Origin of the sequence: Mycobacterium sp. ELW1 (genome assembly GCF_008329905.1) — a bacterium.
In the GTDB taxonomy this organism is placed as follows: Bacteria; Actinomycetota; Actinomycetes; order Mycobacteriales; family Mycobacteriaceae; genus Mycobacterium.
Window position 1 is genome coordinate 2,060,430 of sequence record NZ_CP032155.1, and the last position, 113,284, is coordinate 2,173,713.

General features: G+C 66.0%; 108 protein-coding genes, 6 tRNA genes and 1 pseudogene (2 of these 115 only partly in view). 74 read left to right on the plus strand and 41 right to left on the minus strand.

Going from position 1 to position 113,284, the window contains the following annotated elements; translation table 11 throughout:
* Window positions 1–860, plus strand: partial view of a PAS domain-containing protein gene (locus D3H54_RS09500; RefSeq protein ID WP_149378828.1) — the 3' portion only. 82 nt of this gene lie to the left of the window's left edge; the window shows 860 of its 942 coding nt (coding positions 83–942); its start codon lies beyond the left edge, outside the window; the stop codon is at window positions 858–860.
* 18 nt (window positions 861–878) lie between these two features.
* Window positions 879–1,589 carry an EAL domain-containing protein gene (locus D3H54_RS09505; protein ID WP_149378829.1) on the plus strand — a complete coding sequence of 237 codons (711 nt, stop codon included), beginning with the start codon at window positions 879–881 and terminating at the stop codon, window positions 1,587–1,589.
* A gap of 130 nt (window positions 1,590–1,719) precedes the next feature.
* Here the strand turns inward: D3H54_RS09505 and D3H54_RS09510 are convergent.
* A tRNA-Lys gene (locus D3H54_RS09510) sits at window positions 1,720–1,795 on the minus strand.
* 164 nt (window positions 1,796–1,959) lie between these two features.
* On the opposite strand from D3H54_RS09510, the gene D3H54_RS09515 reads away from it, so the two are divergent.
* Window positions 1,960–3,180 carry a L,D-transpeptidase gene (locus D3H54_RS09515; protein WP_149378830.1) on the plus strand — a complete coding sequence of 407 codons (1,221 nt, stop codon included), beginning with the start codon at window positions 1,960–1,962 and terminating at the stop codon, window positions 3,178–3,180.
* On the opposite strand, the gene D3H54_RS09520 is transcribed toward D3H54_RS09515, so the two are convergent.
* Both D3H54_RS09520 and D3H54_RS09525 read right to left on the minus strand, forming a co-directional pair.
* The gene (locus D3H54_RS09520; RefSeq protein ID WP_149378831.1) at window positions 3,177–4,463 is read right to left on the minus strand and encodes a hypothetical protein; all 1,287 of its coding nucleotides are present in this window, start codon (window positions 4,461–4,463) and stop codon (window positions 3,177–3,179) included. The genes D3H54_RS09515 and D3H54_RS09520 overlap by 4 nt on opposite strands.
* A gap of 222 nt (window positions 4,464–4,685) precedes the next feature.
* The gene (locus D3H54_RS09525; RefSeq protein ID WP_149378832.1) at window positions 4,686–5,144 is read right to left on the minus strand and encodes a hypothetical protein; all 459 of its coding nucleotides are present in this window, start codon (window positions 5,142–5,144) and stop codon (window positions 4,686–4,688) included.
* A 264-nt stretch (window positions 5,145–5,408) separates the two neighbouring features.
* Between D3H54_RS09525 and D3H54_RS09530 the strand changes: the two genes are divergently transcribed.
* Complete coding sequence (locus tag D3H54_RS09530; RefSeq protein ID WP_149378833.1) at window positions 5,409–5,732, plus strand: hypothetical protein; 324 nt, start codon at window positions 5,409–5,411, stop codon at window positions 5,730–5,732.
* Here D3H54_RS09530 and D3H54_RS09535 read toward each other — a convergent pair.
* Window positions 5,733–5,832: transfer RNA gene (locus D3H54_RS09535), tRNA-His, on the minus strand.
* Window positions 5,833–5,909: 77 nt separating this feature from the next.
* On the opposite strand from D3H54_RS09535, the gene D3H54_RS09540 reads away from it, so the two are divergent.
* The gene (locus tag D3H54_RS09540) at window positions 5,910–7,088 is read left to right on the plus strand and encodes a tyrosine-type recombinase/integrase (RefSeq protein ID WP_149378834.1); all 1,179 of its coding nucleotides are present in this window, start codon (window positions 5,910–5,912) and stop codon (window positions 7,086–7,088) included.
* Between the two features lie 202 nt (window positions 7,089–7,290).
* Here D3H54_RS09540 and D3H54_RS09545 read toward each other — a convergent pair whose 3' ends face one another.
* On the minus strand, window positions 7,291–7,485 hold the full coding sequence (locus D3H54_RS09545) for a helix-turn-helix domain-containing protein (RefSeq protein ID WP_286199187.1): 195 nt from the start codon (window positions 7,483–7,485) through the stop codon (window positions 7,291–7,293).
* A gap of 541 nt (window positions 7,486–8,026) precedes the next feature.
* Between D3H54_RS09545 and D3H54_RS32150 the strand changes: the two genes are divergently transcribed.
* The 8 genes from D3H54_RS32150 to D3H54_RS09585 all read left to right on the plus strand — a co-directional run bounded on the left by D3H54_RS32150 (window position 8,027) and on the right by D3H54_RS09585 (window position 14,248).
* Entirely contained in the window at window positions 8,027–8,233 is a 207-nt protein-coding gene (locus D3H54_RS32150) for a helix-turn-helix domain-containing protein (RefSeq protein ID WP_168214821.1), read from the plus strand.
* Complete coding sequence (locus tag D3H54_RS09555) at window positions 8,230–8,433, plus strand: hypothetical protein (protein ID WP_149378836.1); 204 nt, start codon at window positions 8,230–8,232, stop codon at window positions 8,431–8,433. The genes D3H54_RS32150 and D3H54_RS09555 overlap by 4 nt, the downstream gene beginning before the upstream one ends.
* 889 nt (window positions 8,434–9,322) lie before the next feature.
* Window positions 9,323–10,762 (plus strand): terminase large subunit domain-containing protein, encoded by a 1,440-nt coding sequence (locus D3H54_RS09560; RefSeq protein ID WP_149378837.1) that lies wholly within the window; start codon window positions 9,323–9,325, stop codon window positions 10,760–10,762.
* A gap of 23 nt (window positions 10,763–10,785) precedes the next feature.
* Window positions 10,786–12,153: a phage portal protein gene (locus D3H54_RS09565; RefSeq protein WP_286199266.1), complete on the plus strand. Its 1,368-nt coding sequence runs from the start codon at window positions 10,786–10,788 to the stop codon at window positions 12,151–12,153.
* A gap of 14 nt (window positions 12,154–12,167) precedes the next feature.
* Entirely contained in the window at window positions 12,168–12,584 is a 417-nt protein-coding gene (locus D3H54_RS09570; RefSeq protein ID WP_149378839.1) for a hypothetical protein, read from the plus strand.
* A gap of 151 nt (window positions 12,585–12,735) precedes the next feature.
* On the plus strand, window positions 12,736–13,590 hold the full coding sequence (locus D3H54_RS09575) for a phage major capsid protein (protein ID WP_149378840.1): 855 nt from the start codon (window positions 12,736–12,738) through the stop codon (window positions 13,588–13,590).
* Window positions 13,591–13,592: 2 nt separating this feature from the next.
* Window positions 13,593–13,904, plus strand: coding sequence for a hypothetical protein (locus D3H54_RS09580; protein WP_149378841.1), 312 nt, complete (start codon window positions 13,593–13,595; stop codon window positions 13,902–13,904).
* Entirely contained in the window at window positions 13,904–14,248 is a 345-nt protein-coding gene (locus tag D3H54_RS09585) for a hypothetical protein (protein WP_149378842.1), read from the plus strand. The genes D3H54_RS09580 and D3H54_RS09585 overlap by 1 nt, the downstream gene beginning before the upstream one ends.
* A gap of 335 nt (window positions 14,249–14,583) precedes the next feature.
* On the opposite strand, the gene D3H54_RS09590 is transcribed toward D3H54_RS09585, so the two are convergent.
* The 4 genes from D3H54_RS09590 to orn form a co-directional block, all read right to left on the minus strand.
* Complete coding sequence (locus tag D3H54_RS09590) at window positions 14,584–15,687, minus strand: hypothetical protein (RefSeq protein WP_210419664.1); 1,104 nt, start codon at window positions 15,685–15,687, stop codon at window positions 14,584–14,586.
* Window positions 15,687–15,920: a hypothetical protein gene (locus tag D3H54_RS31735; protein WP_286199188.1), complete on the minus strand. Its 234-nt coding sequence runs from the start codon at window positions 15,918–15,920 to the stop codon at window positions 15,687–15,689. Before D3H54_RS31735 ends, D3H54_RS09590 begins: the two co-directional genes overlap by 1 nt.
* Before the next feature lie 369 nt (window positions 15,921–16,289).
* Window positions 16,290–16,362, minus strand: a tRNA-His gene (locus D3H54_RS09600).
* 43 nt (window positions 16,363–16,405) lie between these two features.
* Entirely contained in the window at window positions 16,406–17,041 is a 636-nt protein-coding gene (gene orn, locus D3H54_RS09605) for an oligoribonuclease (RefSeq protein WP_168214822.1), read from the minus strand.
* Between the two features lie 74 nt (window positions 17,042–17,115).
* Between orn and D3H54_RS09610 the strand changes: the two genes are divergently transcribed.
* Window positions 17,116–18,687 carry a helicase HerA-like domain-containing protein gene (locus D3H54_RS09610; protein ID WP_149378845.1) on the plus strand — a complete coding sequence of 524 codons (1,572 nt, stop codon included), beginning with the start codon at window positions 17,116–17,118 and terminating at the stop codon, window positions 18,685–18,687.
* A gap of 205 nt (window positions 18,688–18,892) precedes the next feature.
* Here D3H54_RS09610 and cmrA read toward each other — a convergent pair whose 3' ends face one another.
* Window positions 18,893–19,699 (minus strand): mycolate reductase, encoded by an 807-nt coding sequence (cmrA, locus tag D3H54_RS09615; protein ID WP_149378846.1) that lies wholly within the window; start codon window positions 19,697–19,699, stop codon window positions 18,893–18,895.
* Between the two features lie 36 nt (window positions 19,700–19,735).
* Between cmrA and D3H54_RS09620 the strand changes: the two genes are divergently transcribed.
* On the plus strand, window positions 19,736–21,055 hold the full coding sequence (locus D3H54_RS09620; RefSeq protein ID WP_149378847.1) for an MFS transporter: 1,320 nt from the start codon (window positions 19,736–19,738) through the stop codon (window positions 21,053–21,055).
* On the opposite strand, the gene D3H54_RS09625 is transcribed toward D3H54_RS09620, so the two are convergent.
* Window positions 21,052–21,813, minus strand: a complete 762-nt coding sequence (locus D3H54_RS09625; protein ID WP_149378848.1) for an MmpS family transport accessory protein — start codon at window positions 21,811–21,813, stop codon at window positions 21,052–21,054. The genes D3H54_RS09620 and D3H54_RS09625 overlap by 4 nt on opposite strands.
* A gap of 135 nt (window positions 21,814–21,948) precedes the next feature.
* Between D3H54_RS09625 and D3H54_RS09630 the strand changes: the two genes are divergently transcribed.
* The 3 genes from D3H54_RS09630 (at window position 21,949) to D3H54_RS31155 (ending at window position 24,300) form a co-directional block, all read left to right on the plus strand.
* Window positions 21,949–23,832 (plus strand): alpha/beta hydrolase family protein, encoded by a 1,884-nt coding sequence (locus D3H54_RS09630; RefSeq protein WP_149378849.1) that lies wholly within the window; start codon window positions 21,949–21,951, stop codon window positions 23,830–23,832.
* Window positions 23,833–23,894: 62 nt separating this feature from the next.
* A complete protein-coding gene (locus D3H54_RS31740) occupies window positions 23,895–24,104 on the plus strand; it encodes a hypothetical protein (protein WP_115320827.1) in 210 nt (69 codons plus the stop codon).
* 40 nt (window positions 24,105–24,144) lie between these two features.
* The gene (locus D3H54_RS31155; protein ID WP_168214823.1) at window positions 24,145–24,300 is read left to right on the plus strand and encodes a DUF6131 family protein; all 156 of its coding nucleotides are present in this window, start codon (window positions 24,145–24,147) and stop codon (window positions 24,298–24,300) included.
* On the opposite strand, the gene D3H54_RS09640 is transcribed toward D3H54_RS31155, so the two are convergent.
* Window positions 24,297–24,920: an SACE_7040 family transcriptional regulator gene (locus D3H54_RS09640; RefSeq protein ID WP_210419722.1), complete on the minus strand. Its 624-nt coding sequence runs from the start codon at window positions 24,918–24,920 to the stop codon at window positions 24,297–24,299. The two genes, D3H54_RS31155 and D3H54_RS09640, sit on opposite strands and share 4 nt — an antisense overlap.
* Before the next feature lie 98 nt (window positions 24,921–25,018).
* On the opposite strand from D3H54_RS09640, the gene D3H54_RS09645 reads away from it, so the two are divergent.
* The 8 genes from D3H54_RS09645 to D3H54_RS09680 are packed head-to-tail and all read left to right on the plus strand — an operon-like array spanning window position 25,019 to window position 34,317.
* Entirely contained in the window at window positions 25,019–26,569 is a 1,551-nt protein-coding gene (locus D3H54_RS09645) for a carboxyl transferase domain-containing protein (protein ID WP_149378851.1), read from the plus strand.
* A gap of 2 nt (window positions 26,570–26,571) precedes the next feature.
* The gene (locus D3H54_RS09650) at window positions 26,572–28,587 is read left to right on the plus strand and encodes an ATP-binding protein (RefSeq protein ID WP_149378852.1); all 2,016 of its coding nucleotides are present in this window, start codon (window positions 26,572–26,574) and stop codon (window positions 28,585–28,587) included.
* Window positions 28,584–29,744, plus strand: coding sequence for an acyl-CoA dehydrogenase family protein (locus tag D3H54_RS09655; protein ID WP_149378853.1), 1,161 nt, complete (start codon window positions 28,584–28,586; stop codon window positions 29,742–29,744). The genes D3H54_RS09650 and D3H54_RS09655 overlap by 4 nt, the downstream gene beginning before the upstream one ends.
* A complete protein-coding gene (locus D3H54_RS09660) occupies window positions 29,744–30,232 on the plus strand; it encodes a MaoC family dehydratase (RefSeq protein WP_149378854.1) in 489 nt (162 codons plus the stop codon). Before D3H54_RS09655 ends, D3H54_RS09660 begins: the two co-directional genes overlap by 1 nt.
* Window positions 30,232–31,050 carry an HpcH/HpaI aldolase/citrate lyase family protein gene (locus D3H54_RS09665; protein ID WP_149378855.1) on the plus strand — a complete coding sequence of 273 codons (819 nt, stop codon included), beginning with the start codon at window positions 30,232–30,234 and terminating at the stop codon, window positions 31,048–31,050. The genes D3H54_RS09660 and D3H54_RS09665 overlap by 1 nt, the downstream gene beginning before the upstream one ends.
* Before the next feature lie 59 nt (window positions 31,051–31,109).
* Entirely contained in the window at window positions 31,110–32,171 is a 1,062-nt protein-coding gene (gene pdhA / locus D3H54_RS09670) for a pyruvate dehydrogenase (acetyl-transferring) E1 component subunit alpha (RefSeq protein ID WP_149378856.1), read from the plus strand.
* Entirely contained in the window at window positions 32,168–33,220 is a 1,053-nt protein-coding gene (locus D3H54_RS09675) for an alpha-ketoacid dehydrogenase subunit beta (RefSeq protein ID WP_149378857.1), read from the plus strand. The genes pdhA and D3H54_RS09675 overlap by 4 nt, the downstream gene beginning before the upstream one ends.
* Complete coding sequence (locus tag D3H54_RS09680; protein WP_149378858.1) at window positions 33,217–34,317, plus strand: dihydrolipoamide acetyltransferase family protein; 1,101 nt, start codon at window positions 33,217–33,219, stop codon at window positions 34,315–34,317. Before D3H54_RS09675 ends, D3H54_RS09680 begins: the two co-directional genes overlap by 4 nt.
* Window positions 34,318–34,399: 82 nt before the next feature.
* Here D3H54_RS09680 and D3H54_RS09685 read toward each other — a convergent pair whose 3' ends face one another.
* Both D3H54_RS09685 and D3H54_RS09690 read right to left on the minus strand, forming a co-directional pair.
* Window positions 34,400–35,233, minus strand: coding sequence for a DUF559 domain-containing protein (locus tag D3H54_RS09685; RefSeq protein WP_149383441.1), 834 nt, complete (start codon window positions 35,231–35,233; stop codon window positions 34,400–34,402).
* A gap of 141 nt (window positions 35,234–35,374) precedes the next feature.
* A complete protein-coding gene (locus tag D3H54_RS09690; protein WP_149378859.1) occupies window positions 35,375–36,121 on the minus strand; it encodes an enoyl-CoA hydratase in 747 nt (248 codons plus the stop codon).
* A gap of 46 nt (window positions 36,122–36,167) precedes the next feature.
* Here D3H54_RS09690 and D3H54_RS31745 point away from each other — a divergent pair.
* Together D3H54_RS31745 and D3H54_RS09695 are read left to right on the plus strand one after the other, a co-directional pair.
* Window positions 36,168–36,713, plus strand: a pseudogene (locus D3H54_RS31745) (AfsR/SARP family transcriptional regulator); the annotation flags it as partial.
* Window positions 36,714–36,835: 122 nt separating this feature from the next.
* On the plus strand, window positions 36,836–39,499 hold the full coding sequence (locus tag D3H54_RS09695) for an ATP-binding protein (RefSeq protein WP_286199190.1): 2,664 nt from the start codon (window positions 36,836–36,838) through the stop codon (window positions 39,497–39,499).
* Here the strand turns inward: D3H54_RS09695 and D3H54_RS09700 are convergent.
* Window positions 39,489–40,178: a hemerythrin domain-containing protein gene (locus D3H54_RS09700; protein ID WP_149378860.1), complete on the minus strand. Its 690-nt coding sequence runs from the start codon at window positions 40,176–40,178 to the stop codon at window positions 39,489–39,491. The two genes, D3H54_RS09695 and D3H54_RS09700, sit on opposite strands and share 11 nt — an antisense overlap.
* 157 nt (window positions 40,179–40,335) lie before the next feature.
* Between D3H54_RS09700 and D3H54_RS09705 the strand changes: the two genes are divergently transcribed.
* The 6 genes from D3H54_RS09705 to D3H54_RS09730 all read left to right on the plus strand — a co-directional run bounded on the left by D3H54_RS09705 (window position 40,336) and on the right by D3H54_RS09730 (window position 46,529).
* Window positions 40,336–40,995 (plus strand): cysteine hydrolase family protein, encoded by a 660-nt coding sequence (locus D3H54_RS09705; RefSeq protein ID WP_149378861.1) that lies wholly within the window; start codon window positions 40,336–40,338, stop codon window positions 40,993–40,995.
* 3 nt (window positions 40,996–40,998) lie between these two features.
* Entirely contained in the window at window positions 40,999–42,555 is a 1,557-nt protein-coding gene (fdrA, locus tag D3H54_RS09710) for an acyl-CoA synthetase FdrA (protein ID WP_149378862.1), read from the plus strand.
* Window positions 42,552–43,970 (plus strand): YlbE family protein, encoded by a 1,419-nt coding sequence (locus tag D3H54_RS09715; RefSeq protein ID WP_149378863.1) that lies wholly within the window; start codon window positions 42,552–42,554, stop codon window positions 43,968–43,970. The genes fdrA and D3H54_RS09715 overlap by 4 nt, the downstream gene beginning before the upstream one ends.
* Window positions 43,967–44,956: a carbamate kinase gene (locus D3H54_RS09720; RefSeq protein WP_149378864.1), complete on the plus strand. Its 990-nt coding sequence runs from the start codon at window positions 43,967–43,969 to the stop codon at window positions 44,954–44,956. The genes D3H54_RS09715 and D3H54_RS09720 overlap by 4 nt, the downstream gene beginning before the upstream one ends.
* A gap of 16 nt (window positions 44,957–44,972) precedes the next feature.
* On the plus strand, window positions 44,973–45,353 hold the full coding sequence (locus D3H54_RS09725) for an allophanate hydrolase-related protein (protein WP_210419665.1): 381 nt from the start codon (window positions 44,973–44,975) through the stop codon (window positions 45,351–45,353).
* Window positions 45,354–45,431: 78 nt separating this feature from the next.
* The gene (locus D3H54_RS09730; RefSeq protein ID WP_149378866.1) at window positions 45,432–46,529 is read left to right on the plus strand and encodes a GGDEF domain-containing protein; all 1,098 of its coding nucleotides are present in this window, start codon (window positions 45,432–45,434) and stop codon (window positions 46,527–46,529) included.
* On the opposite strand, the gene D3H54_RS09735 is transcribed toward D3H54_RS09730, so the two are convergent.
* Window positions 46,526–47,374, minus strand: a complete 849-nt coding sequence (locus tag D3H54_RS09735; protein ID WP_149378867.1) for a sigma-70 family RNA polymerase sigma factor — start codon at window positions 47,372–47,374, stop codon at window positions 46,526–46,528. The genes D3H54_RS09730 and D3H54_RS09735 overlap by 4 nt on opposite strands.
* Window positions 47,375–47,469: 95 nt before the next feature.
* Here D3H54_RS09735 and D3H54_RS09740 point away from each other — a divergent pair, with 95 nt between their 5' ends.
* Window positions 47,470–47,697, plus strand: coding sequence for a hypothetical protein (locus D3H54_RS09740; protein ID WP_286199269.1), 228 nt, complete (start codon window positions 47,470–47,472; stop codon window positions 47,695–47,697).
* Window positions 47,698–47,712: 15 nt separating this feature from the next.
* On the opposite strand, the gene D3H54_RS09745 is transcribed toward D3H54_RS09740, so the two are convergent.
* Window positions 47,713–48,288, minus strand: a complete 576-nt coding sequence (locus D3H54_RS09745; protein ID WP_149378869.1) for a hypothetical protein — start codon at window positions 48,286–48,288, stop codon at window positions 47,713–47,715.
* Window positions 48,289–48,544: 256 nt separating this feature from the next.
* On the opposite strand from D3H54_RS09745, the gene D3H54_RS09750 reads away from it, so the two are divergent.
* Together D3H54_RS09750 and D3H54_RS09755 are read left to right on the plus strand one after the other, a co-directional pair.
* Window positions 48,545–49,222, plus strand: coding sequence for an energy-coupling factor ABC transporter permease (locus D3H54_RS09750; protein WP_149383442.1), 678 nt, complete (start codon window positions 48,545–48,547; stop codon window positions 49,220–49,222).
* A 163-nt stretch (window positions 49,223–49,385) separates the two neighbouring features.
* A complete protein-coding gene (locus tag D3H54_RS09755; protein WP_149378870.1) occupies window positions 49,386–49,799 on the plus strand; it encodes a hypothetical protein in 414 nt (137 codons plus the stop codon).
* A 22-nt stretch (window positions 49,800–49,821) separates the two neighbouring features.
* On the opposite strand, the gene D3H54_RS09760 is transcribed toward D3H54_RS09755, so the two are convergent.
* The 3 genes from D3H54_RS09760 to D3H54_RS09770 form a co-directional block, all read right to left on the minus strand.
* Window positions 49,822–50,682 (minus strand): cyclopropane mycolic acid synthase family methyltransferase, encoded by an 861-nt coding sequence (locus D3H54_RS09760; protein ID WP_286199191.1) that lies wholly within the window; start codon window positions 50,680–50,682, stop codon window positions 49,822–49,824.
* Window positions 50,683–51,041: 359 nt separating this feature from the next.
* Window positions 51,042–51,881: an SDR family NAD(P)-dependent oxidoreductase gene (locus D3H54_RS09765; RefSeq protein ID WP_149378871.1), complete on the minus strand. Its 840-nt coding sequence runs from the start codon at window positions 51,879–51,881 to the stop codon at window positions 51,042–51,044.
* Complete coding sequence (locus D3H54_RS09770; RefSeq protein ID WP_149378872.1) at window positions 51,878–52,222, minus strand: nuclear transport factor 2 family protein; 345 nt, start codon at window positions 52,220–52,222, stop codon at window positions 51,878–51,880. Before D3H54_RS09770 ends, D3H54_RS09765 begins: the two co-directional genes overlap by 4 nt.
* Window positions 52,223–52,362: 140 nt before the next feature.
* Between D3H54_RS09770 and D3H54_RS09775 the strand changes: the two genes are divergently transcribed.
* A complete protein-coding gene (locus D3H54_RS09775; RefSeq protein ID WP_149383444.1) occupies window positions 52,363–53,190 on the plus strand; it encodes a MerR family transcriptional regulator in 828 nt (275 codons plus the stop codon).
* Between the two features lie 109 nt (window positions 53,191–53,299).
* On the opposite strand, the gene D3H54_RS09780 is transcribed toward D3H54_RS09775, so the two are convergent.
* The 3 genes from D3H54_RS09780 to D3H54_RS09790 all read right to left on the minus strand — a co-directional run bounded on the left by D3H54_RS09780 (window position 53,300) and on the right by D3H54_RS09790 (window position 55,124).
* Window positions 53,300–54,487 (minus strand): IS481 family transposase, encoded by a 1,188-nt coding sequence (locus D3H54_RS09780; RefSeq protein ID WP_149378873.1) that lies wholly within the window; start codon window positions 54,485–54,487, stop codon window positions 53,300–53,302.
* A gap of 114 nt (window positions 54,488–54,601) precedes the next feature.
* Window positions 54,602–54,675 (minus strand) — tRNA-Arg (locus D3H54_RS09785).
* Window positions 54,676–54,770: 95 nt separating this feature from the next.
* Window positions 54,771–55,124 carry a hypothetical protein gene (locus tag D3H54_RS09790; RefSeq protein WP_149378874.1) on the minus strand — a complete coding sequence of 118 codons (354 nt, stop codon included), beginning with the start codon at window positions 55,122–55,124 and terminating at the stop codon, window positions 54,771–54,773.
* A 251-nt stretch (window positions 55,125–55,375) separates the two neighbouring features.
* On the opposite strand from D3H54_RS09790, the gene D3H54_RS09795 reads away from it, so the two are divergent.
* The gene (locus D3H54_RS09795; protein WP_149378875.1) at window positions 55,376–56,581 is read left to right on the plus strand and encodes an alpha/beta hydrolase; all 1,206 of its coding nucleotides are present in this window, start codon (window positions 55,376–55,378) and stop codon (window positions 56,579–56,581) included.
* Window positions 56,582–56,583: 2 nt separating this feature from the next.
* On the opposite strand, the gene D3H54_RS09800 is transcribed toward D3H54_RS09795, so the two are convergent.
* The 3 genes from D3H54_RS09800 to D3H54_RS09810 all read right to left on the minus strand — a co-directional run bounded on the left by D3H54_RS09800 (window position 56,584) and on the right by D3H54_RS09810 (window position 57,879).
* Window positions 56,584–57,258 (minus strand): SDR family oxidoreductase, encoded by a 675-nt coding sequence (locus tag D3H54_RS09800; protein WP_149378876.1) that lies wholly within the window; start codon window positions 57,256–57,258, stop codon window positions 56,584–56,586.
* A gap of 97 nt (window positions 57,259–57,355) precedes the next feature.
* A complete protein-coding gene (locus tag D3H54_RS09805) occupies window positions 57,356–57,658 on the minus strand; it encodes a hypothetical protein (protein WP_149378877.1) in 303 nt (100 codons plus the stop codon).
* Window positions 57,655–57,879, minus strand: coding sequence for a hypothetical protein (locus D3H54_RS09810; protein WP_149378878.1), 225 nt, complete (start codon window positions 57,877–57,879; stop codon window positions 57,655–57,657). Before D3H54_RS09810 ends, D3H54_RS09805 begins: the two co-directional genes overlap by 4 nt.
* Window positions 57,880–57,987: 108 nt before the next feature.
* Between D3H54_RS09810 and D3H54_RS09815 the strand changes: the two genes are divergently transcribed.
* The 5 genes from D3H54_RS09815 to D3H54_RS09835 all read left to right on the plus strand — a co-directional run bounded on the left by D3H54_RS09815 (window position 57,988) and on the right by D3H54_RS09835 (window position 65,819).
* Window positions 57,988–58,239 carry a hypothetical protein gene (locus D3H54_RS09815; RefSeq protein ID WP_286199270.1) on the plus strand — a complete coding sequence of 84 codons (252 nt, stop codon included), beginning with the start codon at window positions 57,988–57,990 and terminating at the stop codon, window positions 58,237–58,239.
* A 136-nt stretch (window positions 58,240–58,375) separates the two neighbouring features.
* Entirely contained in the window at window positions 58,376–59,860 is a 1,485-nt protein-coding gene (locus tag D3H54_RS09820) for a wax ester/triacylglycerol synthase family O-acyltransferase (RefSeq protein WP_149378879.1), read from the plus strand.
* Entirely contained in the window at window positions 59,860–61,482 is a 1,623-nt protein-coding gene (locus D3H54_RS09825) for an HAD-IB family hydrolase/lysophospholipid acyltransferase family protein (protein WP_149378880.1), read from the plus strand. Before D3H54_RS09820 ends, D3H54_RS09825 begins: the two co-directional genes overlap by 1 nt.
* Window positions 61,479–63,806, plus strand: a complete 2,328-nt coding sequence (locus D3H54_RS09830) for a glycerol-3-phosphate 1-O-acyltransferase (RefSeq protein WP_149378881.1) — start codon at window positions 61,479–61,481, stop codon at window positions 63,804–63,806. The genes D3H54_RS09825 and D3H54_RS09830 overlap by 4 nt, the downstream gene beginning before the upstream one ends.
* A 15-nt stretch (window positions 63,807–63,821) precedes the next feature.
* Window positions 63,822–65,819 (plus strand): bifunctional copper resistance protein CopD/cytochrome c oxidase assembly protein, encoded by a 1,998-nt coding sequence (locus D3H54_RS09835; RefSeq protein ID WP_149378882.1) that lies wholly within the window; start codon window positions 63,822–63,824, stop codon window positions 65,817–65,819.
* 28 nt (window positions 65,820–65,847) lie between these two features.
* Here the strand turns inward: D3H54_RS09835 and D3H54_RS09840 are convergent, their stop codons facing one another.
* Complete coding sequence (locus D3H54_RS09840) at window positions 65,848–66,468, minus strand: TetR/AcrR family transcriptional regulator (RefSeq protein ID WP_149378883.1); 621 nt, start codon at window positions 66,466–66,468, stop codon at window positions 65,848–65,850.
* A gap of 150 nt (window positions 66,469–66,618) precedes the next feature.
* On the opposite strand from D3H54_RS09840, the gene D3H54_RS09845 reads away from it, so the two are divergent.
* The 9 genes from D3H54_RS09845 (at window position 66,619) to D3H54_RS09885 (ending at window position 77,943) form a co-directional block, all read left to right on the plus strand.
* Window positions 66,619–67,419, plus strand: a complete 801-nt coding sequence (locus D3H54_RS09845) for a maleylpyruvate isomerase family mycothiol-dependent enzyme (protein ID WP_286199192.1) — start codon at window positions 66,619–66,621, stop codon at window positions 67,417–67,419.
* Window positions 67,416–68,123, plus strand: coding sequence for a mycothiol-dependent nitroreductase Rv2466c family protein (locus D3H54_RS09850; RefSeq protein ID WP_149378885.1), 708 nt, complete (start codon window positions 67,416–67,418; stop codon window positions 68,121–68,123). The genes D3H54_RS09845 and D3H54_RS09850 overlap by 4 nt, the downstream gene beginning before the upstream one ends.
* On the plus strand, window positions 68,120–68,935 hold the full coding sequence (locus tag D3H54_RS09855) for an enoyl-CoA hydratase/isomerase family protein (protein WP_149378886.1): 816 nt from the start codon (window positions 68,120–68,122) through the stop codon (window positions 68,933–68,935). Before D3H54_RS09850 ends, D3H54_RS09855 begins: the two co-directional genes overlap by 4 nt.
* A gap of 127 nt (window positions 68,936–69,062) precedes the next feature.
* Window positions 69,063–69,527 carry a single-stranded DNA-binding protein gene (locus D3H54_RS09860; protein WP_149378887.1) on the plus strand — a complete coding sequence of 155 codons (465 nt, stop codon included), beginning with the start codon at window positions 69,063–69,065 and terminating at the stop codon, window positions 69,525–69,527.
* Window positions 69,528–69,640: 113 nt separating this feature from the next.
* Complete coding sequence (gene ettA, locus D3H54_RS09865) at window positions 69,641–71,314, plus strand: energy-dependent translational throttle protein EttA (protein ID WP_149378888.1); 1,674 nt, start codon at window positions 69,641–69,643, stop codon at window positions 71,312–71,314.
* Between the two features lie 53 nt (window positions 71,315–71,367).
* The gene (locus tag D3H54_RS09870; protein ID WP_149378889.1) at window positions 71,368–76,173 is read left to right on the plus strand and encodes an NAD-glutamate dehydrogenase; all 4,806 of its coding nucleotides are present in this window, start codon (window positions 71,368–71,370) and stop codon (window positions 76,171–76,173) included.
* Window positions 76,166–76,579, plus strand: coding sequence for an acyl-CoA thioesterase (locus tag D3H54_RS09875; RefSeq protein WP_083120214.1), 414 nt, complete (start codon window positions 76,166–76,168; stop codon window positions 76,577–76,579). The genes D3H54_RS09870 and D3H54_RS09875 overlap by 8 nt, the downstream gene beginning before the upstream one ends.
* A 32-nt stretch (window positions 76,580–76,611) precedes the next feature.
* Window positions 76,612–77,259: a DUF8185 domain-containing protein gene (locus tag D3H54_RS09880; RefSeq protein WP_149378890.1), complete on the plus strand. Its 648-nt coding sequence runs from the start codon at window positions 76,612–76,614 to the stop codon at window positions 77,257–77,259.
* Between the two features lie 9 nt (window positions 77,260–77,268).
* On the plus strand, window positions 77,269–77,943 hold the full coding sequence (locus tag D3H54_RS09885) for a DUF1345 domain-containing protein (RefSeq protein ID WP_286199193.1): 675 nt from the start codon (window positions 77,269–77,271) through the stop codon (window positions 77,941–77,943).
* Here the strand turns inward: D3H54_RS09885 and D3H54_RS09890 are convergent.
* Both D3H54_RS09890 and D3H54_RS09895 read right to left on the minus strand, forming a co-directional pair.
* Entirely contained in the window at window positions 77,940–79,496 is a 1,557-nt protein-coding gene (locus D3H54_RS09890) for a glycoside hydrolase family 13 protein (RefSeq protein ID WP_149378891.1), read from the minus strand. The two genes, D3H54_RS09885 and D3H54_RS09890, sit on opposite strands and share 4 nt — an antisense overlap.
* A 9-nt stretch (window positions 79,497–79,505) precedes the next feature.
* Window positions 79,506–79,916, minus strand: coding sequence for a globin (locus tag D3H54_RS09895; protein WP_149378892.1), 411 nt, complete (start codon window positions 79,914–79,916; stop codon window positions 79,506–79,508).
* 130 nt (window positions 79,917–80,046) lie between these two features.
* Between D3H54_RS09895 and D3H54_RS09900 the strand changes: the two genes are divergently transcribed.
* Genes D3H54_RS09900 through D3H54_RS09910 form a run of 3 tightly spaced genes read left to right on the plus strand, consistent with a single transcriptional unit; the run spans window position 80,047 to window position 81,402 of the window.
* Window positions 80,047–80,679 carry an HNH endonuclease gene (locus D3H54_RS09900; protein WP_149378893.1) on the plus strand — a complete coding sequence of 211 codons (633 nt, stop codon included), beginning with the start codon at window positions 80,047–80,049 and terminating at the stop codon, window positions 80,677–80,679.
* Between the two features lie 17 nt (window positions 80,680–80,696).
* Window positions 80,697–80,936 (plus strand): aa3-type cytochrome oxidase subunit CtaJ, encoded by a 240-nt coding sequence (gene ctaJ / locus D3H54_RS09905; RefSeq protein WP_149378894.1) that lies wholly within the window; start codon window positions 80,697–80,699, stop codon window positions 80,934–80,936.
* On the plus strand, window positions 80,923–81,402 hold the full coding sequence (locus tag D3H54_RS09910; protein WP_115320786.1) for a DUF5130 domain-containing protein: 480 nt from the start codon (window positions 80,923–80,925) through the stop codon (window positions 81,400–81,402). Before ctaJ ends, D3H54_RS09910 begins: the two co-directional genes overlap by 14 nt.
* A 47-nt stretch (window positions 81,403–81,449) precedes the next feature.
* Here the strand turns inward: D3H54_RS09910 and D3H54_RS09915 are convergent, their stop codons facing one another.
* Window positions 81,450–81,791 (minus strand): HNH endonuclease, encoded by a 342-nt coding sequence (locus D3H54_RS09915; protein WP_149378895.1) that lies wholly within the window; start codon window positions 81,789–81,791, stop codon window positions 81,450–81,452.
* Between the two features lie 23 nt (window positions 81,792–81,814).
* Window positions 81,815–84,376, minus strand: a complete 2,562-nt coding sequence (pepN, locus tag D3H54_RS09920) for an aminopeptidase N (protein WP_149378896.1) — start codon at window positions 84,374–84,376, stop codon at window positions 81,815–81,817.
* Between the two features lie 85 nt (window positions 84,377–84,461).
* On the opposite strand from pepN, the gene D3H54_RS09925 reads away from it, so the two are divergent.
* From D3H54_RS09925 to D3H54_RS09955, 7 genes are read left to right on the plus strand one after another with little or no spacing between them, the layout of a single operon-like run.
* Window positions 84,462–85,070 carry a mycothiol-dependent nitroreductase Rv2466c family protein gene (locus D3H54_RS09925; protein ID WP_036344309.1) on the plus strand — a complete coding sequence of 203 codons (609 nt, stop codon included), beginning with the start codon at window positions 84,462–84,464 and terminating at the stop codon, window positions 85,068–85,070.
* A 49-nt stretch (window positions 85,071–85,119) separates the two neighbouring features.
* Complete coding sequence (locus D3H54_RS09930) at window positions 85,120–86,529, plus strand: purine-cytosine permease family protein (RefSeq protein WP_149378897.1); 1,410 nt, start codon at window positions 85,120–85,122, stop codon at window positions 86,527–86,529.
* Window positions 86,526–86,972, plus strand: a complete 447-nt coding sequence (locus D3H54_RS09935) for a nucleoside deaminase (protein WP_149378898.1) — start codon at window positions 86,526–86,528, stop codon at window positions 86,970–86,972. Before D3H54_RS09930 ends, D3H54_RS09935 begins: the two co-directional genes overlap by 4 nt.
* Window positions 86,969–87,922 (plus strand): isopenicillin N synthase family dioxygenase, encoded by a 954-nt coding sequence (locus D3H54_RS09940; protein ID WP_149378899.1) that lies wholly within the window; start codon window positions 86,969–86,971, stop codon window positions 87,920–87,922. The genes D3H54_RS09935 and D3H54_RS09940 overlap by 4 nt, the downstream gene beginning before the upstream one ends.
* A gap of 26 nt (window positions 87,923–87,948) precedes the next feature.
* Window positions 87,949–88,428 (plus strand): ribose-5-phosphate isomerase, encoded by a 480-nt coding sequence (locus tag D3H54_RS09945; RefSeq protein ID WP_149378900.1) that lies wholly within the window; start codon window positions 87,949–87,951, stop codon window positions 88,426–88,428.
* A gap of 3 nt (window positions 88,429–88,431) precedes the next feature.
* Window positions 88,432–89,223 carry an Fpg/Nei family DNA glycosylase gene (locus D3H54_RS09950; protein ID WP_149378901.1) on the plus strand — a complete coding sequence of 264 codons (792 nt, stop codon included), beginning with the start codon at window positions 88,432–88,434 and terminating at the stop codon, window positions 89,221–89,223.
* A 36-nt stretch (window positions 89,224–89,259) separates the two neighbouring features.
* Window positions 89,260–90,948 (plus strand): cation:proton antiporter, encoded by a 1,689-nt coding sequence (locus D3H54_RS09955; RefSeq protein ID WP_149378902.1) that lies wholly within the window; start codon window positions 89,260–89,262, stop codon window positions 90,946–90,948.
* Window positions 90,949–91,011: 63 nt separating this feature from the next.
* On the opposite strand, the gene D3H54_RS09960 is transcribed toward D3H54_RS09955, so the two are convergent.
* Window positions 91,012–91,845, minus strand: a complete 834-nt coding sequence (locus D3H54_RS09960; RefSeq protein WP_149383447.1) for a DUF1542 domain-containing protein — start codon at window positions 91,843–91,845, stop codon at window positions 91,012–91,014.
* Window positions 91,846–91,899: 54 nt separating this feature from the next.
* Entirely contained in the window at window positions 91,900–93,069 is a 1,170-nt protein-coding gene (locus D3H54_RS09965) for a serine hydrolase domain-containing protein (RefSeq protein WP_210419723.1), read from the minus strand.
* A gap of 241 nt (window positions 93,070–93,310) precedes the next feature.
* On the opposite strand from D3H54_RS09965, the gene D3H54_RS09970 reads away from it, so the two are divergent.
* A complete protein-coding gene (locus D3H54_RS09970) occupies window positions 93,311–94,939 on the plus strand; it encodes a metallophosphoesterase (RefSeq protein ID WP_210419724.1) in 1,629 nt (542 codons plus the stop codon).
* Window positions 94,940–95,057: 118 nt separating this feature from the next.
* Here the strand turns inward: D3H54_RS09970 and D3H54_RS09975 are convergent, their stop codons facing one another.
* Window positions 95,058–96,428, minus strand: coding sequence for a flavin monoamine oxidase family protein (locus D3H54_RS09975; RefSeq protein ID WP_149378904.1), 1,371 nt, complete (start codon window positions 96,426–96,428; stop codon window positions 95,058–95,060).
* An 84-nt stretch (window positions 96,429–96,512) separates the two neighbouring features.
* Between D3H54_RS09975 and D3H54_RS09980 the strand changes: the two genes are divergently transcribed.
* From D3H54_RS09980 to D3H54_RS31160, 3 genes are all read left to right on the plus strand, one after another.
* The gene (locus D3H54_RS09980) at window positions 96,513–97,889 is read left to right on the plus strand and encodes a hypothetical protein (protein WP_149378905.1); all 1,377 of its coding nucleotides are present in this window, start codon (window positions 96,513–96,515) and stop codon (window positions 97,887–97,889) included.
* Window positions 97,871–98,245, plus strand: coding sequence for a hypothetical protein (locus tag D3H54_RS09985; protein WP_286199194.1), 375 nt, complete (start codon window positions 97,871–97,873; stop codon window positions 98,243–98,245). The genes D3H54_RS09980 and D3H54_RS09985 overlap by 19 nt, the downstream gene beginning before the upstream one ends.
* A 145-nt stretch (window positions 98,246–98,390) precedes the next feature.
* Window positions 98,391–99,665 (plus strand): hypothetical protein, encoded by a 1,275-nt coding sequence (locus D3H54_RS31160; protein WP_168214824.1) that lies wholly within the window; start codon window positions 98,391–98,393, stop codon window positions 99,663–99,665.
* 8 nt (window positions 99,666–99,673) lie between these two features.
* Here the strand turns inward: D3H54_RS31160 and D3H54_RS09995 are convergent, their stop codons facing one another.
* A complete protein-coding gene (locus tag D3H54_RS09995; protein WP_149378906.1) occupies window positions 99,674–100,348 on the minus strand; it encodes a hypothetical protein in 675 nt (224 codons plus the stop codon).
* 133 nt (window positions 100,349–100,481) lie between these two features.
* Here D3H54_RS09995 and D3H54_RS10000 point away from each other — a divergent pair, with 133 nt between their 5' ends.
* Window positions 100,482–101,192: a hypothetical protein gene (locus D3H54_RS10000; protein ID WP_149378907.1), complete on the plus strand. Its 711-nt coding sequence runs from the start codon at window positions 100,482–100,484 to the stop codon at window positions 101,190–101,192.
* A gap of 10 nt (window positions 101,193–101,202) precedes the next feature.
* On the opposite strand, the gene D3H54_RS10005 is transcribed toward D3H54_RS10000, so the two are convergent.
* Window positions 101,203–101,276, minus strand: a tRNA-Gly gene (locus D3H54_RS10005).
* 133 nt (window positions 101,277–101,409) lie between these two features.
* Between D3H54_RS10005 and D3H54_RS10010 the strand changes: the two genes are divergently transcribed.
* From D3H54_RS10010 to clpX, 5 genes are all read left to right on the plus strand, one after another.
* Window positions 101,410–101,483: transfer RNA gene (locus D3H54_RS10010), tRNA-Pro, on the plus strand.
* 52 nt (window positions 101,484–101,535) lie between these two features.
* On the plus strand, window positions 101,536–102,975 hold the full coding sequence (tig, locus tag D3H54_RS10015; RefSeq protein WP_168214825.1) for a trigger factor: 1,440 nt from the start codon (window positions 101,536–101,538) through the stop codon (window positions 102,973–102,975).
* Window positions 102,976–103,080: 105 nt separating this feature from the next.
* A complete protein-coding gene (locus D3H54_RS10020; RefSeq protein WP_115320766.1) occupies window positions 103,081–103,668 on the plus strand; it encodes an ATP-dependent Clp protease proteolytic subunit in 588 nt (195 codons plus the stop codon).
* Window positions 103,661–104,323: an ATP-dependent Clp protease proteolytic subunit gene (locus D3H54_RS10025; RefSeq protein WP_149378908.1), complete on the plus strand. Its 663-nt coding sequence runs from the start codon at window positions 103,661–103,663 to the stop codon at window positions 104,321–104,323. The genes D3H54_RS10020 and D3H54_RS10025 overlap by 8 nt, the downstream gene beginning before the upstream one ends.
* Window positions 104,324–104,776: 453 nt before the next feature.
* The gene (gene clpX / locus D3H54_RS10035) at window positions 104,777–106,057 is read left to right on the plus strand and encodes an ATP-dependent Clp protease ATP-binding subunit ClpX (RefSeq protein ID WP_083120235.1); all 1,281 of its coding nucleotides are present in this window, start codon (window positions 104,777–104,779) and stop codon (window positions 106,055–106,057) included.
* Here clpX and D3H54_RS32155 read toward each other — a convergent pair.
* From D3H54_RS32155 to D3H54_RS10055, 4 genes are read right to left on the minus strand one after another with little or no spacing between them, the layout of a single operon-like run.
* Complete coding sequence (locus D3H54_RS32155) at window positions 106,054–106,335, minus strand: hypothetical protein (protein WP_149378909.1); 282 nt, start codon at window positions 106,333–106,335, stop codon at window positions 106,054–106,056. The two genes, clpX and D3H54_RS32155, sit on opposite strands and share 4 nt — an antisense overlap.
* Window positions 106,336–106,346: 11 nt before the next feature.
* Window positions 106,347–107,174, minus strand: coding sequence for a formate dehydrogenase accessory sulfurtransferase FdhD (fdhD, locus tag D3H54_RS10045; protein ID WP_149378910.1), 828 nt, complete (start codon window positions 107,172–107,174; stop codon window positions 106,347–106,349).
* Entirely contained in the window at window positions 107,162–109,504 is a 2,343-nt protein-coding gene (locus tag D3H54_RS10050; protein ID WP_149378911.1) for an FdhF/YdeP family oxidoreductase, read from the minus strand. Before D3H54_RS10050 ends, fdhD begins: the two co-directional genes overlap by 13 nt.
* A 36-nt stretch (window positions 109,505–109,540) precedes the next feature.
* Complete coding sequence (locus D3H54_RS10055; protein ID WP_149378912.1) at window positions 109,541–110,275, minus strand: hypothetical protein; 735 nt, start codon at window positions 110,273–110,275, stop codon at window positions 109,541–109,543.
* 522 nt (window positions 110,276–110,797) lie between these two features.
* Here D3H54_RS10055 and D3H54_RS10060 point away from each other — a divergent pair.
* Window positions 110,798–112,972 (plus strand): glutamine synthetase III family protein, encoded by a 2,175-nt coding sequence (locus tag D3H54_RS10060; protein ID WP_149378913.1) that lies wholly within the window; start codon window positions 110,798–110,800, stop codon window positions 112,970–112,972.
* A 70-nt stretch (window positions 112,973–113,042) separates the two neighbouring features.
* Here the strand turns inward: D3H54_RS10060 and D3H54_RS10065 are convergent, their stop codons facing one another.
* Window positions 113,043–113,284, minus strand: partial view of a dienelactone hydrolase family protein gene (locus D3H54_RS10065; protein ID WP_149378914.1) — the final stretch only. It continues 457 nt past the right edge of the window; 242 of the gene's 699 nt are visible here — the last part of the coding sequence; its start codon lies off the right edge, out of view; it ends in the stop codon at window positions 113,043–113,045.

Consider the following 113,284-nt stretch of genomic DNA (forward strand, 5'->3'; position numbering starts at 1 on the left):
TCGCCGCCTCGTTGCGTCTGATCGATGACGAGGTGGCTGTGGAAAAGGCACTGGAGGAAGCCCGCCGACTCCAGGCCCAAGCCGAGGAACGCTACCGCCGGGCGGTGGAGCACGCCGCCCTCGCCATATGCCTGGTCACCCCGGAGGGTCGCATCCTGGAGGTCAACGACGCGGCGTGTCAGCTCTTCGGCTACGACGCCGAAACGTTGAAGCAGAAGACCTGGCAGGAACTGACCCCGCCGGAGCACCTGGACAAGAGCGTGAAGGAAGTCAACGATCTTCACGAAGGCCGCATCGACTCCTTCCGGATCACCAAGCAATACATCCACGCCGATGGCCATCTGATCTGGGCTGATCTGTCGGTCAGCTGTCTCCGCGACCAGGAGCGAGTGGAGAGCCAAGTCGCCCTGATCACCGACATCACCGCCGAAGTAGAAGCCCGCGAACAGTTGGACCGCAAGCGACAGGCCGAAGCCAATGAACGTCTGCGCCGGGCGATGGAAAACGCGGGCGTAGGCATGTGCTTGATGAATTCGGGGGGTCGCGTCGAGGACGTCAACCATGAGATGTGTCGGTTCCTGGGCTATGACGCGGACACGCTGCTCCAGAAGACGTGGACTGAGGTGACCGACCCGGACTACTGCGAGGAGAACTGGACTCACATCACGGCCATGGTGAAAGGCCACATCGACTCCTACCGGATGATCAATCAGTACATCCACGCCGACGGTCACACGATCTGGGGCGATCACTCGGTGACCTGCATTCGCGACGACGACGGCCGCGTGGAGAGCTTCCTCGTCCAGGTCACCGACGTCAGCCCGGTTGAGCGGGAATTACGGGAACGGCTGGAGTTCTAGGAGTTCCTATCGCGTGCGATCGCCGAAGGACGCCTGGTCGCTTACGCCCAGCCGATCGTCGATGCCCGTACTGGTCAGCTGGTCGAAGAGGAACTTCTGGTCCGGATCGTGGGGCCCGATGGGCAGGTGATGGTGCCTACCGAGTTCCTTCCGCAAGCCCGGCGGTTCGGCATGATGCCGACCATCGACCGGTTCATGGTGGCCCGTGCTATCGAGTTGAGCCGGGCGGGCCGCCGGGTGGCGGTGAACCTTTCGGCGGCATCCATCAACGATGCGGCGACCATCCTGGCGATCACCGAGGAACTGCGCCAAGGCGGTGACGCCGCCGCCCGGGTGTCGTTCGAGATCACCGAACACACAGCCCTGGCTTCCACCGATCTTGCCGAAAGCTTCTCTGACGACATGCGGGAGTTGGGCTGCCGGCTGGCGCTCGACGACTTCGGCACCGGCTTCGGCACGTTCATCGAACTTCGCGGAATGACGTTGAACTCGTTGAAGATCGACTCCACCTTCGTGCGCAACCTTTTGAGCAACCCCCAAGACGAAGCCGTTGTCCGGTCCATCATCGGCATCGCCACCGAATTCGGGCTGCTCACCACCGCAGAGGGCCTCGAAGACCCCGACACCCGGACCCGGCTGGTCGAACTCGGGGTCGATCGACTCCAGGGCTATCTCATCGGCGCGCCGGCACCGGCGACACCCTGCGTCGATTCCGCGACCCCGCAATAAGTCAACGGCCAAATGCAAGTGCGCGGTATGCAGGTCATTGTTGTGCTGTCAGAATTGACCTCTGACACTCCGGTCACAGCCAGCAAATGCTTTGAAACGAGAAAAACCCTGCCTAAGCAGGGCTTTTCCATGGTGCGCCGTCAGGGTTTCGAACCCCGGACCCGCTGATTAAGAGTCAGCTGCTCTACCAACTGAGCTAACGGCGCGAACCGCGTCAGCGACAATAACAAACACCACTGCAGAACATGAAATCCCGCTGGTGGGCTCGGTTGGGCCGCTGATCTGCACGGTCGCCACCAGGCTGGATGTTCCCTTAGACTATTGCCAAACAATCCCAGCGTTCGCACAGCTAGCAGGATTTGAGGGCGGTATGTGGCAGGTCGGCTCGCTGAACCGGCCGGGGCGTCGAACCCGGCTGGCGGCCCTTGCGATCATTCCCGCCCTCCTCATTGGTCTCAGCGGGTGCAGCAGCGGTGAGTCGGCGCCCGCACCGGTCAAGGTGATAGCCGACAAGGGCACGCCCTACGGCGACCTGCTCGTGCCCGAGCTGACGGCATCGGTCAAGGACGGCGCGGTTGACGTGCCGCTGGACCGCCCCGTGACGGTGAGCGCCACCGGCGGAGTGCTCGGGTCGGTGACGATGGTCAACGAGTCCGGCAAGCAGGTGGCCGGCACGCTGAGCCCCGACGGCGTGACGTGGTCGACCAGCGAGCCGCTGGGTTACAACAAGAGCTACACGCTGAGCGCGCAGTCGCTGGGTCTCGGTGGCGTGACGACCGAGAAGCTGACGTTCGAAACGCAGTCGCCGGAAAACCTGACGATGCCGTACCTGCTGCCTGGTGACGGTGAGGTCGTCGGCGTCGGTCAGCCGATCGCGGTGCGCTTCGACGAGAACATCCCGAACCGGCTTGCGGCCGAACGCGCGATCAAGGTGACCACCAACCCGCCCGTCGAGGGCGCCTTCTATTGGCTGAACAACCGCGAAGTGCGCTGGCGCCCGCAGAACTACTGGAAGCCGGGCACCACCGTCGACGTCCAGGCCAACACCTACGGGGTCGATCTCGGCGACGGGCTGTTCGGCCAGCAGAACCTGTCGTCCCGTTTCACCATCGGTGACGAGGTGATCGCGACGGCCGACGACAACACCAAGCAGCTGACCGTCCGGCGCAATGGCGAGGTCATCAAGACCATCCCGATCTCGATGGGCAAGAACAGCACCCCGACCAACAACGGCGTCTACATCGTCGGCGACCGGTTGTCGCACATGATCATGGATTCGTCGACGTACGGCGTTCCGTCCAACTCGCCCAACGGCTATCGGACTGAAGTGGATTGGGCCACCCAGATGTCCTACAGCGGCATCTACGTTCATTCCGCGCCGTGGTCAGTGGGCGCGCAGGGGTATTCCAACACCAGTCACGGCTGCCTGAACGCCAGCCCGAGCAATGCGCGGTGGTTCTACGACAACACCAAGCGCGGCGACATCGTCGAAGTCCGCAACACCGTCGGCTCGACGTTGCCGGGCACCGAGGGCCTCGGCGACTGGAACATTCCGTGGCAGCAGTGGAAGGCCGGCAACGCCAACGCTTAATGCCGGTCGTCGAAGTTGCGGATGAACGACAGCACGCGGGGTGACAAGTGCGGGGGAGTCCACGGCTCGTGGGTTGACCCGGGCGCCGATTTCACAGCGTCCACACCCTTTTCGCCGCCGAATCGGCCGATCAGCTCTTTGACGGCGGCGACGTCCTCGGCGACAGTCGGGTACAGGATGTTGTCGATCTGCCCCTGCACGGCAGTGAGTTTCGGCTGGATCCCCTTGATCATGTCCAGCACGCTCGGATCGCGGCTCAGCACGGCGAGTTCGTCGGGCACCGGCCATCTCCTGCCCGGTTGATTCGCGCGTGCCGCCATGCGGTGACGGTCCAAGTGGACGTCCACATGTGGCTCGCCGTGTCGGCGTGCGGTGAACTGGTACCGCAGCGCGTCGCTGACGCCGTGCTGCAACCACTCGTTCAGCTCACTCAACCATCGGTAGTCGAATGACGACTCTCTGAGATCGTCGAACAACGCATCCACCGCCCGGGCCTGAGGGCTGTTGCGGCCGAATGCTTTCGCCGCGCTGGCGACCGACCGTTCCCGATGGCTGTGCAGGGCGCCGGTCACGGCTGCCAACGCTGACCCGATTTTTTGGCGACGCTCGTCGTTGATGCGCTCGTCGAAGGTGGAACCATGGGTGGTCTGCAGATCGAGGACGATTCCGGTCACGACGTCGGACAACGTTTCGCTCTCGGCTGTGATGTGCTGCAACCACTCTCGGTTGACCATCGTCCGCAATCGGCCGTATGCCTCGCGATAGCGCTTGTTCTCGGAATTGGTGAGTGCGCACACCTTGTCGAATGTGATCCCGGTGTCTGCCGTCGGCCGCGCACCGGATGCCTGCAGGCTGGTGACCAGCTCGATGGTGCTGGCCTTGATCTCATCGGCCGGCGGCCCACCCTCGTGCAGCCAGCGTCCGCACTCGCGCCGCAACGTGCCCAGGCAGCGCTTGATCGAGGTGTGCATTGCTGACGCCGTCATCCGGTCCCGGATGTCTGCCGTGCGGTAGTAGTCGAGCGTCGCCGACGTCATCGCATGCGCGAGCGCTTGCAGGGTGCCAAGCACCACCAGGATCGCCGGGTCGTCCTGCGGCGGGGGGTCGGCTGCCGCGGCGCCCTGCCAGATCTCCCATGCGTCGGCGCAGTAGTCGAAGGGGTCGTCGGCATCGATGGCGTCGAGGGCCGCGCAGAACGCGTCGAGTCGGTCTGTCCAGACACCGAGAGGGCTGGCGTCGCCGGCGAACCCGCTCGATTCAGTGGTTACGTCGTGGCCGTGCATGCTGCAACCCTCCCCCCAGCTAAGCGGTGCAGTTATTACCCGACGGTAACTCATGTTCGAATAATTTCGTCGGTCAACTGCGACGAACGGCCGAAATCTTTATCGTTTCGGTGTTCCGGAGGAGTGGATCAACCCTCCTGAGCCGCGCGAAGACGGAATTCGAACCGCTGGTCAGACTGGACACCTGTCCGGCGTGCGCGGGATGGGAACAAATCGTTGGTGCTATGCCGAGAGCTGGTTGCCGAACTTGGTGGCAACCTGTAGTCGGGCCATTGCGGCCGCGCTGCGCGCCTTGACCGTCGCGGGTCCTGGCAAACCTTCGTGCTGCCACCGCTCGCATTGGAGGCGGACCGCATTCAACTCATCCATCAACGAGTTGTGGATGGCGGACAGCGTCAGCGGACGGTTGCCCTTTCCTGTGCTGTGGTGATCGCGAGCAGTCGACGTGATCGCCTCCGCCAACACCTCAATCACGCCCAGGACTAAAAGCATTGCCGGGTCGGTGGCCGAGGGGGGATCGGAGATAGCTGCGCTCTCCCAGATGTCCCACGCGTCCTCGCAGAACGTGTACGGGTCGTCGGCATCGATCGCGTCGAGAGCGGTGACGAAGGCGGCGAGGCGGTCCTGCCACGCGGCTAATTGCTGCGAACCGTCGATTTCAGCGAATTCGTTAGTGGTCATCCCTCGGGTCCCTTCGCGATATGCGTCCCCCCGACGCCAAGTTGTTGTTCTGGTCTTTACCCCGTCGAGAAACTTTTGAATCATCAATCTTTGCCAGGGGCCGCACGGACGACGTGAGTCGGACCACAGCACTGCCAAGTCTGTTCTCGCACGAGGCTTCCGCGTCGGCCGACCGGAACCATGCTTCGTGATAAGTGAACTATTAGCTCGCTCTTAGTCACTCGACCTACGCTCCCGTAGGTAGTCGGGCTGAGAGAGACCGTCATGCGCACCATCGATCCGGCCGGCATCTCGATCATCACGGTGGTGGTGGTGCTGCCCCTGGGCACCGCGGTGTCCGGCGCGCTCACCTGGTCGATGTTCGGCAATGTGTCGGGCGGACTCGCGTTTCTCGGCCTCTTCATCGTCGGCGTCGCCACCGAGAACGTACGGCAGCGGCGCAGCGTGGTCCGGCGAGCGCAGGCAGACGCTGAGGTGGTGCAGTACATCGCGCGACTGCACGATGTCGCGCGTCAGGCCGGCGTGGAGCTGGGCCCGCGCCCTGGGGGCAAAAAAAGTCAGGGAACCACACGGCTCCCTGACTGGTAGGGGTGGCTGACGGGACTCGAACCCGCGACAGCCAGGATCACAACCTGACCGTAGAAATGTCATATAACTACAGTTCAAAGACCATCTACTGACTGCCATCATGCAACCTTAGTTGGGACAAAACCCCCAGCTCACAGACACGTGAGGACGCAATAGCGTTGCGATAAGGTTGCAAACATGGCCACACAGAAGACAGCCAGGAGACGCAGTTTCGGCACCCTGCGCACCATGCGAAACGGGCGCGTACAAGCCTCGTATATCTACGACGGCGACGGCAAGCGGTACTACGCACTGCACACCTACGACAACCGCACCGACGCCGAAGGCTGGCTAGCCAACGAGCGCAAGCTGATCGAACTGGGGGAGTGGACGCCACCGAAGTCACGGGCCGAGCTGAAGGCCCTGACCGGCGTGACGCTAAGGGAGTACGCCGACCTTTGGATGGACGCGGATTGGCGGCGGCGACGGTGGGCGGACTCAGGCCGCGAGTTGACCCCGAAGACCCACGCCCTCTACACCCGGCTGCTGAACACGCGGATTCTGCCCGACCTGGGCGACGAGATCCTGAGGGCCGTGACTCCCGCGCGGGTGCGGGCGTGGTGGGTGGACCTCAGTAAGAGAATGAAGACGCCGACGAGCAACACGCAGGCGTACCAACTTCTCAAGGCCATCTACGCCACAGCCGTGGAGGACAAAGCCGCTACGGAGAACCCGTGTCAGATCAAGTCGGCGGGGAAGCCGCCGAAGGCCCGTGATGTGAAGCCCCTGACACCGGCAGAACTGGACACAGTCGCCCAATCGGCACCAGAGGCTTACCGGGTGGCGGTTCCGGTAGCCGCGTGGTGCGGCTTGCGATTCGGGGAATTGGTCGAGCTACGCCGTAAGGATGTCCACGACGATGGCGAGCGCGTCACCCTGAAGATCAGGCGGGCTGCGACACGGGTCGACAACAAGCTAGTGGTCGGCCCGCCCAAAACCGACGCCGGTATCCGTGACGTGACTGTGCCGCCACATGTAGCCGAACAGCTCCGCGAGCACATGCAAAAACACACCGGTAGAGGGCCAGAGTCGTTTGTGTTCACCACGACGCGCGGGCGGCGGCTCTCCACAACGGCTTTCACCAAATCAGTAAAGGCCGGTTTTGCGTCAGTGGGGAAGGGAGACATGCGCGTCCACGATCTACGCCACGTAGGAGCGACGTTAGCCGCGCAGGCCGGGGCGACGACCAAAGAGCTGATGAGTCGGTTAGGCCACACGACACCGGGGATGGCCATGCGCTATCAGATAGCCGCCCAGGAGCGGGACGCGAAGATTGCAGAGGCGATGTCAAAACTGGCTGCGGTGACGACGGCATAGCCGGGTTACCAGATCCGCCCGCCTCTCGGCTTTCCGTCGTATGGCTTCGGTTCGGTCGACCTCAGGGATATTGCGTACTTTCCGACCAGTGCGTCGGCGACCAGGTTCGCCACATCTTCATAGCTCCGACCGCGATTCCGTCGCAGAACGGACTCGATTTCCTTCGCGATCAACGGCGTCATGGCGTGTTGTGGTGCCGCCATCATTCGCACCCAACGGGCGTTGCGAACGCCAGCAGTGAGTCGCGTTCAATCCGTATGAGCCGTGGGCCAATTCGCTTGGCTCTGATGCGGCCCTGTGCGATGTAGCGCCGAACTGTCTTTTCGCTGACGCCAAGCCATTCGGAAGCCTGTCGCAGGGAGGGCAGTGGCGGCAGGTTGTGGGTAGTCGTGGTCACGCCTCGTATCTCATCACGATCCGGTTGACCCAGGTCAGCGCATTCTCCCGGTTGACGCCCGAAGCGGGGGCTTATCCTGTCCCGTACAAGCAGAATGAAGCTCAACGACGATTTCGAAATCGTCTAGTAGAATACTGAGTAGAGAGACTCGATTGATGGCTGTAGAAAGATTGCACCACAAGCATTCTCGACGCTCAGTGTTCCGGCATCACAAGCCGAGCGACTATCGCCCTGCTGGCAGGTCGTACAAGCCCAGCACTTACAAGCTGAAGTAGTGCAACGTATTTGAGCATCTCCTCGCAGTAAAGCGCGGCAGGTCCCAGGCGCTTCGTAACTGGGACAGGTGGATAACCGGACAACCTATTGTCGATGGCCTAAGCACGTCGTCAGCACGTGTGTAGCGACCCCCCGTAGCCTGATCTCTCATCGAGATCGAATTTTCCCTAGACACATGTATGCCCACGAGCGGACGGCGGACGCGAAGCGGGAGCCTAAGTGCGGCAGAACTGTTGACGTGTCTCAGATAGCAGGAGCAAGAAGTATGGCACGCACGGATGAACTCTTGTCTGTTGAAGAGGCGGCTGCCTACTTGGGTGTGTCCGTTAAGTGCATGTATCAGCTTCGTTGGAAGAACGGCGGTCCGGTGTCGTGGAAGCAGAATCGGCGATTGGTGTATCCGCGTTCGCAGCTCGATCTTTACCGCGCCCGTGAACGTGAACGCACACTACGTGGCGAGGGGGCAGTGTGAGCGCGCCACGTCCGCATTGGACGACCGCTCAGATCCACGACATCCTGCCCGTCGACATCGACGCACACGCAGTCGGCGGTCTGGTGGACCTGTACATCGATGACAACTCGCTTGTTTACCAACGCATTCGATTGACTCTCGACCAGGCGGGCGTGCTCGTCGCGAAGATTAGTCACCAACTCCTCAAGGCCGCGACGTGACCGGGTTCAAAACCGGTATCGCTCAAATCATCGCGAAGGACTCGACACGAATTTCAGTGGCCTGCCCGTTCTGCCAAGGAGTTCACCGGCATCAACTTGCATATGCCGGATCCGCATCCGTAGTAGCAGGCTGCCACCGGGGGTTCAGCCAGTGCCGCGAGTATTCAATCCCCAAGAAGGGCAGCCGATGACACGCGTAACGCATGCCGAAGAGTTCGGCACCGACGCCGCCGCGCCGAGCCTCCTCCTCACCCTCGAAGACGGCACACACGTCGGCTACTCCACAAGCCGAGACGGCCACCGAGCACCCCTCACAGCCGCACACCTAGCCGACCTAGTCCAACGCGCTGAACTCCGCTCCACGGGGCAATGAGAGGCCACTACGGCCCATGCTGAGCCGTAGTTGCATCGAATGCGGTGACGACGCCGAACCCGGCAAAAGCCGCTGCCACGATTGCCGACTACCGCAGTCCCCCAGGCCATCAGCTACACAACGCGGGTACGGCTCCCGCTACCAGCGGCTGCGCGCCAAGGCCATCGCCCTACAGCCATGGTGTGAATGCGGAGCAGTAGACAACCTGAGCGTCGACCACACACCACGCAGTTGGGAACTGATCGAAGCCGGTCACAAACCAACGCTCGACTGGTTCGCCAACGGCCTGATGACCGTTCGCTGTCTCGCCTGCAATCGTGCTCGCGGAGCCGCTCGCGGCAACAACGTGACCAGACACGACTAATCGTCGCAGGCCAGGGCCTCGCAGAGGCTAGCCCTCTAGGCCCATGGGGACCGGCCCCGACCAGCGCCTTTGCCGGGACACCTCTCGCAAAGACGGCGCGCGTTTTTTGAGCCGCGCCGGATCGATTTGCCACACGAAAGCTTCAACACGTCATGCCGATTCGTAAGCCTGCGGATCAGAATCCGCTGCGGTTCAAGCGAACCGGGGATGACGTTGAGGACTTTTGTCGGTTCTGTGAGGCGTACATCCGGCTGGCCAAAGACATGCCGATGGTGGTGCGCCCGTGGCAGCGGGACGTCGTGGCGATGGTGTGGGGACCAGAGCGTCCGAAGTTGTCGGCGTTGGCAATTGGTCGTGGTAACGCGAAGTCGACTCTTGCGGCGGCGATGTGTCTCTATCGACTGTTCCTTGATGACGACGTTTCGATTGACTTGCTTGCCGTCGATGAGCGCCAGGCCGGGATCATTGGTGAGATCTGCAGCAAGATGGTGGCTCGCCATCCGCAGCTTGAGAAGCGCACGACGGTCTTCAAGGACCACTTGGTGGTTCGGGGTAGTGAGCTTTGGTGGCTTCCCGCGAATGCACCTGCGTTGGAGGGCCGTACGCCCGATCTGACGATCTGTGATGAGGGTGGCCGGATCAACGTCGAGGTGTACGAGGTTGCGGTGTTCTCGGCGTCGAAGAAGCCTGACGCTCAACTGTTTCTGATCGGTACGCCGGGGCCAATCCCACACAACGTGCTGGCGCAGTTCCGCGAGCATGCCATTGCGCACCCTGAGGACAAGTCGCAAGCGTTCATGGAGTTCAGCGCCAACAACTGGCCTGATCACCCGTTGACGTGTGAGCACTGCCTTGAGGCCAGTAATCCCGCGCTCGGGGATTGGCTGACGCTGGAATCTTTGTTGGCGACTGCGCCGCCGAAGACAAGCGAAGCTCATTGGCGCAGGGTCCGGTTGATTCAGTGGAACGTCACGAACGCGGACCCGCCGTTGCCGCAGGATTTGTGGGAGGCCCTGGGGGCCGGCGGGGATATCCCCGCCGGGGAACGAGTGGTGCTGGCGTTCGATGGCTCGTATAGCGGCAACGATGCGACCGTCATCGTCGCGGCCACCGTGTCTGCCACACCGCTTCTGCAGCTTGTGAAGTGGTGGGGGCGACCGGACCCGAACGACACGACATATCGCATTCCGATCCTGGAAGTTGAGCAGGCCATTCGGGACGCGTGCCGACGCTGGGACGTCGCCGAGATTGCGTGCGACTCGTATCGGTGGCAGCGATCCCTAGCCGTCCTAGAGGGCGACGGGTTGCCGGTGAAGGACTTCCCCCAGACGGTCAACCGCATGTCGGCGGCAACGTCGGCGTTCCTCGATGCGTGCCGAAACGGACAACTCAGTCATTCCGGTCATCCGCTGATCGGTGAGCACTTGAACAACGCCGTGCTGACGGAGGACGGGCGCGGCGGTCGGCTGGTTAAGGCGCACCGGTCCGTCCGTATTGATGCCGCGATTTGCGCGGTGATGGCGGTGTCGCGGGCCATGTGGTTCGCATCCAAACCTCTGAAACGAAAGCGAACGGTGAGTTTCGCAGCATGACTAGTACCCCTTTGTTGATCGAGATGCAGCAGCGTCTATCGGCTGGCTTGCATCGCCGCTCGGAGAATCGGTCTTATTGGGATGGCAAGCAGCCCTTGGCCTACCTGGCACCAGAGGCACGGGCCGCGCTCGGTAACCGCTTCGGTGCGTTGTCGGTGAATTACGCCCGCGTCGCAATCACCGCACTAACTGAGCGACTGCGGCTCAACGGCTTTGACGGTGCCCCGGTATGGGACGAGTTGCTGGCGCTGGATTACGACACCCTGGCTGACACGCTGCACCGCGAGGCTCTATTGCAGGGCGAGGCGTTCTGTCTGGTGTGGGCCGATGATCACGGCAACCCCACGATCACAATTGAGTCGGGCGACTCGGTAGCGGTCAAGCGGGATGACGTGACCCGCCAGATCGTGGCCGGGATCAAGCAGGTGTCAGTGAAGACGACACCAGCCACGCAGGGTCACACCGACGCGTGGATTTACCAGGCTGACACTGTCGAGCATTGGCGTAGCAATGCGCCGGGTGGCGGTGGCGAGTTTGAGCTAATCGAGACTGTGCCGAACGGCTTGGGTGTGGTGCCTATCGTGGCGTTCACCAACGCTGATCTGCTGCCGTCGGCGTGGCGAGATACCCCGTATCTGGAGTATTCGGGTGAGTCCGAGATTCAGCCGCTGAAGTGCCTCATTGACGGTCTGGCCAAGACGGTTGCAGATCTTGCCGTGGCCCAGGAGTACACCGCCCGACCCCGCCGATGGGCCACCGGAATTGAGTTGACCGAAGAGCCGGTGACCGACGAGGACGGCAACCCGGTTATCGGCGAGGACGGCGAACCGGTCACTCAGACGGTGAACCCGATCCCTGAAGGGAACCGGGCGATGCTGGCCGAGGATCCTCAGGCCCGCTTCGGCCAGCTTGACGGCGCGAACCTAGAGGGCTTCCGCACGGCTGTCGACATTTGGGTCCAGAGCCTGATGACTGTGGGTGCAATCCCAAGCCATATGTGCGGGATCACTACGGCCAACCCGAGCACTAGCGAGGCGATGCAAGCTTCGGAGGCTGGACTGACAGCCCGAAGCGAGAGCAAGGCGAAGATGTTCTCACGTTCCCACGAACTGGTGGCGCGTTTGGTGTACGCAGTGAGCCACGGTGTCGACCCCAACGCGGTGGCTGTCCGCGCATTGTGGGGTCCGTTCGATGTGCGCAGTGAGGCCGCTGCTGCTGACGCTGCGGTGAAGTTGTTCAGCTCTCGCTTGTTGAGTCGGGAGGCGACCCTTGCGCGACTGGGCTTTTCGCAGGAGCAGATTGAGCGCGAACTTGCCTCGATCAAGCGCGACGTGGCCGACGCCCGCGATATCAACTTGGCCCATGTCCTAAGTGGCGCGGGCGACCGGTAACAGGAGACTTAGCAATGAGTGACACAAACGAGGCCCCAGAAGCCACGCAGACAGACGAACTGGCCGAACCCGAGGCGATCTCAACTGGAGACGATCTCGCTGCGCCACAGGGCAATACAGAGGTATTTGACTCTGACTATGTCAACGGTCTGAAGCAGGAAGCTATCGACCACCGACAGAAGGCGAAGAGCTATGCCGCGCGGCTGCACACCGAATTGGTGCGGTCAACTGGGCGATTGGCTGACCCGAATGATCTTCCCTTCGACGCTGCGCACCTCGAAGACACCGACGCGCTCAATTCGGCCATCGATGAACTGCTGACCCGTAAACCGCACTTCGCGGCACGAACCCCTCACGGTGACGTCGGCCAAGGAGCCAAGGACCAGGTGCCCCCTGTCAACTTCATCAGCCACCTGAAATCGATGGTGTGACATATAATTAGAGATGTAGCGGCGTGATTCCGCCTCAACATCTTTCGGGCGTGATGCCCAATCTTTGGACGCGACGTCCACCGCAACGCGAGGCGCGATGCCTTTAGAAGCGTAGCGATGTAAAACAATTATCCCTAAAGGCATTACCTAAATGACAATTGCAACCCCGGCGGCCAATGCTTCCGCCATCAATGCCGCGCTATCTGCAGCCGTAGTGGCCCCACTGCAGCAGAAGTCGACTTTCCTGTCTCTACCCGGTGTCAACATCATCGATACCGCTGCCCCTCTTCGTATCCCGGTAGCGGCCAGCACGTCGCCCGCAGCGGCGTTCACCGCTCCCGGCGCGGCGATCACAGAGCAGGCCGTTGCCCTTACTGAGTTGGTGTTGCTCCCAACTGAGCGAGTCGGCCTGAAGAGCCTCACGCCAGTAAGCAATGAACTGATCCGCATGTCGGCGCTGTCGCTGGAGTCGGTTTTGACACAGCGGATCGTGGAGGACCAGGCCATCGTCCTGGACGCCGCCCTATGGAACGGCACAGGTTCGTCCAACAGCATCAAGGGCGTACTGAAGGTATCGGGGATCACCAGCTCTACCAATGCTGATCTGCTGACCGACCCTGACGTTTTGATCGATGCGCTCGCCGCCATGGCAGAGCAGCACGTTGCCCCAAGTGTTTTGGCCATGCGCCCAACGACTTTCGCGGCGTTGCGCAAGATCAAGGTTTCGGACACCGATGCCCGGTACGTCCTTGATCCCTCAGCCGCGTTCGCCGCTGGTGACCAGCAGTTGTTCGGCCTGCCAGTAACTCTGACAACTGCGGTGCCTGGGAATGCCGTCGCGATCCTGGACACCAGCCGCATCTACATCGGGCGTGACATCGACAGTTCGGTTGTGGTGCTTGACCAGACCTACGGCGCGAACGACAGCATCGCTATCCGCTGCGTGTCTCGCTATGACGTGATCCTGACCAACCCGGCTGCAGTCAATCTGATCAAGACGGCCTAACCGTGGCGGCACCAACTAGTGCCGATCTCACTGCGCTGCTTGGCCGAACCGTCACCCAGGAGCAGGGTGACGCGGTCATCGGCGTGGTGAGCGCGATGGCATCAGCGCACACGCGCGGCGTTGGCTTCGCCGATAGCGAACCTAACCCTGAGATCCGCGCTGTGATCCTCGCGGCGTCGGCGCGCATGATCAGCAACCCTGCCGGTATCCGTGCTGAAACTGTTGGTCCTGAGTCGGTTTCGTACTCGCCGTTCGTCGGCTTTACGGTCGGTGAACTGGTGGTGTTGGACCGCTACAGGGTGAAGGCTCTGTGATGGCAACCGGCACGCTGTACCGCCCAGCGGCAAGGGACGCCCACGGCGATCCGGTCGACGCAGAAGGCAACGTGGTTCATGTCGGCGGTGAGGTCGGCACCATCAGCGGCCTGGTGGTCGGTGGCCCAAAGTGGCAGCCAGCAGGCCAGCGCGGCGACATTGTCGACACCACAGGATTGGTCGGCGTACCACTCAGGGAGCCGGTACAGCCCGAGCACGGGGACACGCTCGTTATGGACGGTGTGAAGTTCAAGATTCAAGGCCCACCGCAGTGGGCCAGTCGTGGCTTGGTGACCACGACACCGCGATACCGGTGGTTCACGATCACCGCCGTGGCCAACTAAGAGCAACCTGTTGGGGAGATCGGCTTCTTTCCGGCAGGGGCGGGGATTTTCCTCAAAATCCTTCCCCGCCCATGGTTCCGACCGGCTGGTTACCGGTGCGGAGCCAACCAATGACCGGGCCTAGTTCCCCCGGTTGTGCGCCCGTCTCAGGCTGCACCGCGAACCCCCCAGTTTCGGCTGGGGGGTTTCGTCGTTTCAATACTGCCTTTCGTGAATGAGCAGATGGGCCTTCCGGATTGGGAAATTGACGGCTAGCGTTCCGCGCATGACACAGCAAGAAACCCAATTCCTGTCCGATGCGCAACGCCTGGCTGCCTCACCTCTCTGGCAAGCAATCAAGGATCTGGCTGGGCCGCAGCGCGTAACTTCTTGATCTGCTCTTCCAGAGCTGCAACAGAATTGGCGGTGAACTCAATCATCAATTCGTTCCCGCTGCGAACCCAGGACTCATGCACACTTCGCGCAGCCTCAAGTTGAGCCTCGCACAAGGCTATAGGGTCAAGGTCGTTGAAATCCGTTACATCATGACCGGGATGGCTGCTCCAGCCGCACTCGCTGCAATTCTCGAAGTGCCCCCCGTCTGGCCCGATGTCGCGGTCGAAAAAGGTTCGCACCGCGCGTGACTCGCAGAGGGGACATTGGTCGATACGGTCGCGCCGTTCTCGTGAAAGGGTCCTCGCCATATCGAGGAGGATCGTTTCGACAGCCTGCGTTGCAATGAGAGCAACGGTCTTGCTGGCATTCCTATGGTGTGTCAGCCAGTTCACTAGGTCCCAGGCTTTGTCAGTCGTTGCCTTGAGGTACACCCGTACGTCCTTGTTGCTGCTGCCTGGATAGAAGTGACCCCACAGGATCTCGCCCCACATTTTGACGTTGGAGTCCTGCGGGCGCTCTACGTCTGCCGGTAGATCAGTTCGACGGCGTGCCGCCGCAATGAGGGAGATCATTGCTTCCCGCAATTGCATTCCGACACCTTGGAAGTCGACTACCTCAACCGCTCGGTCTAGGGCTTCTTCCGCTTGGCTAAGCCGACGAAATACCTCGTCGAATGGCGTGGTTCCTGTCGCCACCGCTTCATCTTTGCTCCTGATCCGTGCCATAAGCCCGATGTGAAAGGACAGCGTGTAGTCCAAGCTTGGGAAGTGTTTTTGTGAGTAGAGATTTGTCAGGTTCGTGAAGACCCAATAGCGGTCCTTGTCGGTCGTGACGTCCCACGCCTCATATGGCGTGCCCAGCACGTATTCAACCTTTATGCGCTCGGCGTGTTGCACTGTCTCGTCGTCGTGGTGAGCTTCCGCTTCGACGTACTCGGCAATCTGTGTCTCCGAGTAGTAGTCGCGTTCAGGGCTATATCGACCTAGCTGATCTGCCGGGAGGGGCGGATCAGGCGGAAGCGTGCACTCGTCGTCAAGCTCTTCACTCGGACTGCCGTCTGTCATCAGAGCGCCTCCCGCTCGTGCATCCTGGCGATGTATTCGTTGATCCAATCTGCATCGACCAGCGGCAAGGTTTTGCACTCCGATTTCCCGCAGATACACCCATGGTCCGTTGCGTGGTGGTAGCGGCTTAGTTTCTCGAACTGTTTCAGGATGCTGTCGCGCGAGCGGAACGCGGCAAGCATTTTCTCTCGGTATTCGTCGGCCCGGTCAAGAGCTTCGTTCAGCTCGTCCACGGTCTCACCCCATCGGACGCGAAGCTCTTCCTCGTGTTCTTGGGCCTTTCTGAGCTTGTCAGCGCGGTGTTCGTTGCACGGACGGCATATCCACCCGCGAATCAGGCCGTTAGGGTCACGCACGGCTGAGGACGTTCGTTGGGGGTTCTCCAGTTCGCAACAGTCGCACACGACGGGACGGGTCGGGTCGGGTAGCGGGTGGTCGTCCATAGGGTCTGCCTCGTTGATGCTTACGCCGGTTACCCACAACCGTGGCACGCGATGGGGACGACGCCGAGGCGACTCGCCTTACCTCAAGCGTTGCAATAAGGGTGCAAGCTGTTTCGCCGAGAAAAAAGTCAGGCCCCGAAAACGGGGCCTGACCTGCAGGGTGGCTGACGGGACTCGAACCCGCGACAGCCAGGATCACAACCTGGTGCTCTACCAACTGAACTACAGCCACCATCGCTGCGGACCGTCCGAAGGCGGCAGCAGCGTCGTCGATACTAGCGGTTGTCAGCCTCTCCAGCCGAATCCGTTTCGCCCGGGGCGTCGACCTCTGCCGCGGCCGCGGCAATTTCGCTGGTAGAAGGCCCTGGTTGGGGGACGAACGCGGTGCGTCGGTAGTACTTCAGCTCGCGGATCGACTCCTGGATGTCGGCCAGTGCGCGGTGGGCGAGGCCCTTTTCCGGCTGTCCGTAGTAGATCCGCGGATACCAACGCCGGCACAGCTCCTTGATCGAGCTGACGTCGATCATCCGGTAGTGCAGGTAGTTGTCCAGCGTCGGCATGTCGCGCGCGATGAACCCGCGGTCGGTGGCGATCGAATTGCCGGCCAGTGGCGCAGTCTTGGCCTGCTTCACGTGGGAGCGGATGTACTCCATGACGAGTTCCTCGGCGGCCGGCACGTCGATGACCGACGCGCGGACCTCCTCGGTGAGTCCGGACCGCTTGTGCATCTGGGCGACTACCTCGACCATTCCGTCCAGGGACTCGTCATCGGTGTGGATGACCACGTCGATGCCTTCGCCGATGACGTTGAGCTCGGCGTCGGTCACCAGGGCGGCGATCTCGATGAGCTTGTCGGTCCGCAGATCGAGGCCGGTCATCTCGCAGTCGATCCACACCAATTCTTCACGCACAGCGCTCCACCCTAAGCCCCCGGTGGGAAGTAGTGTCGTAGCGGCCATCACCCGAGCGACCACGGAGGCGGCCGATGAGCAGCGAATCGACGATGACCCCTGCCCAGCAGATCGCCGCGGGGTACGCGACTGCCGGGGCGACACTCGATCTCGGTTCGGTCGTCATCGATGGTGCAGTCGATCCGGCGGCGCAGGTTCGCATCCCGCTGGCCATGATGAACCGCCACGGTCTGGTGGCCGGAGCCACCGGCACCGGCAAGACCAAGACCCTGCAGGTGATCGCCGAGCAGCTGTCTGCGGCCGGGGTGCCGGTGATGATGGCCGACGTCAAAGGTGACCTGTCCGGGTTGTCGCGCCCGGGGGAGTCCAGTGACCGGACCCTGCAGCGCGCCAAGGACACTGGCGACGACGGCTGGGTGGGCGCGCCGTTCCCCGTCGAGTTCCTTTCGCTGGGCACCGGCGGAATCGGCGTCCCGGTCCGCGCCACGATCTCGGCATTCGGACCCATCCTGCTATCGAAAGTGTTGGGGCTCAATGCCACTCAGGAATCCACGCTCGGGCTGATCTTCCACTGGGCCGACCAGCAGGGGCTGCCGCTGCTGGATCTGAAGGATCTGCGGTCGGTGATCACCTATCTGACCAGCGACCAGGGCAAGGAGACGCTGAAGACCATCGGTGGGGTGTCCGCCCAGACTGCGGGCGTCATTCTGCGTGCACTGGTCAACCTCGAAGCCGAGGGCGGCGACACCTTCTTCGGGGAACCCGAAATCGACCCGGCCGATCTTCTTCGCGTCGACTCGCAGGGCCGCGGCGTGATCACCCTGCTCGAGCTCGGCGACCAGGCGGCCCGGCCGGTGATGTTCTCCACGTTCCTGATGTGGGTGCTCGCCGACCTGTTCACCTACCTGCCCGAGGTCGGCGACGTCGACAAGCCCAAGCTGGTGTTCTTCTTCGACGAGGCACACCTGTTGTTCACCGATGCGTCCAAAGCGTTCCTGCAGCAGGTCGAGCAGACGGTCAAACTGATCCGCTCCAAGGGCGTCGGCGTGTTCTTCTGCACTCAGCTGCCCACCGATGTGCCCAATAACGTGCTGTCGCAACTGGGTGCCCGCATCCAGCACGCGCTGCGGGCGTTCACACCGGATGACCAGAAGGCGCTGTCGAAGACGGTGCGCACCTATCCCAAGACCCAGTTCTACGATCTGGAAACGGATTTGACGTCATTGGGCATCGGCGAGGCCATCGTCACAGTGCTTTCCGAGCGTGGCGCTCCGACTCCGGTGGCGTGGACCCGGCTACGCCCGCCGCAGTCGCTGATGGACACCATCGGCCCCGATGCGATCAAGGCTGCGGCGCAATCGAGTTCGCTGTTCGCCAAGTACGGCCAGACCGTCGACCGCCAATCCGCCTACGAGATGCTGGCGACGAAACTCGCGCCGCCGCCTCAGGAGCCCGTCGACCTGCCGCCGCTGCTGCCCACCGGAATCGACCTGCCGCCGATGCCCAAGCCGCAGAAGGCCGAGCCCGGCGTGCTCGATCAGGTGATGAACAGCCCGGCGTTCAAGAGCGCGATGCGCTCGGCGGGCACGGTGATCGGCCGCGAGATCACCCGCAGCATTTTCGGGACGGGCCGCCGGAGGCGGTAGGCGCCGACATCGGGCACGGCTTCATCGAGATCGACGCCAGCGTGAGGGTCACTCGATCTTGTCCACGCTCACGTCGATCTCGATGACGAGTTGCCGTGGGGGATGGCCGTCGCCGCCACGGTGAGAAGCCGAGATCGACGAAATGCGGGTATCTACTCGCACTTCTGCTGCCAAACGTCGGTTTGGGCGAGAGAGCGCGAGAAGGCTAGTCGCCGCCCAGCTTCTTGTAGACCGCGCCGACGATCGGCGTGACGATCGAGCGCGGGGCGTAGCCCGACGCCACTGACATCGCCTTGGACGTCAGCCCGGGCACGACCCGCATCTTGTTGTGCTCCAAGCCATCCAACGAGATCCGGGCCGTGTATTCGGTGTTGATCCACAGGAAGTCGGGGATCAATCGCTCCACCAGTGACTGCTCGGACTCGTCGGGCAGCTCGGTGCGCACCGGCCCCGGGGCCAGCACCGTCACGTGCACGCCGACGCCCTTGAGCTCGCCGCGCAGCGACTCACTGAACGTGTTCGCGAACGCCTTGGTCGCGGCGTAGGTGGCGTTGTTCGGGATCGGCGAATTACCGGCCGCCGAGCCCGAGATCAGGATGCCGCCGGCCTTGCGGGCGACCATCCGCGGCAGCACCGCCAGCACCAGATCATGCACACCGAGCACATTGAGCTGGACCTGTGCCCGCTCGGCCGCCGGATCCAGCTTCGCAACGGGCCCGAAAGTAGCGGTGCCCGCATTGGCGCACAGGATCGAGATCTCGCGGCCGGCCAACTCGTCGGCGAACGCGGTCCGCGCGTCGGGATCCGCGAGATCCACCGCGCGCACCTCGACATTGACGCGGTAGCGCTCGGTGAGTCGCGCCGCCAGCTCGGCCAGCACCTCACCGCGGCGCGCGGTGATGATCAGGTGGTGGCCGCGGGCGGCGAGTTCGGTGGCCAGCGCCTCACCGATGCCTTGGGAGGCACCGGTGACGACGGCTCTGCTGTCCGGGGAGGGTGCGGGTACTGGCATGCGGCAATCGTAGGGGGCTTGGATACGCTGGCCCGCATGCCCAGGCCCCTGTCGGTTGCCCAGACCGCCGGGCGGTCAAGAGTTGTGGCGTGGGCCCTATGGGACTGCGGTTCCACAGGCATGAACGCCATCGTCGCGACGTTCGTTTTCGCCGTGTACCTGACCAGCACGGTCGGCCAGGGTCTACCGGGCGACACCTCGCCGGCGAGCTGGCTGGGCCGGGCGCTGGCACTTGCCGGCCTCACCGTCGCGGTTCTCGCGCCGCTCACCGGTGTCCTGGTTCAGGCGCCGCAGCGGCGTCGCGCCGCCCTGATGCTGCTGACCGGGTTGGCGGTGCTGTCGACCACGGCGATGAGCCTCATCCGCGCGGAGCCGGCTTACTTCGCGATGGGTCTGGTGCTGCTGGCGTTCACCGCGGCGTGCGGCGATCTGGCGAGCGTGCCCTACAACGCGATGCTGCGGCAGCTCACCACCCCGCAGACGTCCGGGCGCATCTCCGGAATAGGAGCGGCCGCCGGATACTTCGGCAGCGTTCTGCTGCTGATCATCATCTACGTGGCGTTCATCGCAGGTAGCGGCCCGGACCGAGGCTTGCTCGGAGTCCCGGTCGCCGACGGCCAGAACGTGCGCGCCGCGATGCTGATGGCCGCCGCCTGGTTCGTCGTCCTCGCGCTGCCGCTGCTGATCACCGCTCACACCCTCGCCCCGGCCGTGGACCTCGAGCCGGTGCCGCCTGGTCAGGCCGGTGGCTACCGCGGGCTGTGGAACGATCTGCGCTCGGAGTGGCGCCGCGATCGCAACCTGGTCTACTACCTGGTCGTCAGCGCGGTCTTCCGTGACGGCATCGCCGGCGTCTTCGCCTTCGGCGCGGTCCTCGGTGTCAGCGTGTACGGCATCTCGCCGTCCAACGTGCTGATCTTCGGGGTGATCGCCAGCACCATGGCCGCCCTCGGCGCGGTGATCGCCGGGCCGGTCGACGACCGGATCGGTGGCAAACCGGTGATCGTCGCCTCGCTGACGTTGATGATCGTCGTCGGCCTCACGCTGTTGTCACTGTCCGGGCCCGTCGTGTTCTGGATCTGCGGCCTGCTGTTGGCGCTGTGCGTCGGACCGGTCACCACGTCCGCGCGCACAGTGCTGCTGCGGATGGTCAGCGACGGCAAGGAAGCCGTGGCGTTCGGGCTCTACACCACCACTGGACGGGCGGCGTCGTTCCTGGCGCCGTGGCTGTTCTTCGTCTTCGTCGATGCCTTCCACGCCGACCGCGCCGGGCTCGGCGGGCTGTGCGTGGTGCTGGCGGTCGGCCTGCTGGGCATGCTGCTGGTGAAGGTGCCCAACAACCACCGGGCGGGTTAGCCCGCCCCGGTGCAGATCGTGAGGCCGCGGCCGGTGCGTTCGCGGACTTGAGAGCCGTTCACCGACACGCTGCAGGTCACATCGCGCCCGACATTGACCACCGCGACGCTCGCCGAGGTCCGCGCCGGCGACGACAGGCTGACTTCCTTGCTCCACGGCAGCATCACGTTGAACTCGGTCTGCATGATGCCGCCGGTGTCGACGTAGGTGATGTTGATCGCGCGGCCGTCACCGGAAACCGTGTAGACGACGGTGTCGGTGCCCGTCGGGCTGGTCGTGTCGGTGGGTAGCGGCGCCGCGGTGCCCGGTGCGCCGCTGGTCGTCGGCAGCGTGGGCCGCGTCGTCGACGGCACCAGGGTGGTGGCCCGCGGCGCGGTCGTCGTCTCCGACAGCGGTGGTAGCGGCGCCACCACGGTGGACTCCCTGGCCGAGCTGGTCACGATCACCAGGGCGATCACCAGACCCACCACGAGCAGCACCGCGACCCCCGCGGCGATCCACAACCACTTCGGTGACTTGGGCGGGCCTGGTGGCGGCGTGGGTGGCTCGCCGGGCGGATAACCGCCGCCTTGTTGCCAGTAGGACGGCAGCTGTTCGGTGGGCTGCATCGTCGGCGGCACACCGCCCTGGACGTACCCGGGGCTACCGTAGCCAGGTCCGTAATACTGACCGGAGTAGGCGGGATCGGTGCTCGGCGGATAACCATTGCCCGCCGACTGCGTCGGGTCAGACCACTCTGGTCGACGCGGATCGTTCATTCCCACCTCATGCTTGCAGGCTACCTGCGAGTGGCAGCGCGGGGTTGGATGCCTGTTGCTCAGCACAGTGTTTACCACCGGTGGGCGACGTGGAACGTGTTACGGAGTAAGAGGAACCAAAGAAAGTGAGGTGGCGTGGAACCCGACGTGCGCGCGACGTATGGCGCATCACTGTCGCCGGACGCGACGGCATTCGCCCATATCGTCGACGACGGCGGATATCCGCGCGCCGTTCAACGTTTCCTGCGGGGCTGGCGGGCAAGTTCGTCCCGCGACGTGGAATTGCCGGTTGAGGGGCCGGTGACCAGGGTCATCCATTCGGCCGACGGGCACTGGCTGGCCTGTCAGGTCGCCCCCGAGGGCAGCACCCGGAGCCAGATCTGGGTGGTCACCACCGACCCCGACGACCGGATGGCTCGCCGTATCGACGGCATGGGTTTCGACGGGATGGCCGGCACGGCCGAGCTGATCGCCTGGGACGGCACCCGGGTGTGCGCGATCCTCACCGGTGAGGACGGCATCGGCCAGTCCAGCCTGATCGACCCCGCCGACGGCAGCGTGACGGTACTGGACCGGCGCTCCGGTGGCCGCCTGGTGGACGCCTGGGCCGGGTCGGCACTGGTCCGGGTCGGCCCGCGGGGCTATCGCGAGCTGATCATGCTGACCGGTCCGACCGAAATCGCTTTGCTGCCTTCAGATCCCGGATCGTCAACGGACATGGGCGTGATCTTGGACGATCACCATCCGCGGCGATTGCGCTCCGGTCCTGATGGTGAGCAGACCACGCTGTATCACCCCGCCTACACCTATGGGCCGGATTTCGTGGACGGCTATGTGCGCGCGCTGATCCGCAGCGACAACGGCTCGGACAACAGTCGGCTGCTGGAAGTCACGGTCACCCCCGACGGCGTCGCGTATCACGTGGTCGCCGAGCGTCGGGGCCACGACCTCGACGAGTTTGTGGTCAGCGACGATCTGTCGACTGTTGCGCTGTTGTGGAACATCAACGGCTGCAGCGAATTACAGATCCTCGAGTACATCGACAACACGGTGTCCGAGCCGATACCGCTGCCGAATCTGGTGGCCAGCGAGCTGTCTATCAGTGCCGGCGGATCGATGGTCGCGATGACGATCCAGGGCGCCGATCTGCCGCGCACCGTCGAACTGGTCGATCCCCGGTCGCGGGAGTGGGAGCGCATCGATCGCAAGCCCAGCGTGGGCCCGGTTTCGGACCGGCCCAGGCTGCATTTCGTGACCGCACGGGACAGTCGTTCGCTGACGGGCTGGTTGTACTGCCCGCCGCCTGGTGTCGAGCAGACCGGCATGATGATCTATCTGCACGGCGGACCGGAAGGTCAGGCCCGCCCATCGCACAGCGAAATCTTTCCAGGATTGCTCGACGAGGGTATCGCGGTGTTCACGCCCAATGTCCGGGGTTCGGGTGGGCAGGGCCGGGAATTCGTGCACGCCGACGACAAGGACAAGCGATTCGCCGCGATCGACGACGTGGCCGACTGCGCGCACTACCTTGCCGAGCGTGGTCTGGCCGATCCCACGCGAATCGCTTGCGCGGGTTGGTCTTACGGTGGCTACCTCACGATGGCCGCCTTGGCGTTCCATCCTGATCTGTTCGTCGCCGGCGTCAGCATTTGCGGGATGAGCGATCTGGGCACGTTCTACCGCACCACCGAACCGTGGATCGCGGCGGCGTCCTACGCCGAGTACGGGCACCCCATCGCCGATCGGGACCTCCTCGACGAGCTCTCTCCGCTGCAGAGGGTGGATGCGTTGACCGCGCCGTTGCTGTTGGTGCACGGCGGCACCGACACCAACGTTCCGGTCAGCGAATCCGAGCAAATGGTCGAAGCCTTACGTGCGCGGGGGCGCACCGTGCGCTATCTGCTCTTCGGCGACGACGGCCACGAGATCGTCAAACGCGAGAACCACGCCGCGCTGGCCCGAGCTGTCGCTGACTGGCTGGCCATGGCGTTCGAGCGCAGCGAAATTCGAAAGGTTTAGGAAACTTTCGGGCGGGTAAAACCTTGTCCGCCAAGTACAGCGAACCATCAAGGAGGCCAACCATGCGAGGCCGCGGAATCATAGGCGTGATCGTTATCGTGTGGCTGCTGATCGGAGTTTTCGCTACCTGGCAGCGCGGTTACTTCTCCAACAGTCAAGCCAATTGCGCTACTGCAGGGTCAATCGCTCTGACGGTGGTTGCGGGACCGCTCAATTACGCGGGAGTCAATCCCAAGGTTGCCAGCTGCAACCTGCCGCAACCCAGTCAATAGTGGCGAAAACAGTTCAGCAAGCGAGCATCTGGAGGAAGCAATGATCATTCTTGGAGCAATCCTGCTCATCTTGGGATTCGTCCTGAAGATCCAGATCCTGTGGACCATCGGGGTAATCCTGCTAGTCATCGGCGCGGTGCTGTGGCTGCTCGGCGCAGTCGGCCGCCCGGTCGGCGGCAGACGTTCTTGGTATTAGCCGGTGCTTCGAGCGTGACGGTCGGCAGACGATAACGCCGCCACCGTCATCGCCCGGAGTACATCGCGTGATCGCCCCTGGTCGGCTCCTCGTGCCGCCAGGGGCTTCATGCTGTGTGGGGTCGAGTTGAGCAGACCGAACACCGCGTGCGCCATCAACCGTGCGTCTGCCTCCGGGGTGTCGGGATGCACCCGGCGCAACACCTCGACCCAGACCTCGACATAGCTGCGCTGCGCCCGGCGTACCTGCCGCTGGGCGGAGGCAGGCAGGTGGGCGAGGTCGCGATCCTGAATGCGGATCAGGTCTGACTCGCCGAGTGCGAAGTCGAGGTGGAATTCGATCAGACCGGCGAGCGCCGCTTCCGGCTCGGCTGCCTCGTCGACGACTGCCCGTGCGCCGGCCAGAAGTCGCGTGCTGATTCCGACCAGGAGTTCGACCAGGAGGGCTTCCTTGTTGGGGAAGTGCCGGTACACGGCCGGGCCGCTGACTCCGGCGGCGGCGCCGATGTCCTCGATCCGAACGGTCTGGAAGCCCTTCTCCGCCATCAATCGCTCAGCGGCCATCAGGAGGGCAGACCGGCGATCCGATTTCTGCCTGCTTCGACGGGTCGACGTGTCGATGGGGACCCTCCTGGAACGGCTCTGGACGTTTCGGTTAATCTTCACTAACGTTACATCAGTTAGTCGTCATTAACTCAATCCGCGACGGGACATCGACGATGGCATCACCGGCTGTCAACCGTGAAGCGCATCTGCAGCTGGTCGAGCAGTTGCGCGACAAGCTGGCCACCGCCGCGCTCGGCGGCCCCGAACGCGCCCGCGAACGGCACGTCGCCCGTCGCAAGCTGTTGCCGCGCGACCGGGTCGACGGGCTGCTGGATCCCGGCAGCGCACTGCTCGAGGTTGCACCGCTGGCTGCCGACGGCATGTACGACGACGAATGCCCCGCGGCCGGGATCATCACCGGGATCGGCCGGGTCTCAGGGCGGGAGTGCATGGTCGTCGCCAACGACGCGACGGTCAAAGGTGGCACCTACTACCCGGTGACGGTCAAGAAGCACCTGCGCGCGCAGGAGGTCGCGCTGCAGAACCGCCTGCCATGCATCTACCTCGTGGACTCCGGCGGTGCGTTCCTACCCCGCCAGGACGAAGTGTTCCCCGACCGCGACCACTTCGGCCGGATCTTCTTCAACCAGGCCACCATGAGTGCGGCCGGCATCCCGCAGATCGCCGCGGTGCTCGGCAGCTGCACCGCAGGCGGCGCCTACGTTCCCGCAATGAGTGACGAGGCGGTGATCGTCCGCAATCAGGGCACGATCTTCCTCGGCGGCCCGCCGCTGGTGAAGGCCGCCACCGGTGAGGTGGTCACCGCCGAAGAGCTCGGCGGCGGCGACCTGCACTCCAAGACTTCCGGCGTGACCGACCACCTCGCCCACGACGACCGGGACGCCCTGCGCATCGTGCGTCGCATCGTCGCCACGCTCGGCCCGCGTGAGCCGCGGCCATGGGATGTGCGTCCCCCCGTCGAACCGATCGCCGACCAGCACGAGCTCTACGATGTCGTCCCCGTCGACGCGCGGGTGCCCTACGACGTGCACGAGGTGATCACCCGCATCGTCGACGGCGGCGAATTCAGTGAGTTCAAAGCCGAATACGGCACCACGCTGGTCACCGGATTCGCGCACATCCACGGCCATCCGGTCGGCATCGTCGCCAACAACGGTGTGCTGTTCGGTGAATCCGCGCTCAAGGGAGCACATTTCATCGAACTGTGCGACAAGCGGATGGTTCCGCTGCTGTTCCTGCAGAACATCACCGGCTTCATGGTCGGGCGCGACTACGAGGCAAGCGGGATCGCCAAGCACGGCGCGAAGATGGTGACGGCGGTGGCCTGCGCCCGAGTGCCGAAGCTGACCGTCGTGATCGGCGGCTCCTACGGAGCGGGCAACTACTCGATGTGCGGGCGGGCCTACTCGCCGCGGTTCCTCTGGATGTGGCCCAATGCCCGGATTTCGGTGATGGGTGGCGAACAGGCCGCCTCGGTGCTGGCCACGGTGCGCGGTGACATGACGCCGGAGGAATCCGAGGCCTTCAAGGCGCCGATCCGCGAACAGTACGAACATCAGGGCAACCCGTACTACTCGACCGCACGGCTGTGGGACGACGGCGTCATCGATCCTGCCGACACCAGAACTGTTCTGGGACTGGCACTCTCGGTGACCGCCAACGCTCCCGTCGAAGCCGTCTCCTACGGCGTCTTCAGGATGTGACGATGTTTACCACTGTGCTTGTCGCCAACCGTGGCGAGATCGCCGTGCGGGTCATCCGCACCTGCAAGGCGATGGGCATCCGGTCGGTGGCCATCTACAGCGACGCCGACGCCGGTGCCCGTCACGTCACCGAGGCCGACACCGCCGTCCGCATCGGGCCGCCGCCGGCCCGGCAGAGCTACCTCGACATCCCGGCGGTCGTCGATGCGGCGCTGCGTACCGGCGCCCAGGCCATCCATCCCGGATACGGCTTCCTCTCGGAGAACTCCGAATTCGCTGCGGCGCTGGAACAGGCGGGGCTTGCGTTCATCGGACCGCCGTCGGCCGCGATCCGCACCATGGGCGACAAGATCGCCGCCAAGGCGACGGTGTCGAAGTTCGGAGTCCCGGTGGTGCCGGGTATCGCCCGGCCCGGCCTGGCTGACGCCGAGCTCATCGACGCCGCCGGGGACATCGGTTTCCCGATCCTGGTCAAGCCGTCCGCCGGTGGCGGCGGCAAAGGCATGCGCCGTGTCGACGACCCGGCCGACCTGCCGGCGGCGCTGGCCGCCGCGCGGCGGGAATCCGCGGCGGCCTTCGGTGACGACACGCTGTTCCTGGAGCGGTTTGTGTTGCGGCCCCGGCACATCGAAGTTCAGGTGCTGGCCGACGGTTTCGGCAACGTCGTGCACTTCGGCGAGCGGGAGTGCAGCCTGCAACGCCGCCATCAGAAGGTCATCGAGGAGGCGCCGTCGCCGCTGTTGGACCCGCAGACCCGCGCCCGGATCGGCGCTGCGGCCTGCGATACCGCCCGCAGCGTCGACTACGTCGGCGCGGGCACCGTCGAGTTCATCGTGTCCGCCGACAAGCCCGACGAGTTTTTCTTCATGGAGATGAACACCCGGCTACAGGTGGAGCATCCGGTCACCGAGATGGTCACCGGGTACGACCTCGTCGAGTGGCAGGTCCGCGTCGCGGCAGGGGAGAAGCTGCCCTTCACCTCCGACGACATCACGCTGACCGGGCACGCCATCGAAGCGCGCGTGTACGCCGAAGACCCGGGGGCGGGCTTCCTGCCGACCGGTGGTCCGGTGCTGGGATTGCTGGAGCCGTCCGGCGGGCAGCAACGCAGCGACTCGGGTATCGGCAGGGGTGACGGTGTCCGGGTGGATTCCGGTTTGGCGCAGGGGATGACGATCGGCAGCGACTACGACCCGATGCTGTCGAAGGTCATCGCCCACGGCGCCGACCGCGCGGCCGCGCTACGCACCCTCGACCGGGCGCTGTCGCAGACCGCCGTACTCGGTGTGGGAACGAACATCGAGTTCCTGCGTTTCCTGCTGGCCGACGATGACGTGGCCGCGGGCCGGCTCGACACCGGCCTGATCGACCGGACCCCGTTCGTGCCCGAACCGGCCGGCGATGACGCGTTCATCGCCGCCGCGGCCTACCGCTGGCTGAAGCGCTGGCCGTCGGTGCCTGCGGATCCGTGGGACGTGCCGTCGGGCTGGCGGATCGGGGCACCCGCACCCACCGGCGTTCGGCTCCGATCCGGCGACCGCACCGACCACGTCCACATCACCGGAGTTCCTGCCGGTGCAGTCGTCCGCATCGAGGATGGCGAAAGCCGTTCACTGTCTGCCGAATTGGACGGTGACCAGCTGGCCGTCACCGTCGACGGTATCCGCAGCCTGTACACCGTGGCTGTCGACTGCGACCAGATCTGGCTGGCCGGCGGCGGCCGCTCAGTGGTGCTGGAGGAAGTGCGCGAGGCGCCGGTCCGCCCGGACGATGAGCACAGCGGCGACGCTGAACTCGTCAGTCCGATGCCCGGATCGGTTGTGGCGGTGGGCGTTTCCAACGGAGACGACGTCACCGCAGGCACGGTGGTGGTCGCCGTCGAGGCGATGAAGATGGAACATTCGCTCACCGCGCCGGTCAACGGGATTGTCGAACTCCATGTCGCCGTCGGCGATCAGGTCAAAGTGGGGCAGCTGCTGGCCAAGGTCACAGCGAGAGAAGAGAAAGCGCAATCATGACTGACTTCCTTTCCACGGGAACACTTCCCGACGAGTACGCACAGCTCGCCAAGACGGTGCGCGACTTTGCCCAGACCGTCGTGGCCCCGGTGGCGGCCGAACACGATGCACAGCACACGTTTCCGTACGAAGTCGTCGCGGGGATGGCCGAGATGGGCCTGTTCGGTCTGCCGTTCCCCGAGGAGTACGGCGGCATGGGCGGTGACTATTTCGCCCTGTGCCTGGCTTTGGAAGAGCTCGGCAAGGTGGACCAGAGCGTCGCGATCACGCTGGAGGCCGGTGTCTCGCTGGGCGCGATGCCGGTCTACCGGTTCGGCAACGAGGCGCAGAAGCAGGAGTGGCTGCCGCAGCTGACCAGCGGCCAGGCCCTTGGCGCGTTCGGGCTGACCGAGGCGGGCGGTGGTACCGACGCCGGCGCCACCAAGACGACCGCGCGCCTGGACGACGGACACTGGGTTATCAACGGCACCAAGCAGTTCATCACCAACTCCGGCACCGACATCACCCGTCTGGTGACCGTCACCGCGGTCACCGGTGGCTCCGGCGACAACCGCGAGATCTCCTCGATCCTGGTGCCGGTGCCGACGCCCGGCTTCACCGCCGAGCCGGCCTACGACAAGGTCGGCTGGAACGCCTCCGACACTCATCCGCTGACCTTCGACGACGTTCGCGTGCCGGAGGAGAACCTGCTCGGGGAACGCGGCCGCGGGTACGCCAACTTCCTGCGGATCCTCGACGAGGGACGGATCGCGATCGCCGCGCTGTCGGTTGGTGCGGCGCAGGGCTGTGTCGACGAGAGCGTGAAATACGCCAACGAGCGGTCCGCCTTTGGCCAGCCGATCGGGAAGTACCAGGCGATCGAGTTCAAGATCGCCCGGATGGAGGCCCGCGCGCACGCGGCCCGCGCCGCCTACTACGACGCCGCGGCGCTGATGCTGGCCGGTAAGCCGTTCAAGAAGGAGGCGGCGATCGCCAAGCTGGTCGCCAGCGAGGCGGCCATGGACAACGCCCGCGACGCCACCCAAATCCACGGCGGCTACGGTTTCATGAACGAATACCCGGTCGCCCGGCATTACCGGGACAGCAAGATCCTCGAGATCGGGGAAGGGACAACCGAAGTGCAGCTGATGGTCATCGCCCGGCAGATGGGAATGTAGTGAGCGAGTCGCCCGAGGAGAAGGTCGTCGTCCAGCGCGGCCTGTGGTACGAGGAGTTCGAACTCGGGGTGCGTTACGTGCACGCACCCGGCCGCACCATCACCGAGGCCGACAACGTCCTGTTCACCACGCTGACGATGAACACCCAGGCGCTCCATCTGGATGCGGCGTTCTCAGACGCTCTGCCGCCGTTCAACCAGCGGCTGGTGAACTCGATGTTCACGCTGTCCACGTTGGTCGGATTGTCGGTCACGCAGCTGACACAGGGCACCATCGTCGGCAACCTCGGTTTCTCCGACATCGCTTTCCCGAAGCCGCTTTTCCACGGCGACACGATGTATGCCGAGACCGTCGTCACCGACAAACGCGAATCCAAGAGCCGCCCCGGCGAGGGCATCGTGACGTTCGCGCACACCGCACGCAACCAGCACGGTGACGTCGTCGCCACGGCCAGCCGCAAGACCATGGTCCGAAAGAGGCCCGCCTGATGGCACTCGACAATCCAGGGCCGGCCTGGCTGTTCTGCCCCGCCGACCGTCCCGAGCGGTTCGAAAAGGCTGCCGCCACAGCCGATGTCGTGATCCTGGATCTCGAAGACGGCGTGGCGGCCAGGGATCGCGAGGCCGCGCGTGAAGCGCTGGTGAGCACCCAGCTCGATCCCGGCCGCACCGTGGTCCGGGTCAATCCCTTGACCACGCCCGATCATCCGCTCGATCTCCAGGCGCTGGCCCGCACGCCGTACACCACGGTGATGCTGGCCAAGACCGAGTCCGCCGAACAAGTCGCCGCACTGGCTCCGCTCGATGTCGTGGTACTGATCGAAACCCCGCTGGGTGCACTCAATGTCGTCGAATCCAGCCGGCCCGACAATGCGTTCGCCGTTATGTGGGGCGCCGAGGACCTGTTCGCCGTCCTCGGCGGCACCGCCAACCGCTATCCCGACGGCTCATACCGCGAAGTCGCACGGCATGTGCGGTCGCAGAGCTTGCTGGCGGCCAAGGCATACGGGCGCCTCGCGCTCGATTCGGTGTACCTCGACATCAAGGATCTCGACGGCCTCGGGGCCGAGGTGGATGACGCTGTGGCTGTCGGTTTCGACGCGAAAGTGGCCATCCATCCTAGCCAGATTCCGGTGATCAGGAAGGGCTACCTTCCTGGCGCTGAGCAGGTAGCTTGGGCGCGACACGTGCTCGAGGCGGCCCGCGATGAACGCGGTGTCTTCCAATTCGAGGGCATAATGGTGGATGCCCCGGTGCTTCGGCGAGCAGAGCGCATAGTCCAGCTAGCGCCCGACCCCGGCCGCTAGCTGGAGCCTGCTACAACAGGTTTGCTCCGACCGCCTCCGCACCGGTAGAGGAGGCGGTTATGGATCAGCCGGTTCAACTCATCGGGCCCGACGGAACAGCGACGGCCGAAAGCCGATATCGCCGTGATCTGGCGCCGGAGACCCTAGCGTGGCTCTACGAGAATCTTGTTGTCGCGCGCGATCTCGACGTCGAGTTCGTCAATCTGCAGCGCCAGGGCGAATTGGCGCTATACGCGTCGTGCCGGGGCCAGGAGGCCGCACAGATCGGCGCGGCGGCAGCACTGCGCAAGACCGACTGGTTGTTTCCGCAGTTTCGCGAACTCGGTGTCTTCCTGGTTCGCGGGATCCCGCCCGCGAACGTGGCCGCGCTGTGGCGGGGCGCCTGGCACGGCGGGCTGGACTTCACGACCAAGTGCTGCGCACCCGTCGCCATTCCCATTGCCACTCACACCGTGCACGCCGTCGGCGCAGCGATGGCTGCCCAACGGCTGGGCGAGGAGTCAGTGACGGTGGCATTCCTGGGCGACGGTGCCACCAGTGAAGGTGACACGCACGAGGCGATGAATCTGGCTGCCGTCGAGAAAGCACCGTGCATCTTCTACATCCAGAACAACCAGTGGGCCATCTCGGTTCCGGCGAGCCGCCAATACGCCGTGCCCACCCTCGCCCAGCGTGCGGCCGGTTACGGAATGCCCGGTATCCGGGTGGACGGCAACGACATCCTGGCCTGCTTCGCGGTGATGAGTGAAGCCGCTGAACGGGCGCGGGGCGGGGGAGGACCCACGCTCATCGAGGCGATCACCTACCGGATGGAACCCCACACCACCTCCGACGACGCCACCCGATACCGGAGCGCCGAGGAGATCGCCTACTGGTCGGCCCGGGACCCGATCGCCCGATATCGCACCTATCTCCAACACCGCGACATCCTCACCGAGCGGATCGAGCATCGGGTGCACGCACGGTCGGCGCGGCTGCGGACCGAACTACGCGACGCGGTGGTGGGCGCCCCGGATCCGGACGTGGACGAGCTGTTCGATCACGTCTACGCCGAGATCACGCCCGAATTGTCCGCGCAGCGTGAACAACTGCGCACCGAGCTGGCGGGAGGCCTGCGATGACTCAGATCATCGAGCGACCGCCGATGCGCGGCGACGGCACGCCGGAACCTGACGGCCCCCTGCTGACCGAACTGCCCACCGTCAGCACCCTGACCATGGCGCAGGCGATCAACCGCGCCCTGCACGACGCAATGGCGGGCGATGACCGGGTACTGGTGTTCGGCGAAGATGTGGCCGACCTCGGCGGGGTGTTCCGAATCACCGAGGGGCTGGCTGAAACCTTCGGCACCCAGCGTTGTTTCGACACACCGCTGGCCGAATCGGCGATCATCGGTGTCGCCGTCGGCCTGGCGATCCGCGGCTTCGTACCTGTCCCGGAGATCCAGTTCGACGGGTTCTCCTACCCGGCGTTCGACCAGATCGTCAGCCATCTCGCCAAGTACCGGATGCGTACCCGCGGCCAGGTCGACATGCCGGTCACGATCCGGATCCCGTCGTTCGGTGGTATCGGCGCCGTCGAGCACCACTCGGAATCCACGGAAACCTATTGGGTGCACACGGCGGGACTGAAAGTGGTTGTGCCGGCGACTCCCTCGGATGCCTACTGGCTGCTTCGCCATGCAATCGCAGCCCGCGATCCGGTGATCTACCTGGAACCCAAACGGCGATACTGGGGCCGTGAGGCGGTCGACCTCGCTGTGCCGGGGCCGCCGATAGGCAAGGCCGTCATTCGGCGGCCCGGCGACGACGTCACGGTGCTCACCTATGGCGGGCTGGTCGGCACCGCGGTGAACGCCGCCGAGATCGCCGATTGCAGCGTCGAGGTGATCGACCTGCGCTCGCTGAGCCCGCTCGACTTCGACACGGTGGCCGCGTCGGTTCGCAAGACGGGCCGGGCAATCGTCATGCACGAGGGACCCCGCACACTGGGCTTCGGAGCGGAGCTGGCCGCGCGGATCTCCGAGGAACTCTTCTACGATCTGGAGTCACCGGTGCTGCGGGCCACCGGATTTGACACTCCGTACCCGCCGGCGCGATTGGAGAAGCTCTGGCTGCCGGGTGTTGACCGGCTACTGGACTGCATCGAGAAAGCGATGCGACGGCCATGAGCGACTTTCTGGTGCCGGATCTGGGTGAGGGCCTCGAGGACGCGACGATCACCAGTTGGGCCGTCGACGTCGGGGATGTGGTCGAACTCAACCAGACCCTGTGCACGGTCGAGACCAACAAAGCCGAAGTCGAGATTCCCAGCCCGTATGCCGGACGGGTTGCCCAGCTCGGTGGCGCCGAAGGCGAAACGCTGGCCGTGGGAACCCTTTTGGTGCGCATCGAGACTTCAGCGCGCGCACCGGTCCTGGTCGGCTACGGCATCGATGACGGCATGGACCGCAGCCGGCGGGCGCGTGCGGCCCCGAAGACCCGCAAGTTGGCCGCCGACCTCGCGGTGGACCTGAACGGGCTACGGCCGGGATCAGGCACCGACGGCGTGATCACCCGCGACGACGTGCTCGACGCGGCCGGTCCCGCCCCGGCGTCACAGAGCGTTCCGGTGCGCGGTGTGCAGGCCCGGATGGCCGCTCACATGTCGTTGTCCCGCAGCCGGATTCCCGATGCGCACGCCAGCGTTCAGGTGGATGGCACGTCGCTGCTGCGGCTCCGGGATCAGCTCGACGTGACGCCGTTCGTCCTGACGTTGCGGTTGCTGGTGATAGCCCTGGGCCGCCATCCCATGCTCAACGCCACCTGGCTGGAAGCCGAAGCGGGACCGGAGATCCGGTTACACCCCGATGTTCGGCTGGGTGTCGCGGTGGCCACCGAGCGGGGTCTGGTGGTTCCGGTCGTCGACACCCGTGCACGTTCCACCCGGCAGTTGGCGGCCGCTGTCGACGACGTGGTCGAGCGGGCCAGGGCAGGCACCTTGGCACCCACCCAGCTGAGTGGCTCGACGTTCACCGTGTCGAACTTCGGGGCGCTGGGTCTCGACGACGGGGTTCCGGTGATCAACTTTCCGGAGGCGGCGATCCTCGGGATGGGCTCACTGAAGCCGCGGGCGGTGGTCGTCGACGGCGCCGTCGTGGCGCGCCCGACGATGACACTCACCTGCGCATTCGACCACCGCATCGCCGATGGGGCGCAGGCCGCGGCGTTCCTCACGGATCTGCGGGGACTCATCGAGGCGCCGGAGACCGCGCTACTCGATCTCTAGGCCTGCGGCTCAGTCGCCGCCGAGCGTGTGGGAAGTCGTCGACATATCGACTGTTCACCACCGACAGCTCGCACGCTCGACGTCAGAGTGGGCAGCCGGCGGCGCGCAGCTTGTTGGTGACACGCGCGATGATCACGTCGGGTCGTCCGAGCATGTCGGCGCTGACCCGAATCACCACCCACCCCAGTGAATCCAGAATCGCGATGCGGTCGATGTCCCAGGAGCGCTGTCTGCCGTCGGTCCAGTGCTGCACGCCGTCGTATTCCACGGCGACCCGCCATTCCCGCCAGCCCATGTCGATGCGGATGACGACGTCGCCGTAGTCGTCGAAGAACTCGATCTGCGTCTCGGGTGGCGGTAGGCCTGCGCCGACCAAGAGCATGCGAAGTCTTGATTCGCGCGGTGATTCGGCGCAACCGTCGGCCAGCGTCAGCGCCGCACATAGCCGACGAACACCCCGCACGCCAGGGTTCGCCTCGGCGATTGCGCGGATGTCGTCGTGCTTGAGTCGGGTGGCATTCATCAGCGCATCGAGCAGGGGTACGGCCTCGCGCGGAGGAAGCCTGCGCCCGATGTCGAAGGCGGTGCGCGCAGCGGTGGTGACTCGCATGCCCTGCCGCAGACACACGTCGTCGTCTGCGATTGCGTACGAGTGCGCGACGAGGCCCGGGGATGTGTGCCGGTCGACGCGAATGATCTCCGCGGGCGCGTTGTCGTCCAACCATTTCGTGCCGTGGATCGCGGCCGCCGATCGTCCGGCCAGCACTACGTCGGGTCCGGCGAACAACCATGCCGCCCGCGCGCGCCGCAACGCCGTCAGCGGCAGCTCATTGGCGAGGTAGACATTGCGAAATACCGCGCGATAGCGGGTGCGCAGTTGGTAGTCGGTGAGCTGTCCGCTTCGGATCGCCGACATCCCGAGGAACGGTTGGTCCTGCACACCAACACCCTCGACGAATCAGCGACCAGGCGAATACGTCCATCCCCAGCGTTGTCGAGCGTGGGACTTGTTGTCGACAAATCGACAGTTCACCACCGACAGCTCGCACGCTCGACGTCAGCGTTGCTGTGCAGCGGCCAGCCTGGCCTTGAACTCCGGCGATTCGATGGAGGTGGCCTGGGGGCCCAGCTCGATGTCCTTGGCCGCCTCATGGTGGTCGGTGTCGAGGAAGCCGGGGATGGCGGTCGCGCGCATCGACGCCTTCGTCGACAGCACCACCTCACGCGGCGCGGCCGCGGGCCCGGCCGCCAGCGCGAGCGCAGCCGCAACGGGATCCTCGGCGACCGTCAGCGCAAGACCATGCCGTACGGCGGCCTCGGCGTCGAAGCGCATGCCGAACAGCAGCGCCGCGCGGGCGACCTGCGGGCCGACCGCGCGCTGCAGCATCCAGGTCGCTCCGCCGCCGGGGTGGATGCCGAGCTTCTGGAATCGCGGATCGAACAGTGCGTGCGGACCCGCGATGCGGACGTCGGCGGCCAGCGCGAGGTTCAGCCCGGCACCGACGGCTGCGCCGTTGACGGCCGCGATGGTCGGCAATGTGCACCGGCCGACGGCCATGAACCCGGCGTAGATGCGCTCGAGTCCTTCTTTGGCGGCCGCGCCGAGGGCCGACAAGTCTGCGCCCGCGCAGAATGCCTTGCCCGCGCCGGTGATCACCACGGCATGAGCCTCGGCCTCGGCCGCCGCGACGGCGTCGCGCAACTGCTGGGACATCGCGTCGGTGACGGCGTTGCGCCGGTCGGGATCATTGACAGTGATCAGCGCGACGCGATCGATGACCTCGTAAAGGACCAGGTCAGACATTGTGAGTCTCCATCTTGGGGAGGCTAGCAGTTAGGGTCGGATCATCATGGGGGCACCGCATCAGCAATCGGTTCGGGTAGCCGTCTTGGGTCCGGTCCGGGCCTGGCGCGATTCGACGCCGGTGGACGTGGGCGGACCGCGCCAGCGTTCCCTGCTGGCGCGCCTGGCGCTGGCCAAGGGCCAGGTGGTGTCGGTCGACCGCCTCATCGAGGATCTCTGGCACGGCGAACCCCCGCCGAAAGCGCTGTCTGCACTTCAGGCTTATGTCTCGCATCTGCGCCGGGTTCTCGAACCGGACCGCGTGCGGCGGGCCCCGGCCGAGATCATCGTCAGTGCCGCACCGGGTTATCGCCTGGCGTTGACCACCGATTCCGTCGACGCGTGGCGGTTCGACGAGCAGGTGCGGGCGGCGGAGGCCGAACCCGACCCGGCGCGGCGGGTCCAACTCCTCACCGCGGCCCTCGAGCAATGGGCCGGTGAACCCTACGCCGAGGTGTCCGACGCTGCCTGGGCCATCGCCGAAATCGCCCGCCTCGCGGAATTGCGGCTCGCTGCAATCGAATTGCGGGCGTCAGCCCAGCTGGCGCTGGGCCACCACAGTGCCGTGGTGGGTGCCCTGGAGCGGGTGGTCCTCGAACACCCCACCAGAGAGGGGCGGCCGCTATCCTGGCGACCGCGCTGTACCGGGCTGGTCGGCAGGCCGCCGCGTTGGCGGTGCTGCGCAGCACACGCGATCATCTCGCTGACGAGCTCGGACTCGAACCGGGGCGGGCGCTGCGCGATCTCGAACGCGACATTCTCAGCCACGCTGCGCATCTCGACGACGATCAGCCGGCGGCTCTGCCGCTTCCGCAGGCGCCGACTCCCATAACGAATATCGCCGAACCCGCAGCGCCCCATGGTCGTTCCCGTGAGCTGGCGACGATCGACGCCGCTGCCCACGACGCCCGCCTCGGCGGCAGCCGACTGGTGTGGGTCGCTGGCGAGGCAGGTGCCGGAAAGACCACCGTCACCGGCGCTGCCGCGGCTCGGTTGCGCACCGCCGGTTGGATGGTCGCGGCCGGAAGGTGCCCAGAGGTCGACGGCGCGCCGCCGGGGTGGGCCTGGACGGAAGTGCTCAGGCACTTCGACGATTCCTTCGCCGCGGCTGATCAACGGCATATCCGTGCCCTCGCGCCTTTGCTGCACGAGGCCGATGCCGACGCCGACGACCACAGCACTTTCTGGACAGCGCATGCCGTCGCGGATGTGATCGGCCGGTCTGCCGGCGTCCAACCGGTCGCGGTGCTCCTGGACGATCTGCACCGAACTGACGGCCTCACCCTGGAACTGCTGCGGTTGGTCGTCCACGAATTGCAGGACCGACCGGTCCTCGTCGTGGCCACGTATCGGCCGTCGGAGTCGGGAACCGAATTGGCCGCCGCACGCGCGGCGCTCGCGGTGCGCACCGTCGCGCACCTGAGCATCGGCGGTTTGGGGGCGGAGGCGACGGCTGCGCTCGCCGCCGACTGCGGCTTGACCGATCTCACCGAGAACGAGTCACGGCTGTTGCATGACCGCACGGGCGGCAACCCGCTCTTCGTGCGGGAGCTCGCGCGTCTGATGATGTCGGAGGGAGTCGATACCGCACGGGTCGCGGTACCGGCAGGGGTGGGGGATGTGCTGCGGCGCAGACTCGTTCGCTTTCCCGGTGCGACGGTGACCGCACTGCGCCAGGCCGCCGTGCTCGGCCGGGAGATCGACGTCGATCTGCTCGCCGAACTGGCGCAGCGCGATCCCGACGATGTACTCGAGGCGCTGGAACCTGCGGTGCTTGGCGGTCTGCTGGAGGAGCCCGGCCCCGGCCGGGTCAGGTTCGCGCACGCGTTGGTGCGCGACACGCTCTACGAAGACACGTCCCTGCTGCGTCGCTCTCGTCTGCACGCGGCCGTGCTGGACCTGCTACTGCCCCGGCCGACGGATCCGGCGGCGCTGGCCTATCACGCGGTCGCGGCTGCGACACCGGCCACCGCGGCCGCCGCCGCCGAGCTGGCGATGGCCGCAGGCCGTGACGCGGACCGGGTGGGTGCCCCTGCTGAGTCCGCCCGGCAATGGCAGTCCGCGGTCCGGATGCTCGAGCTGGCGAACCGCGCCGAGGCCGGGCCGCCGGACGTCGAGCGAACCATCGAGGCCTACTGCGGATGGGTGGCCGCATCGGCTCGGGTCGGTGACGTGGTTGCCGCCCGTGATGCGCTGAAAGAGGCTCTGCCGCTTGCCGATGGGTCCGACGAACGCATCGCCCGGGTGTTGACGGCGTGGGATGCGCCGTTGATCTGGCGGGTTCGGGTCGATGATCAGGCCGACGCCGATATCGTCGGCCCGTTGCAGCGAGTGCTCCGCGGCGAGCTGTCGCCGGAGGTCCGGGTGCGGCTGCTCACCACGTTGTTCGCCGAGTTGGAGGGCGCCGACCATGATGCCGCGCTGGCGGCGAGCGCCGAGGCGCTCACGTTGGCGCGCGCACTGTTCGAACAAGATCCGCAGGTGCACGGCCGGCTGTTGTGCGCGGCGCTCAATGCTCGTGCCTATGCCGCGCTGGGTCCGGATCTGGCCCATGAGCGCGAGCAACTGACCGACGAATTCCTTTCCGTCGCTGAGGAAGCGGCAGCTGTCGACTATCAGGCCGTCGCGCACTGGCTGGCGTTCCTCGCGGCGGCCGGCCGTTCCGATCTGGTTGCCGCCCTTGACCATGTCGACCTTGCGGTAGCCCGAGCCGGTACCGGGCAGCTGGCACCGCTGCTGACCGTGCTGGAGGTGTTCACCGCTCAGCTGAGCGTGCTGGCGGGCCGGATCGACGAAGGCGAGCGCCGCTACATCGCCGCTGCCCGCCAGTTGGCCGAGCAGGGCACGGCCAACGGCGCGCAGATGGGCCTGGTCGGCCGGTTCACCGCGGGTCTGGCCCGCGGAGAGCTGGCGCCGCTCGCCGACGACCTGCTGGCCGTGCACATGTACGTCTCGACGTCCATCGCCGACGGCGCCGTGCTGGCGCTGCTGAGCGCCGGACGCGAGGCCGATGCCCGGCAGATCTGGGCGAACCGCGGGCCGGTCGAGCGGTCCTATTACTGGCTGGCCATGACCACGTTGCGGGCGCATGCCGCCGTCGCGCTCGGCGACGCCGATGCCGCGACCCGGTGTGTTGAAGAACTGCAACCGTTTTCGGGCCGGATGGCCGGGTTGGACAACGGCAGCCTGCTGACCGGCCCGGTCGATGACGCACTGGCCGCGATCGCCGAGCTGCTGGGTGACGACGGCGAGGCGCGACGGTACCGGGCCGCCGCCGCCGCGCTGAGGACTCAGCTGGCGGCCGAGGCGGCCCGGCTCGTCGACCGAGTCAGCCGATGAACACCTCGTTCTCGAATTTCCGGTGCCGCCACGCCAATACGGTCAACAGCAGACGGAGAACGGGACTGACTTCCTTGGCCAGTGCGGCCCGTTCGTCCTCGGTGGCCGCGCCCACCGTGCGTGGCCCGTCGAACGTCAGCCGGCCCGTCCGCTGAGCGGTCTTCTCCACGACCTGCCAATCGGCGACCGACACATGCCGGCGGATCACCGGGAAGATGTCGCGCTCCTCTTCGGCGATGTGCTCGGTCAGCAGGTTGCGCAGATCGGCCAGCTCGGCGCCCAGCAGCGCGGCGGTGCGGCGATCACCACCGGCCACCCGGAATGCGTTCGCTCGATGCGTGATGATCTCCAGGCGCGGATCCAGTGCGGCGTGGTCGTCGGTGAGCTCGGTCAGGTCGACGATGTCTTTCGCGCAGGCGTCGATCACCGGCCACAGCACGGTGTCCTCGACGGTGTGGTGGTGGTGGATGGATTCGCACAGCAGGTCGGTGTAGCGGGCGATCGCCTGGGCGCGCCGGGTCGAGCAGCGCTGCCGTCCCTCGCCGACGTCGGTCACCGTGGCGGCGAGGCGGCCGACGTCGGTGAGCATCGCCCGGTGCGCCAGCGTGATGCCCGTCAGGTCGGGCTCGGGGTCGTGGGGCTGGCGGGGGGTGACGGTGACGGGCTGTGGTGTTTTCATGCGATGACCATCGCTGGCTGCACTTGCAAGACACTTGCGATCGACTTGCGGTCCGTCCAGGGAGATTGTTTACACCGCTGAAATGTTCACCCGCGCAATCGGCTGCCGGTTACGTTTCAATGAATCCGCCAGACCGCGCGGCAGAAGGGAACCACAGGTGGCAACGATCAACGCGGAGCCCTTCCCGCTCGATATCGACGTCGCGAGCACCGCGCTGGTGATCATCGACATGCAGCGTGACTTCGTGCTGCCCGGTGGGTTCGGTGAGGCGCTCGGCAACGACACCTCGCTTCTGCTGGCCGCCGTCGAACCGATCGAGCGGGTGCTGGCCCAGGCTCGCAAAATCGGCATGCTCGTCATCCATACCCGGGAGGGACACCGCCCCGACCTGACCGATTGCCCGCCGGCCAAGCTGCACCGCGGCGGCAAGACGTTCATCGGCGAGCCGGGCCCCATGGGCCGCATCCTGGTTCGCGGCGAGCAGGGCCACGACATCATCGAGCAGCTGTATCCCATCGACGGTGAGCCGGTGATCGACAAGCCCGGCAAGGGCAGCTTTCACGCCACCGACCTCGGCCAGATCCTGGCTGACCGCGGTATCAAGACGCTGGTGGTCTGCGGGGTGACCACCGAGGTCTGCGTCCACACCACCGTTCGCGAAGCCAACGACCGCGGCTATGAATGCCTGGTGCTCAGCGACTGCGTGGCGTCGTATTTTCCGGAGTTCCAGCGGGTGGCGCTCGAGATGATCAAGGCGCAGGGCGCCATCTTCGGGTGGGTGGCCGATGCCGACGAGTTCATCGCGGCGACATCCTGACGCATGGCCACCAGTTCGCGTTCCTATCCCAACCTCTACAAGGACTCGGTGTCCTTGATGACGGTGTCGGCGCGGGTGACGTCGATACCCGGAATCGAAGCCGCGTCGGTGGTGATGGCCTCGGCCACCAACGTCGACAACCTCGCCCAGGCCGGCCTCGGCGCATTCGAGGTCCGGCCCAACGATCTGATCGTCGCGGTGTCCGGCAGCGACGAAGCCTGCGACGAAGCGCTCGCCGTGGCCGACACGCTGCTGTCGGCATCACCGACTGACAGCGGCGAACCGACATCGGAGACGCCGACCACCAGCATCCAGATGGCCGTCGCCGCCGATCCCGCACTCAACCTGGCGCTGATCTCGGTGCCGGGCGACTACGCCGCCGCCGAGGCGATGAAGGCGCTGCGGCTGGGCTTGGACGTGATGGTGTTCAGCGACAACGTCACCCCGGACGCCGAGCTGGCGCTCAAGGACTACGCCCAAGCCCACGACCTGATGGTGATGGGTCCGGACTGCGGCACCGCGATCATCAACGGCATTCCGCTGGGTTTCGCCAACGTGGTGCGACGTGGCCCGATCGGGGTGGTCGGCGCCTCCGGCACCGGCACCCAGGAGGTGACGGTCCGGATCCATCAGAACGGTTCCGGTGTCTCGCACGCGCTCGGCACCGGCGGGCACGACCTGGCTGAGGCGATCGGCGGCATCTCGATGCTGCACGGCTTGGCCGCCCTCGACGCCGACCCCGCCACCACCGTGATCGTGCTGGTGTCCAAGCCGCCGGCGCCGGCGGTGGCCGCGAAAGTGCTTGCCGCAGCTCAGGACAGCGCCAAGCCCGTCGTCGTCATCTTCCTCGGCGCCGACCCCGCCTCCATCAGCCGCGACGGCGTGTACGGCGCGGGGACACTCGCGCAGGCTGCGGACATGGCCGTCGAACTGGCCCGCGGTGAGCAGCCGACCGCCGCCGCGATCGCCATCTCACCCGACATGAGCGGCATCCTCAATGATCTCGCGGATGCGATGACGCCCAACCAGCACTACGTGCGGGGCATCTTCTCCGGTGGCACCTTCTGCTACGAAGCGCAGCTGATACACCAAACCCACGGCGTCACCGCGCACTCCAACACCCCGGTGGCCGGCAACACTGCTCTGACCGACATCCGAACCAGTGTGCAGCACAGCATCATCGACATGGGCGATGATGAATTCACCCAGGGCAAACCGCATCCGATGATCGACCCGTCGCAGAAGGACGCCCGCATCCGCGCCGAGATCGCCGACCCGTCGACGGCTGTCGTGCTGTTCGACGTGGTGCTGGGGTACGGCTCGGCCGATGATCCGACGGCAGAACTGGTTTCGATCATCGACACCGGCGCGGCCGCGGCCCGCGCTGAGGGGCGACCCGTCGCCTTCATCGGCTACGTCTGCGGGACCGACCTGGATCCGCAGGACCGGGCCAAGGCCGTCGCTGCTCTGCAGTCGGCCGGGGTGCTGGTCGCGTCGAGTAACGCGGAGGCGGCCCTGTGGTCGGCGACTCTGGTCACCGCGCGGGGAGGCCCTCGATGAAAGATCTTCTCCAGCAGGATCTCAGCGTCGTCAACGTCGGACTGCCGAGTTTCGCCTCGAACATCACCGCGGCCGGCGGCCGGGTCACCTCCGTCACCTGGGCTCCGCCGGCAGGCGCCGACCCGGCGCTGGGCTGGACGCTGGCCACCCTCATCGGTGATCCGCGAATCGAGGCCGCCAACACGGTTGCCTTCGACCGGTACCTGAGCGCGCAACCCCGACTCGTCGATCTGGTTCGCGCCGGGGAGGTGATGGCCGGGCTCGGTCCCGGGGAACGCCGCATCCTGCATGCCGGGCCGCCGATCGATTGGGCCGAGATGTGCGGCCCGCAGCGCGGCGCGATCGCCGGGGCGATCCTCTACGAAGGCTGGGCCGATGACCTCGACGCCGCTGAGAAGCTGGCGGGCAGTGGGGAAGTGGCACTCGAGCCGTGTCACGAGCACGGCGCGGTAGGCCCGATGGCCGGTATCATCAGCCCGTCGATGCCGGTGTGGGTGGTGGAGAACACCGCCGCGGGGAACCGGGCTTACAGCAATCTGAACGAGGGCCTGGGCAAGGTACTGCGATTCGGCGCCAACTCACCCGACGTGCTCGACCGATTGCGGTGGCTGGGCGGCGACTTCTTCACCACCATGCAGGTCGCGGTGCGCGAGCTTGCCGATCCTGACCTCAAACCACTGATGGCACAAGCACTCCACATGGGCGACGAACTCCACAACCGCAACGCGGCCGCCTCCGGCCTGTTGTTCAAACGGCTGACGCTGGCCCTGCTGGGATCTGAGCTCGCCTCCGACGCGGTGCGGCGCGCACTGGAGTTCGTCGCAGGCAACGATCACTTCTTCCTCAACATCTCGATGGCCGCAGCCAAATCGATGTCGGACGCGGCTGCCGACGTGCCGGGCAGCAGCATGGTCACGGTGATGGCTCGCAACGGGGTCAACTTCGGTGTCAAGTTATCCGGCACCGGGGATCAGTGGTTTCAGGCGCCCGCCAATCCCGTTGATGGACTGTACTTCCCGGGGTACACGGTCGACGACGCGGCCGCTGATCTCGGTGACTCGGCGATCACCGAAACCAACGGGCTGGGGGGCTTCGCGATGGCGGCCTCGCCGGCCATCGTTCAGTTCGTCGGCGGCACTCCGGCCGACGCGACCGCCAACAGCCGCCGGATGCTATCCATCACGCTGGGCACCAACCCTGCATTCACCCTGCCGCCGTTGAACTTCGGCGGCACACCGGCCGGGATTGACGCTCGCCTGGTGGCCGACTCCGGCATCTTGCCCATCATCAACACCGGGATCGCCCATCGGCGGGCCGGTGTCGGGCAGATCGGCGCGGGCATCACCACCGCGCCGATGGACTGCTTCAACGCCGCCCTGGCCGCGCTGGCGTCGAACCTCGACGGGGTGGCATGAGCACCGCGATCGTCGCGTTCGGCGGCAATGCGTTGGTCACCGACGCCGAACACGACTCCATTCCCCAGCAATACGACACAGTCAGCCGCACCGTGGGTCCGCTGATCGACATGGTGGAACAAGGCTGGAAACTCGTTGTCTCCCATGGCAACGGCCCGCAGGTCGGGTTCATTCTGCGGCGCTCGGAGCTCGCCCAGGGCGAGGTCGATCCCGTTCCGGTGGACTACGCCGTGGCAGACACCCAGGGTGCGATCGGCTACATGTTCGTCAAAGCTCTGCGTAACGAGCTGGCCCGCCGGGGTTTGTCGCGACCGGTGGTAGCTCTCGTCACCCACTCGGTGGTCAGTGTCGACGACCAGGCCTTCGCCAACCCCACCAAACCGGTCGGTTCGTTCCTGACCGAGGACCGGGCCAGGGCACTGGCAGACAGTCTGGGCTGGACCATCGCCGAGGACGCCGGCCGTGGCTGGCGGCGTACGGTGGCCTCGCCGCGACCGACCACCATCCTGGAGACCGAGGTGATCCGCCGACTGCTCGACGACGGCGTGATCGTCGTCGCGGTCGGCGGGGGCGGCATTCCGGTGGCGTTCGAGCCGGACGGCACCGTCGTCGGCGTGGAAGCCGTCGTCGACAAGGACATCGCCTCCGGCCTGCTGGCCCACGAGCTTGGTGCCGAACTGCTACTGATCCCCACCGGGGTGCCGCGGGTGGCCATCGGGTTCGGCACTCCTGCCGAGACCTGGCTGGACACCATCACCGTGGATCAGGCCCGGGACTACATCGCGTCCGGCCAGTTCGGTAAGGGGTCGATGGAACCCAAAGTGGAAGCGGTCGCCGATTTCGTCGCTGCCACGCCCGGTTCCGTCGGCGTCATCGGTGCCGCAGAGGAGATCCCGGCCATTCTGGCCGGTACGTCGGGCACCCGGATCGTCGGCGACGCACCGGGCCCCTCAGTGGATGAGCGCACCGGGCCCCTCAGTGGATGAGAAGGAGAGTGATGCAGTGCTGTTGGCGGTCAACGGAACACTGATGCGGGGGCTGAAACTGTCGCCGAACATGGCCGCCGCCGGAGCCACGTTCCTGCGGGAGGCCACCACCGAACCGGTCTACCGGCTGTGGACGATCAACGACGAGCATCCGGCGATGATTCGCGTCACCGACGGTTCGGGCGTCGGCGTAGCCGTCGAGGTGTGGGAGGTGCCTGCCGCGGGTTTGGCCGGAATCCTGCTCAGCGAGCCACCCGGCCTGTCGATCGGCAAGGTGAACCTCGATGACGGAACGACCGTGCTCGGCGTGATCGGGGAGCCCGCGCTGGTCGAGGGACAGCGCGAGATCAGCGAGTTCGGCGGATGGCGGGCGTATACAGCCGCCGTGGATGTGTGACCATTCGGCCATAGCCACCGTCAGTAGTGACCGATAGCATCCGCCACACATACTGACCACTACGTCAAAGGCCTTCGCATGGGTGAGCGCGAGTTCGCCATCGCTACCGCGGTACTCCGCGCGACCGGCTATTTGAATGCAATCCGCATCTTCATCGGGGTGGCGTCTATCTCGCTGGGTCTGCTCAGCGCGCTGGAGCAGATTCAGTCCATCCAGCCGCTGGGGCCGCACGGCCTGTTCGCTCGCACCGTTCACCTGCTGCTGCTGGTGTCGGCCCTGCTGGTGGGCGGCCTCTGGCTGGCCAGCCCGTGGCCGGGATATCGGCGGGCGGTGGCGTTCGCCGTGTGGGGCGATGTTGCACTTGCGGTGTCGGGCGCCACGCTCGCCGCGCCCGAGGCGCGGCTGGCGGCCACCGTCTACATGTGCCTGATCGGTGTTTTCGCCGCCGTGCTGCTGGGCTATCGGGTGCTGTTCCTGCATTGTGGTTTCGCGACCGCGACGATCCTCGCCTTCACCTGGATGGGTGTGCAGTTCGATGGGGCGCAGCTGGCGGAGCTCTCGCTGTATTTCCTGCCCGCCCTGACGACGGTGGTGGTGATGCCGGCGATCGCCGCGATGGTCATCGAGGGCACGCGCCGTAGCCTCAGCACCACGGCGTATGCGGCAAACCGTGATTCGTTGACGGGTCTGCTGAACCGGCGCGGTCTCTACGCCGAGGCCGGGACGACGTGGGCTCGGAGTCCGCGCGGTGCGGTGCTCGCCGTCGTGGTCATCGACCTCGATGGATTCAAACGGCTCAACGACGACCATGGGCACGGCACCGGTGATGCGACGCTGCGGGTGGTGGCCGAGCAGCTGACCAAGCTGATCCGGACCCGCGACATCGCCGCACGGATCGGCGGCGACGAATTCGTAATCGTGGCAAGCCTTTTGGACGAGGACGACCTGGACAGCTTCGTCAGGCGCGTGCAGGCGCTGACGCTGCGCAATCCCAAAGGCCTGTTTCTTCGGTTCAGTGTCGGCGTCACCTGGGAGTACGTCGACGGCGTGGAGCTCGACCTCGACACAGTCCTGCATCGCGCCGACGACGCGATGTACCGGGCCAAGCGGGTCGGTGGTGGCACTGTCATGGTGGCGGAACCGCCGCGCGCCGACGAGCAGCAGACTGCGGTCTAACCCCGCGGCGCGGCGCCCTCCCGCCGTCGCACCCCGGACAGCACGTCGGGCTCGGCACGGAACTGGAGACGCCGCACCTGGCCGTCCTCGATGGTGAAGTCGAACGCGACCTTGATTTCGCCGCGGTGGATCCAGGCCGACCCCGGACGGTCCTCGACGAACACCGGAAACGCTGCCGCGGCAGCGCCGTTGAAGAAGGTGGCCACCTCGTCGCGGCCCTGCATGCGGGCCGGTGTGCCGAGAGCGGCAGCAGCAGCGTCAGCGGAGACCGTCACGTCGGGTGCGAGGAGTTGCAGTAGCCGGGTGAAGTCCCCCTCGCGCGCCGCGGTCATGAAGGCGTCGACGACCTCCCAGTCGGCGAGGGCGTCCTCGGGTGATGCCGGGCGCACCTTGGCTCGCGCCCGCGAGGCCAGCTTGCGGGCGGCGACCGCGGTGGTGTCGAGCATCGATGCGATCAACTCGAAGTCGACCCCGAAGCTGTCGTGCAGCACGAAGGACACCCGTTCGGCGGGCGTCAGCCGGTCGAGCACCACCTGCAGGGCGATCCCGACGGTGTCGGCCAGCACCACGTCGTCGGCGGGGTCGGGTTCCGTCTCCTCGACCTCGATCGACTCGGTCGGCACCGGTGTGCGTGCCCGCAGGCGGTCGAGGCACAGCCGAGAGGTCACGGTGGTGAGCCAGCCCGCAAGGTTGTCGATGGGTTCGTCGGTGGCGTGCAAGCGCAGCCACGCCTGTTGCACCACGTCCTGCGCCGCGTCGGCATCGCCCAGAATCCGCCCGGCAATGCGCTGCAGGCGCGGGCGCTCGGCCTCGAAGCCGTCGCGGAGCTGATCATCACTCACCATGGCGGTCACACTTTCGTCGTTGGGTGCGTCAACATCTTGACGCGCCCGGACGGCCGGGTGTGACACCGACAGGAGGAGTTAGCCCCGTGAAGACCATGACCTGCCAAGACCTGGGTGGCCCATGCGATCTCGTGCACCGCGGCGAGAGCGCCGACGACATCATCAAGGCGCAGGATCAGCACCTCAAAGATGCGGTCTCCGGTGGCGACGACGCCCACGTGCCGGCACGCGAGGACATGAAGGGCCGCTGGCGCCACCCCATCAAGTCGATGGGTTGGTACAACGACGTCAAGAAGCGGTTCGCTGAGCTGCCGGAGAACTGAGCCGGCGGTAGATCCCTAGAACCACAGGGGCGAGTTGACGAGCCGCACGAAAAGGTAGAACGCCAACGGGATTTCGACGGGAAGCGCCACGATGAACACGACCGCGATGACGGCGCTGCCGATACTGGCGACCACCGACTCGACGGCGTGGGCAACGGTGGTGAACCCGCTTCGGATGGCACCTGAGACGGCGTGCTCGACGCGGTGGACCGCCCGAACGACGTTGAAGTGCTGGATATCGCTGCCCAGCATGACGATGCGTCCGAGCAGGTCAGTGATGTTCGGGACCGCAGTTGCGTGAGCGGTCGGCGGGGCGCTGATGGTCGTGGTGTGTCGAATGACCGCTGCTGCCACCGGCCTGGGCTTGGGGTCGGCGACGCCTGTCACGGCGCTTGCGGCCAACAACGTTGCTGACGTCTTCGGCCGCGGCGAATTGTGGGCGGCGGGACGGACCGGATGACTCGCCGAGACGTGCTGTCGCGCTGAGGAGCCCGTGCCTGCTTCGGCGTTGGCCGTGCCCGAACCCGCCAGTGCGGCCGCGCCGATACCGACCGTCAGCGCTCCCACGCCCAGCCACGCCGAAAAACCCATCACAGCAACCCCCGATGTGCCGTACCCACCTCGATGCGCAGTCTACGAGGATGGGGCGATCTACATCAGCAAAATTGCGTGCGGGTCGAGGTGTGTCGGGTGGACGCACGAGACTCGCTCATTGGTCGCATGCGGTGAATGCCTGGTTCCCGTGATTTTGATCCTGCGGAGACCAAGCGCCGACAGAAGACCATTTTGGGAATTCGTGTTTAACTCTATTGCGAGCCAACGCTTTAGGAGAGAGGTCGGGTCCGGCGTGCACATCGAACCAGGAATTGTCGAGGGTCCTAAACTCATCTTGAGTTACGTCACTGCCGGGGGAGCGGGTGCCTACGCGCTATACCTCGCCTCGAACGCGGTCAAGGATCGGGGACTGGGGTCGTTGCTGTCCCGGACCGTGGCGACGACGGCTCTGGTGTTCGTGTTCTTTCAGGTCTTCCCGCACTATCCGGTCGGGATCTCCGAGGTGCACCTCATCTTGGGCTCGACGCTGTTCCTGATCTTGGGTGCCGCGCCTGCTGCCTTTGGGTTGGCGGGCGGTCTGCTGTTGCAGGGGATCTTCTTTGCGCCCTTCGATCTCCCGCAATACGGGATGAATGTCACTACGCTGCTCGTGCCGCTGTTCGCGTTGCAGTTCGTCGCGCACAAGGTGATCGCACGGGAAACGCCCTACGTGGACGTGAAATATAGCCAGGTCCTTGCTCTTTCGGCTACGTACCAGGCCGGCATAGTTTCCTGGGTTGCGTTCTGGGCTTTCTATGGTGAGGGCTTCTCAGGCCAGACCGTCAGCGACATCGCGACTTTCGGCGCCGCCTATATGACGGTCGTCATCATCGAACCTCTCGCCGACCTCGGCGTACTGGCGGCTGCCAAGGGTCTGCGTCAGCTGCGAGACAGTCCGATCGTCGAGCGACGATTGTTCAACCCCGCCTAGATTCATCGCCCAGACATCGCGGGAACCACCGGCCTGTCGATCCCGACTATGAGGTTGGTATGGCCGGCGGTTCGGGCGATGAAGGGGATCGAGTGAAAGATGTTCGGAAAGAGTCGATCCGAGACGCCCTCGCTGGGATAGAACGCCGCGTGCTGGATGAGGTGTGGATCGGAAGGTCCCGCTGGGCCGGCTACGCCGCGCTGACGGTCCTCCTTCTCGCCGCTACCGGAGCTGGTGCGTCGACGTGGTCGGTGAGGTGCCTGGACCCGGGTCCTACCGGGTGCCGGTGATCGGCACCCTGGCGCACGTGGTGGCGGCCGGAGCATCGGCTCTCGCCCTAACAGCGCGCCGATTCCGGGAATGCTGCGCCGCGGCGTATGCCTGTGGTCTATCCGCGGTCATCGGCATCGGGGCCCTGTGGTGGTTGCGCACGGGACGGCCCGACGCGCCGGGGGGATGGTTGATCGTTGCCGATATCGCTGCAGTGCTGCTGACCATCGGATGGCTGTCGATCGTGGTGACGCCTCTTGAGTACTCGCAGCCGGAAATGCGCGACTATCGGAAGGTTGACAGCTGAACCAGCTGCGGTTGCCTCAAAGTCACTTTTCGAGAGTGAACTGATTGATGTCGATCGAGCCGTTGCGGAACAGGTCGGCGCAGCCGGTGAGGTACTTCATGAATCGGTCGTACATCTCCTCCGACTGCACCTCGATGGCCCTGTCGCGGTTCGCCGCCAAGTTGGCCGCCCACGCTTCCAGCGTCAGGACATAGTGCGGCTGCAGGGAATGGGTGCGGGTCAAGGTGAATCCGGTCTTGGCCACGTGCTCTTCGATCAGTGCGGCCGACGGCAACTGCCCGCCCGGGAAGATCTCGGTGACGATGAACTTGATGAATCGGCACATGTCGAAGGTGAGCGGCAGGCCCCGACGGTGCATCTCATACGGGTGAAAGCCACAGATGGTGTGCAGCAACATGACCCCGTCGGCGGGCAGCGCATCGTATGTCTTCTCGAAATACGCGCCGTACTTCCGGTGGCCGTAATGCTCCATGGATCCGATGGAGATGATGCGGTCGACCTTCTCGTCGAAGTCCTCCCACCCTTGCAGTCGTACGTCGAAACCACGTCGGGTCGGGATGCGGGCGAGCCTGGCCTCCGCGGCGTCACGCTGCGTCTTGCTCAGCGTGAGGCCGATGACGTTGACGTCGTAGCGCTCGATGGCCCGTTGCATCCCGGCCCCCCAGCCACAGCCCACGTCGAGCAGGGTCATGCCGGGCTCCAGTCGCAGCTTGGACAGCGCGAGATCGAACTTGGCGATCTGGGCCTCGTCGGTGGTCATGCCGTCGCGCTCGTAGTACCCGCAGGTGTAGCCCATGGTGGGTCCGAGGAATAGGGCATAGAAGTCATCGGAGATGTCGTAGATCGACTGCATCAGCTCGAAATCGGCTTCGAGTGCGGTCACGGCGACACCCCCCCTGATTTCAGTTTGCTGGCAGGTTTGCCATTCAGCGTAGATGAAAGCCCTCGCGGACGCTCGGTCCTTGGGCGCGCTGGAGTTCGTGTTGACCGATAGCCAGTCTGCCGACTTAGCCAGAATTCGGCAGGCGGTTGCTCGGCTTGAGGCGCGCGTTATCGACGCCCGCGACCACCCGGTGGTGCGTGGCCGATAATCGCCCCTGGATCCACGCGACTGAGATTGCGTCCGTGCACGGTTCCGTCGATCACGGCCCCACGCGTGACCGTAAGGTCACCGCCCTCATTGATTACGTGCGGCCGTGAGATCGGCGGACGGATTCGTGCTTGTCTCGCTCGGTCGGCTTCTCAGGTGGGGAAATCGGCGCTGCGAGAGAGTGTTTCGTTCGCCCGGATGTTGGCCAGATGCTTCTCGAACGTATCGATCACGGCGTCGTATCCGCTGTTGCCCAGGACCAGCCGACGGGGCGGTGGGTCCTGAGCCATCGCCGTGATCACCGCACGGGCGCCGCGACGTGGATCGCCGGGCTGCGTACCGTCCATCCCGACGAAGGCGGCACGGACCTCTTCGAGCATGTCGTGGTAGTCCGGGATCGGCTCGTCGACGGGCTCGTTGGCGAATCCGGTGTAGGCGTTGGTGCGGAACGCTCCCGGTTCGACGGTCAAAACGGAAATGCCGTGTGGAGCGACCTCGTCGTGCAGCGCGTCGGTGATGGCTTCGATGGCGAACTTCGTCGCACTGTAGTAGCCGAATCCGGGCGCTGATACGAGCCCGGCCACCGAGGACACGTTGACGATCCACCCGTTTCCGCGGGCGCGCATCCCCGGCAGCACTGCACGCGTCACGGACAGCACTGCGAAGAAATTCAGCTCGAACATCGCCCGCACCGCGGACTCGTCCATCCCCTCGATCGACCCGTACCAGCCGCGCCCGGCGTTGTTGACCAGTACGTCGATGCCACCGAAGTGCTCCTCGGCGGCACGCACCGCACGCTGCACCTGCGTCGCATCGGTGAGTTCCAGTGGCACGACGAGAACGCGGTCGCCGTACTGCTCGGCCCACGTCGCCAGCTCCTGCGGACGCCGGGACGTGAGCACCACGCGGTCACCCGTCTCGAGGGCCGCCTCGGCGAACGCCATCCCGAAGTTGCCGGGGGTGCCTCCGGTGATGAACCATCGCCTGCTCATGGCTCGATCACCACCCGGCTGATGAGCGCGCCGTCGAAGGTGAAGCGGTAGTGCAGATCCGCGACCCCACCGGGAAAGTCGCCCTCCAGGTGCTGCCCGAGGTCGACGCCCGCGTCGGTCGTCGTGGCGCCGATGAACTCGGTGGTGTAGGTGTATTCGCTGGCCGCATTGGCGATCCAGGATCCGATCTCGTCATGGCCCGTGTAGTCGTGACCTTCATCGGTGACCACGGCCTCAGCGCTGAGTGTGGCCAGCGCTTGACCCACCTCACGGGCGTCGAGCGCAGTCATGAACGTTCTTACGGTGCCTGGGAGCGCATCCCAGTCTGTGGTGTTTGTCATGACCTCACGATGAATGTTCCCGTAAGGGGAGGGTCAACCCCTGGTTCGACTCACGGCGTGATGTTGACCTTCCCCCAGGGGGAGGCATGAGGATGGCCATGTTTCATCACGTGAGCGATACGAACGCCGAGGAGGACGCCATGGGCGCACAGGTCTCGATCGGAGACTTCGCAGTGATGACCAGTCTGAGTAGGAAGGCGCTACGCCACTACCACGACATCGGCATTCTCGAACCCGCCCACATCGATCCTCACACCGGCTATCGCTTCTATGACACCAGCCAGGTCGATCACGCCCACATCATTCGCAGGTTCCGATTGCTGGGCATGTCCATTCCCGACATCAAGGCGCTGCTGAGCACCGAAGACGCCGGTGCCCGCACCGACATCATCACCACCCATCTCGAACAGATGGAGGCTCAGCTGCAGCAGACCCGTGACACCGTGGGTGCGCTGCGCGAACTGCTCTCCCCGGTGCGTACTCCCAGCGACGTCACATCGCGCCACGAACCGGCGCTCGCCGTGTGGTCAGTCAGCGCCACCATCGACACCTCCGGGATCGATGACTGGTTCACGGCGTCACTTCGGACACTGCACCAGGCCGTCGCCACGGCAGCAGGCGGGCCGACCGCGGTGGTGCCGGGCGGCCTCTACGACCGTGAGCTGTTTCTCGAACAGCGCGGCAGCGCAACCATGTTCGTCAAAGCACCACCATCCGCGGATCCCCCCGAGGGTATCCGCGCCGAGGTCTTACCCAGGGCCGAATTCGCGGTGCTCACCCACCCGGGCGGTCACGACGGCATCGACCGCAGTTACGCGGCCCTGGGCATCTACGTCAACGAGCATCTGATCAGCAGCCAGGGGCCCATCCGTGAGCATTACCTCGGTGGCACGCCCACAGATCCGGCCCGGTTCACCGCAACCGAGATCTGCTGGCCGATCTTCAGCACCACCACGCCACCGCGATGAACGACACACACGAGCGCATCTAGCCGGAGAACACGTAAGCGCCCCTGTTCATAGGCGGTTGATTCTTGACGGATCTAGTTCGGTTGATCCTTGACACTCTTGTTGTGTTTTAGGTCTGGCCGCTGGAGCGGCAGGCCTTCTTGTTTCGTACCTCGCCGGTGCTGCGGCGGGCGGCGGTTTTGACCAGATCCTCGCCGATGAAGAACCGCAGCAGCTCGCCATCGACGTGGACATCGCAGCGAGCTCCGGCGTAGTGGCGGCCGATACTGACCTGTTGCCACGACACACAGACCACCCCGTTGGTGGTCACCGTTCGGCTGATCCAGTCGCTGCTGCTGCGATCGGGGCTGTGCTGTCGTGGTGTGGTCGAGCGGGTCGTGGTGGTGCCGGCGGTGAAGCGCTCAGCAGGGGTGGCCATCTTCAACGACTGATGCGGCCGGGTGGTGTTGTAGTCATCGACCCACTCATCGAGTGCTTTTTGGGCCGTCTTCAGATTAGTGAATGGTGCTGCGTTGCTGAGGAATTCAACACGCAGACTCCGGTGGAACCGCTCGATCTTGCCGGTCGTGGTCGGGGACCGCGGCTGGGTCAGCAGGTGCTCGATGCCGTGCTCGCGGCAGATCGCATCGAAGAGCACCTCCACCGGCGGATGGTTGAACCGGCCGGTGAACACCTTGCCGTTATCGGTCAGGATCTGCTCGGGAGCACCATAAGTGGCCAGCGCGGCGTGTAACCCGTCGCAGACAGCCCGGGTGCGTTCTCGACTCATCAGGTGGGCACACACGCACATCCGGGAATGATCATCGATCCCGGTCAACGCTTTAGCGCTGGTGCCATCGGCCAGCGGGAAACCGCCCACGACATCCATTTGCCATAGCTCCATCGGGGCGCCGCGTTCCCAGCGTTTCCACTTGCGCGAGCGCCGATCCCGCAGGTGCGGATCGATCATCTGCGCCCGGACCAAAGCGCGGTAGACCGCCGACTCCGAGGGCAGCGGAACCACACCACGCTTGGACAGTTCGAACACCAACCGACGAGGTCCCCAATACGGTCGCGAGCGGCGCAGCTCCAACACCACCGCCTCCACCTGCGCCGGCATCTGATGCGGACACGACACCGGCCGATGCGACCGGTCGATCAACCCTTCCAAGCCCTGCGCCTCATAGCGGGCCAACCACGCATGCAACGTCTGGCGCGACACCCCAACCTTCGATGCCACCTGCGGAATCGACAACCCATCGCTGATCACCGCCAACACAGCCTGATACCGCTGCTCAGCCACGCTCAACTCCCTCATCTAGGGAGTGTCAAGGATCAACCGAAGTAGGTGTAAAGCATCAGCCGAAACACTGTCGCCCATCACCCGAAGACAAAACGTCAACAATCAACCGAGGTCACACAAACACGTAAGCGCCCCCGGCAGGAATCGAACCTGCGACCTAGGGATTAGAAGGCCCTTGCTCTATCCGACTGAGCTACGGAGGCAGCGCGTCGACAGTCTAGCGGTGCAGATTTGCCGGAAGGGGCGCGTGTAGCCCTGTGTGAATTGAAATCTGGCTGAGCAAAGATCCACGGAAGCGTCAGTCGGTGCCGAAACGGGATAGCAACGCCTCCTGCAACCGGCGCACTTCCTTGAGCTTTTCGCGAAGTCGCAGCACCGGCTCGGGGGTCCGAGCGGCACCCCAGCCGGCGTCGCAGCGACTGGTCCAGCGGTGCTGGGCGACCGCGATCAAGTCCTCGAGTTCATCGATCTCGTCCTGCATCAGCTGGGCAAAGCGCCTAGCTTGAGCTGCGTCGTTGGGATGAAACGGCCGCGTCATCGAAGGACGTGGAAACGGCCGTCGCAGCGGTACGGGTGAACTCGCAGAGAACGCGGACTCGACGCGGGCAGTCAGTCCACCGGCGAAGCTGGGGGCGGGGTCCTCGAGAAGCATTCACAAATCGTCCTGTGAATTGCTCGACGTTTCCTGTCAGGCAAGTTCGCAGCCAACGCCGGGCCACCGTCTGTTCACTTTGCCGGCCCGGTTTCGCGGGGGACCCAGGGTCTAAAGACCTCAGTTCCTGAGAATTCCTCAGGTTCGGCCGAAGTTGGGTTATGGTGTGACGACTGGCACACGCAGACCCCTCCGCATCCGCGGTTGGCAAACGCGTTAGGCGGGCTAAGGACAAGGGGGTCTGGCAGCTCATGAGCAGTCCAATCGAGCAGGTCGCCGCGCGTTGCACGCAGGCGTTCAATACCGGGTCGCTGTTGCTGCGCGGCTCACCGGCCGCCGCCGGATGGGTGCTGGGGTGGCTCAACGCCGAGTTCGCGCCACAGGTCCTCACGGGTCACGCACTCGCGACCGTTTCCCCGCTGCAACGGGTCGCCTGCGCCCTGGCCGTCCAGAAGGCCGACAAGGTGCTCGACGCGGCGCTCGAGGAGACCTTCGGCAAGGACTACACCTCCCAGGTGCGGCATCCGCTCGACGAAGAGCCGGGGCACCGGCCCAACGTCGCGGCCGTCCTCGACGCCATGCATCATCGGCGCCGGTACGCGGCCACCACCCGGAACATTTCCTACGGCCCCCGAGGCCGCAACAACACCCTCGACATCTGGCGCCGCCCCGATCTGCCCGAGGGGTATCGCGCGCCGGTTCTCATTCAGGTCCCCGGCGGTGCATGGTCGGTGAACGACAAACGCGGCCAGGCCTATCCGTTGATGGCCCGGATGTCCGAGCTCGGCTGGATCTGCGTCACCATCAACTACAGCCGCAGCCCGCGCAATGCCTTCCCGTCGCACATCATCGACGTCAAACGGGCCATCGCCTGGGTGAAGGCCAACATCGCCGAATACGGCGGAGACCCGGACTTCGTTGCGATCACCGGGGGATCGGCCGGCGGTCACCTGAGCTCACTCGCGGCGCTGAGCGCGGGGGATGAGACCTTGCAGCCCGGCTTCGAGAGCGCCGACACCAGCGTGCAGGCCGTCGCGCCCTACTACGGCGTGTACGACCTGACCACCACCGACAAGATGCATCCGCTCATGATGCCGCTGCTCGAGCACGTCGTCGTCCAGCGCAGGTTGGAAGATAATCCCCAGATCTACCGTGACGCGTCACCGCTGCACCGCATCCATCGTGACGCCCCGCCGTTCTTCGTCCTGCACGGTGAGAGCGACGCCGTCATCCCGAGTGCGCAGGCCCGTGATTTCGTTGCGGCACTTCGCTATTCGGGACCCGCGACGGTAGCTTATGCCGAGCTGCCCAAGGCGCACCACGCCTTCGACACGATTGCGACCCTGCGCTGCCAACTGGCGGCAGAAGCCGTCGCGAGCTTCATGGGCATCGTTTACGGCCGCCACGTCGCGGCACGCAACGGCACGCAGAGAGTCGCGGTCGGCTCAGCGAGCTGAGATCAGGCGACCGTCATCAGGTAGTCCGCGGCGCCGGCGTAGACGATCGTCGACGGGCTCGGGGTGACCGCGGCGTTGACGATCTTGGTCGCGAACCCTTCGACCGTGGGCAGCGCGCCCATGGTCCCGTCGCCGGAGACCACCGTGAGGTGGATGCCGGCATGGTCCAGTTCGGAACGCATTGCGTAGAGCGCGGTTTCGCCGGCGCGCTTGCTGGCGGCCACTCGCCCATATCCCTTCGCCACCGCCTTGTGCGGATAGAAGTGGGCCTGGTGGCTGGTGACGAACACGATCCGCGAGCCGGCCGGCATCAGCGGCATGGCCAGCAGTGCAAGGCGGCGCTGAGCGTCGCGGTTCAGCCGCATCGCGTATCCCGGGTCCGCGCCGCTGTCCAGACCGCCGGAGGCGTTGAGGATCAAGGCATCGAGCCTGCCGAAGTGGGCGGTGACGTACTGCATCATCGCTTCGACCTCGACGGCGTCGGTGATGTCGGCAGCCAACGCCGTGGCGCTGCCACCCGAACTCCGGATGGCGTCGACGACTGCGTTGGCCCGCTCGGCGTTCTCTCGGTAATGCACGATCGTGTGGGTGTCGGGTGCGGTGAGCTGACGTGCGACTTCGGCTCCGATTCCTCGGGATGCACCAGTGATCAGCACGACGCGGACGAGTGGCTGCATTGCGGGTTCCTTCCGTTGCGGCACCACTCACCGTACACCGACTCTAAGAAAAATAAGGTAAAAATAAGATAACGCTGAGGCTACGGACGGTGGGTCGCTAGCGCGCCGCGGTGGTCTCCTGTGGCCGCAGCAGCGGCACCACCAACACGATCACGATCGTCCAGCCCAAAGCCGCCACCGGGATTGCCCACCCCCGCCGCATCGCCAGCGCGTGCTGGCATTGGTCGGCTTTGCCTGCGAACGTCGCCTGAACCAGGTCGGCGCTAAAACCGCTGCCGCACTTGATCTGTACGCCCCATGGATCGAAATCTGGGAGATACACCGGCCACCGCAGCGCGAGCAGGCCAAGTGTCAGCAGCGCCACTGCGACGACGGCTGCCACGATCTGCCGAACGGTCACGTCATGCAGACATTGGCGACCAGCAGCACCGGCCACGACACGATGGACCCCAGGAACGACACCACGAGGTCGGCGCCGTGCATCGAGTGCAGATGGTCGGTGTGGGTTGAGGACCACACCAGACCCACTGCGAGATAAGGGATCCCGATCAACAGGTTGATGCCGATCAGTTCGGCGATCGTCAGTTTGTAGTTCAACACCGACCGAATTTTCGTCAGCATGATGTCCTCCCGCCCCGAAGTGAGCCCAATGCTAGTGAGTGCGGCCGCTCGGGAGAGCCATTTGTGAGAAACTGTGTTCTCAGATTTGGGGGAGGGGCCGTGGACCAGATGATGACCAAATTGCGCCGACTGCTCAGCTACGAGGTCACCGTCGAGGCGGTGATCGAGATCGCGATGTGGCTTGCCATTCCCTATCTGGTGATCGGACTTGTCTGGGGCTTCTTCCACGCCGATGCGGTGCAGCAGCTCGAGGTCCAGCTCGGCCGAGTGCTGCCGGCCGGCGCCGAGGTCGGTGCCTACGGGTTGGCCGCGCTGCTGTGGCCGGTCCTGCTTCTGCTGCCGCCGCTCTGCCTCGCGTGAGGCGGTAACCGACTCGCAATCGAGACCCGCCGCCCCCGTGCGCCGACTAGCGTGGTTGGCGAGCGAAGCGAGGCAAGCCGTGGGCGCAGCAGGCGGTCGCGGAACGGGAGGATTTGGTGTCGATGAGGTGGGATCGATGAGCGGGACCGTCGACGTCAACGGTCTGCCGGAAGAACTCGGCCCGCTCGACATGCTGCTGCATCGCGGTGAGGCCAATCCGCGGACCCGGTCGGGAATCATGGCGCTGGAAATCCTCGACAGCACCCCGGACTGGACCCGGTTCCGGACCGCGTTCGAAAACGCGTCGCGCAAGGTGCTCCGGCTACGCCAGCGGGTCGTCGTACCGACACTGCCGACAGCCGCGCCGCGCTGGGTTGTCGATCCCGACTTCAACCTCGACTTCCACGTCCGCCGGGTTCGCGTTCCCGAGCCCGGCACTCTGCGTGAGGTGCTCGATCTCGCCGAAGTGAGCCTGCAGTCACCGCTGGACATCACACGGCCGCTCTGGACGGCCACCCTTGTCGAAGGACTCGAAGGCGGCAAAGCCGCCACCCTGCTGCACCTCAGTCACGCCGTCACCGACGGCGTGGGCGCCACCGCGATGTTCGCCGAGATCTACGACCTCGAACGCGAACCGGCGCCGCGGCCTGCGCCGCCACTGCCGGTGCCGCAGGACCTCACGCCCAACGACCTGATGCGCGAAGGGATCAACCAGTTACCCGGCGCCATTGTCGGCGGGCTGCTCGGCGCCGTCACCGGTGGGCTGGGGGTGGTTGGCCGCGTGGTGCGCAACCCCGGCACGGCCGTGTGGGACGTCGTCGACTACGCCCGCTCCGGACGTCGGGTGGTGGCCCGCGCCGCCGACCCGTCGCCGCTGCTGCGCCGGCGCAGCCTGTCGTCACGCAGCGAGGCGATCGAAATGCGGCTGTCCGATCTGCGCGCGGCCGCGCACGCTGCGGGCGGCTCGATCAACGACGCCTACCTCGCCGGGTTGTGCGGGGCGCTGCGGCGTTACCACGAAGCGCTCGGCGTGCCGGTGAACAGCCTACCGATGGCGGTGCCGGTGAGTCTGCGGGCCGAGGCCGACCCGGCCGGCGGCAACCGGTTCGCCGGGGTCAACCTCGCCGCACCGATCGCCGTCGTGGACCCGGCGGTGCGGATCCAGAAGATTCGCAAGCAGATGACGTCGCGGCGCGAGGAGGCTGCCATCGACCTGATGGGTGCCATCGCACCGGTCGTCGGGCTGCTGCCCGACGCTGTCCTCGAGGCGATGAGCGGTGCTGTCATCGGGTCTGACGTGCAGGCCAGCAACGTGCCCGTCTACGCCGGCGACACCTATATCGCCGGAGCGAAAGTGCTGCGGCAGTATGGGATTGGACCGTTGCCGGGGGTGGCCATGATGGTGGTGCTGGTCTCTCGCGGCGGATTCGCGACGGTCACCGCGCGCTACGACCGTGCCTCGATCACCGACGAGGACCTGTTCGCGCAATGTCTGCGAGAGGGTTTCGACGAGGTGCTGTCGCTGGCCGGCGACCCGCCGCCGCGGGTGGTGCCCGCGTCGTTCCCCGATGCCGTCAACGACTCCGCCCAACCCAGCCCGAACGGATCGGTGGCCTACTGATGAGCGATACGGAGATGCGCCTGCCCGGCTCGGTCGCCGAGGTGATGGCAAGCCCCGAGGGACCGCAGATCGGGGCCTTCTTCGATCTGGATGGCACGCTGGTGGCCGGGTTCACCGCCGTCATCCTGACTCGGGAGCGGTTCCGCAGCCGTGACATGGGCATCGGGGAGCTCATCACGATGATCGCCGCGGGCCTGAACCATCAGCTCGGCCGGCTGGAATTCGAAGAGCTGATCACCAAAGCGTCGCAGGCTCTTCGCGGACGCGCACTGAGTGATCTGCACGAGATCGGCGACCGGATGTTCGTGCAGCAGATCGAGAAGCGGATCTATCCCGAGATGCGCGAACTGGTGCACGCGCATATGGAACGCGGTCACACCGTCGTGCTCAGTTCCTCGGCGCTGACCCTTCAGGTCGAGCCGGTGGCCCGCTTCCTCGGTATCGCGAGCACGCTGACCAACCGGTTCGAGGTCGACGAGAACGACGTGCTGACCGGCGAGGTGGTGCGGCCCATCCTGTGGGGGCCGGGCAAGGCCAACGCCGTCCAGAAGTTCGCCGCCGACAACGACATCGACCTCAAGCAGTCGTATTTCTACGCCGACGGCGACGAGGACGTCGCGCTGATGTATCTGGTCGGCAACCCGCGGCCCACCAACCCCGAGGGCAAGATGGCCGCGGTGGCCCGCCGGCGCGGCTGGCCGATCCTGCGGTTCTCCAGCCGGGGCAGCGGTGGCCTGATGGGCCAGGTGCGAACGCTCCTCGGTGTCGGTGCGCTGGTGCCCGCCGCGACCGGCGCGATCTGGTGGGGGACGCTGACCCGCAGCAGACGGCGTGGCCTGAACTTCTTCACCACCGCGTTCCCGAACCTGTTGTTGGCCGTCAACGGTGTGAAGCTCAACGTCCTCGGTGAAGAGAACCTCCGTAAGCAGCGGCCCGCGGTGTTCATCTTCAACCACCGCAACAACGCCGACCCCGTCATCGCGGCGTCGCTGTTGCGGGACAACTGGACCGGAGTCGGTAAGAAGGAACTGAAGGACGATCCCGTCGTCGGAACGCTGGGCAAGCTGGTCGACACCGTCTTCATCGACCGGGACGACCCGAAGGCGGCGCTGGAAACCATGCACGAGGTCGAGAATCTGGTTGCTAAAGGCTTGTCGATCATGATCGCGCCCGAAGGCACCCGGTTGGACACCCGGACCGTCGGCCCGTTCAAGAAGGGTTCGTTCCGTCTGGCCATGGCCGCGGGGGTGCCGGTGGTGCCGATCGTGATCCGCAACGCCGAGGTGATCGCGTCCCGCGACTCCTCGACCATGAATCCCGGCGAGGTGGATATCGTTGTCTACCCGCCTCTTTCGGTGGAAGACTGGACGTTGGACGACCTGTCGGAGCGGATCGAAGGGGTTCGTCAGCTCTATCTGGACACGCTGAAGAACTGGCCGACCGGCGAGGTGCCGGAGCACGACATCTACAAGAAAGCTCCGGCCAAGAAAGCCGCCAAGAAAGCGCCTGCCACCAAGGCGGCCGCGAAGAAGACACCGGCCAAGAAGACCCCGGCCAAGAAGACACCCGCCAAGAAGGCAGCCGCCAAGTCGCAGTCGCCGAGCGCCAAGGGCCGCCGATGACCCACACCGACCACCTGGCCGACTTCAGCACCACCGACGACGCGCTGGTGCTGGCATCGGTGTCGTCGAAGGCGGAGTTCGAACTGCTCAACGACTGGCTGCACGCGCAGCGGCGGGCACACCCCGACACCAAGGTCGAGGTGCTGCGCCTGCCTGCCGGCGATCCGCCGCCCGGGGTGGTGGCCCAGCTCGTCGAGGAACTCGGCGTCGGGGAGGACCGGCTGGTCGTCCCGGTCCGGGTGTTCTGGGTGCCCGGCGGCCTACCCACCCGGGTCAAGATCGTCGGCCTGATCTCCGGACGGGACACCTACCGACCGCCAGAAGTGCTGCAGCGCAGAATCCTTCGCCGCGATCCGTCCCGTGCGCGCATCGTCGCCGGTGAACCGGCGAAGGTTTCCGAGCTGCGCCAGCAGTGGCACGAGAACACCGTCGGCGACAGCCCCCGTGATTTCGCGCGGTTTGTGCTGCGCCGCGCCAGACTGGCGATCGAGCGGATGGAGCTGCGGCTGCTGGGGCCGGAATACAAGTCGCCGCAACTGATCACCGACGAACTGATGTCGTCGACGCGTTTCATGGAGGGCCTGGAGAAGATTCCCGATGCCGAGCCCGCCAAGGCCGAGGAGATGCTCAACGAGCTCGCCACGGGCTGGAGCAGGTTCTCGGTCGACCTGATCCCCAACCTGGGGCGGGCGATCTTCAGCCGGGGCTTCGATCCCCGAATCGACTACGACAGCATGGAAATCGAGTCGATGCGGCGCGGCCTGGAAGACCATCCGGCGGTCTTGCTATGGTCGCACCGGTCCTACCTCGACGGCGTCATCGTCCCGGTGGCGATGCAGGAGAACCGGCTTCCGCCGGCGCACACCTTCGCCGGGATCAACCTCTCGTTCGGGTTCATGGGCCCGCTGATGCGCCGCTCGGGCGTGATCTTCCTGCGCCGCAAGCTCGACGACCCGGTGTACAAGTACGTGCTGCGGCAGTTCGTCGGTTACATCGTCGAGAAGCGATTCAACCTCAGCTGGTCGATCGAAGGCACCCGGTCGCGCACCGGAAAGATGTTGCCGCCCAAGCTCGGACTGCTCGCCTACGTCGCCGACGCGTATCTGGACGGCCGCAGCGAGGACATCCTGCTGCAGCCGGTGTCGATCAGCTTCGACCAGCTGCACGAGACCACGGAATACGCGGCCTACGCCCGTGGCGGCGAGAAGACGCCGGAGAGCGCCGAATGGCTGTACAAGTTCATCAAGGCACAGGGCGAACGCAACTACGGCAAGATCTACGTCCGCTTCCCCGAGGCGGTGTCGATGCGCCAGTACCTCGGCGAACCGGGCGGCCCGATCGCCTCGGATGAGGCCGCCAAACGGCTGGCCATGCAGAAGATGGCTTTCGAGGTGGCCTGGCGCATTCTGCGGGTGACACCAATCAACGCCAGTGGTCTGGTGTCGGCGCTGCTGCTCACCACCCGCGGCCGGGCGCTCACGCTCAACCAGTTGCACCACACCCTGCAGGATTCGCTGGATTACCTTGAGCGCAAACAGAACCCGGTGACCAACAGTGCCCTGCGGCTGCGCACACCCGACGGCGTACGGGCCGCGGTCGACGCGTTGTCCAATGGTCATCCGGTGACCCGGGTCGACGGCGGTCACGAGCCGGTCTGGCGGATCGCGCCGGAGCACGAGCACGAGGCGGCCTTCTACCGGAACACCTTGATCCACGCGTTCCTCGAGACCTCGATCGCCGAATTGGCGCTGGCCCACGCCGGTCGGGCGCCCGACGGCGATCGGGTGGAGGTGTTCTGGGATCAGGCGATGCGGCTGCGTGACTTGCTGAAGTTCGACTTCTACTTCGCCGATTCCGCTGCCTTCCGCGAGCACCTCGCCGAAGAGATGTCGTGGCAACGCGATTGGGAGATTCAGGTCGCCGCGGGCGGTGACGCGGTGGACAACCTGCTGCGCGACAAGAAGCCGTTGATGGCGCACGCCATGCTGCGACCGTTCATCGAGGCCTACACGATCGTCGCCGACGTGCTGTGTGACGCACCGGCCGACGTCGAGGAGAAGGAACTCACCAAGATGGCCCTGGGCGTGGGCGCCCAGTACGCCGCTCAGGGACGGATCCGTAGCAACGAGTCGGTGTCGGCGCTGTTGTTCACGACGGCGCGGCAAGTCGCCGCGGACCAGAACCTGCTGCAGGCCGGCCCGGATCTGCGGGAACGGCGACAGGCTTTCCTGCACGAACTGCGCAGCATCCTGACCGACATGGACCGCATCCACGAGATGTCCAGCGCCCAGTTCTATGCCCGTGAGCTCAGGCTGCGCGAGTAGCCATACGCTGAAACGATGACCGCACCCGACGCCAGCCGCACCGCGGTGTGGCCGGTGCTGTCGATGGTGGCCCTGCTGGCCGGCATCACCGCCGCCGGCATCGGTGCGCTGTCGTTGGCCGACGCGCTGACGGCGACCGGGCTGCCCGATCCCGGGTCCGTCACCACGCTGGGCCTGCCATTCGTGCAGGCCGCAGGCGAGATCGCGGCCGTTCTGGCGGTGGGCTCGTTCCTGTTCGCGACATTCTTCGTCCCACCGCAGGACAACGGAGTTCTCGACGTCGCCGGCTACCGCGCGCTGCGGATCGGGGTCGCCGCATCCGGGGCGTGGGCGGTCTGCGCGGCGCTGATCGTCCCACTGACCGTTTCGGACGTCTCCGGTCAGCCGTTGCGCGAGCACCTCAACCCGGTGCAGCTGTGGTCGGTGGCGAGCCTGGTCGACACCGCCGGCGCCTGGCGCTGGACGGCGTTTCTGGCATTGGCTGTCGCCCTCGCAGGCCGGGCGGTGTTGCGTTGGTCGTGGACGCCGTTGCTGCTGGCCGGTTCGCTGATCACGTTGGTGCCGCTCGGCTTGACCGGACACTCGTCGGCCGGCGGATCCCACGACGTCGGCACCAACAGCCTGATGATCCACCTGCTGGCAGGCGCCCTGTGGGCCGGCGGATTGCTGGCCCTGCTGGTGCACGCGCTGCGCGGCGGCGAACACGCCGACCTGGCTGCGCGACGGTTCTCCGCGGTGGCGTTCTGGTGCTTCGTGGCGATGGGCCTGTCCGGGGTGATCAACGCCTTCGTCCGGATTCGGCTCGGCGACTTGTTCTCCACGGACTACGGCTGGCTGGTGGTGGCCAAGATCGTCGCGCTGTGCGTGCTGGGTGCGATCGGGTGGCGGCAGCGCCGCGGGCCGGTATCCGCGTTGCAGGCCGACCCGCAGGCCCGCGGTGTGCTGATCCGGCTGGCGTCGGTAGAGGCCCTCATTTTCGGCCTCACATTCGGCATCGCAGTGGGTCTGGGGCGCACCCCGCCGCCGCCCCCGCTGGTGGCCAACCCGTCGCCGGCCGAAGTCGGGATCGGCTACGACCTGGCCGGTCCGCCGACCGTCGCGCGGATCCTGCTGGACTGGCGCTTCGACTTGGTCTTCGGCACAGCGGCGCTCGTGTTCGCCGCGGTGTACCTGGCCGGCGTGATCCGGTTGCGTCGCCGCGGTGACTCGTGGCCACCGGGCCGGACGTTGGCCTGGCTGCTGGGCTGTGCGGCGCTGCTGTTCACCACGTCGTCCGGTCTGGGCCGCTACATGCCGGCCATGTTCAGCGTGCACATGACGGCGCACATGCTGCTGTCTATGTTGATCCCAGTCCTGCTGGTGCTGGGCGCTCCGGTGACGCTGGCGCTGCGGGCGCTGCCCGCGGCGGGCAAGGGCAACCCGCCGGGGCCGCGCGAGTGGCTTCTCGACGGCCTGCACAGCAGGTGGTCGCGGTTCTTCACCCACCCGGTCGTGGCAACGATCGTGTTCGTCGCGGGGTTCTACGGTCTCTACTTTGGTGGCATCTTCGACGCGGCGGCCGGCCTGCACGGCGCGCACGTGCTGATGAATCTGCATTTCTTGGTCAGCGGCTACCTCTTCTACTGGGTGGTGATCGGCGTCGACCCCACGCCGCGCCCATTGCCTGCGGTGGCCAAGATCGCGATGGTGTTCGCCTCGCTGCCGCTACACGCCTTCTTCGGTGTGGTGATGATGGGCATGGATCAGGTGCTGGGGGAGAGCTTCTACCGTTCGCTGAAGCTGAGCTGGCATACCAACCTGCTCGCCGATCAGCATCTCGGTGGCGGAATCGCTTGGGCGGCAGGTGAAATCCCGCTTGTGGTGGTGATGATCGCGCTGTTGATCCAGTGGAGCCGAAGTGACCGGCGCACCGCCAAGCGGCTCGATCGTGCTGCCGAGCGCGACGATGATGCCGATCTGGCCGCCTACAACGCGATGCTGGCCGAGATGGCGCGCCGGGAGGGAAACCGCTGACGGGCGGGAACTGGTTCGGCGATGGGTGTCATGCGTGGGTGTCGGGGAAACCCAGGCACCGGCAGGCCACTCGAGCCAGATCCCGCGCGGCATCGCCTGTCGGCATTGTGGGCATGACGATGTGGCTAAGTGAAAGCCGCACAACACTTTCGACCATCAGCTGAGAATCCGCGGCCGCCAGCGAAGGCCATTGAGCGCTCACCCATCCGCCGAAAACCGCCATGCCACGGTTGATCAACGGATTACCACGCGTCGTGATGAGAGGTAGCAGGGACAGATCGCCGTGATCCGGCGCGCGGGTCAGGATCGTCTGCAGCAGCGGATTGTCCTGTGCGACATCGAGGATGTAGTTGCTCGCCTCTTCCACGGCGCTGAAGAGGTCGCCGGGGTGCAGAGCCAGCCGCGCCTGAACACCGTCGAAAAAGATCGACGTCTCGCGCTCGACGAGAGCTGTGCCCAGGTCGTCTTTGGTGCCGAACTCGGCGTGCAGGCTTTGCCGGCTGATGCCGACCGATTTCGCGATCGAGCCCATCCGCACCGCCGACCAGCCCCGGTCGAGCACGATCTCGCGGGCGGTGTCCAGCGCAAGCTCTCTGAGTCGGGCGCGACTGAAAGCCCGGGTCTCGGCGCGAAGGTCGACGACAGTCACGGCTCGAAGTCTATCGTGCGCGACAAAACACGCACATCGTTAACTGCGATTGACAATTTACTGAAAGTGTCAGACTCTGGCATAGGTCACGCCCCGAGTCGTCGCGTGTCTGGCCACGGTCCCGTGGCGCCCTTGTCGTGAAGGAGAACCGTGTTGACCAAGCCGGAAGCCGGCAGCGTGAGCAGAATCGCCACCGCGCTGGAGGCCTGTTACACGTCGATCGAGGGCCTGTGCGCTGATCTGAGTGACGCCGACTGGAAGGCGCAGTCGCTGTGCCCGGACTGGGATATGCGCGCCGTCGTTCAGCACGTCGTCAGTATCGAAGCGGTGATGGCCGGCTGGGTACCGCAGGACGACGCCACCCCGCCGCCGTTCGAGCGGGCGGGGGAGTTTCTGGCTGGGACCGACGATCCGGCCACGCTCGCTGAGAAGGTCACCGCGGTCTTCGCCGAGCGCAGGCGGGAGCTGAGTTCGCTGACGGCCGCCGATCTGGATCGGCCGTCGTGGATGCCCACCGGGCGCGGGACTTACGGCCGGTTTTTGGAGATCCGGGTGTTCGATTTCTGGGTTCACGTGCGCGACATCACGATTCCGCTGGGCCGCTCCACCGACGACGGCGGTGTCGCGGCGGAGATCGCGCTGGGGCAGGTCGAGAGCTCGATCGGTTACATCGCCGGCAAGAAGGTGGGCGTGCCTGAGGGCAGCAGCATCGCCTTCCGGCTGACCGGACCGCTGGTGCGGGAGATCAATGTCGCGGTGGATGGTCGGGCCAAGCAGGTTGGGCACCTGACTGATCCGACTGCGGTGCTGACCACTGACTCGACCACGTTCATCATGCTGGCGTGCGGGCGCATCGATCCGCAGGCCCAGATCGATTCGGGTGCGGTGAGCTGGACCGGTGACGCCGAGCTTGGTGAGCGTGCCGCCCGCAACCTGCGGTTCACGATGTGAGCGGGCGGCCGGAGTTCGTCGACTTCCATTTCGATGTGATGTGCCCGTACGCCTACCAGACGTCGCTGTGGATCCGCGAGGTGGCGGATCGGACGGGGCTGGTGGTGAACTGGCGGTTCTTCAGCCTCGAGGAGATCAACCGCAAAGAGGGCAAGAAACACCCGTGGGAACGGGACTGGTCCTACGGCTGGTCGATGATGCGCATCGGAGCCCTGTTGCGGCGGCAGTCCATGGCGGACGTGGAGGCCTGGTATCAGCGTGCCGGCCGTGCCCTGCACGTCGAGGGGCATAAACCGCACGATCCGGCGGTGGCGCGACACCTGTTGGCTGAGTTGGGTTTTGATCCGGGGTTGGTGGATCAGGCGATCGCCGATCCCACCACCGGCGATGAGGTGCTGACCGACCACAACCGCGTCGTGGCGGCCGACGGCTACGGTGTGCCGACACTGTTCTTCCCCGACGGCCAGTGCTTGTTCGGCCCGGTGCTGATCGACCCGCCCACCGGGGAGGCGGCCGTGCGACTGTGGGACGCCGTCGTCGCGTGGACGGAATTCCCGCACCTCTACGAACTCCAGCGCCCCAAGACACCCGCCGATGAACAGCTGATCGCCGCGACGTTCCGCCCATACCTGGAAGCCCGCGACTGGGTGTCGATCAACCGGGGCGAGGTCATCAACGTCGGCGATGGGGGAGTGCAGCGATGACAGGAAGCGGCCTGGCCTACGACAGGCGCGGCGCGGTCGCTGTCGTGACGATCGACGATGCGCCCTTCAACCGGATGTCGTTTGCGTTCATGGATTCACTGGAGTCACTCGTCGCCGACATTGCCGCCGACGAGCAGATCCGCTCGGTCGTCCTCACCGCCGCGGGAGACCAGAACTTCTCGGTGGGCATGAATCTCAAAGAGTTGACCGGCTCCCTGGGTCAGCCGGCCGAGCTCGACGAGATTTTCGATCAACGGCTACGTGTGCTCTCGGCGATCGAGAACATGGACAAACCCTGGATCGCAACACTCTTCGGCAATTGTCTCGGGGGCGGCCTGGAACTCCCACTGGCCTGCCACTTCCGGCTTGCCGCTGACGACGGAGCGAAAATCGGTCTGCCGGAACTGCATCTGGGAACGGTTCCGGCTTGGGGCGGAAGCGCGCGGCTCGTACGACGCATCGGTCGCGACCGCGCGATCGATCTCATTCTGCGGGCCAAGACCGTCTCGGGCCCGGAGGCGCTGGCCCTGGGTCTGGTCACCGAGGTCTGGCCCAACGCCGAACTCAAACAGCGGGCCCTGGATCTCGGCGACGAACTCGCGGGGCAACCGAGGAGCGCGGTGGCCGCGATGCTGCGGTGTTTGGTGGCCAGTGAGGACAAGACCCTCGCCGAATCTCTGCACGACGAGCGAGCCGCCGTCCACGCCACACTGGGCAGCCCTGACATGGTCGAGGGTCTGACGGCTTTCCTGGAGAAGCGGCAGCCCCGGTTCAATCGGACGCGCGAGACGCAGGCGGATGTCACCGGCTGAGGTGGTTGTCCACAGTTCGGTGTTCGTCCACAACTTTCGGTGATCGACGGCGGCCTCGTCATCTGGCTGTCGGTGAGCTGCGGCCCACTCAGTGGGCACGGCATCACTCATCGAAAGGACCCAAGCCATGTTCGAAACCCATCTGACCGTCGTCGGCCGCATCGTCACCGATCTCCGCCGCCGCGTCGTCGGCGACCAGGAACTGATCAGCTTCCGGGTGGCCAGCAACTCCCGGCGCCGCACCGGCGACGGCACCTGGGAGCCCGGCAACTCCCTGTTCATCACTGTTAACTGCTGGGGCAAGCTGGTTACCGGCGTCGGCGCCGGCCTGTACAAGGGCGCCCCGGTGATCGCCGTCGGCGACGTCTTCACCAGCGAGTACGACGACAAAGAAGGCGTCCGGCGGTCATCGCTGGAGATGCGGGCCACGGCGGTCGGCCCCGACCTGTCGCGGGCGATCATCCGCTTCGAGCAGCCCCAGTCCAAGCCGGCCGAACCGGCTGAACCGGTCGACGCCGAGCCGCTCGCCGGGGAACAGTCCGACGCTGCCGACGATGTCGAGGAGACGGCGGATCTGGCCTTCTCGGCGTAGAGCAGGCGGTGGCCGCGCTGGCCTCGTCCAGCGCGGCCGCGAGGCCAAGTCGCGGCGCGCCTAGGATGGTCGGCGAGTATTTCACGACAAAAACGGAAGGCACCCCCGCGGCAATGGCCGAATACATCTACACGATGCGCAAGGTCCGCAAGGCACACGGCGACAAGGTCATCCTCGATGACGTCACGCTCGCCTTCCTGCCCGGAGCCAAGATCGGCGTCGTCGGCCCCAACGGTGCGGGTAAGTCCAGCGTGCTGAAGATCATGGCCGGCCTGGACCAGGCCAACAACGGCGACGCGATGCTGGCGCCGGGCGCCACGGTCGGCATCCTCATGCAGGAGCCGCAGCTCGACGAGACCAAGACCGTCCGGGAGAACGTCGAAGAGGGTGTGGCGATCAAAGCCAAGCTCAACCGGTACAACGAGGTGGCCGAGCTGATGGCCACCGACTACACCGACGAGCTCATGGACGAGATGGGCAAGCTCCAGGAGGAACTGGACGCCGAGGACGCCTGGGACATCGATTCGCAGCTCGAGCAGGCGATGGACGCGTTGCGCTGCCCGCCGCCAGACGAGCCGGTGACGCATCTGTCCGGTGGTGAGAAGCGTCGGGTGGCGCTCTGCAAGCTGCTGCTGTCCAAGCCGGACCTGCTGCTGCTCGACGAGCCGACCAACCACCTCGACGCCGAGAGCGTGCTCTGGCTCGAACAGCACCTCGCCGCCTACCCGGGCGCGATCCTGGCCGTCACCCACGACCGGTACTTCCTGGACAACGTCGCCGAGTGGATCCTGGAACTCGACCGCGGCCGCGCGTATCCGTACGAGGGCAACTACTCGACGTATCTGGAGAAGAAGGCCGAGCGCCTCGAGGTGCAGGGCAAGAAAGACCAGAAACTGCAGAAGCGCCTCAAGGAGGAACTCGCCTGGGTGCGCTCCGGCGCCAAGGCCCGCCAGGCCAAGAACAAGGCCCGTCTCGGCCGGTACGAGGAGATGGCGGCCGAGGCGGAGAAGACCCGCAAGCTCGACTTCGAGGAGATCCAGATCCCGGCTCCGCCGCGACTGGGCAACGTGGTGGTCGAGGTCGACCACCTCGACAAGGGGTTCGAGGGCCGCACCCTGATCAAGGACCTCTCGTTCACGTTGCCCCGCAACGGCATCGTCGGCGTCATCGGCCCCAACGGTGTCGGTAAGACCACCTTGTTCAAGACCATCGTCGGACTGGAACAGCCCGACAGCGGCACCGTGCGGGTCGGCGACACCGTCAAGCTGAGCTACGTCGACCAGAGCCGCGCCGGCATCGACCCGAAAAAGACGGTGTGGCAGGTGGTTTCGGACGGCCTCGACTACATCGAGGTCGGCCAGAACGAGATCCCGTCGCGGGCGTACGTCTCCGCGTTCGGGTTCAAGGGACCCGATCAGCAGAAACCGGCCGGCGTGCTCTCCGGCGGTGAACGTAACCGGCTCAACCTGGCGCTGACCCTCAAAGAGGGCGGAAACCTGATCCTGCTCGACGAGCCCACCAACGACCTCGACGTCGAAACGCTGTCCTCGCTGGAGAACGCGCTGGAGAACTTCCCGGGCTGCGCGGTGGTGATCAGCCACGACCGGTGGTTCCTGGACCGCACCTGCACGCACATCCTGGCGTGGGAGGGCGACGACGACAACGAGGCCAAGTGGTTCTGGTTCGAAGGCAACTTCGGTGCCTACGAGGAGAACAAGATCGAGAGAATGGGAGCCGACGCGGCTCGTCCGCACAGGGTCACCCACCGCAGGCTCACACGCGACTAATGTTGGCGGCTGCGGACCAGCGTCGGTTCGCACGCTGATCAGGAGTCGCAGGTATGACGGTTGATCCCAAAGCTGCCGAGTCACTGGGTGAGGCCTACCTCGCCACCTATCGCGGTCCGCACGGCGGGGCCCCCGACGTCGACGCCACCGATACCGGCCCGCTGGTGGCCGCGGCCAACGAGCAGGCGGTGCCCGCCGAGCTGATCGCCGCGCAGGAACAGCTGGCCGGCGTCCGCTCGGTCGGCGAAACCCTGGTCGAGGTCTATCCCGGCGACGACCCCCGCGGATTCGGGCCCGCGCTGCAGATCGTCACCGACCAGGCCACCATGCTGCTGGATTCGGTCACGGTGCTGCTGCATCGGCTCGGCGTCAGCTACGTCGCGCTGATGAACCCGGTGTTCCGGGTGCGGCGCGGTGCGACCGGCGAGCTGCTCGACGTGCAGCCCTCCTCCACCGACGACCTCGAGCCCGGCGGGATCGACGAATCCTGGATCCACGTCCAACTCTCGCCGTCGGTCAACCGCAAGGCCCTGGCCGAGGCGGAGCGGATGCTGCCGATGGCAGTGGCCGATGCCCGGCAGGTGGCGCTGGATTCGGTCGCGCTGGCCGGCGCGCTGCACGACCTCGCCCGCGACATCGACGCCGATTCCGGTACCCGATTCCCCGGGCCCGACCGCAGCGACGTGGCCGCGCTGTTGCGCTGGCTGTCCGACGGCCACTTCATCTTGCTCGGCTGCCAGGACTGCACGGTGCGCGACGGGGTCGCCACTGTCGTCGAATCCAGCAGGCTGGGTGTGGCGCGGCTGCGCACCGAGGTCCTTCCGGAGCTCACCAGCCCCGGTGACCTGCTGGTGCTGGCGCAGGCCACCATGCCCAGCTTCCTGCGCTACGGGGCGTACCCGTACATCGTGGTGATCCGGGAACGTGCTGGTGAGCAGGACATCGAGCACCGATTCGTCGGGCTGTTCACGGCGGCGGCGATGAGCGCCAACGTCCTTGACATCCCGCTGATTTCACGGCGGGTGCGCGACGTGCTGACAATGTCGCAGAGCGATCCCAGCCACCCCGGGCAGCTGATGCTCGACATCATCCAGACCATCCCGCGCTCCGAGCTGTTCTCGCTGACCGCCGAGCAGCTGCTCGCGATGGCGACCTCCGTCGTCGACCTCGGCTCGCGCCGCCGTGCCCTGCTGTTCCTGCGCGCCGCCCAGCTCGGCCACTTCGTATCCGCCCTGGTGTACCTGCCCCGTGACCGCTACACCACCGTGGTGCGGCTGGCCATGCAGGACATCCTGGTGCGTGAGTTCGGCGGTCTGAGCATCGACTACACCGCGCGGGTCAGCGAATCACCCTGGGCGGTAGTTCATTTCACTGTACGGCTGCCGGACAACTCCACACGTGAGTCGATCGACGACAGCGAGCACAATCGCACCCGGGTGCAGGGCCTGCTCACCGAGGCCCTGCGCACCTGGGGTGACCGGCTGATCGGTTCGGCGCGGACCGGCAAGATCGACCAGGCGATCGCCGAACACTACGCCGAGGCGCTGCCCGAGACATTCAAACAGGCCGTCACCTCGACTGAGGCGATCACCGACATCGGCTTCATCGAAGCGCTGCAAGAGGATTCGGTCAAACTGCAGTTCGAGAAGGGCGACGAGGGCAATGAGGCCTTCCTCACCTGGTACCTGGGCGGATCGACCGCGTCCCTGAGTCACCTGCTGCCGATGCTGCAGTGCATGGGGGTGCTGGTGCTCGAGGAGCGCCCGTTCACCGTGGTGCGCCCGGACGGGTTGAAAGTCTGGATCTACCAGTTCAAGATCCGGCCGGATGCGTCCATTCCCGATGCCGCCACCCCGGAGGAGTGGGACGCCACCGCGCAGCGTTTCGCCGACGCCGTCACCGCCATCTGGCAGGGGCGTGCCGAGATCGACCGGTTCAACGAACTGGTGCTGCGCGCCGGACTGACCTGGCAGCAGGTCGCTGTGCTGCGCGCCTACGCGAAGTACCTACGGCAGTCGGCTTTTCCCTACAGCCAGTCGCACATCGAGTCGGTGCTCAACGGCAATCCGGGCACCGCGCGGTCACTGGTGACCCTCTTCGAGGCGATTTTCGACCCGGACTCCGCGGACAAGGGCCTGGACGCGCTCGCCGCGGCCGACGCGGTTGCCGCCGACATCGATGCCCTGGTCAGCCTCGACACCGACCGGGTGCTGCGGGCGTTCGCGACGATGATCCAAGCAACGCTACGGACCAACTACTTCGTCACCAGTCCCGACTCGGCGCATGCCCAGAACGTGCTGTCGTTGAAGCTCGATCCGCAACTGATCGACGAATTGCCGCTGCCCCGACCGAAGTTCGAGATCTTCGTGTACTCACCTCGGGTCGAGGGTGTGCATCTGCGATTCGGTCACGTGGCACGCGGTGGCCTGCGCTGGTCGGATCGCCGGGAGGACTTCCGCACCGAGATCCTGGGCCTGGTCAAAGCGCAGGCCGTCAAGAACGCGGTGATCGTGCCGGTCGGCGCCAAGGGCGGATTCGTCGTCAAGAAGCCACCCGCGCCCCTCGGCGACGCCGCCGCGGACCGGGATGCCTTCCGCCACGAGGGAATTGCCTGCTACCGGCTGTTCATCGCAGGGCTGCTCGATGTCACCGACAATGTCGATCGGTCGACCGGACAGGTCATCACCCCGCCCCGGGTGGTCCGCCGCGACGGCGACGACGCATACCTCGTCGTCGCCGCCGACAAAGGCACCGCCACCTTCTCCGACATCGCCAACGACGTTGCCCAGTCGTACGGTTTCTGGCTGGGCGACGCGTTCGCCTCCGGCGGTTCGGTCGGCTACGACCACAAAGCCATGGGCATCACCGCCAAAGGCGCCTGGGAGTCGGTCAAACGGCACTTCCGGGAAATGGGTGTGGACACCCAGACCCAGGACTTCACCGTCGTCGGGGTGGGCGACATGAGCGGCGACGTCTTCGGCAACGGAATGCTGCTGTCACACCACATCCGGCTGATCGCCGCGTTCGACCACCGGCACATTTTCATCGATCCCGACCCGGATGCGGAGCGGTCGTGGCAGGAGCGGCGTCGGCTGTTCGAGCTGCCCCGGTCGAGCTGGGAGGATTACGACGCCAGCCTGATCAGTGCGGGCGGCGGTGTGTTCAGCCGCCAGCAGAAGTCGATTCCGGTCAGCCCGCAGATGCGTGCGGCGCTCGGCCTGCAGGGCGACGCCGACGAGGTCACCCCGCCGGTTCTGATGAAGGCAATCATGCAAGCCCCGGTGGATCTGTGGTTCAACGGCGGCATCGGCACCTACATCAAGGCCGAGTCCGAAGCCGAAGTCGGTGACCGCGCCAATGACACCATCCGGGTGAATGGAAATCAGGTGCGCGCCAAGGTGATCGGTGAGGGTGGCAACCTCGGGGTCACCTCACTGGGCCGGGTCGAGTTCGATCTGTGCGGTGGTCGCATCAACACCGACGCCATGGACAATTCCGCCGGTGTGGACTGCAGCGACCACGAGGTCAACATCAAGATCCTGGTGGACTCGCTGGTCACCGCGGGCAAGGTGAGCGCCGACGAGCGCACCGAGCTGCTGGCCTCGATGACCGACGAGGTGTCGCGGCTGGTCTTGACCGACAACGTCGACCAGAACGATCTGATGGGCACGAGCCGGGCCAACGCCGCGACGCTGCTCAACGTGCACGCCCGCCAGATCGTCGAGCTCGAGCAGCGGCGTGGACTCAACCGCGGGCTGGAGGCGTTGCCGTCGAACAAGGAGATCCGCCGCCGCCAAGAGGTCGGCATCGGGCTGACCTCCCCGGAGTTGGCGACCCTGATGGCCCACGTGAAGCTGGCCCTCAAGGACGACGTGCTCGCCAGCGAACTGCCCGACCAGGAGGTGTTCGCCGCGCGGCTGCCGCAATACTTCCCGAGCCAGCTGCGTGACCACTTCACCACCGAGATCCGCGGCCACCAGCTGCGCCGGGAGATCACCACGACGATGTTGGTCAACAACGTGGTCGACACCGGCGGCATCACCTTCGCCTACCGGGTCACCGAGGACACCGGTGTGGGATACGTCGACGCGGTCCGCACGTTCGTGGCCACCGACGCGATCTTCGGGATCACCAAGGTCTGGCAGCGCATCCTCGACGCGTCGCGCGCCGGGTTGCCGATCAACGTCTCCGACCGGATGACACTGGATCTGCGCCGCCTGCTCGACCGGGCGTCGCGCTGGCTGCTGAACTACCGGCCGCAGCCGCTGGCGGTCGGTGCCGAGATCAACCGCTTCGCCGCGACGCTGGCCGAGCTGACGCCGCGGATGTCGCAATGGCTGCGCGGTGACGACAAGGCGATCGTGGCCAAGGAGGCCGGCGAGTTCGAGGCGCACGGCGCTCCGGCCGATCTGGCCTACACGGTGGCCACCGGCCTGTACCAGTACAGCCTGCTCGACGTGATCGACATCGCCGACATCGTCGACCGGGATCCTGCCGAGGTCGCCGACACCTACTTCGCCCTGATGGATCATCTGGGCACCGACGGTCTGCTGACCGCGGTGTCCGGACTCCCTCGCGACGACCGCTGGCACTCGTTGGCGCGCTTGGCCATTCGCGACGACATCTACGGGTCGTTGCGGGCTCTGTGCTTCGACGTGCTGGCGGTCGGCGAACCCGAGGAGACGGGGGAGGAGAAGATCGCCGAGTGGGAGCACACCAACGGATCGCGGGTCGAGCGGGCACGTCGCACGCTTGCCGAGATCTACGCCGACGATGAACGTGACCTGGCCACGCTGTCGGTGGCGGCACGCCAGATCCGAAGCATGACCAGGACGAGTGGAACAGGATCAAGTGGTTAACGGATTCACCACCGGCGTGCACGTGCGCTGGTCGGACATCGACATGTATCAGCACATCAACCACGCCACGATGGTGACGATCCTGGAAGAGGCCCGGGTCGACTTCCTGGCCGAGCCGTTCGCCGAGGACATCACCACCATCGGTTTGCTCATCCATGAGGTCCAGGTGCTCTACAAGGGTCAACTGCGGTTGGAAGACTCACCGCTGCAGGTGACGATGTGGACCAAGCGACTGCGCGCGGTGGACTTCACCCTCGGCTACGAGGTGCGTTCGCTCAACGCCGCGCCGGACTCGCGGCCCTCGGTGATCGCCGAGACGCAACTGGCTGCCGTGCACATCAAAGAGCAACGGCTGGTGCGGCTTTCACCCAAGCATCGGGAGTACCTGCAGCGCTGGCAGCGATGAGTGCCGGCGGGCAGGAGCGAAGCGACCCGGGGATGAAACCCGAACGAAGCCTCATCATCCCCGACGCTGTGGTCCGCAGCGATCTGGCGGTGTTCGTCGAACACGCGCTGCGCCTGGACGAAGCCGCGGTGGTCCGGCTGCGCGCCCGAACTGACGGCGTGGTGACGGCCTGGGTTGCCACCGGGTTCGATGTGCTCGCCGTACGCGCAGTTGCCGGCGAGGTCAACCCAGCCGACTTATCCTGCGGGGCAGACGAATTAGCCCGCGGCCTGCGTAACCCCGAGGTGTCCGGCCGGGTGGATCCCGGCTTTCCGATGGATTCCGCGTGGCGCGGCGTACTGCCGCCGGACACCGGTTTCACCCACCTCGACGATGTGCCGGCCGCTGTGCTGATCGATCTGGCCCAACGGGGTGCCGACCTGGCCAAGGAGCACAGCAGCGCGCACGGACCGCCGGCGTCACTGCTGGATCAGGACGTGCTTCAGGTGAGTTCGGGTGACGCCGAGGTGGGCGTGCCGATGCGGTGTGTGTTCGCTTTGACCGCAATGGGATTCATGCCGGAACCGCCGGGCGAAGACGAGATCGTCCGGGTGCGGCTGTCGCCGACGTGGTTGCGGATCGACGCGCGGTTCGGGTCGGTGTATCGCCGGCGCGGCGATCCCGCGCTGGTGCTGCGTTAGTATCCGCGCGTGGCTGACAACGTCCACGGCACCCTGCCGTTCTGGAGCCGCCCGGCCGCCCGGGTGACGGTCGGGGGTGCGGTCGGTGCGGTCGTGACCGCCGTGTTGTGGCGCCACAACGGCATGCTGTCGTTGCTGGGCGGGTGGACGGCGCTCGCGCTGATCTTCACCGGCTGGACGTGGCTGGCGCTGTGGGGCTTCGACCACAAGGAGACCAAGCAGCACGCCAGTCAGGAGCAGCCGCTGCCGTGGGTCGTGACGGCCCTGGTGCTCGGTGGCGCGGCCGCCAGCCTGGTCGGGGTCTGGGTCCTGTTGGGCCGCAGCCAGGATGCCGCAGGCGGGGTCCGCCACGATTCGGGTGCGGGCTGGATGGCGGTCGGCAGCGTCGTGCTGTCCTGGCTGACCATCCACACACTGTACGCAATCATCTACGCCAAACACTATTTCGACCCCAAGCAGCCCGGCGGAATCGATTTCAACAGCCCGCCGGGCCACAAGGACCAACCCTGCTTCAAGGACTTCTTCTATGTCGGCTTCGCCGTCGGGATGAGCTTCGCGATCTCCGACACCAACCTGACCTCGACCCGGATGCGGGCCACCGCGCTGGGCCATGGACTGCTGTCGTTCGTGTTCGGCTCGATCATCGTCGCGTCGGTGGTGAACCTGCTGGCCGCGGGCGTCTAACCGGTCACGATCCACGCCGCGGAGTCCGGCGGCAACTGCCCGCCGGCCAACGGCGCACTGGATACGAGCACCTCGCCGGCCGGCAGTTCTAGTGGGGTGCCGCCGGTGTTCAGCACGCACAACACCCCGGCCGACAGATACGCCAGCGCGTCCTCGCGCAGCTGCAGCCACTCCACGTCGAACTCGGTGAAGTGAAAGTGGCTGTGCCGCAGCCGCAGAATCGTGCGGAAGAAGAGCAGCGTCGAATCCGGTTCGGCGAGTTGGCGTTCGACGGTGAGCGCGGACCACTCCGGCGGCATCGGCAGCCAGGTGTCCGGGTTGGACGAGAAGCCGAACGGCGGTGTCTCACCCGACCACGGCATCGGGACCCGGCAGCCGTCGCGACCGCGTTCGGTGTGCTTGGAGCGTTCCCACACCGGGTCCTGCAGCGCGTCGTCGGGCAGTTCGACGTTGGGCAACCCCAGCTCTTCCCCGTTGTAGAGGAACACCGCACCGGGCAGCGACAGCATCACCATCGCCATCGCGCGGGCACGGGCGAGTCCGGCGGCGCCGTCACCGTAGCGGGAGACCTCGCGCTCGACGTCGTGGTTGGACAGCGTCCAGGTCGGGCTGGCGTCGGCCAGCGCCGCGGCAGCCAACGCGTTCTCGATCGCGCCGCGGATACTGGCCGGGTCGAATTCGGCTCGCACCAAACGAAAATTGAAGCCCATGTGCAGTTCGTCGGGCCGCAGATACTTGGCGAAGTCCGCGTTGTCGAACACCCAGATCTCGCCGATCGTCACCGCATGGGGATAGTCGTCGAGCACCGAGCGGATGCCGCGGTGGATGTCGTGCACGCCCTCATGGTTGAACCGGGGATCGTGATCGTCGAGGGTGAGCATCTCGACGTCCGGGTTCGTCATGTCCGGCAGGCCGGGCGGCTTGGCCATGCCGTGTGCGACGTCGATGCGGAAGCCGTCGACCCCGCGGTCCAGCCAGAACCGCAGCGTCTTCTCCAGGTCGGAGAACACTTCGGGGTTGTCCCAGTTGAGGTCTGGCTGTTCGGCGTCGAACAGGTGCAGGTACCACTGGCCGTCGGCGACCCGGGTCCAGGCCGGCCCGCCGAACACCGACACCCAGTTGTTGGGCGGCGTCCCGCCGTCCGGTCCCAGGCCGTCGCGGAAGATATAGCGTTGGCGCTCAACACTTCCCGGTGCCGCGGCGAGTGCCGCCTGGAACCAGGCGTGCTGGGAACTGGTGTGGTTGGGCACCAGATCCATCGTGATACGGATGCCGCGGGCATGCGCCTCGGTGATGAGCCGCTCCAGCGCGCCGAGACCGCCGAAGAGCGGGTCGACGTCGCGGGGGTCGGCCACGTCGTAACCGTGGTCTGCCATGGGGGAGACCATCACCGGGTTGAGCCAGATGGCGTCGACGCCGAGTTCGCTCACGTGGTCGAGGTGGGCGGTGACGCCCTCGAGATCGCCGACCCCGTCACCGTTGCTGTCGGCGAAGGAGCGGGGATAGACCTGATAGAAGATCGCGTTCGTCCACCACGGGACGGCTTCGGTCATCGGTGTCCTCTAGAACGGGGAGTTGACCATCGACTGCGCGGCCATCTCGAGGTAGGCCAGCAGCTCCCGCCGGTGCGCGTCATCGAGCGTCTGGGAGTCGATTGAGGCTACCGCGGTGTGCATACAGCGCAGCCACGCGTCGCGCTCGATGAAACCGATCTTGAACGGGACGTGGCGCATCCGAAGCCGGGGATGCCCGCGAAGGTCTGAATAGGTCCGCGGGCCGCCCCAGTACTGCTCGAGGAACATGCGCAGCCGGACCTCGGCATCGTCGAGCTCGTCGGGGGGATACAGCGGAAGCAGCACCTCGTCCTCGCGAACCTGCTCGTAGAAACGGGACACGATGGTGCGGAACGTTTCATGGCCGCCCACGGCGTCGTAGAAGGTCTGCCCATCCCCGCTGGCCTGAGTCTCGGTCACCTCACCATTGTGTACGGCTGCCTCTCGCGCGCCGCACGTCACCCGATGTTCACGGATTTGACCTGCGAACACGGGACAAATAGTCGTGCGCACGCGGCGGATCCGTGGTGGACTGGATGCCGGAGGACGCATGTCGCAGCGCAAACGGAACCGCGGTCACCGCGCCGCGGCGGGCCCGATCGGGTCCGTAGCCGGTTCCAGCCTGCACGCCGACCCTCACATACCCGGCCCGGCCGACGGATCAGTGTGGGGACGTCGCCGGGTGCTGTTGCTGAATTCAACCTACGAACCGCTGACGGCGCTCCCCATGCGCCGGGCAGTGATCATGCTGCTGTGCGGCAAGGCCGACGTGGTGCACGACGACCCGACCGGGCCCGTGATCCACTCGGCGACGCGGGCGATCGTGGTGCCGTCGGTGATCCGGCTGCGCAGCTTCGTCCGGGTCCCATACCGGGCGCGCATCCCGATGACCCGGGCCGCGTTGATGCACCGCGATCGGTTCCGCTGCGCATATTGCGGGGCCAAGGCCGACACCGTCGACCACGTGGTGCCGCGCAGCCGCGGTGGTGAGCACTCCTGGGAGAACTGCGTGGCCGCCTGCGGGACGTGCAACCACCGCAAGGCCGACAAATTGCTGAGCGAACTGGGCTGGACACTGCGGCTGGTGCCGCTGCCGCCGAAGGGCCAGCACTGGCGGTTGTTGTGCACCATCAAAGAACTCGACCCCGCTTGGGTGCGCTACCTGGGTGAGGGCGCGGCCTGACTGCTACGGTTTGCAACGTGAATGCTGCCGTCATCCACGGTCTATTCGTGGGCATCCCGTTTGGGCTCGCCGCTGTGCTGGCCTTGCTGTTCATCCCCGGCAAGAGCAAGCACGCCAAGACCTACAAGCTGTCCGAACCTTGGACGCACGCTCCGATCCTGTGGGCGGCCGTCGACGAGGTGGTTCCCGGCGGTGGCCATCACGGTCACGGCTCGGCCGAGGTGAACGTGGGAGGTGGAGCAAGTGGCAAGTGGTGACCACGGCACCGCGGTAGCGACCGTCGATCCGGCCAACCTGCCCTATGGCTGGGCGGTGACCACCAGCGGGCGCCTGTCCGGGGTGACCGAACCGGGCGAGCTGTCGGTGCACTACCCGTTCCCGATCAGCCAGCTGGTCGAACTGGACGATGCATTGAAGTACGGCAGCCGGCAGTCCAAGGCCCGCTTCGCCGTGTACATCGGCGACCTGGGCAGCGACACCGCGGCCCGCGCTCGGGAGATCCTGGCCGATGTGCCGACTCCCAACAACGCCGTACTGCTGGCCGTGTCGCCGGATCAGAAGGCCATCGAGGTTGTGTACGGCGCGGACGTGCGCGGCCGTGGTGCCGAGTCGGCCGCCCCGCTCGGGGTGTCGGCGGCTGCGTCGGCATTCAAAGAAGGCAACCTGATCGACGGCTTGGTCAGCGCCGTGCGGGTGATGTCGGCGGCCATTTCCAGGCCGTAGCGATTTCGGCGCGCAAACGTGCGCTCAGCGCACGCGAGCGCGCCGAATCACCCCAGCAGCTCGGCGCGGATGCGCACATACCGCTCGAGGAACAGACGTTCGTCGAGCCGCTTGCGGCGCAGCCAGCCGGTGACCTCGTCATTGCACTTGCTGGCGTTGCACGCCCCGCAGGCGGGCACCACATTGTCGATCGTGTAGCGGCCGCCCCGCGATATCGCCATCACGCAGTCCCGTTGCAGCGGCTTACCCGTCGCCCCGCAGTACGCGCAGCCGTTCCAGGCGAGCTTCAGCGTCGCCCACTGCTCCTCGGTCAGATCGTTGACCACCGCTTTCACCCGTCGGGTGCGTCGGCGCGCCGCGCGCGCTCGCCGGGTGTTCCTCGCCGCCATGGCGTGATTTTGGCAGCGGGAGATCACTGCGCGTCGAAGGCGCGCGCTTTCAGTGAGCGTTCGGTACCGGCCCGGCCTTCGAGCACGAGCCTGCGCAACGCCGTCGGCAGCTCCCCGGCCAGGAAATTGTCCGCGGCCAGCAGGGCCTCGGAGCTGATGTCCCACGACGGGTACAGGCCGATCACCACGGTCTGCGCGACCTCGCTGGAGCGGCGCTCCCACACCCCGGGAATCGCCGCGAAGTAGCGTTCGGTGAACGGCTGCAGCAGCGCGCTCTGTCCGGTCTGGACGAACCCGCCGATGATCGCGCGTGCGGTGATGTTCGGCAGGGTGTCGTCCTCGATCACCTGCTGCCATGCCGCATTCTTCACGTCGAGCTGCGGGCGCGCCGCCGCCGCCGCGGCCGCGTGCCTGCGACCGGCGGCGGTCGGATCGCGCTGCGCTTCGGCGTCGATGAACGGTGTCTGGACGCCGTCGCCGTCGATGTCTCCGGACGCGGCCAGTGCCGTGACGATGCGCCACCGCAGATCGGTGTCGATCACCAGGCCGGGCAGATTCACCTCGGCCGGCTCGTTGTCCAGCAGGGTCGCCAGGACCGCCACGTGATGCAGCTGCAGCACCGACGAGCACAACGCGTTGACGAAAGCGAGCTGATGGTCCGACCCGGGGGAGGACTCCCGCGCCAGGTCCAGCAGCCGGTCGGCGAACGCCGGCCATCCGTTGGAGCACGCCCACTGCGGATCGGCGTACGAGTTCAGCGCGGTCTGCGCCTGCAGCAGCAGCCGCTGCGCCACCCCGACCTCGGTCTCGGCCTGAACGCCACTCATCACCAGCGCCACGAAATCGCGGGCCTTCAGTTCGGCGTCGCGGGTCATCTCCCACGCCGCCGACCACACCAGCGTCCGCGGCAGTGGCTCGTCGATATCGGCGATGCGGCTCAGCGCGGTCCGCAGCGAATCGTCGTCCAGTCGCAGCGAGCAGTAGGTCAGGTCATCGTCGTTGACCAGAACCAGCTTGCCGCGGGAAACCCCCTGCAGCGCGGGCACTTCGGTGACGGGCCCGGAGATGTCGAGCTCTTCGCGGTGCACCCGCACCAGCTTGCCGGTAGTCGGGTCGTCGTCGTAAACACCGACCGCCAGCCGGTGCACCCGGGTCTCGCCGGCCCCCGGCGCCGCACCGCCCTGATTGATCACGAACCGGGTGAACCGGCCCTCGTCGTCGACATCGAAGTCGGCACGCACGGTGTTCAACCCGGTGGTCTTGAGCCACTGACGGCCCCAGTCGGACAGGTCGCGCCCGGACGCCTTTTCCAACGCACCCAGCAGGTCGTCGAATGTGGCGTTGTCGAAGGCGTGGGCGGCGAAGTAGTCACGCAGGCCGGCCAGGAAGTGCTCCAGCCCGACGTAGGCGACGAGCTGCTTGAGCACGCTGGCGCCCTTGGCGTAGGTGATGCCGTCGAAGTTGACCTCGACGGCGTGCAGATCCGGGATGTCGGCGGCGACCGGATGGGTCGACGGCAGCTGGTCCTGGCGGTAGGCCCACGACTTCTCCACATTGGCGAAGGTGGTCCACGCCTGGTCGTACTCGGTGGCCTCGGCCTGGCACAGCACCGAGGCGAACGTCGCGAACGACTCGTTGAGCCACAGGTCGTCCCACCACGTCATCGTCACGAGATCGCCGAACCACATGTGCGCCATCTCGTGCAGGACCGTCTCGGCCCGGCGCTCGTAGCTGTAGCGCGTCACCTTCGACCGGAAGACGTAGTCCTCCAGGAACGTCACGGCCCCGGCATTCTCCATTGCGCCGGCGTTGAATTCGGGCACGAAGAGCTGGTCGTACTTGCCGAACGCATACGGCACGCCGAAGTTGCGGTGGTAGAAGCCGAAGCCCTGCTTGGTTTCGGTGAACAGCCGCTCGGCGTCCATGTACTCGGCCAGCGACGAGCGGCAGAACAGCCCGAGCGGGATCTCGCCGTGCTCGTCGGTGTAGACGTCGTCCCAGCGCGCGTACGGGCCGGCGATCAGCGCCACCAGGTAGGTGCTCATCCGCGGGGTGGTGGCGAAGGTGTGCTTACCGTCTTCGACGGACACCGTCGCGCCGTTGGAGATCACCTGCCAGTGCGACGGCGCGGTGACCGTCACGTCGAAGGTGGCCTTGAGGTCGGGCTGGTCGAAGCAGGCGAACATCCGCTTGGCGTCCGCGGTTTCGAACTGCGAGTACAGGTACACCTCGCTGTCGACCGGGTCGACGAACCGGTGCAGACCTTCACCGGTGTTGGAGTAGCGACAGTCCGCGTCGACCACCAAGACGTTGGTCTTCTCCAGGCCCTGCAGCGCGATGCCGGTGGACTCGTCGTATCCGGACACGTCGATGTCGACGCCGTTGAGCACCGCACTGTGCACGGTGTCGGCCGCCAGGTCGATGTACGTGTCGGCGCCGGGCAGCGCCTCGAATTCGACAGTCGTCGTGGATCGGAAGGTCGTCTCGGAGCCGGTCGTCAGGTCGAGAGCGATGGAGTAGTTGCCGACGGTGACCAGAGCAGCGCGCTCGATGGCCTCGTCACGAGTCAGGTTGGGTAGTGCCACTCGTCCAACCTAGCGGCAGTGGGAACAGTGTTCTATTGGAAGGAGTTGAGTTGAAAGTCTGCGTCCGTCGCTGGGAGGAGCCCGCATGTCCGAGAAGTCAGTAGCCGGTTTTTGGTTCGACCCGCTGTGCCCGTGGTGTTGGATCACCTCCCGCTGGATTCTCGAGGTCGAGAAGGTTCGCGATATCGACGTCGACTTCCGGGTGATGAGCCTGGCCGTGCTCAACGAAGGCCGGGACCTTCCCGAGCAGTACCAGGAGATGATGAAGAAGGCGTGGGGACCGGTCCGTGTCGCCATCGCCGCCGAGCAGGCGCATGGCCGCGAGATCCTGTCACCGCTGTACACCGCGATGGGCACCCGGATCCACGACCAGGACAACAAGGATTTCGATGTCGTGATCGCCGAGTCGCTGGCCGAGGTGGGACTGCCCGCCGAGCTCGCCGAGGCGGCCACTTCAGACAAGTACGACGACGAACTGCGCAAGAGCCATCACGAGGGCATGGACGCCGTCGGCGAGGACGTCGGCACCCCGACCATCCACATCAACGGCGTGGCGTTCTTCGGCCCGGTGCTGTCCCGCATCCCGCGCGGGGAGGAAGCCGGCAAGTTGTGGGACGCCTCGGTCACCTTCGCGGCCTACCCGCACTTCTGGGAGCTGAAGCGGACGCGGACCGAAGCCCCGCAGTTCGACTGAAATTTCCCCTCCGGTTGCGCGCCGGCTCGGTTGGGACAATTTTTAGTCCATGACAGTGGCTGACCCGACCGAGCCGAGCGTGCAAACCGACGGCACCTACCGCGACAAGCTGGTGGCCGTCGAGCCTGGTGGCAATGAGTTCATCGCGCACGAGGATCGGCACGGGCACCCGCGCCAGCTGTTCTGGACGTGGACGTCACCCAATCTGGAGTTCGCGACGATCTTCGTCGGCGTGCTCGCGGTGGCCGTTTACGGCATGACCTTCTGGCAGGCGGTCGCCGGCATCGTGATCGGCACCGGGCTGGGCGCTATCGCGCACTACTTCCTGTCCGCCCGGGGCCCGTTGCACGGTGTGCCGCAGATGGTGTTGGGCCGGTTGGCGTTCGGGTTCAAGGGCAACGCGGTGCCGGCTGTGCTGATGTCGGTGACCGCCGGGGTCGGGTGGTTCGCCACCAACAGCGTCAGCGGCGCGTTCGCCCTGTCCACCCTTTTCGGCATCGGGCCGCTGGCGGCATTGGTCATCGTCGTGCTGATCCAAACCGGGTTCGCATTCTTCGGCCACAACCTCGTCCAGGCCTTCGAGCGCTGGTCGTTCCCGGTGCTCGCGGTGATCTTCGCGGTCGCCTCGGTCGTGATCCTCACCAAATCCCACTTCGACGCACCCGCAATCGACGGTGGCGTCGGCGGTCTGGGCGGATTCCTGTTGACCGTGGGCACCGCGTTCGGCTACGCCGCAGGCTGGACGCCCTATGCCGCCGACTACACCCGGTACCTGCCGGCCACCGTGTCGACGGCGCGCACCGGATTGTTCGCCTCACTGGGGTTGTTCCTGTCGTGCACGATCCTCGAGATCGTCGGCGCCGCATCGGTGACCATCGGCCCGGCGCTGTCCGACAACCCCACCGAAGCGTTCACCAGCGAGCTGGCCTCGCCGCTGGCCAAGGCCACCCTGCTGGCCATCGCGGTGGGTGCCATCGCCGCGAACGCGATCAACATCTATTCCGGCGCAATGGCTTTCGTGACCATCGGCGTCAAGCTGCCGCACCACATCGCGCGTGCCCTCGTGACGGTGTTCTTCGGCGTCGCCGGTTTCGCGATCGCCTGGTGGGCGCTGGCCGACGCCGCCGCCAGCTATGAGGCCTTCCTGCTGATCATCGCGTACTGGATCGGACCGTGGCTGGGCGTGGTGTTCGCCGACCAGTACCTGCGCCGGGGTCAGCCCATCGCCGGATTCCTCTACGACCGCAGCTATGCGAACTGGGGCGGCTTCGCGTCGTTCGGCCTCGGCCTGGTGGTGTCGGTGTTGCTGTTCTCCAACCAGGAGAAGTTCGTCGGCTACATCGCCAGGGCGGTGCCTGCGCTCGGCGACATCACCTTCTTCGTCGGCTTCCTGATCGCCGGGGCAAGTTATCTTGTGCTATGCCGATCGAAGATCACCGCCGAACGCGCCGCGGTATGACGCCGGAGGAGATGCTCGACGTCGCCTATGATGAGGCCCGAAAGGGCTTGGCGGAGGGCGGAATTCCGATCGGCGCCGCATTGTTCAGTGCCGACGGGGAGTTGCTGGGCAGCGGGCACAACATGCGGGTGCAGCTCGATGATCCGTCGATCCACGGCGAGACCTCGGCGTTCCGCAACGCCGGCCGCCAGACCGACTACCGCTCCACGATCATGGCCACCACGCTGTCACCCTGTTGGTACTGCTGCGGTCTGGTCCGCCAGTTCAACATCGGGGCGCTGGTGATCGGCGACGCCCGGACCATCGTGTGGGGACACCCGGAATTGGCCGAACTCGGAGTGAAGATCACCGTGCTCGACGACGACCGCTGCTTCGACATGCTCAACCAGTTCATCGCCGACAAGCCGTACCTGTGGAACGAGGACATCGGAGTCGCCGAGTGATCGCCACCATCGACATCTCCCGCTGGTACGCCGGGGGAGAGCAGGCCGACGCCGTCGCCGCCGAACTCGACGAGGGGCTGCAACAGGCCGGTTTCATACTGGTCACCGGGCACGGCATCGATCCGGAGCTGGCCGCCGGCGTGCGGGCGGCGTCGCGGAAGTTCTTCAGCCTGCCCGACGACGTCAAGCGCCGGTACTCGGTGCCGGTCGGCGGGCATGGCTGGATCGCTCCCGGCGCGGAAGCCAACGCCTACGCCGAGGGCACCGAGACGCCGCCCGACCTCAAGGAGAGCTACAGCCTGGGCGCGGAAACGGCCGTCGGCGACCCCGACGTTGACCGGATCTGGTTCGCGCCCAACGTCTGGCCCGCCGAGGTGGCCGAGCTGCAGCCGCTGGTCAATTCCTACACCGCGGCCGTGCACCGGCTGGCCGACGATCTGCTGGCCCTGATGGCGCACGCGCTCGGGCTGGCGGAGAACCCCTTCGTCGCCCTGGCCGACCGCCCGACCTGGACGATGAACATCAACCACTACCCACCGGTCAGCGTCGTCGGCGAGCCCGAACCGGGTCAGTTCCGGATCGGCCCACACACCGACTTCGGCACCGTGACGATCCTGGACCGCGAGCCCGGAGCCGGTGGGCTGCAAGTCTTTTCCGAAGCCGACGGATGGGAAGACGCGCCGTATGATCCCGCGGCACTGACCATCAACATCGGCGACCTGCTCGAGTACTGGAGCGGGCGACGCTGGCCGTCCGGGCGGCACCGGGTGCTGCCCCCGCAGCCGCACGCGCCCGAAGAGGACCTGATCTCGCTGATCTACTTCTACGAGGCCAACCACGACGCGCTCATCACTCCGCTGGAGCCGCCGGTCGGGCGGGTGCCCGGGTTGGCGCCGGTGACGACGTCGGCCTTCATCAAGGAGCGGCTGGACGCCATCACTGTGGGCTGACCGCGTGCCGAAGTAAGGTAACGGCCATGCGTGTCTACCTCGGCTCTGACCATGCCGGATACGAACTCAAGCAAGCCATCATCGAGCACCTGAAAAACGGTGGTCACGAGCCGATCGACTGCGGCGCCTACAGCTACGACGCCGACGACGACTACCCGGCCTTCTGCATCGCGGCCGCGGTGCGCACCGTCGCCGACCCCGACAGCCTGGGCATCGTGCTCGGCGGCTCGGGCAACGGCGAGCAGATCGCGGCCAACAAGGTGCCCGGCGCCCGCTGCGCGCTGGCCTGGAGCACCGAGACCGCCTCGCTGGCCCGCGAGCACAACAACGCCCAGCTGATCGGCATCGGCGGACGCATGCACACCCAAGAGGAGGCGCTGGCGATCGTCGACGCATTCCTGTCCACCCCGTGGTCGAAAGCGCCACGGCACCAACGCCGTATCGACATCCTCAACGAGTACGAGCGCACCCACGTCGCGCCGCCGGTACCCGGCGCCCCGGCCTGACCTGTGCCGGAAGGGCATACCCTTCACCGACTCGCGCGGCTGCATCAGCGCCGGTTCGCCGGCGCGCCGGCAGCCGTGTCGAGTCCACAGGGCAGGTTCACCGACGCCTCCATCGTCAACGGCCGGCTGTTCACCCAGGCCTCGGTCTGGGGCAAGCACCTGTTCCACCACTACGACGGCGGTCCGATCGTGCACGTCCACCTGGGGCTGTACGGCACCTTCACCGAGATGCCGGTGCCGATGCCGCTGCCGGTCGGTCAGGTGCGGATGCGGATCGTCGGCGACGAATGGGGCACTGACCTGCGCGGTCCGACGGCCTGCGAGGTGATCGACGAAGCCCAGGTAGCGGCCATCGTGGCCCGGCTCGGGCCCGACCCGCTGCGCCGGGATGCCGACCCTGCGCTGCCGTGGGCTCGAATCTCGAAGTCCCGCAAGACCATCGGCGCCCTGCTGATGGACCAGAGCGTAATCGCCGGGGTGGGCAACGTGTACCGCAGCGAATTGCTCTTTCGGCATCACCTCGACCCGTACCGGCTGGGCCGGGACGTCTCCGAGGCCGAGTTCGCCGATGCCTGGACCGACCTGGTCGCGCTGATGAAGGTGGGCGTGCGGCGAGGCAAGATCGTGGTGGTGCGGCCCGAGCACGATCACGGTGCGCCCTCGTACGCCCCGAACCGTCCACGCACCTACGTGTACCGGCGCGCCAGTGAGCCCTGCCGAGTGTGCGCGACCCCGATCCGGACCGCCGAATTGGAAGGTCGCAACGTGTTTTGGTGCCCTACCTGCCAGGTGTGATCAGCGCTGCCGGGCGGCACCCGCGAGAATGCTTGTATGGAACTGATTCTCGTCGTCGTCGGCGCCATCGTCGTCGCGGCGATCGCCAAGAACCGTGGCCTGGAACCCGCCCTGATGATCGTCGTCGTGGGCATCGCCGCGTCGTTCCTGCCCGGGTTCACCGCGCCTGAACTGGATTCCCACGTCCTGCTCTCGGTCGTTTTGCCGCCACTGTTGTACTCAGCGGCGCTGGACTTCTCGTTTCCGGCGTTCATGCGCAACATCAAGCCGATTCTGGGCCTCGGGGTGGGTCTGGTCGTGGTCACCGCGTTCACGGTGGCCGCGGTGTCCGCATGGCTGGTCGTGGTGCCGCTGACGTTCGCGACCGCGCTGGTGCTCGGCGCCATCGTCGCGCCGCCCGATGCTGTCACCGCCGTCGCCGTCGGCCGCAAGCTGGGCTTGCCCAAGCGGGTGATGACGATCCTGACCGGCGAGAGCCTGATCAACGACGCCGCCGCGCTGGCGTTGTTCTCGATCGCCGTCGCACAGGTCGCCGGCACCCACACCTTCATTGCCAACCCGCTGCTGCTGTTCGGCTACAGCGCGCTGGTCGGTCCGGTGGTGGGCGTTGCGCTCGGCTACGTGACCCTGTGGATTCGCGAACGCCTCAACAGCGCCAGCCTGGAGACGATCCAAGGCCTGGTGGTGCCGTTCGCCGCGTACATCACCGCCGAGCGATTCCACGCCTCCGGCGTGCTGGCGGTGGTGGCTGCCGGGTTCGTCGTCGGCAGCGGCACCTTGAGCGCCGGCTACCAGACCCGGCTGCAGGAACGCTATGTCTGGCACTCCGTCGACGTGCTGCTGGAGGCGTTCGTCTTCGCCTATATCGGTCTGCATCTGCGCTTCGTCCTGGAGGATCTGCGCGACGCCCACGAGTCGCTGGCGGAGGTGGGCATCGCTGCGCTGGTGGTGCTGGCGATCGTGCTGGTGATCCGTCCACTGTCGGTGTTCGTGATGTTCGGCCGCGGTGTGCTGTCCCGTCACGTCGACCGCAGGCTGAGTGTGCCGATCCCCGAAGGCAGTCGCGGCGCACTCGGCGTCCGCAAGCCAGGCAAGCCAAAAGGCAAGTGGCGCTCCATGATCGACCACACAGCGTTGACCTGGCAGGAAAACGTCGTGGTGTCGTGGACCGGGATGCGTGGTGTGGTGACGTTGGCCGCCGCGGCAGGTATCCCGCCGACCGTCGCCAGCGGCGAGCCGTTCCCGGAGCGGGCCACCATCCAGGCGATCGCATTCGCCGTCGCGGTGGGCACGCTGCTGCTGCAGGGGTGGACGCTGCCGCCGCTGATCCGCCGCCTGCATCTGTCCTCACGAGAGGACGACCGGATCTACGACCGCGAGGAAACCTACAAAACCGAGCACACCGTGCACCTCGCGGCCGACGAAGTGCTGGCCCGGTTCGAGGCCGAGCCGCCGGCGGGCCTCGACCCGCACGTGCTGACCGAGATTCGCAACTGGATCGCTCGCCACTCCAAGGATGCCGACGAGATGCCGGACCCCGAAGAGCACGACCTGCGCGCGGAGGTGTTCTCGACGCTGTACCGCAATGTGCTTGCCGCGCAACGTGCGGCGTTGATCACCGAGCGCGATGAGGGACGCATCGACGATGAGGCCGTGCGCGCGATGCTCGACAGGCTGGACTTGCAGGAAGCCAGCGTGACAGCCCGGATGGAGAGCCGGATCTAATTTCCCGGGTCGCTACGCTCGCCCCCTCGCCTGCGGCCGGGCGGTACCCCCAGCCCACCGGATCTAGAAGTCGCCGAACCCGCCGCCGAAGTCACCGCCGCCGAAGTCGCCGCCACCCCAGCCGCCGCTGTCGCCCAGGCCGCCGCCGTCCCAGCCGCCGCCGTCGCCGCCGCCCCAACCGCCGTCCTGGCCGCCGGCATCCAGACCCTGGTCAAAACCCTGGTCGTAGCCCTGGTCGAAACCCGAACCGAAGCCGTTCTCGAATCCCGAGGCGCCGTAGTCGACGCCGTTCATGCCGGAGAACAGTGCGTCGAACAACAGCACCGACCCGACACCCCAGGCGCCGGCGACCAGTGCCGTCTTCCACCACGGCTCGGAATACCAACCCGCCGGCACCGGACGCCCTGCGACCCGGCCGCCGGGGTAGTAGTTCGGGGTCCGCTGACTCGGCGTCGGGGAGGCCTCGATCTCGCGGCCCTCGAACTGCACCTTGCGGTCCTCGGTCACCGCGCCCGCGGCCTTCTGGCCGGACACCGTCTCCAGCTCGGGGCCTGGATCCATGCCCATCGCGGTGCGGGCGGCGCGCACGTAGTACAGCCCTTCGATCGCGCTCTCCTTGGCCAGCATCGCCTGCTTGGCGGTGGTGGCCTGATCGATCTGGGAAGAGGCGGCGGTGAACCGCTCGGAGGCGTCGGCCATTGCCTGGGTGGCGGCCTCGTTGTTGCCGGACAGGTTGAGCACCTGCCCGCCGAGGCGCTCGATCACCCGCCGGGCGTCGGCCTTCGCATCGGCCAGCGCGGCCGCATTGCGATTGCCCGAGGCCCGCGACGAACTCACCACCGCCAACACGATCACGCCGATGACGACCAGGATGAGCACGACCAGCACACCGTTCATGGCGTCCACAGTACCGATCCTGTGAAAGTGCTCCGGAGAACGAGAATTAGCTCATCAGAGCACGCCGAGAGCGCGGTACACCTCATCGCTGAGCGCGGTGCTGCGCGGGTCCGCATTGCACTTGGTGGCGTCGAAATAGTTCATCACGTAGGCGTAGCCGATGCGGTGCTCGAGGTCGACGAACCCGTAGGAGCCGCCCGAGCCGCCGTGCCCGAAGCTTCTCAGGTTGGGGCCGGCGACCCCGCGTTGATTGAGCATGTAGCCCAGGCCCCAGCCGTGATCGGCGACCCGCGGCCCGAGCACGACGTCGGGATCGAAGCCTCCCTGCGAGACCCGCACCGCCTCCAGATGATCTCGGCTGAGCAGCTTTTCCTGTGCGAGCCCGTTGTAGAACGTGGCCAGACCGAGTGCCGACACGTGGCCGTTGGTGCTCGGGAACTCGCTGACACGCCACCGGTCGAGCTCGTTGGAGCCCAGTTCGTCGTCGGGGACGAAGCCCATCGCGACGGCCATCCCGGCCATCGGATGTTCGGCGAGCGAGGTCGGATAGCCCGGTGCCTGGCCGTTGGCCAGGACATCGCGAATGTGGGGTTTGTTGATCATCTCCGCGCACCGATGGTGTTCGGCGGCAGGCAGACCGATGTGGACGTCGACGCCCATCGGCTCGGCGATCTCGGTCCGCAGATACTGGCCGATCGTGCGCCCGGTGACCCGGCGGACGACCTCGCCGAGAATGAACCCGAAGCTGACCATGTGGTAGCCCTGTGCTGTGCCCGGCGGCCACCACGGCTCGGCGGCGGCGAGGTCGGCGCACACCCGGTCCCAGTCGGTGGTGTCGCTCCAATGCATGCGGGTGCGAGGCCCGATCACACCGGAGCGGTGCCCCAGCACCGACGCGATCGTGATGTCCTGCTTGCCGTTCGACGCGAACTCCGGCCAGTACCGGGCGACCGGGGCGTGCAGGTCGAGCTCGCCGCGATCGGCGAGCAGATGCACACACGTGCTTGTCAGCCCTTTGGTGCCGGAGAACACGCTGGCCAGCGTGTCCTGGCGCCACCGCCGGCGCCGACGGGCATCGGCATAGCCGCCCCACAGATTGACCACCAGATCCCCGTCGACCCACACGGCGACCGCCGCGCCGACCTCATCGCGAGAGGTGAAGTTCGCCTCGAAGGCGTCGCGCACCGCGCCAAAACCCGCGGCGCACGCACCGCCGATGGGGATGTGGTCGCTCAACGCCCCTCCTGGCCGCCGGGTATCGCCTGAATCTACGGCGGTCAGGTTAGCCAGCAAAGTTGTGAGGACGATTGGAGCGGAATCGAAACCACCCTGTAATTAGCGCCGACGCTGGGCAGATTTGTTCACTTGGATTTTCCGGCCGGTTTGGCGTTCTCGCAGGCCCGTGCGCCACGATCCTGGTGTGGAGATTCCCGATACGGGCATTCCGCCGGCGCTCGCGAGCCGGATGACGATGGCCGAGCAGTACGAATGGCATCAGAGCTATCTGCGCGCCCGCCCGGTGTCGCGGCGCAACTTCCTGCGCGGATCGGCGGCCGCAGCAGCCGTGGCGGCGCTCGGGGCCGCCCCGTTCGGGCGACGCGCCTACGCCCAGGACGCGCCGTTGGCGGTGGCCGGCCGGCGGGTCGGCTACGGCACCGACGCCACGAGTCAGCTACGGCTGGCCGGCCAGCTGTCGCGCAATCCGGGCGCCACCAAGGTCTTCCTCGACCACGGCCCGACGCCAGGGCTGGGTGCGACGGTCGAGGCGGAGGTGCGCAACCTGGTGACCCAGATCCCGGACAGCAGCGGCGGTGTGCTCTCGGCCGAGCAGTTCTACGTCCACGCGCCCGTGGACGGACTGGCCGGGCGCACCCCGCATTTCTACCGGTGGCGCACCGACGACGGCTTCGTCAGCGACGTGCGGTCCGCCGCGACCGCCATGCCCAGTGCGCGAGATGCGGTGGGCTGGTTCCGGTTCACGATGATGGGGGACCAGGGCACCGACGAGACGCCGCTGGCTCCGCCCGGTCTCACCCGTGGCGATTACGACGACAGCTATTACAAATCCGACAACGATCCGACCGTGTCGCACACCGGCAACGTGCTCGATCAGATCGTGGCGGCGCGTCCGGATTTCCATGTGCTCGCCGGCGACATCGCCTACGCCGACCCGTCCGGGGCGGGCAAGCCGCCGCAATTCGTCCGAAAGGGTGATGCGCCCAAGGGTTTCGACAAGTTCAACCCGTATGTCTGGGACGTGTATCTGAATTCCATCGAGGCCAGCGCCTCGACGACGCCGTGGATGTTCGCCACCGGCAACCATGACATGGAAGCCGCCTACCCGGTGCACGGGTACGGCGGGCACCTCGCACGGCTCGACTTTCCGGGCAACGGCCCGTCCGGCTGCCCGTCGGTCTACTCGTTCACTTATGGCAACGTCGCGGTGCTCTCGCTGGACGCCAACGATGTCAGCTACGAGATCACCGCCAACAAGGGTTACTCCGGCGGCGCTCAAAATAGTTGGGTGGAAAAGACTTTGGCGGCGCATCGGGCCGATCCCGACATCGACTTCATCGTCTGCTTCTTCCATCACTGTGCCTACTCGACCACCGAGGCCCACGCCAGCGACGGCGGTGTGCGGGCTGCGTGGGTGCCGCTGTTCGACCGCTACCAGGTGGATCTGGTGTTGCAGGGCCACAACCACGTGTTCGAACGGTCCGACCCGATCCGGGGCGGCGCTCCGACGCGGGCAGCCGAGGACAATGCGACCGTCTACCCGGAGACTGATGGCACTGTCTACTACACGGTGGGGTCAGCTGGACGGCCGCGGTACAACTTTCAGCCCGGCGAACCGGAGAGTTACCGCGACAACGTGGCACCCGACACCTTCGTGGGCAACAGCTACGTCTGGACGGCCGACGGCCACAAGCAGACCGAAGCAGTCGGCTGGTCGAGGGTGCGGTTCCGCAACTACGCCTTCATCCGGGTCGATGTGCGGCCCGGCAACCTGATGAGCGAGATGGACGTGACTGCCGTCGACGAATACGGCCGGGAGTTCGACAAGTTGACCTACCGCAGGCAGGTTCGCGCTTAGGCTGCTCCGCTCACCAGACGTCGAAGTGCATGGCGCCCAGCCTGCGTCGGCCGATTCCGGGGGTGACCGACCCTGGCATGTCTCGCCCGGAGTCTGCTCCGACAGCTGCTTTGGGCGCTCAGGGCCGTCCGGCGATCGCGGGTTCCGTCGCCATGACTTCCTTGGCCGCGCGCTCGCCGGAGCGGACTGCACCGTCCACCCAGCCGTGCATGACGCCGGATGTTTCCGTGCCTGCCCAATGGATACGGCCGCAGGGCTCAGTGATCGCCGGCCCGAATTCGGTGAGCACACCGGGCGGGCAGTGGCTGAGCATGCCTCCGCCCGAATACCTTTCGACGCTCCAGTCCTGGTCGAGGTACGCCACCGGGTTGGCGGCCCGTGGGCCGAAGCGTTCCACCAGCTGCGCCAGCACTTCCTTTTTGCGCGCGTCCGGATCCATCTTGGAATAGCGGCGGCCTTCGGGGCCCTCGGTGATCACACACATCACCCCGGGTCGGGGCGCGTCGGTGGAGGCGTCGATGGTCAGTGTCGCCAGCGTTCCGGGTGCGAAGGTCTGGCCCGTCAACCCCGCTTGTCGCCAGAACGGCTCGTCGTAGACGATGTTGATCTTCACGACAGCGCCACTCGGGATGCGCTGGTGCAGGAATGCTCGGTCCACCGGAAGCATCGGCTCGTAGAGGATGTGGCTCGCGATCGCGATCGGTACGGCCACGATCACCCGTTGCGCTCGCACGGTCATGCCGTCGGCCTCGACGGTGACACCGTCGTCGTCCTGAATGATGCGCCGCACAGGCTGATTCAGATGCAGTGAGTCCCCGAGTGCGGCGGCCATCTTGCCGGACACCGCACCCATGCCGCCGATGATGCGGGAATCCTGCGACCCGTCCTTGATGCCGAGCACGAAGGATGGCCCGCCGCCGGACGCCAGCTGACGGAGTACGAACAACATCGACGTCTCCGATGCTGCCGATGTGAAGAGGCCGGCGATCGCCGCTTCGAGCAAGGTGTGCGCGGGCTTGGACAGTGTGCGGTCGTTGAGCCAGGAGGCGTAGGTGATGCGGTCAAGCTTGTCGGCGTTCTTGGCCTCCCACGGCGCCTCGAGGGGGATCGTCTTGCACAGCCGGGTCAGGTCGAGGAACACCGCGCCCATATTCAGCGCCGCCCAGGGACTCATGGTCAACGGGATGGTGCCCTCGTAGCGATAATGCTTGCCGTCGACGACCATCATGGCGTCGCCGTCGGTGTACTGCTTGTAGCTGCCGACGCCGAATTCCTTCATCAACCCGTAGATGGCATCTTGGCCCGGTCCGATCCAGGCGCCGCCCCGGTCGATCCAGATGCCGTCGGGGCCGTCGACGGTGAAGGTGCGCCCGCCGACCCGATCGCGGGCTTCCAGCAGGGTCACCGATCGGCCCGCCTGTTTCAGTCGCAAGGCGGCAGTCAGCCCGGCAAAGCCTGCGCCGACCACGCAGAAATCCACAGCGGCCATGGCTTATGGTGCGCTTCGCGGTACACATCGTGCGGGCGTTTGGCAAAGTATTGACCTGCCCGCCGCACGGTCCCTGGGAGGACAATGAGCACCGACGAGTCCGTACGAACCGCCGTGGTGTTCGTACACGGTTTGCTCGAACGCCGACCCATGGATGTCCTCGACGATTTCGCCAAGACGGCGTTGACACCGGACGGTGGCCGTTGGGAGTACCACGCGCAGCCCATTGAGATCACCGACTCCTACGAGGCGCGCCGCTACGCCGCGCCGTCGGGCGTCGATCTCTTTGAATACGACTGGTCTTTCCTGATGATGAGCGCTCGGTACGCAGGCTTCATCCCCGCCCTGGCGCGGGTCTTGATACGGCGTCCCCGCCACGTGCCCGACCAGTTGTTCGGCATCTGGCGCGTGGTGGCGCTGACGGTGCTCATTCCCCTGGCCGTCATCGTGGCGCTGTTCGTCGTGGGTGGCTATTTCCTGCACACCGGAGTGGCCGGCTGGATCATCGGCGTCGCGACCAGCGTGGTGGTCCTGACCGTCGCGTTGGCCGTGTTCCGTCTACTCCCGCGAGCGTTGACCCGCAGCTTTCTGACCACGGGCTTCGTAAACGTCGCCAGGTACTTCGACATAGCGCCGGAATCCCACGCGGCGCGGCGCGCGATCCGCGGTGGTCTCGTCGACTTGTTGTACACACTGCAGCAGGGGCGCTATGCGCGGGTGGTCGTCGTAGGGCACGGCATCGGCGGCTACATCGCCTATGACGCCCTCACCGCGTTGTGGGCCGAGATGCACGAGCTGCGGTCCGTGCCAGATCCGGCCCCGAGGTCGTCGACCGAGGTTGAGGCCTATGGCTCCGCCGAGGACTTCCAGCGCCAGCAGTTCTCCCGGTGGCAGGACCTTCGGCGGCTGGGAAACCCATGGCGGATAACTGATTTCGTGACCATCGGGACACCAATGGCGCTGGCCGACGTGTTCGTCGCACGGCCACCGATTCTCGGCGGGTGTGGTCGCGTCGACAGACGGCACGCACTGTTCGGCTCATTGATCCGTCGGGGTGTGGTGTGCAGTTGTCCGCCGCTGGACGATGAATCCGCGGAGTCGACGACGATGGGTGGCCTGTCGCCGTTCGCGGTGACCCGCTGGACCAACCTCTGGTTCCCCGTGCGGCGGGGTGCTATCCGCGGCGACTGGTTCGGCGGGGCGCTGGGGCCGCTGTTCGGACCAGGCGTCCGCGATATCGCGGTCAGCGGCAATCTCCCCGAACGGTCGGCCCCGGGGCTCGCGCACACCCGCTATTTCAAGTATCCCGAGCGTGACGCCGACGGTGACGTGGCCTGCGAATTCCGGAAAGTGCTTGCCCTCGAGGATCATTCGGGACTGGATGTCTCGGTCGGTGCACCCGATCCCGATCCGGCGACGGTCGGCCGGGTGGTGTACCGGTCATGGCAGCGCAGTATGTGATGCCGGGTCCGGGGTGGGGGATCGCCCTGCGGGTGGTGTGCGCGGTCTGCGCGGTTGCCGCATTGCTGTTGGCTGTCATGGCAGCCAACGATCTGTACTTCGCCGGCTTCCCGGACTCGCATCTCACCGACTATGACCGAGCAGCCGAGACGCCCAAGCGGCTGCTGATGTGGGCGCAGTGGGTTTTCGTGCTGTTCTTCCTGGTGCTGGCACTTTCGCCGATCAGGTCCAAGGTTCGCGCCATCGGGTTGTTCGCCGGCCTGGTCGCACTCGTCGGCGTCGCTGGCGCTCAATGGGTCGGTATCCCTTGGTATTTCATCACCCACCTCGGTCTTGACAACGGAACCGGCGGCTGATCACCCAATGTGACGCAGATCACTAAATCGCTGTGAACCATCTCTACCGTCCCCGTCGTGAACCGAGGGAGTCAACGAAGACGAATCTCACGGAAGGGTCGGGGCGATGGCGCATGCCGCAACGAGGGTGATCACGGTAACGGCGATGAATGTACTCGCCACGGCGGCAATGCATTTCCCGGGTGATCCACCTGCGGCGGCGCCGGCGATGCATACCCAGCCGATTGTTCTGACCGCATCGCTGCATCGCGAGTCCGGGCCGCCCACTCCCAACCGGCTGATCGCGGCCACCGGCGAAACGGCCTCAGGCGCAAACGGATCGATTGCCGAGGCGGTCGCGTCACGCACCGAGCCGGCACCGCTCAACGTGCCGCAGCGGGCCCGTGTGAGCAGTGCGGCGCCGAGCCCGGTGGTCCCATTCCATCCCCGTGTGAGCAGTGTGCACCCCGGTGGACACCGCCGACCCGCCGCGGTGCCGGCGCTGCCTACGCCGGCGGCCATCGCGGGCCAGATCCGCGCGTTCGTTGCTGTCTACATCAGTAACGGCACCGCTGCGCATCCCGACGCAGGGTTGTTGATAGGCAACGGGTTTGACGGCGGGACCGGCCAGGACGGGGGCCGTGGCGGCATGCTGTTCGGCAACGGCGGGCGTGGCGGCGACGGGCTGCAGTCGGTCGAGAACGGGAGGGCCGGCAATGGTGGGAGCGCCGGATTGTTCGGCAACGGGGGCGACGGCGGCAGGGGCGGCGATTTCACCGGCACGCAGGGAACCGCATCCATCGGTCGTCAAGGGGGTAAGGGCGGCAACGGCGGACTGCTGATCGGCAACGGCGGTAAGGGTGGCAACGGCGGCACCGGTCAAAACCTCGATACCGGTGGAGCCAACGGCGGCCGCGGAGGACAGGGCGGCAACGCCGGGGTGCTGGGGCGCGGTGGTGACGGTGGCCAAGGCGGAACGGGAAATGCCGGAACCGGTACCGCCCGCGGGGGAGCGGGCGGCAATGGCGGTCGCGCGGGAACCATCGGGGGTGGCGGTGCCGGCGGCGCGGGTGGAAGCGGCTCCAGTAAGGGCAATGCGGTCGGCGGTGACGGGGGCACCGGGGGAGAAGGCGGACGGATAACCGGCCGGGGCGGCGATGGCGGAACCGGCGGTGCGGCCGGCAGCAATGTCGTCACCAGCACAGCCACCGGTGGTCACGGTGGAAACGGCGGCGACAGCCATGGGATTCGCCAGACCGGCGGCGCCGGCGGCCAGGGCGGCAACGCTCAGTCGCTTCCGGGTACCGGCATCGGCGGCGACGGTGGCAGCACCGGCCGCAGTGGGCCCGGCGGTGGGCGAGGCCCGGCCGGATTGGGCGGGGAGGGCGTCGGGAGCACCCCGGGCAGCCATAACGGCAACGCGGGCGCAGGCGCCCCGTAGCTCGGGGGCTAAGAGGAGCGAGGGCCGCGCTTGCTGCCGCCCGTGCCCGCCGTGGCGGATGCGGTCCCTTTCTTGGCGCCGCGGACTTTCGCGGCGCCAGGAGCAGAAGTGGTCCGGCCGCTCGATGCCGTGGAGCGCCCGGTGCCGCCGGTGGCCGTGGTGGGTGTCGCGACACGGCTGGTCGGCTTGACGCGGGCCTGCGCCGAGGCTGAGCTGCCGCAGCTTTGGCCCGCGAAGCAGACCGGGAATTTCGGCACCCTCGGGATGTGGAAGACCCTCAGCACCGGATTGACGATGTTGGCGAAGCCGTTCCAGGCATAGGCCGTCGCGGCGAACGCCACAACGAGGCCACTGAGCCCGATGGCCGCCAGACCGGGGCCGGGGCCGAGCCCGAGACTGTCGAGGTATTGCAGGATCGACGCCGCGAACGCGAGGAAGTCCGGGGGCGCGCTGGTGTCGTTGGCGGTCTGGCTCGGCGATGCCGAGCGGGGCGCGGGCCCGGGCGCGGGCACGGCGGCGCTGACGTCGCCCACATCGACGGACGCCAATGCAACCGCATGAACTTCAGTGCGGGGGAGCGCGGTGTTCGGCGGCGCTGTCACCACACCGAGGGCAAGGATTCCGGCGGCGGCCGCCGCGGCGTATGGACGAATGACCCTGCTCTGGATTTCTCGGCGCATCATCACCTTTAGTCGTCGGCCATGAACGGCGACTCGATCATGACACCGGCGCATCGGCGCGGAGTTGATTTCCCGCACATATTTGCGCACCCGTCAGTGCCGTTTGGGCGCGCACCGAAGTGGACATGATGGGACGGTGAAACTGCTTCCGACACCCGACGTGACGCTCACCGACTACGACGTCGAAGACGCACTGGGTCGGGCCGTCGCCGTCATCAATCCGCTGCTCGACGTGTTGTGGTGGACCGACCCGCTCGGAATCAAGCGGCAAGACCCGCCGAACGTCGTCTCCCGGGTCCTCAACGCGGCCGACGTGCCCGGCACCCTGGCGTGGGACGACCTGGACACCGACGACCGGATCGCGTGGTGGGTCTGGCGGGTCGGGGCGTTGAACACCGTCGTGGTGGCGGTGCCCGGTCTGCTGGGAGTCATCGGACGACGACTTCCGATCCAGGATCTCCTCGGCTTCGCCAACCAGGCCATCGTGCTGTGTGCCGTGGCCCGTGAACTGGGCGTCACCGATTACCGGCGGCAGACCCGGATGCTCGCCTCGGTGCTATGCGAGCGAGATCTCGCGGTCGTGGTGCACGACCCGGACCGGGCCTCGGCGATGGCGATCCCGTTCACCCCGCAGGGCACCGCCTCGGCCGTCTGGAAGTTGGTCGGAGTCCTCGACGCCGTCAGCGACGAACTCGGGAAGCGACCGCACCCCCGGGCGCCGTTCCGGTACGTGGCCATGCTGCCGGGCTTGGGCGCGGTGGCCTCGTACCTCGGGGAAATCGGTGCGTTGTCCCGGGCCGCCAAACGCGGGCGAAAGTGGGTTGACCAGCAAAAACCGCCCAGGTAAGGCGGTTCGGTGGAGCGGGCGACGGGAATCGAACCCGCGTAATCAGTTTGGAAGACTGAGGCTCTACCATTGAGCTACGCCCGCGTGTTTGCGCGAGCCCAAATGTACCGGTCGACCTGATCAAATCCGAATCGGCCCACCTGGAAGCGCGTCGCCGAGGTCGATTGCCGCTGAGCAGGCGTTGGGCCGTAGGATTCGGGCGCAAGAAATACAGCACCGGGGTGTAGCGCAGCTTGGTAGCGCATCCGCTTTGGGAGCGGAAGGCCGCAGGTTCAAATCCTGTCACCCCGACACGCCCAACGAAGTCCCGCACGAGAACAAGACTGAACCGAGGAGTACCGCCGTGAAGAGCACCGTCGAGAAGTTGAGCCCGACCCGGGTTCGCATCAATGTGGAGGTGCCCTTCACGGAATTGCAGCCGGACTTCGACCGGGCCTACAAGGAGCTCGCCAAGCAGGTCCGGCTCCCCGGCTTCCGTCCCGGCAAGGCGCCGGCCAAGCTGCTCGAGGCCCGTATCGGCCGCGGTGCGGTGCTGGAGCAGGTCGTCAACGACGCGCTGCCCAGCCGCTACAGCGAAGCCGTCACCGCCACCGAGGTGACGCCGCTGGGCCAGCCCGAGATCGAGGTGACCAAGATCGAGGACGGCGAAGAACTGGTCTTCACCGCCGAGGTCGATGTGCGGCCCGAGATCGACCTCCCCGATCTGAGCGCGCTCACGATCGAGGTCGAGGCGATCGAGATCAACGACGAGGAAGTCGACGCCGAACTGGAGTCGCTGCGCGCCCGCTTCGGCACCCTCAAGGGCGTCGAGCGGCCCGCCCAGACCGGCGACTTCGTGTCGATCGATCTGTCCGCGACCGTCAACGGCGAAGAGCTTCCCGACGCCGCCACCGAAGGCCTCTCCCACGAGGTGGGCTCCGGTCAGCTGATCGACGGTCTCGACGACGCCATCGTCGGGTTGTCCGAGGGTGAGTCGAAGGTCTTCACCACCAAGCTCGCCGCCGGCGAGCACGCCGGTGCCGACGCCGAGGTCACCGTCACCGTCAAGTCGATCAAGGAGCGCGAGCTTCCCGAGGCCGACGACGAGTTCGCCCAGCTGGCAAGCGAGTTCGACACCATCGAGGAGCTGCGCGAGAACCTCGTCGAGCAGGTCAAGCGCGTCAAGCGCATCCAGCAGGCCGAGAAGATCCGCGACAACGCCCTCGAGCTGCTGCTGGAGAAGACCGAGGTGCCGCTGCCCGAGGCGATCGTGCAGGCCCAGGTCGACCAGACCGTGCACAACGCGATCCACGGCCTCGACCATGACGAGGACAAGTTCGCGGAGACGCTCGAAGCCGAGGGCAGCTCGCGCGAGAAGTTCGACGCCGAGACCCGCGAGGCCGCCGAGAAGGCCGTCAAGACGCAGCTGCTGATGGACGCGATCGCCGACGACCTGGACATCCAGGTCGGCCAGAACGATCTGACCGAGCGGCTGGTGCTGATGTCGCGGCAGTACGGCATCGAGCCGGCGCAGCTGCTGCAGATCCTGCAGCAGAACAACCAGCTGCCTGCGATGTTCGCCGACGTGCGCCGTGGCCTGACCGTCGCCGCGGTGGTCGAGGCGGCCACCGTCACCGACAGCGAGGGCAACGTGGTCGACACCGCCGAGTTCTTCGGCCCGCCGGCCGGAGCCGAGGACGACGAACTGGTGGCCGACGCTGACGACGTCAACGTCGACGAGGTGGCCGAAGACGCCGAGGCCATCGAGAAGGACGTTGAACAGGAAGCCGAGAAGTCCGAATAACGCCGACAGCGAAAGCGCACTCTCCCGGGAGTGCGCTCCGCTGTGGGTTCGTTAGGGTCGGGTAGAACCAAGTCTGTAGAAAGCAGGTATCAAGTCGTGACTCATATGCGTTCGGGCGCGCCAGGGCTGAACCTCACTGACTCGGTGTACGAGCGATTGCTCGCCGAGCGCATCATCTTCCTGGGGTCCCAGGTCGATGACGACATCGCCAACCGGTTGTGCGCGCAGATCCTTCTGCTGGCCGCCGAGGATCCGACCAAGGACATCAACCTCTACATCAACTCGCCGGGCGGCTCGATCAGCGCCGGCATGGCGATCTACGACACCATGGTGCTCGCGCCGTGCGACGTCGCCACCTACGCGATGGGCATGGCCGCGTCGATGGGCGAGTTCCTGCTCGCGGCGGGCACCAAGGGCAAGCGCTACGCGCTGCCGCACGCCCGGATCCTGATGCACCAGCCACTGGGCGGGATCACCGGCGGTGCAGCCGACATCGCCATCCAGGCGGAGCAGTTCGCGCTCATCAAGAGGGAGATGTTCCGGCTCAACGCCGAGTTCACCGGCCAGACGATCGAGCGCATCGAGGCCGACTCCGACCGTGACCGGTGGTTCACGGCTCAGGAAGCGCTCGAGTACGGCTTCGTCGACCACATCATCACCCACGCGAACTTCAACGGAGTGACCAATGCCTGATACAACTCCCTTTTCCCAGGCAGATCCTCGGCTCACGCCGCAGGGCCGCTACATCCTGCCGTCGTTCGTCGAGCACTCCAGCTGGGGCGTGAAGGAATCCAACCCCTACAACAAGCTGTTCGAGGAACGCATCATCTTCCTCGGCGTGCAGGTCGACGACGCCTCGGCCAACGACATCATGGCCCAGCTGCTGGTGCTGGAGTCGCTGGATCCCGACCGCGACATCACCATGTACATCAACTCACCGGGTGGCTCGTTCACCTCGCTGATGGCGATCTACGACACCATGCAGTACGTGCGTGCCGACATCCAGACGGTGTGCCTGGGGCAGGCCGCCTCGGCTGCCGCGGTGCTGCTGGCCGCGGGCTCCCCGGGTAAGCGCCTCGCGCTGCCCAACGCCCGGGTGTTGATCCATCAGCCGTCGCTGGGCGGCGTCATCCAGGGCCAGTTCTCCGACCTGGAGATCCAGGCAGCTGAGATCGAGCGGATGCGGACCCTGATGGAAGAGACGCTGGCCCGCCACACCGGCAAGGATCCGGCCGTGATCCGCAAGGACACCGACCGCGACAAGATCCTGACCGCGGCGGACGCCAAGGAGTACGGGATCATCGACACGGTTCTGGAGTACCGGAAGCTGTCGGCTCAGAACGCTTGATGGTGATGTCTGCCGGGCCCACCCGGCGGCTTCTGATGTTCGCGCCCGCCGCGGCCCACCGGGTCGCGGCGTTCGCGTCGAAGCAGCCGTGGCGTTCTGCTTCGCGCTCGGCGAATCCGCGTTCGGCGGATCCGGTTCAGCGATCAACCGCCGCCGCAAGCCCGGACGGTATCGTGGAGAACAGCGAACACCAGGACGAACTCCATGATCGGCGCAGCTCAACGTCTCTCGGTTCGGTAACGGCGGCGACACGCCAAGACACGGCAGCGTGTTCCGAGGCGACGGGAGCGGTGTCAGGGGATATGTTCACCATCACGCACGAATACCAGTGACGCGATTCGTCTTTATCTGTCGCACCGTGGCAGAGCAAGCGGGTAGCGTCGGGACAGACACCGGCACTGACTAGTTAGCAGCGATCGAAGACCCGGCGAAGGAAAGTAGGACTCCACCACCATGGCGCGTATCGGAGACGGCGGTGACCTGCTGAAGTGCTCGTTCTGCGGTAAGAGCCAGAAGCAGGTGAAGAAGCTCATAGCGGGTCCGGGCGTCTACATCTGCGACGAGTGCATCGACCTCTGCAACGAGATCATCGAAGAGGAGTTGGCCGACGCCGACGACGTCAAACTCGATGAGCTGCCCAAGCCGGCCGAGATCCGCGAGTTCCTGGAGAACTACGTCATCGGCCAGGACACCGCCAAGCGCACCCTGGCCGTCGCCGTCTACAACCATTACAAGCGCATCCAGGCACAGGAGAAGCATCGTGACTCCCGCGCCGAGCCGGTGGAGCTGGCCAAGTCCAACATCTTGATGCTCGGCCCGACCGGTTGCGGCAAGACCTACCTGGCGCAGACGTTGGCCAAGATGCTCAACGTGCCGTTCGCGATCGCCGACGCCACCGCGCTGACCGAAGCCGGTTACGTGGGCGAGGACGTCGAGAACATTCTGCTCAAGCTGATCCAGGCCGCCGACTACGACGTGAAGCGCGCCGAGACCGGCATCATCTACATCGACGAGGTCGACAAGATCGCCCGCAAGAGCGAGAACCCCTCGATCACGCGCGACGTCTCCGGCGAGGGTGTGCAGCAGGCGCTGCTGAAGATCCTCGAGGGCACGCAGGCATCGGTTCCGCCGCAGGGCGGCCGCAAGCATCCGCACCAGGAGTTCATCCAGATCGACACCACTAACGTGCTGTTCATCGTTGCGGGTGCGTTCGCCGGGCTGGAGAAGATCGTCTCCGATCGCGTCGGCAAGCGCGGTCTGGGCTTCGGTGCCGAGGTGAAGTCGAAGGCTGAGATCGACACCCAGGACCACTTCGCCGAAGTGATGCCCGAGGATCTGATCAAGTTCGGGCTGATCCCGGAGTTCATCGGTCGTCTGCCGGTGGTGGCCTCGGTGACGAACCTGGACAAGGAATCGCTGGTGCAGATCCTGTCCCAGCCGAAGAACGCCTTGGTCAAGCAGTACACCCGGTTGTTCGAGATGGATGGTGTCGAGCTCGAGTTCGCCGACGACGCTCTCGATGCCATCGCCGATCAGGCGATCCATCGGGGCACCGGTGCCCGCGGTCTGCGCGCGATCATGGAAGAAGTCCTGCTGCCGGTGATGTACGACATCCCCAGCCGCGACGACGTCGCCAAGGTCGTGGTGACCAAGGAGACCGTCCAGGACAACGTCCTGCCGACGATCGTGCCGCGCAAGCCTGCGCGTCCCGAGCGCCGCGACAAGTCCGCCTAGGCGTCGTACCGTCTCTTTATGAAGAGACTCCGCCACCGATCCGCGGTGGCCGCGGTAGCCGTCACTGTGGGCATGCTGGGCATCACCACGGCCTGTAGCTCCAATGAGAAGCCCGCGCCGACGACCAGCACGACCACGACGACCACCACGACGCCGGCCGGCAGCAGCGTGCCGCCGCCGCCCTCGCCGACCGAAAAGGGTTCGGACGGCGGCGGGCCCAACAGCTTCTCGCCGACCGTGAAGGCCCCGCCGCCGCCGACTGCGATTCCGGGGAACAACTGACGCGTGGTCAGTGCCGGATGCGGTCGGCCCGACTGTAGACGTTCATCGATTCCCCACGCAGGAACGCAACCAGCGTCAGCCCTGATTGGGTGGCGAGGTCGACGGCCAGTGAGGACGGCGCGGACACCGCGGCCAGCACCGGGATGCCGGCCATCACCGCCTTCTGGGTGAGCTCGAATGATGCGCGGCCGCTGACCAGCAGCACCGTGCCGCTGAGCGGGATCTGATTGGCCTCCAGCGCCCACCCGATGACCTTGTCGACGGCGTTGTGCCGGCCGACGTCCTCGCGGACGGCGAGCAGTGCGCCGCCCGTGGTGAACAGTGCTGCCCCGTGTAGTCCGCCGGTGCTGGCGAAAACCTTTTGCGCCGAGCGCAGTTGGTCCGGCATCGCGGTCAGCGCCGAAGCCTCGACCGTCGACGGGTCGTCGCCGGGGGAGTGCCGGCTGGTCAGCCGCACCGCGTCGATCGAGGCTTTGCCGCACACCCCGCACGACGAGGTGGTGTAGAAGTTTCGGGTCACGTCGACATCCGGCAACGGCACGCCGGGGCGCAGCGTCACATCGAGGACGTTGTAGGTGTTCACCCCGTCAGTCCCTTCCGCGCCGCGGCAGTAACGGACGGTCAGCACGTCGTCGCGGCGGGTGATGACTCCCTCGGTCAGCAGAAACCCCTGTGCCAGTTCGACATCAGATCCCGGCGTTCGCATGGTGACCGTCAGCGGTGTCCCGTTCACCCGGATCTCCAGCGGCTCCTCGACCACCAGCGTCTCCGGACGCTCGGTGGCGGTCCCGTCGTAGAGGTGACTGACCCGCCGGCGTGCGGTCACCCGGCCCATGCCGCGCCGCCCTCGGGGTCCTGGCCGCCTGGTTCGAGCCGGATGACGACCGCCTTCGACACCGGCGTATTCGACCGGGCAGCAACGTGATCCAGCGGTACGAGGGGATTGGTCTCGGGGTAGTAGGCGGCGGCATTGCCGACCGGCGTGGAGTACGGCACGATCAGGAAGTCCTTGGCCCGGCGCTCCTGCAGCCGGCCCGCGCCATCGGTGAACTCTGACACCAGGTCGACGCGGTCACCTTCGGCGAGGCCGAGGGACTCGATGTCGGCGGGGTTGACGAACACGACGCGGCGCCCGCCCTTGACCCCGCGATACCGGTCGTCCAGGCCGTAGATGGTGGTGTTGTACTGGTCGTGGCTGCGCAGTGTCTGCAGCACCAGGCGTCCCGGCGGCACCGGCACCCACTGCATCGGGTTCACCGCGAAGTTCGCCTTTCCCGTGACGGTGGGGAATTCACGGGAATCCCTTGGCGGATGCGGCAATTGGAAGCCATCTGGCTGACGTACCCGGGTGTTGTAGTCGGCGCAGCCCGGCACCACCGCGGCGATCGCGTCGCGGATGGTGTCGTAGTCGGCGGCGAAGCTCTCCCAGGGGACCGGATGATCGGCACCCAACACCGTGCGGGCCAGCTGACAGACGATCGCGACTTCGCTGCGGACCTGGTCGCTGGGCGGTGTCAGGCTACCGCGGGACAGGTGCACCATCGACATCGAATCTTCAACCGAGACAACCTGTTTGTGACCGTTCACCAGGTCGCGGTCGGTGCGGCCCAGGGTGGGCAGGATCAATGCCGTGCGGCCGTGCACCACGTGGCTGCGATTGAGCTTCGTCGAGATCTGCACGGTCAGGGCACAGGTACTCAGCGCGGACTCGGTGACCTCGGTATCCGGGGTGGCCGACGCGAAGTTACCGCCCATCGCGAGGAACACCGAGGCCCGGCCGTCCCGCATCGCCCGGATCGCGTCGACGGTGTCGAAGCCGTGCTTGCGTGGACTGACGATGCCGAATCGGGTGTCGAGGGCCGCCAGGAACGGTTCGGGGGCCTTCTCCCAGATCCCCATCGTGCGGTCGCCCTGGACATTGGAGTGACCACGCACCGGGCACACCCCGGCGCCGGGCTTGCCGATCATGCCGCGCAGCAACAGCAGGTTGGTCATCTCCGCGATCGTGGCCACCGCGTGGGTGTGCTGGGTGATTCCCATGGCCCAGCACACGATCGTGCGCTTCGAGGCAGCCAGCATGCCCGCGACCCGGTCCAGTTGCGGGCGGGCGATACCGGTGGCTTCGGTGACGGTGTCGAGGTCGACCGTGCGGGCCTCGGCGAGGTACTCGTCGAATCCGTGACAGTGGGCGTCGACGAACTCGCGGTCGATCACGCTGCCGGGGGCGCGGTCGTCGGCCTCTAGCAGCAGCCGGCCCAGCCCTTTGAACAGGGCGAGGTCGCCGCCGAGACGAATCTGGACGAACTCGTCGGCGATGGGCACTCCGTGCCCGACCACGCCGTGGACCTTCTGCGGATCCTTGAACCGGATGAGTCCCGCCTCGGGGAGCGGATTGACGGCGATGATCTTGGCGCCGTTGGCTTTCGCCTTCTCCAGCACGTACAGCATCCGCGGATGGTTGGTGCCGGGATTCTGTCCGGCGATCACGATCACGTCGGCGTGCTCGATGTCGTCGACGGTCACCGAGCCCTTGCCGACGCCGATCGAATCGATCAGCGCGGTGCCCGACGATTCGTGGCACATGTTGGAGCAGTCCGGCAGGTTGTTGGTGCCGAAGCTGCGCACCAGCAGCTGGTAGAGGAACGCGGCCTCGTTGCTGGTGCGGCCGGAGGTGTAGAACACCGCTTCGTCCGGGGATGCCAGCCCGTTGAGGTGTTCGGCGATCAGACGGTAGGCGTCGTCCCACCCGATGGGGGTGTAGTGCTGTGCACCCGGGCGAAGGACCATCGGGTGGGTGAGCCGTCCCTGCTGGGACAGCCAGTACTCGGGCTTGGCGGCCAGCTCGGCCACCGAATGGCGGGCGAAGAACTCCGGGGTGACCCGGCGCTTGGTGGCCTCCTCGGCCACCGCCTTGGCGCCGTTCTCGCAGAACTCGGCGAGCTTGCGGTTGTCGTGTTCCTCGGGCCATGCGCAACCCGGGCAGTCGAAACCGTGGCGTTGGTTGATCCGTGCCAGCGTGGAGAGGGTTCGGACGGGACCCATCTGCTCCAGGGCGCGCTGCATGGTGACCACCACCGCCTTCACCCCGGCGGCCTCGTCTTTGCGCTCGCTGACGTTGACGGATCGTTCGTCGTAGTCGGCGGGTATGTCGCGGCCGGTGCTCATAGCCTCAAATCTAGGCCGCTGTGTCGGCCGCCGACACTAACGGGCGGACTTGGCGGTCCCCTTGTTGCCCGTCGCGCGGGCGTCGCGCGTGATGGAGGCCCGAGTCGACTCGGCGGGCCGGCTGTTGGCGTTGGCCGTGACCGACGCCGCGGCGGGAGACGAGTGCCTGGGTCGCGGGCCGGCGACGCCTCTCGTCGACTTGGGCGACGACGTGGCGCGCTTGGTGCTCGTCTCGACCTTGGCCGCGTCGCCGGTTGTCGTGAGGCCGCTCGGAGCGCGGAGGGCCCGCGCCGCGGCCGGGGCCGCGACTGCCGAGGCAGATCCGCCAGTCATGGTGGCCGAGATGGAGTGGAGCACGTTCCTGACCACGTCGACCATCATGGCGATGCCCTTGGCTGCGGCGGTCAGCACCTCGGTGATTCCGGCCTGTACGGCAGCGCCGAATCCATCCGAACCCGCTGCGGCGGCGGTTGTGATGAAGGCGTTCACCATCGCCCCGACGACCGGTAGCGCTGCCTCGGGAATGGCTGCGAGGACCGTGATCGCACCGCTGATCACGGTGGGCGCCAACGCAATCATTGGGCCGATCTGGGTCAGGATCCCGTCGAATGGTGAGCTCAGGTCCCCGCCGATCGGTGGGGACAGGAGCAGGCTGACATTGACCATTGCCTCGCCCAGCGGCGTGCCTTGAGCCAGTTGGTCGAGCAATTCAGTGTTGATGAACTGCATCGCTGCGGCGGCGTCCGGATTGAACGCGGCCAGCGCGGTCATGATCGCCAAAACCTGTGGTAGGCCGAAGGGCAACGAAGCGCCGGGGACTGCAGCCGCAGAGGCCGGCTGCAGGCTATTCCAGGCGGCGCTGTCCAGGCTGGTGAGTTGGAACGCGCTCGTGCGTATGGCCGCCGATGAGGTCGGCGGACCGTACGTATCGAGTGCCGGCGACCCCGCGACGACGGCACATACGGCTAGTGGTGCGATGACGATTGATCGATACATAACTGCCCCCAGAGGTTGAATTCAAATCTCCCTGTACCCGGTATGCGACGTTTGAATCCTTGCTGAACAAAAATTTGGCAACTCGTCAATATTGGTTCTTTAGCTGATCTACGTGCACAAATCAAAGTTTGATTCTGTGATGGTTTGCCCAGATTTAGTTTGCGGAAAGTTTCTGCGGATCAGCCCGCATTCTGTCGTTGACGCAGGCGTAACGAGATCGGCATGCAAGCGACCTAACGTGGGCCGGTCACACGCCCGCGAGCAGACGCGGGCGTCTTGGGTGCAGAGGAAAGACAGTTGAGCGGAAACGCGGCCCGCCTTCAGGCGATCGTCAATGTCGAGGCGTACGAGCCTCCCCCTTTCAGCTTCGATCCAGGCGAAGCGCCAGGCGAGATCTTCGGCGCCAACGTCTTCACCCTGGCCGAGATGCGGCTGCGGTTGCCGAAGTCGGTGTACAAGTCGGTCGTCGCGACCATCGAGAAGGGCGCGAAGCTCGATCCGGCAGTCGCAGACGCTGTGGCCTCGGTGATGAAGGACTGGGCATTGTCGAAGGGCGCGACCCACTACGCGCACGTCTTCTACCCGATGACCGGTCTCACCGCCGAAAAGCACGACAGCTTCCTGGAGCCTGTGAGCGACGGTGCGACGCTCGCCGAATTTGCGGGTAAGACTCTGATTCAGGGCGAGCCTGACGCGTCGAGCTTCCCGTCGGGCGGTCTGCGCAGCACGTTCGAGGCGCGCGGGTACACCGGCTGGGACGTCACCAGCCCGGCCTACATTCTGGAGAACCCGAACGGCAACACCCTGTGCATCCCCACGGTCTTCGTGTCGATGACCGGTGAGGCACTCGACTTCAAGACCCCGCTGCTGCGTAGCCAGCAGGCGATGGGTGCACAGGCTGAGCGAATCCTGAAGTTGTTCGGACACAAGGATTTCGACCACATCGTGTCGTTCTGCGGGCCTGAGCAGGAGTACTTCCTGGTCGACCGGCACTTCTTCCTGGCTCGTCCTGACTTGATCAACGCCGGCCGTACGCTGTTCGGTGCGAAGCCGCCCAAGGGCCAGGAATTCGACGACCATTACTTCGGCGCCATTCCCGACCGGGTGCTGGCCTTCATGATGGACACCGAGCGGGAGCTGTTCAAGCTCGGCATCCCGGCCAAGACCCGCCATAATGAGGTCGCGCCAGGCCAGTTCGAGATCGCGCCGATGTTCGAACGGGCCAACATCGCGGCCGACCACCAGCAGCTGCTGATGACGACGTTCCGCAACATCGCCAAGAAGCACGGCATGGAGTGCCTGTTCCACGAGAAGCCGTTTGCCGGTGTCAACGGTTCCGGCAAGCACGTCAACTTCTCGATGGGCAACGCACAATTCGGCAGCCTCTTGGTGCCCGGTGACACCCCCCATGAGAATGCCCAGTTCCTGGTGTTCTGTGCCGCGGTGATCCGTGCCGTGCACAAATTTGGCGGGTTGCTCAGGGTCTCCGTGGCCTCGGCCACCAATGATCATCGCCTTGGCGCCAACGAGGCTCCGCCGGCCATCATCTCGATCTTCCTCGGCGCTCAGCTGGCCGACGTGTTCGAGCAGATCGCCAAGGGTGCGGCCACCTCGTCAAAGGGCAAGGGCGTCATGCACATCGGCGTCGACACGCTGCCCGAGCTGCCGACCGATCCGGGCGACCGCAACCGCACAAGCCCATTTGCGTTCACCGGCAACCGGTTCGAGTTCCGCGCTCCGGGCTCGGGGCAGACGATCAACGTCCCGATGATCATCCTCAACACGATCATGGCCGATTCGCTCGATTACATGGCCACCGTGCTGGAGACGGCCGTCGCAAACGGCGAGAGCTTCGACGAGGCGGTGCAGAAGCTGCTCACCGAGATCATCACCGAGCACGGCGCGGTCGTGTTCAATGGTGACGGATACTCGGAGAACTGGCAGATCGAGGCCGCCGAGCGCGGTCTGCCGAACCTCAAGACGACGCTCGACGCCATTCCGCAGCTGGTGACACCGGAGGCGATCGAGGTCTTCGAGAAGTACGGCGTGTTCAACGCTCGGGAGCTGCATAGCCGCGAAGAGGTCCGGTACGAGACATATGCCCTGACGGTCAGTGTCGAAGCCAAGTTGACACTCGAAATGGGCTCGACGGTGATCCTGCCTGCGGCGGTTCGGTACCAGACCGAGTTGGCGCAGAATGTCGCGGCGCTGAAGGCGGCCGGGGTGGGGGCGGACACCGCCTTGCTGGAGACCGTGTCCACGCCGATTTCGGAGCTGACCGCTGCACTGGCCGCGCTCAAGGAGGCGCTGGGTGCCCACGGCGGCGACACCGCCAAGGAGGAGGCCGAGCACGCGGCGAGCTTGTTGCCGTTGATGGATGCGGTGCGCGCGGCCGCGGACACGCTGGAAAGCGTTGTCGCCGACGATCTCTGGCCGCTGCCGACCTACCAGGAGATGCTCTACATCCTGTGAGCTGGCGCTGAGGCTGTAGTTGCCGACATCCGCCTCGCGGCTGATTCGTCACGCAACTACAGCCTCGGCGTCACCTGAGGTGCTCGCCGAAGAACGCGAAGATTCGCTGCCAGGCGTCCTCGGCCTCGGGGCGTGAGTAGGCCATCCCGGCAACGCCGGCGATGGCCTGCATCGGCGCGGGAATGTCCCAGTCGTTCATGAAGGAGTGCCCGACTCCTCCGTACTCCTTGATGTCGCGCGGCACATCGTTGGTCGAGAGCAGGCCTTCCAGCTTGTCGGCCGCACCCTTGAGCATCCAGTCCTTGGCGCCGT

What these genes read in the sequence shown, in the direction of transcription:
- D3H54_RS09515 (WP_149378830.1), top strand. Translation starts at nt 1,960, where the DNA reads ATGTGGCAGGTCGGCTCGCTGAACCGGCCGGGGCGTCGAACCCGGCTG.
- D3H54_RS09520 (WP_149378831.1), bottom strand. Translation starts at nt 4,463, where the DNA reads ATGCACGGCCACGACGTAACCACTGAATCGAGCGGGTTCGCCGGCGAC.
- D3H54_RS09525 (WP_149378832.1), bottom strand. Translation starts at nt 5,144, where the DNA reads ATGACCACTAACGAATTCGCTGAAATCGACGGTTCGCAGCAATTAGCC.
- D3H54_RS09530 (WP_149378833.1), top strand. Translation starts at nt 5,409, where the DNA reads ATGCGCACCATCGATCCGGCCGGCATCTCGATCATCACGGTGGTGGTG.
- D3H54_RS09540 (WP_149378834.1), top strand. Translation starts at nt 5,910, where the DNA reads ATGGCCACACAGAAGACAGCCAGGAGACGCAGTTTCGGCACCCTGCGC.
- D3H54_RS32150 (WP_168214821.1), top strand. Translation starts at nt 8,027, where the DNA reads ATGGCACGCACGGATGAACTCTTGTCTGTTGAAGAGGCGGCTGCCTAC.
- D3H54_RS09560 (WP_149378837.1), top strand. Translation starts at nt 9,323, where the DNA reads ATGCCGATTCGTAAGCCTGCGGATCAGAATCCGCTGCGGTTCAAGCGA.
- D3H54_RS09565 (WP_286199266.1), top strand. Translation starts at nt 10,786, where the DNA reads ATGCAGCAGCGTCTATCGGCTGGCTTGCATCGCCGCTCGGAGAATCGG.
- D3H54_RS09570 (WP_149378839.1), top strand. Translation starts at nt 12,168, where the DNA reads ATGAGTGACACAAACGAGGCCCCAGAAGCCACGCAGACAGACGAACTG.
- D3H54_RS09575 (WP_149378840.1), top strand. Translation starts at nt 12,736, where the DNA reads ATGACAATTGCAACCCCGGCGGCCAATGCTTCCGCCATCAATGCCGCG.
- D3H54_RS09585 (WP_149378842.1), top strand. Translation starts at nt 13,904, where the DNA reads ATGGCAACCGGCACGCTGTACCGCCCAGCGGCAAGGGACGCCCACGGC.
- D3H54_RS09590 (WP_210419664.1), bottom strand. Translation starts at nt 15,687, where the DNA reads ATGACAGACGGCAGTCCGAGTGAAGAGCTTGACGACGAGTGCACGCTT.
- D3H54_RS09610 (WP_149378845.1), top strand. Translation starts at nt 17,116, where the DNA reads ATGAGCAGCGAATCGACGATGACCCCTGCCCAGCAGATCGCCGCGGGG.
- cmrA (WP_149378846.1), bottom strand. Translation starts at nt 19,699, where the DNA reads ATGCCAGTACCCGCACCCTCCCCGGACAGCAGAGCCGTCGTCACCGGT.
- D3H54_RS09620 (WP_149378847.1), top strand. Translation starts at nt 19,736, where the DNA reads ATGCCCAGGCCCCTGTCGGTTGCCCAGACCGCCGGGCGGTCAAGAGTT.
- D3H54_RS09625 (WP_149378848.1), bottom strand. Translation starts at nt 21,813, where the DNA reads ATGAACGATCCGCGTCGACCAGAGTGGTCTGACCCGACGCAGTCGGCG.
- D3H54_RS31740 (WP_115320827.1), top strand. Translation starts at nt 23,895, where the DNA reads ATGCGAGGCCGCGGAATCATAGGCGTGATCGTTATCGTGTGGCTGCTG.
- D3H54_RS31155 (WP_168214823.1), top strand. Translation starts at nt 24,145, where the DNA reads ATGATCATTCTTGGAGCAATCCTGCTCATCTTGGGATTCGTCCTGAAG.
- D3H54_RS09645 (WP_149378851.1), top strand. Translation starts at nt 25,019, where the DNA reads ATGGCATCACCGGCTGTCAACCGTGAAGCGCATCTGCAGCTGGTCGAG.
- D3H54_RS09650 (WP_149378852.1), top strand. Translation starts at nt 26,572, where the DNA reads ATGTTTACCACTGTGCTTGTCGCCAACCGTGGCGAGATCGCCGTGCGG.
- D3H54_RS09655 (WP_149378853.1), top strand. Translation starts at nt 28,584, where the DNA reads ATGACTGACTTCCTTTCCACGGGAACACTTCCCGACGAGTACGCACAG.
- D3H54_RS09665 (WP_149378855.1), top strand. Translation starts at nt 30,232, where the DNA reads ATGGCACTCGACAATCCAGGGCCGGCCTGGCTGTTCTGCCCCGCCGAC.
- pdhA (WP_149378856.1), top strand. Translation starts at nt 31,110, where the DNA reads ATGGATCAGCCGGTTCAACTCATCGGGCCCGACGGAACAGCGACGGCC.
- D3H54_RS09675 (WP_149378857.1), top strand. Translation starts at nt 32,168, where the DNA reads ATGACTCAGATCATCGAGCGACCGCCGATGCGCGGCGACGGCACGCCG.
- D3H54_RS09680 (WP_149378858.1), top strand. Translation starts at nt 33,217, where the DNA reads ATGAGCGACTTTCTGGTGCCGGATCTGGGTGAGGGCCTCGAGGACGCG.
- D3H54_RS09685 (WP_149383441.1), bottom strand. Translation starts at nt 35,233, where the DNA reads ATGTCGGCGATCCGAAGCGGACAGCTCACCGACTACCAACTGCGCACC.
- D3H54_RS09690 (WP_149378859.1), bottom strand. Translation starts at nt 36,121, where the DNA reads ATGTCTGACCTGGTCCTTTACGAGGTCATCGATCGCGTCGCGCTGATC.
- D3H54_RS09700 (WP_149378860.1), bottom strand. Translation starts at nt 40,178, where the DNA reads ATGAAAACACCACAGCCCGTCACCGTCACCCCCCGCCAGCCCCACGAC.
- fdrA (WP_149378862.1), top strand. Translation starts at nt 40,999, where the DNA reads ATGGCCACCAGTTCGCGTTCCTATCCCAACCTCTACAAGGACTCGGTG.
- D3H54_RS09715 (WP_149378863.1), top strand. Translation starts at nt 42,552, where the DNA reads ATGAAAGATCTTCTCCAGCAGGATCTCAGCGTCGTCAACGTCGGACTG.
- D3H54_RS09720 (WP_149378864.1), top strand. Translation starts at nt 43,967, where the DNA reads ATGAGCACCGCGATCGTCGCGTTCGGCGGCAATGCGTTGGTCACCGAC.
- D3H54_RS09730 (WP_149378866.1), top strand. Translation starts at nt 45,432, where the DNA reads ATGGGTGAGCGCGAGTTCGCCATCGCTACCGCGGTACTCCGCGCGACC.
- D3H54_RS09735 (WP_149378867.1), bottom strand. Translation starts at nt 47,374, where the DNA reads ATGGTGAGTGATGATCAGCTCCGCGACGGCTTCGAGGCCGAGCGCCCG.
- D3H54_RS09740 (WP_286199269.1), top strand. Translation starts at nt 47,470, where the DNA reads ATGACCTGCCAAGACCTGGGTGGCCCATGCGATCTCGTGCACCGCGGC.
- D3H54_RS09745 (WP_149378869.1), bottom strand. Translation starts at nt 48,288, where the DNA reads ATGGGTTTTTCGGCGTGGCTGGGCGTGGGAGCGCTGACGGTCGGTATC.
- D3H54_RS09765 (WP_149378871.1), bottom strand. Translation starts at nt 51,881, where the DNA reads ATGAGCAGGCGATGGTTCATCACCGGAGGCACCCCCGGCAACTTCGGG.
- D3H54_RS09770 (WP_149378872.1), bottom strand. Translation starts at nt 52,222, where the DNA reads ATGACAAACACCACAGACTGGGATGCGCTCCCAGGCACCGTAAGAACG.
- D3H54_RS09775 (WP_149383444.1), top strand. Translation starts at nt 52,363, where the DNA reads ATGGGCGCACAGGTCTCGATCGGAGACTTCGCAGTGATGACCAGTCTG.
- D3H54_RS09780 (WP_149378873.1), bottom strand. Translation starts at nt 54,487, where the DNA reads ATGAGGGAGTTGAGCGTGGCTGAGCAGCGGTATCAGGCTGTGTTGGCG.
- D3H54_RS09790 (WP_149378874.1), bottom strand. Translation starts at nt 55,124, where the DNA reads ATGCTTCTCGAGGACCCCGCCCCCAGCTTCGCCGGTGGACTGACTGCC.
- D3H54_RS09795 (WP_149378875.1), top strand. Translation starts at nt 55,376, where the DNA reads ATGAGCAGTCCAATCGAGCAGGTCGCCGCGCGTTGCACGCAGGCGTTC.
- D3H54_RS09800 (WP_149378876.1), bottom strand. Translation starts at nt 57,258, where the DNA reads ATGCAGCCACTCGTCCGCGTCGTGCTGATCACTGGTGCATCCCGAGGA.
- D3H54_RS09810 (WP_149378878.1), bottom strand. Translation starts at nt 57,879, where the DNA reads ATGCTGACGAAAATTCGGTCGGTGTTGAACTACAAACTGACGATCGCC.
- D3H54_RS09815 (WP_286199270.1), top strand. Translation starts at nt 57,988, where the DNA reads ATGATGACCAAATTGCGCCGACTGCTCAGCTACGAGGTCACCGTCGAG.
- D3H54_RS09820 (WP_149378879.1), top strand. Translation starts at nt 58,376, where the DNA reads ATGAGCGGGACCGTCGACGTCAACGGTCTGCCGGAAGAACTCGGCCCG.
- D3H54_RS09825 (WP_149378880.1), top strand. Translation starts at nt 59,860, where the DNA reads ATGAGCGATACGGAGATGCGCCTGCCCGGCTCGGTCGCCGAGGTGATG.
- D3H54_RS09830 (WP_149378881.1), top strand. Translation starts at nt 61,479, where the DNA reads ATGACCCACACCGACCACCTGGCCGACTTCAGCACCACCGACGACGCG.
- D3H54_RS09835 (WP_149378882.1), top strand. Translation starts at nt 63,822, where the DNA reads ATGACCGCACCCGACGCCAGCCGCACCGCGGTGTGGCCGGTGCTGTCG.
- D3H54_RS09855 (WP_149378886.1), top strand. Translation starts at nt 68,120, where the DNA reads ATGACAGGAAGCGGCCTGGCCTACGACAGGCGCGGCGCGGTCGCTGTC.
- D3H54_RS09860 (WP_149378887.1), top strand. Translation starts at nt 69,063, where the DNA reads ATGTTCGAAACCCATCTGACCGTCGTCGGCCGCATCGTCACCGATCTC.
- ettA (WP_149378888.1), top strand. Translation starts at nt 69,641, where the DNA reads ATGGCCGAATACATCTACACGATGCGCAAGGTCCGCAAGGCACACGGC.
- D3H54_RS09870 (WP_149378889.1), top strand. Translation starts at nt 71,368, where the DNA reads ATGACGGTTGATCCCAAAGCTGCCGAGTCACTGGGTGAGGCCTACCTC.
- D3H54_RS09880 (WP_149378890.1), top strand. Translation starts at nt 76,612, where the DNA reads ATGAAACCCGAACGAAGCCTCATCATCCCCGACGCTGTGGTCCGCAGC.
- D3H54_RS09890 (WP_149378891.1), bottom strand. Translation starts at nt 79,496, where the DNA reads ATGACCGAAGCCGTCCCGTGGTGGACGAACGCGATCTTCTATCAGGTC.
- D3H54_RS09900 (WP_149378893.1), top strand. Translation starts at nt 80,047, where the DNA reads ATGTCGCAGCGCAAACGGAACCGCGGTCACCGCGCCGCGGCGGGCCCG.
- D3H54_RS09915 (WP_149378895.1), bottom strand. Translation starts at nt 81,791, where the DNA reads ATGGCGGCGAGGAACACCCGGCGAGCGCGCGCGGCGCGCCGACGCACC.
- D3H54_RS09925 (WP_036344309.1), top strand. Translation starts at nt 84,462, where the DNA reads ATGTCCGAGAAGTCAGTAGCCGGTTTTTGGTTCGACCCGCTGTGCCCG.
- D3H54_RS09930 (WP_149378897.1), top strand. Translation starts at nt 85,120, where the DNA reads ATGACAGTGGCTGACCCGACCGAGCCGAGCGTGCAAACCGACGGCACC.
- D3H54_RS09935 (WP_149378898.1), top strand. Translation starts at nt 86,526, where the DNA reads ATGACGCCGGAGGAGATGCTCGACGTCGCCTATGATGAGGCCCGAAAG.
- D3H54_RS09945 (WP_149378900.1), top strand. Translation starts at nt 87,949, where the DNA reads ATGCGTGTCTACCTCGGCTCTGACCATGCCGGATACGAACTCAAGCAA.
- D3H54_RS09955 (WP_149378902.1), top strand. Translation starts at nt 89,260, where the DNA reads ATGGAACTGATTCTCGTCGTCGTCGGCGCCATCGTCGTCGCGGCGATC.
- D3H54_RS09960 (WP_149383447.1), bottom strand. Translation starts at nt 91,845, where the DNA reads ATGAACGGTGTGCTGGTCGTGCTCATCCTGGTCGTCATCGGCGTGATC.
- D3H54_RS09970 (WP_210419724.1), top strand. Translation starts at nt 93,311, where the DNA reads ATGACGATGGCCGAGCAGTACGAATGGCATCAGAGCTATCTGCGCGCC.
- D3H54_RS09975 (WP_149378904.1), bottom strand. Translation starts at nt 96,428, where the DNA reads ATGGCCGCTGTGGATTTCTGCGTGGTCGGCGCAGGCTTTGCCGGGCTG.
- D3H54_RS09980 (WP_149378905.1), top strand. Translation starts at nt 96,513, where the DNA reads ATGAGCACCGACGAGTCCGTACGAACCGCCGTGGTGTTCGTACACGGT.
- D3H54_RS09985 (WP_286199194.1), top strand. Translation starts at nt 97,871, where the DNA reads ATGGCAGCGCAGTATGTGATGCCGGGTCCGGGGTGGGGGATCGCCCTG.
- D3H54_RS31160 (WP_168214824.1), top strand. Translation starts at nt 98,391, where the DNA reads ATGAATGTACTCGCCACGGCGGCAATGCATTTCCCGGGTGATCCACCT.
- D3H54_RS09995 (WP_149378906.1), bottom strand. Translation starts at nt 100,348, where the DNA reads ATGATGCGCCGAGAAATCCAGAGCAGGGTCATTCGTCCATACGCCGCG.
- D3H54_RS10020 (WP_115320766.1), top strand. Translation starts at nt 103,081, where the DNA reads ATGCGTTCGGGCGCGCCAGGGCTGAACCTCACTGACTCGGTGTACGAG.
- D3H54_RS10025 (WP_149378908.1), top strand. Translation starts at nt 103,661, where the DNA reads ATGCCTGATACAACTCCCTTTTCCCAGGCAGATCCTCGGCTCACGCCG.
- clpX (WP_083120235.1), top strand. Translation starts at nt 104,777, where the DNA reads ATGGCGCGTATCGGAGACGGCGGTGACCTGCTGAAGTGCTCGTTCTGC.
- fdhD (WP_149378910.1), bottom strand. Translation starts at nt 107,174, where the DNA reads ATGGGCCGGGTGACCGCACGCCGGCGGGTCAGTCACCTCTACGACGGG.
- D3H54_RS10050 (WP_149378911.1), bottom strand. Translation starts at nt 109,504, where the DNA reads ATGAGCACCGGCCGCGACATACCCGCCGACTACGACGAACGATCCGTC.
- D3H54_RS10055 (WP_149378912.1), bottom strand. Translation starts at nt 110,275, where the DNA reads ATGACCGCGCTGGCCGCGTTCAATCCGGACGCCGCCGCAGCGATGCAG.